Raw genomic sequence first — 115,343 nt, 5'->3', positions numbered from 1 at the left:
CAGTCTGCGACCCGGATGCTCAGGGTGTTAGCCATTCGGTTCCCCACCCCGGCACTCTGGTTCACCTGGATTACCCCCCGGCTGCCGGTGAAGGCCTGATCACTTGTCGTGACCTGGCGACTGCCGGGTGAGGTGCCAGTTGCTCCTGAGCTCGGTAACAACGCCACGTTCTGTTGGGAAAGGGCGCTATCGTCAATGCTTTGCGGGCCGGCACTGATGCTGACGCGCGTCACATTTGCCATCTGGTTGTTAGCCCCGGCCCCCTGGTTCACGCCCAGGATCCCGTTGCCGTTACTGAAAGAGGTGCCGCCAATGTTGGCGCTCGCGTTGATCGAGCGGTCGGCGGGGGTGTCGATTTTCTGTTTCACGCTGGTGGTCGCGTGGGATTCGGTGCCAATGGCGATCGCCTTGACGTTGGCCTGTTGCATTTGGTCGCCGGCGGCCTGGTTGACGTTGAAGTTGCCCCGGTACTGAACGCCGGAGTCTTGAATGTTCGCGTTGTTCACAGCACTGGGGTCGGCCATCACGCTGGAGCAGCCGAGCAGGGCGATAACGAGCAGGGAACGATTCATCTCATTGGCCTCCAGCCATGCGGGTCAACGGGGCAAGGCCGGTGCTCATGGCACGGTTGACGGTATTGGAGATCGAGCTGCCGGAACCGCCGCCATGCCCGGCACTCATGCCGGGCATCCCGTTGGGATTGGTCAGGGTGTTCATGCCAGGCAGATTCGAATTGGGGGTATTGATGTTGCCGCGGATCGACGATCCGCTGGCTACACTGGCAAATTCACCGTCGTTGAGTTCGGTGCTGGTCATCGCTTGACTGATTCGGGCCGACGGGTTGGCATTGACGGTGGTCGGGTAGGGATCTTTGCCGCCGCTGCGGCCGATCGGGACCGGCTGGACGTCACGGTTGAGCACGATCACGCCATTGCCGTCGGCCTGAACGTTGAAACTGAGAAAAGCGCTGGCGGCTGATCCGATCAGCAGAAGGCAGGTAAAGGCTTTTTTGATGTTCCCCACGGCGGCAATTCCTTCTTCAGTGGGCTGAGCCTGTTCAGCGTTGTGAAGGAGAGAGCGAAAGCTGTGCCGCTTTTTAGATGTCTTTTGATTTCAAAGGGTTGTGTGGATTGGACGCAGGGTTGATACACAATCTGTTTCATCGCTGAAACAAGTCACTGGGTTCGCAACCCCTTAAAGTCATTGCAATGCTCTGGAACAAGGGTTTGCGCGCAGGTGTTTCATCTGCGTAACAAGTCGCATGACAAAGTGATGAAGGGCGCTGAGACGGGCACTTTGCACCCGCAGGAGTGTTTCAGGAACGGACACTTTTGCCCCAAAACAGGGGGAAGGAACGGGGCATTCGCCCCGAAACCTGGGTCAGTCCGCGAGCAGTGAGCGCACCGCGTCGAAGGCTTGCTGCTGGCGTTCGGCCCAGTTGCCCTGAATGATCTGCAAAGGTTGATGATGGGTTTGCAGCCAGATCCGGGTGGCCTCATAGAACGCGAGCCGTTCATTCAAGTCGGGCTGGCAGCGCTGACCATCGTCCGTCCACTCGATCTGCTCGGGGGAGAGCAGCAAGTGCAGGTCGTAGTGACGCGCCAGCAACTCGGTTTGCAGCCAGGGCGGGCAGTCGCCGAACAGGGTCTGGCTCCACAGAATGTTGCTCAACAGATGCGTATCCAGAATCAGCAATCGCGGCTGCTGCGCCCGTGCCGCGTCTTCCCATTGCAACTGGCCGCGAGCAATTTCCGGGATGTCGGCGAGGCAGGTATCGCGAGGGTTCTGCTCGATGAACCAGCGCACAAATTCGTCCACGCGCAAACCGCCGAACTGCTGTTGAATGCCGGCCGCCAGCCAGCTCTTGCCCGTGGACTCGGGGCCGGTCAGGACAATCACTTTCATCGTTGCAACGCCGGATCGGCACGCCATTCGCGCCAGCCTTGCACCGCAATTACGGTGAACAGGGCATACAGCGCCGCCGTGAGGTACAGCCCTTTATAGAGAAACAGCGCGACGAAGATCACATCCAGCACGAACCACAAAGCCCAGCATTGCAGACGTTTGTGGGCCATCCAGAATTGCGCGACCAGGCTGAAACCGGTCAGGGCCGCGTCGAGCCACGGTTGTGCCGCGTCCGTCCAGTGAGCCATGGCCGCGCCCAGCAGCAGACTGCCCGCCGCGCCAATGGCCAGCCCTTGCGCAATCGAGCGGGTGTTGAGCCGGCTGACCTCGCGTCCGTCGTGCATCGTCCCGGCCCGCGTCCATTGCCACCAGCCATAGAGTTGCAGCCCGGCATACACCACCTGCAGCAGCATGTCCGAATACAGCTTTACCTCGAAGAATACCCAGGTGTAGAGCAACACCATGACCAGCCCGATCGGCCAGCACCACGGATTCTGTTTGACCGTGAGCCACACGGCGATTACACCGAGAGCGGCGGCAAACAGTTCGAGCCCGGACATGCAGGATCCTTGGGAGGAATAGAAGAGGGAGCGGATTGTACCGAAAAACAGGTGGGAAACGAGTTCCCACCTGAAAGGGCGTCAGACGCGAAACTGACGCAGTAAGCCGTTCAACTGTTCGCTGAGCTCGCCCAGGCGAACGCTCGCCACACTCGACTGCTCTGCCGCCAGCGCGGTGCCGTGGGACAGCCCCGCGGCCTGGGTGACGTTCTGATTGATGTCTTCGACCACATGCGCCTGCTGCAGCGTTGCGCTGGCAATCGAGGCGTTCAGGCCATTGAGGTTGCGCAGGGCCTGGCCGATGGCATTCAGGCTGGCACTGGCCAGGCCGGCCTGCTCGATGGTCAGTTGCGAAGCCTTGCTGCTGTCGCCGATCACCTTCACCGCGGCTTCGGAATGATTTTGCAGGCGTTCGATCATCGTCTGGATTTCCGCCGTGGACTTCTGCGTGCGTTGCGCCAGCAAACGCACTTCGTCAGCCACCACTGCAAATCCGCGACCCTGTTCGCCGGCGCGTGCTGCTTCAATCGCGGCGTTGAGAGCGAGCAGGTTGGTCTGCTCGGCAATCGAGCGGATCACCTCCAGCACGCTGCCAATCTGCGTGCTCTCGGTCGCCAGCGTGCGGATCACTTCGACGGCCTGATCGATGGTGCCGGACAGCTTGTCAATCTGCTGCAGGCTGCTGTCGATGTTGACCTGGCCTTGTTGGGCCTGGGCTTCTGCGTCACGCATTTCGCTGGCGGCGTGCTCGGCGTTCTTCGCCACGTCCTGCACACCGTAGGTCACTTCGTTGACGGCGGTGGCCACCAGCTCCATCTGCTGCGACTGCTGCTGGCTGCGTTGCCGGGCCTGTGCCGCATCGTTGCCCAGCTCACTGGACGATTGGCCCAATGCGCTGGCGGATACCTGCAAGTCACCGATCACCCGGCGCAGCTTGGCGGTGAAAGCATTGAAGTGATGGGCCAGTTGAGTGACCTCGTCCTGACCCTGGGTGTCGAGGCTGCGAGTCAGATCGCTTTCGCCGCTGGCAATGTTGGCCATGGCGTTCACGGTTTCCTGTAACGGACGAACGATGCTGCGGGCAATCAGGATCACCAGAAGTGCCATGATCGCCGCAATGACCAGACCGACAACCGACGCCTTGAGCACCTGGCCCTGGAACTCGGCCTGCACGTCGTCGACGTACACGCCCGAACCGATGACCCAGCCCCACGGCTCAAACAGTTTCACGTAAGAGGTTTTGGCCACCGGTTCACTGGCACCCGGCTTGGGCCAACGATAGTCGACCATGCCGGCGCCTTTGGCCTTGGCGATGGCGACCATTTCGTTGAACACCGCAAAACCGTCCGGGTCGCGGATCGCCGAGAGGTTCTGGCCTTCAAGCTTGGGATTGGTCGGGTGCATGACCATCACGGGCGTGAGGTCATTGATCCAGAAGTAATCGTTCTGGTCATAGCGCAGGCCGCGAATGGCAGTCAGCGCCTGTTTTTGCGCCACATCGCGCGTCAGGGTGCCTGCCGCTTCGAGGCCCTGGTAGTACGTCAGCAAACCGCTGGCGGTCTGCACCACATGTTGGGTTTTCTGGGCCTTGGCGTGATACAGGTCATCATGGATCTGCTTGAGCATCAAAACGCCCAACGTCAGCAGCATGACGACTGCCACGATCAAGATGAGCCACAAGCGTCGGCTGATCGACACACTGCGCAAGCTGTTCATAACGCTGTCACTCCGGATTCTTTTTCTTGTAATAAACCACCGCCAGCATCCAACCACGTTTCGGTGACCGGGCATACGCGACCCAAGTCGTATAACGCGGCAGCGCTATTACGGCTTGTCTGTTAGGATTTCGGCGCCGCGCGTAAAAACCTGAATCCAAATTGATTTTTCACGGAATTTTGACTGTTTCGTGTGGATCCTGTGCGTGCGGAATCGGTACAGCTTTGACCAGCTACGCTGAACGCAGTGAACGTAAAAAATACTATCGGGGCATGCCGCCTGGCATCGCTCTTTGGGGGATTGATGGATCTTTGGACGGCCTTGCAGGCATTGATACTTGGAGTTGTAGAGGGGCTGACGGAGTTTTTGCCCATATCCAGTACCGGACACCAGATCATTGTTGCCGACTTGCTCGATTTCGGAGGCGAGCGGGCCATGGCGTTCAACATCATCATCCAGCTCGGCGCGATTCTCGCGGTGGTCTGGGAATTCCGGCGCAAGATCCTCGACGTGGTCATCGGTTTGCCGACTCAGCCAAGTGCTCGGCGCTTCACCGCCAATCTGCTGATTGCCTTCCTGCCCGCCGTGGTGCTGGGCGTGATCTTCGCCGACCTGATTCACCATTACCTGTTCAACCCGATCACCGTGGCTGCCGCGCTGGTGGTGGGCGGGATCGTGATGTTGTGGGCCGAGCAGCGTCAGCATGAAGTGCACGCCGAAACGGTCGATGAGATTCGTTGGACGGATGCACTCAAGATTGGCTTCGCCCAGTGTCTGGCGATGATCCCCGGTACTTCGCGTTCCGGCTCGACCATCATCGGCGGCCTGTTGTTCGGCCTGTCGCGCAAGGCGGCCACCGAGTTCTCGTTCTTCCTGGCGATGCCGACCATGGTCGGTGCGGCGGTGTATTCGGGCTACAAGTACCGCGACCTGTTCGTACCGGCAGACTTCCCGGTGTTTGCCATCGGCTTCGTCACGGCGTTCATCTTCGCCATGATCGCGGTGCGCGGCCTGCTCAAGTTCATCGGCAGCCACAGTTACGCGGCCTTCGCCTGGTATCGGATCGCCTTCGGTCTGGTGATTCTGGCGACCTGGCAATTTGGATGGATCGACTGGTCGGCCGCCCAGCCATGAGTGATTCCCGCGCACGCCGCCCGGATCGCGGGTCTTCCGGTGGCAATATCCAGCATTTGAAACTGAAACTGTTGGTGCTGCTGATCGTCTGCGCGTTGCCGCTGTCCGGCTCGCTGTCGATGTGGCTGCGCGGGATTTCCCTGGTACCGCTGACCGCTTACGGACTGGTCAGCGTGCTGGCGTTTTTTCTGTACTGGGCGGACAAGCGCAAGGCCCGCGCCGACGCCTGGCGTACGCCGGAAAACATTCTCCATGCGGTGGAGCTGGCCGGCGGTTGGCCGGGTGCGCTGATCGCTCAACAGGTCTTGCGGCACAAGACGCGCAAGGTGTCGTTTCAGGTGCTGTTCTGGGTGATCGTGGCGTTGCATCAGGTGTTCTGGATCGATCAGTTGTTCCTGGGTTCGAACCTGCTGGCACTGTTTTAGAGCAACAGCCCGACCTGAGCGCGCTTCGGCAGCTTGCTCACCACCAGTTGATGGGAGCGCTGCAACAGCCCTCGCAGTTCCTCGGCGCCCAGCGGGTAGGGCGGGTGCATGATGATCCATTGCGCCCGGGCCAGATACGGCGCCGGATGAATCCCCGGCCGGTCGCAATGACCGAGAAACAGATCCTTGTCGACCTTGAATGCCAGCGAATCACCGCGCAGGCCCTGCAGGGCAAACATCTTGTTGCCGGCAATCGAAAACACCCGCACGCCACCCCATTTGTAGTCTTCCCGCGCGCCGGGCAAGGCCAGACAAAATTCTGCGACGTCCGTTTCGCTCATCTTTCCTTGTTTCATAACAGCCGTTCTCCACAGGCATTGAACGATTCGACCAGATGATCGATCCACGCGCGCACCGCCGGCATCACCCCGCGCCGATGCGGATACACCGCTTGCAGCCAGCCGCCGGGCAATGACCAGTCCGGCAGCAATTGCACCAGCGTGCCGTTATCCAGCTCCGCTTCGCAATACATCATCGGCAATAGAGTGAAACCCTGTCCGGCCAGCACGCACGCCTTGCGCACGATGAAATCGTCGATGCCCAGCCGGGCTTCCAGTGCCAGGTCGCAACTCTTGCCGTGCTGATCGAGCAGACGCACATGCACCATGCGATCCGCCTCCAGGGCGCCCAGCACCGGCAGGCTCTTCAGGTCCTGCGGATGATTGATTTCCACTCCCTGTATAAAGGAAGGGCTGGCCACCACCACCATTTGTGCCTGACGCAGTCGGCGGGTCACCAGCATCGGTTCTTCATCGCCGTGTTCGCGCACACGCAGGGCCACGTCAATGCCTTCGGTGATGAGGTCGACCCGGCGATTGAGCAGGGTCACTTCCAGTTGCACCTTGGGATATTTGCCAAGGAAATTGCTGATCACCACCGGCAGCATTTCATGGGCCAGCCCGGTCGGACTCGAAACCCGCAGGCGACCGCGAGGCTCGCTGGACATGCTGGCCACCGTTTCATCGGCCATTTCCGCTTCCAGCAGCATCGCCTGACAGTGACGCAGATATCGCTCGCCGACCGCCGTCAGCTTCAGTTGGCGAGTGGTGCGTTGCAGCAGACGCGCGCCGAGGCGCTCTTCCAGCTCGGCGATGCGCCGCGAGAGGCGTGACTTGGGGATGCCGAGCAAGCGGCCAGCGGCGGCGAATCCGCCGGCCTCCACCACTTTGGCGAAATAGTAGAGATCGTTGAGGTCTTGCATGGGGGAAATCCGACTGTTCTATCAGTGGGACAAACTATCGCATTGTTGCCGTCTAATCAGCTATTGGTTTCATCGGTAGGATTGCCACCATTCCGTCGCCACCGGCGATTCATTCCAGGAGATTCCACATGAAACTGCTGCACATCGATTCGAGCATTCTGGGCGACAACTCCGCTTCCCGTCAGCTGAGCAGCCAAGTGACTCACGCCTGGCAAGCCGCCGAGCCAAGCGCTGTCGTGACCTATCGCGACCTGGCCGCCGACGCTATCAGCCACTTCTCGTCGACCACCCTGGTTGCTGCCGGCACCACCGCTGAACTGCGCAACGCCGCACAACAGCACGAAGCCGAACTGAGCGCCACCACCCTGGCCGAGTTCATCGCCGCCGACGCCATCGTCGTGGCTGCACCGATGTACAACTTCACCGTGCCGACCCAACTCAAAGCCTGGATCGACCGCATCGCCGTTGCCGGCCAGACTTTCCGTTACACCGAAGCCGGCCCTGAAGGTCTGTGCGGCGGCAAGAAAGTGGTGATCGTGTCCACCGCTGGCGGTATCCACGCCGGTCAGGCTTCGGGCGTGGCGCACGAAGACTACCTGAAACTGGTGTTCGGCTTCCTCGGCATCACCGACATCGAAGTCGTGCGTGCCGAAGGCCTGGCCTACGGCGAAGAAGTGCGTAACAACGCGATGACTGCCGCTCAAGCGAAGATCAGCGAGCAACTGTTCGCCGCCGCGTAAGGCTTGCGTAAAGAACAGCTCCTGTTCAGGCAAACCCTCAAAAACTCTGTATTCTGGTTTCGCAAGGCCAGATACGGAGTTTTTTGTTTCTGACTGTTACATAATCTGGCCCGGGTTATGCAGTCCGATGATCAACGTCTGAGTGCAACGCCGCGCCGGATCACCGAACCTCGGAATCTCCGGCGTCGAACTCCACGGATCTTTCGATTGAGTAACAACAGGGTGGGGCATCCCATGATGCGTCTTTGTGCAGCGTTACTGATTTGCCTGCTCGGCAGCCTGAATTCAGTGCACGCTGCGCCCGGGCAGCACCCGCGCTGGAGCGTCGGGTATCACGAGATGACGTTCCTCGATCCGCTCGACCTGCAACCGATGCGCGCCATCGCGTTCTATCCCTCCAGCGACCGCGAACATCTGAGTCTGCTTGAAGGCTATTCGGTCGAGGCCGGCGAAGACACCAAAGTCGCCATCGGTCGTTTCCCGATGCTGATGTTGTCCCACGGCAACACCGGCACGCCGCTGGCGCTGCACGACCTGGCCACGTCACTGGCCCGCAAGGGTTTTGTGGTGGTGGCGGTGATTCACCCCGGCGACAACTCCAAGGATCACAGCCGCCTCGGCACACTCAGCAACCTTTACGGTCGGCCGATCCAGATTTCCGAAGCCATTACCGCCACGCTGGGCGACCGCATGCTCGCGCCGTATGTCAACGCCGAACAGGTTGGCGTGATCGGCTATTCGGCGGGCGGCGAAACGGCGTTGATTCTGTCCGGTGCACAGCCTGATCTGGATCGTCTGCGCCGTTACTGCCAGGAGCGCCCGGACGACCGCGACGCCTGCAACACTCAAGGTGAGTTGATTGTCGACCGCGATGATCTGCAACCGGTGGCCGATCCGCGCGTGCATGCATTGCTGCTGATGGCGCCGCTGAGTCTCAAGTTTGGTCGTCACACTCTGGCCGATGTGCATGTGCCGGTGCTGCTGTACAGCGGGGACGGCGACAAACTGGTGGCCTTCGACAAAAACGCCGCGGCCCTGGCGCGCAAGCTGCCGACTGCGCCGGATTTCAAACTGTTGGCCGGGGCGGGGCACTTCGTGTTCATGGCGCCGTGCACCGAAGAGCAGATCCTCGCCATGCCGGCGTTGTGCACCGATGCCGATGGTGTGGACCGCGAAGACATCCACCGCAACCTGATTTCCGAGGCCGGGCGGTTCTTCTCCCATGCCTTGGGCAGGCCGACCCGCGCGGGAATGCAGACGGCGGATCAGTGAGCGCTCACGCCATGGCCCGGCGCTTGAGCAGCAAGGTCAATCCCAGTCCGGTCACGGACAGCACGGCCGCACTGAAGAAAATCCACGAATAGCCCAGATTCAGCGCCACCGCGCCCATCAACGGCCCGGCAATCGCCAGCGCCAGATCGAAAAACACGGCATAAGCACTCAGCCCTGCGCCGCGACTGGAGTTGGGCACTTGCTTGATTGCTTCGACGCCCAGCGCCGGGTACACCAGCGACAGGCCGAAACCGGCCAGACCGGCACCGATCAAGGCATACGCAGTCGAAGGCGCCAGCCACAGCATGACCAGGCCGACGGTTTCGATGGTCATGCAGGCAATCGCCGAGGTGAATCCGCCGAAACGCCCGATGGCTGAAATGAACAGCAGGCGCGACAGAATGAAACACACACCGAACACAGTCAGGCAGTACGCCGCGCCGGTCCAGCCGCGATTGAGGTAATACAGAGTAATGAAGGTGGTCAGCGTGCCGTACCCGATCGACGCCAGGCTCAGACTGGCACCGAACGGCGCAATCCGCCCGAACACCGCCCAGAACGGCAGTCTTTCACCGCGCACCACCGGCACCGACGGCTTGTTGCGGATCAACAGCAAGGCGCCGGCCGCGAGCAATGACAAAGCGATGCCGAGGCTCTCGAAACCATAGTCGGCGACCATCACTACGCCCAGCGGCGCGCCGATGGCAATCGCACCGTAAGACGCGATGCCGTTCCACGAAATGGAGCGCGCGGTGTGTTCGGCACCGACCTGGCCCATGCACCAACTGATGGTGCCAACGCCGATCAGGCCCTGGGCGATCCCCAGCAGCAGACGACCGACGATCAGGATCGACAGGCTCAACAGCGGCAAGCTCTGCAACAGCGTCGAAACCAGCGTCAGCACACCGCTGAGCACAATCCCCGACAAGCCATACACAATCGCCCGCTTGGTGCCGACGGTGTCCGACATGCGCCCGGCCATCGGCCGGCTGAGCAGGGTGGCCAGGTATTGCGAACCGATTACCAGCCCCGCAATGACTGCACTGAAACCCAGTTGTTCGTGGACATAACCGGGCAGCACCGCAATCGGTAAACCGATGCAGAGGAAGGCGATAAAGGTATAGAAAACGATAGAGACGATCTGCAGGGTGATCGCCATGGAGCTTTGCGGAGGCTTTTGCTGCGCAGACATGAGGGCTCGTTCGCGGGCGGCGGTGGGAGAGTTGGCATCATGGCTTGGCGCTGAAATAAAAGAAAGCAGGCTAACGATCGTTTCCACGCACCACGCACTAACGTCCTCACGTTGATCGTTCCCACGCTCCGCGTGGGAATGCAGCCCGGGACGCTCCGCGTCCCTTCCAGAGCTGGAACGCGGAGCGTCCCTTGAGGCATTCCCACGCAGAGCATGGGAACGATCAGGAATGAGCAAAAAAAAGCCCTGTCACAAGGACAGGGCTTTCTGTTTACCGCTCGATTCGACTCAGAACACCACGCCTTGGCTGCGCAGGTAATCGTCGTAGGTGCCGCTGAAGTCGGTCACGCCGTTCGGGCTCAGCTCGATGATGCGCGTGGCCAGGGACGATACGAACTCACGGTCGTGGCTGACGAAGATCAGCGTGCCCGGGTAGTTTTCCAGCGCCAGGTTCAGCGCCTCGATCGATTCCATGTCCAGGTGGTTGGTCGGTTCGTCCATCACCAGAACGTTCGGCTTTTGCAGGATCAGCTTGCCGAACAGCATGCGACCTTGCTCACCACCGGAGATCACCTTCACCGACTTGAGGATCTCGTCGTTGGAGAACAGCATGCGGCCCAAGGTGCCACGGATCATTTGTTCGCCCTGAGTCCACTGACCCATCCAGTCGAACAGGCTCACATCGTCTTCGAAGTCGTGGGCGTGGTCCTGAGCGTAGTAACCCAGTTCCGCGCTTTCGGTCCACTTCACGGAACCAGTGTCCGGGGTCAGTTCGCCCATCAGGGTGCGCAGCAGGGTGGTCTTGCCAATGCCGTTCGGGCCGATGATCGCTACGCGCTCGCCGGCTTCAACGGTGAAGCTGAAGTTCTTGAACAGGGTCTTGCCGTCGAAGCCCTTGGACATCTGCTCGATGGTCACGGCCTGACGGTGCAGCTTTTTGGTCTGTTCGAAGCGGATGAACGGACTCACGCGGCTCGATGGCTTGACCTCGGCCAGCTGGATCTTGTCGATCTGCTTGGCACGGGAAGTGGCCTGTTTGGCTTTCGAGGCGTTGGCCGAGAAGCGGCTGACGAACGTTTGCAGTTCGGCGATCTGGGCTTTCTTCTTGGCGTTGTCCGACAGCAGTTGCTCGCGGGACTGGGTCGCCGCCGTCATGTACTCGTCGTAGTTGCCCGGGAACAGGCGCAGCTCGCCGTAGTCCAGGTCGGCCATGTGGGTGCAGACGCTGTTCAGGAAGTGACGGTCGTGGGAAATGATGATCATGGTGCTGTTACGCGCCGTCAAAATCGTTTCCAGCCAGCGGATGGTGTTGATGTCCAGGTGGTTGGTCGGTTCGTCGAGCAGCAGCACTTCCGGATCGGAGAACAGTGCCTGGGCCAACAGAACGCGGAGTTTCCAGCCTGGCGCCACTTCGGTCATCGGGCCGAAATGCTGTTCCAGCGGAATGCCCAGACCCAGCAGCAGTTCACCGGCACGGGATTCGGCGGTGTAGCCGTCCATCTCGGCGAACTCGGTTTCCAGCTCGGCCACGGCCATGCCGTCTTCTTCGCTCATTTCCGGCAGCGAGTAGATGCGGTCGCGCTCGGCCTTGACCTTCCACAGCTCTTCGTGACCCATGATCACGGTGTCGATCACAGTAAATTCTTCGTAGGCGAACTGATCCTGACGCAGCTTACCCAGGCGCACGTTCGGCTCGAGCATTACCTGGCCGGCAGACGGCTCAAGATCGCCACCGAGGATTTTCATGAAGGTCGACTTGCCGCAACCGTTGGCGCCGATCAGGCCATAACGGTTGCCGTTGTTGAATTTGACCGAAACGTTTTCAAACAGCGGCTTGGCGCCGAACTGCATGGTGATGTTAGCTGTAGAAATCAAAGGTTTTTCCTGCGAAGCATTCTGAAAAGCGAGGTGCGGCCGGAGCGCTTGGCCCGAGTCGAAGTGCGCTGAGGCGGGGCAATTCCCGTCATCAACCAAGGGGGCGCGTAAAGTTTGGCGGCGATTGTACTGGTCTGGCTCTTTAAACGATAGGGCAGTGACACCCGGAGTGCCGATTGGTGCAATCGCGGGACAGTTTTTCACAGATGAAGGTTCACTATTGGTTACAAACTGTGGCTAAAATGCCATCCATTCACCCGGCGCCCTTCCAGCGCGCGGGCTCAGGGATGTGCCACCGGGACGCTGTTTTGTATTCAGACACTGCGAAAGGCCTGTTGCCAACGCCTGAAAGGCGCGCAGTTTGTTCACTTCTGACGTGTGACGATTTCCGTGAAACTCATCATTGCCGCTGTATATGTCATTTCCATTGCATACGTTCACCTGCGGGGGCGCGTGCGCCACAAACTAGGTCGTCAACTGAGCGATCACTCTTCGTTCCTGGCACCGATCAACTGCTTCCTTTATCTGTTCTCGAAAAAGCCCAATACCCCGTATCTGGACCCGAAAGACTTCCCCGACCTGACTCCGTTGCAGACGCACTGGGAAGAGATCCGCGAGGAAGGCCGCAATCTGCTGCGTGCCGGCGAGATCAAGCGCTCGAACCAGTACGACGATGTTGGTTTCAACTCGTTCTTCAAGACCGGCTGGAAGCGTTTCTACCTGAAGTGGTACGGCGACAGCCACCCGTCGGCGCTGCAACTGTGCCCGCGCACCACTGAGCTGGTGCAGAGCATCGGCTCGATCAAGGCCGCGATGTTCGCCGAATTGCCGCCGGGCTCGAAACTGGTGCGTCACCGCGACCCGTACGCCGGTTCCTACCGTTATCACCTGGGGCTGGAAACGCCGAACGATGCCGGTTGCTACATCAACGTCGATGGCGAGAACTATCACTGGCGTGATGGCGAAGCGGTGATGTTCGACGAGACCTTCATTCATTACGCGGAAAACACCACTGACCAGAACCGCATCATCCTGTTCTGTGACGTTGAGCGTCCGATGAAGTACCGCTGGGCAGCGGCATTCAACGGCTGGTTCAGCCGCAACGTGATGTCGGCAGCCGGCGCACCGAACGATGCCGGTGACCGCACCGGTGGCATCAACCGCTTGTTTACCAAAATCTACAAGATTCGCCTGCGTGGCAAAGAGCTGAAAAAGCGCAATCGCAAGCTTTACTACATGGAAAAGTGGGCGATCTTCGGCGGTCTGCTGGCGATCTTCATTCTGATCTGACGAATCGGGCGACTGTTGAAAGACAGTCGCCCGATTTGATTTTCACGACGCTTTTTTGGTCTTCTTCGCCGTTGTTGACTTGCTGGCGGTCTTCTTCGCCGGTTTGGCCGGAGCCTTCCCGCCGAGACTGCGCTTGAGCAGTTCGGTCAGGTCGATAACATCGGCCGATTTGCGCTCTTCTTCGCCCTCAACGGTCTCAACGTCTTCGATCTTGCCCTCATGGGCCTTCTTGTCCACCAGCGCCATGATCTTGTTTTCGAACTCGTCCTTGTAGTCCTCGGGCGTCCACTCCGCGGTCATGTCTTCAACCAGCCGTTTGGCCATTTCCAGTTCGCCCTTCGCCAACTGCGGCTTGGTCACTTCACTGCCCAGCGCCAGTTCATCGAGGCTGCGTACTTCCTGCGGCCAGCGCAGCTTCACCAGCACCAGCGCCGACTCCAGCGGCATCAACGCCGCCAGATACTGGCGCGTGTGTAAAACCACGCGGGCGAGGGCGACCTTCCGGGTTTTGCTCAAGGTTTCACGCAGCAATGCGTAGACCTTGCCACCGCGTTTGTCGGGGGCCAGGTAATAGGGCGTGTCGATGTTCTGCAAAGGGATCTGTTCACTGTCGACGAAAGCGAAAATGTCGATGGTCTGGGTCGACACCGGGTGCGCCGAACGGATTTCTTCCTCGCTGAGCACCACATAGCGGCCTTTTTCGAATTGCACGCCTTTGACGATGTGCTCTTTGGTGACCTCCTTGCCGGTGACCTTGTTGACCCGCTTATAGCCGACCGGGTCCATGCTGCGGCTGTCGAGCCAGTCGAAGTCAACGCCGTGTGACGAGGTCGCCGAAACCAGAGCCACAGGGATATGCACCAGACCGAAACTGATTGCGCCTTTCCAGATTGCCCGAGCCATGGTGCTGTTCTCCAAGTGATGTTCGGGTGACCCGTGGCCCGGCGCAAAAGTTTCCGTTGTTTGCGGAGGCGGCGGTAAACGGCAGGTCAAGCCGTGTTACATCTTGTTTAGCGGTGACGGGTTAACAAATCCGAACCCACGGCGTAGCGTGGACTCGAAGGCTCTAAGCCACGTGCATCAAAACACGCACATCCAGAGAGGCCGCTCATGAACCGTTTCCTGCTAGGCATTGCGTTGCTGGCCCTCAGTGGCGGGCTGGTTCATGCCGAGGGCGCAACCACGTATTCATCGCTGTTGCTGGCACAAAGTCCGACCGGCAACAGCAACAACCCCTACAACAGCCCGATCCGCCGGGCGAATCCCAACAGCATGCAGGGCACCCAGCCCAGCGCTCCGCCGCTTCGCGGGCCGAACACGGTGCCAGTGCCCCGGCCACCGACCCTGGAAAACCGCGGTATCGGCAACGGTCAGCCGCCGCGCTCCGTTCCGAGCAAGCCCCCCACCTTCATTCCCAATCCTCCAGCCCGTGACAGCGGGAGCAACCGTTGAATGGCAGAGCCACTTCTGTCAGCCCTTCAAACGAACAAAAGGAATCGTGCATGTTGCGTAAAACCCTTCTGGCCGGTCTATGTGCCAGCGCACTGATCGCAGCCCCGGCGTTCGCCGCCGCCCCCAAAGAGCTGCAAAGCGAGCAGGGCACCCTTGAAGTCACGACGATTACCCAAGGGCTCGAGCATCCATGGGCCTTGGCTTTCCTGCCGGATCGTCAGGGCATGCTGGTGACCGAACGCCCCGGTAACCTGCGGGTGGTGGATGCCGGCGGCAAGCTGTCTGCGCCGATCACCGGTGTACCGGACGTCTGGGCCAAGGGGCAGGGCGGATTGCTCGATGTGGTGCTGTCACCGGATTTCAAACAGGATCGGCTCGTTTACCTGTCCTACGCCGAGGGCGGCGGTGCGGGTGACAAGGCCGGAACGGCGGTGGGGCGCGGGCGTCTTTCGGATGACCTGAAAAGCCTGAAGGACTTCAACGTGATCTTCCGCCAGGAGCCGAAGCTGTCGGTCGGCAACCACTTCGGCTCGCGGCTGGTGTTTGACCGGGACGGTTATCTGTTCATCACTCTGGGCGAAAACAACGACCGCCCGACCGCGCAGGATCTGGACAAGCTGCAAGGCAAAGTCGTGCGGATCTACCCCGACGGCAAAGTACCCGATGACAATCCCTTTGTCGGCCAGTCCGGCGTGCGCCCGGAGATCTGGTCCTACGGCCACCGCAATCCCCAGGGCGCCGCGCTCAACCCGTGGACCGGCACCGTTTGGGAAAACGAGCACGGTCCGCGCGGCGGCGATGAGGTGAACATCATCGAGCGCGGCAAGAACTACGGCTGGCCGCTGGCGACTCACGGCATCAACTACTCCATGCAACCGATTCCGGAAGCCAAGGGCAAGACCGCCGAAGGCACGGTAGGGCCGCACCATGTCTGGGAAAAGTCCCCGGGCGTTACCGGGATGGCGTTCTACGATGCCGATCGCTTCAAGCCGTGGCAGCACAACGTTTTCATCGGTGCGCTGGTGACGCAGGAACTGATCCGCCTGCAGTTCGACGGCGACAGGGTGGTGCATGAAGAGCGCTTGCTGGGCGAACTGAAACAGCGGATCCGTGATGTGCGCCAAGGGCCGGATGGTTACCTCTATGTGCTGACCGATGAGTCCGACGGATCGCTGTACAAAGTCGGACTCAAATGAATCCTTCATGCGGATGAGCGGGCATAGAGCACAACCGCCGCCCGCAATTTGCCACGCCCGAAGCGGCACATCTTCTCGAACTCCCCATGGCTGACCGGCACATGCTGGCAGTCCATGGGCTGACGGTGCTGGCTGTGATCGACATCCGGGTCGTGCAGGTAGACAAAGTCTTCATCGCAGTCGGTGACGATTACCCAGTGCGGCGACTTGGAACGAGTCAGGCGATAGCTGCTGATCAGCACCAGAGGCTGCCCACCGTCGGCCAGTAGCGCCGGCAGGTCCAGTGTTGCGCCAATGAGTTGAACGACATCGGAGTCGTTCAGCTGCGCCATGAACTCGTCGTGCACCAGGCGCATGACGTCTTTTTTATGCGCGTCCCGCACTCCGTCGAGAAACAGCGGCCCGGTCATGCTCAGTTGCAAACGCACTGTAAAACCCCGGCGCCAGGCCGCCAGTGCCAGGCCTTGCGGGCTGCAACCGCCGTGGCCGGCGGTCATGAACACCGTGGTTGCCTCGCGCCACAACTGCAATTCCTCGCGTCGCTCCAGCAAGCGATCGGCTTGCAACGCCCCCATGGCCATCAGCAGGCAGGCCGGGCCGCAGGTGAAATCGGTGGTTTGGCGGTAATAGGGGACCTTGATGTCGCGTGAATCGCGGTGCTGGAGAATGCGTTTCTCCAGCCGCAGCGCGTCGGCGTGATCCTCGTAGTAGTCATGGATCAGCGCGAAGCGCCGGTAGCCGTTGCGCTCATACAGGGCAATGGCGGCGGGATTGTCGGTGCGCACTTCCAGCCGCAGGTACGCGCAATCGTGCTCAAGCGCACAGGCCTCGATCCGTTGCAGCAGTTGTTTGCCCAGACCGCCGCCGCGCGCTTCGGGCGCAATCGCAATGGAATACAGCCGGGCCAGTGAAGTGCCGCGATGAAACAGCACCAGCGCATAACCGGCCAGTTGTCCCTCGCGTTCGGCCACCCACAATTGCCCGTGTGCCCGGGTGATCATCCATTGGAAACTGCGGCGCGTGAGCCGGTCTGTGGTGAAACAGTGCATCTCCAGCGTGAGCAATGCTGGCAAATCCTCAACGACTGCCAGGCGAAAAACAGCATTCATATGACCACCGTAAAAGTTGCGTAACGAAACGGGACTTTCGAAAAACTTCGTGCTTAATAGAAAAGGTCTTGTTCTCCAACGGATCAATTTCTATGTCAGCGGTACAGGGTCATTGGCGCGAAGTATCCATTCAAAGTTTGCCACCGGCAACTTATTTAAAACCGCAGATCAGAACTTCCAGCCAAGTGTTGATCATCGTCGAACGCAAGGAAGACTGGGCTTCGTATTTTCCCAGCGAGGACATCCTGACGGCCCAGGAATACCTCGAACAACCACCCGACAACGAGCAGGGAAAACGGGTGCAGGTGATCAATCTGTGCCGAAGTTACAAGTACCTGGGCCACGGCTACTACTGCTCGCTGCTGGCCGAGGCCCGGGGGCACAAGGTGATTCCTTCGGTGCGGACCATCAGCGAGCTGACCCGAAAATCTCTTTATGGTCTGGCCCTGGATGACCTGGATAAAACCCTGGAAAAAGCCCTCAGCCATCATCTCTATAGCGATACCGAAGGTTTTACCCTCACACTTTATTTCGGCAAAACGCATATCGAACCGTTGCAGGATCTCGCCCGGCAATTATTCGAAGTATTCCCGTGTCCGATTCTGTTAGTTGAATTTCGCCGAACTAACGGTTGGCACATCGAAGGTATAAAATCCGGTGCCTTGCATAAGTTGCGTGACGATCAGGAAGACCAGTTCGCCAATGCGCTGGACGGCTTCAGTCGCAAGATCTGGCGAGTTCCGCGTTCGCCGCAAGTGGCGCGTTATGACCTGGCGATCCTGCATGATCCGCAGGAGGCGTTACCGCCGTCCAACGCTCGGGCACTGGAAAACTTTGTGCGGGTCGGCAAGGGCATGGGCATCGATGTCGAACTGATCGAACGCAAGGACTACGCAAGGCTGGCCGAATACGACGGCTTGCTGATCCGCGAGACCACTAGCGTCGACAACCACACTTACCGCTTCGCCAAGAAGGCCGAAAGTGAGGGGCTGGTGGTGATGGATGATCCGACGTCGATCCTGCGCTGCACAAATAAGGTCTATCTCACGGATCTGCTCAACAGCCATCAACTGGGCATGCCGGCTACGGAAATCCTCTACAAGGAACGACCCGAAGATTTCGAGCGAGTCGGCGAGCGCCTCGGCTTTCCACTGGTATTGAAGATCCCGGATGGTTGCTTCTCCCGTGGCGTGATCAAGGTCGAGAGCCAGCAGGCCTTGCTGGACGCCACCGCCGAGCTGTTCGAACATTCGGTGTTGTTGCTGGCCCAGGAGTTTTTTTACACCGAGTACGACTGGCGCATCGGCGTGCTCAACCGCAAACCGATCTTTGCCTGCCAGTACTTCATGTCCAAGGGCCATTGGCAGATTTACAACCACAAGGCCAAGGGCCAGGACGTCAACGGCGAGTGCCGCACGTTGGCGATCCACGAAGCACCGCGCGCGGTGGTGGAACTGGCGGTGAAGACCGCCAACCTGATCGGCGACGGACTTTACGGCGTCGATTTGAAACAGGCGGGCGACAAGGTGGTGGTGATCGAGGTCAACGACAACCCGAACCTCGACGCCGGCATCGAAGACGCTTATTTGCAGGACGATCTGTATTCACTCGTGTTGGAAGAATTTGTGCGGCGCCTCGAACTCAAGCGCCGTGGCCAGGCCTGGTGACCGGCCGATGATCAACAGCTTTGCACTCAATCACGGCGCCTTGCAGCGGGTCGAGCGACTGGACGCCGAGGTGATGCTGTTCAGCGACCCGGACGCTGCCGAGCGCGATTTGCTCCACAGTCACTTCAAACTCGATGAACACGCGCTGGCCTCGGCGCTGGACCCGGACGAGGTGTCGCGGATTGAATTCCATCCCGATCATCTGTTCCTGATCTGGAAGCGCCCGGAGAACTATTCCGGCGGCGGCAGCCTGGCCTTCGAGGTGTCGTCGTGCGGATTGCTGTTTTCACCAGGTCAGTTGCTGTTGATCGCCACCGACGACACGCCGCTGCACGGTCTCGGCACGGGCCGACCACTCAATACGCCGCTGGATGTGTTGCTGGACCTGCTGTTCAACAACATCCATCACTACCTTGGGCACTTGAAGGTGATCAAACTGGTCGCCCGGGAGTTGCAGCAGAAATTCAACGCCTCGATGCAGAACCAGCATCTGGTGCAGATGTTCAACCTCAGCGAAAGCCTGATCTATTACATCAACGCCCTGCACAGCAATGGCGCGGTACTCACACGCCTGCGCAATCACGCGGAAAAACAGCATTTCGGCAGCGAAGCAATTGGCCTGATCGACGATCTGATCATCGAAAACAACCAGTGCTACAAGCAGGCGGAAATCTACTCGACGGTGTTCTCCGGGCTGATCGACGCTCGGGGCAACCTGATGAACAACAGCATGAACAACCTGCTGCGCAAACTCACGTTGATCAACGTGGTGTTCCTGCCGCTCAACCTGATTGCGAGCATTGGCGGCATGTCGGAATTCAGCATGATGACCGCCGGCACGCCATGGTGGGTGTCGTACCCGTTATTCCTGGCGGCGATGCTGTTGGGGGCGGGCGGGATGCTGTTCGGGCTCAGGCGGCTGGCGAAATGACCGGGGCCGGGCGTTTGCGATCCTGCAGGCCCCGAACAACCAGGTACAACAACGGCCCGACTGATACAAACACCGCCGTCAGCAACAGATACGGCACCACTGACCAGCCCGACTGCCCACGCTTGCGCGCGTCCTTGTACATCCAGACGCCGGCCAGTGTTGCCAGCAGATAGAGATCGATTACCACCTGCGCAGTGTCCGGCCGCGACATCAGGCTGATGCCGAAGTCGATCAGCGATTGCTCGGCTTGCAGCATCACGGAAACGGTGTAGCCGCTGAAGGCAATCAATGCAGTGAGGGGCAGGGCGATGGACATCATTAATCCTTCCTTGGTCAGATGAGTCGGAGTTTCCGGCAGAGCAGCTGTCAGCCGTTGGCAGTTGAAGCATTCAGGGCAGCAGTGGGCGCAGAAAACTGCGTTCGTAGCTGACGATGAACTTCTTTTCGACCAGATCGGCCACCAGTGCCGTGCTTTCCGGGTCGGTCAGTGCGATGTGGCGATAGCTTTCGTAATCCGCCAGCGACGGGAAACTGAACAGGCAATACGCGATATTGCTCGCGCCTTCCGAGGGCAGGAAGTAGCCGTGATGCGTTCCGCCCAGCCGTTCGACGATGCCGAGCCAAGTCTTGGCGTAGGCTTCGAATGCGTCCAGCTGGTAGGGGTCAATCACGTATCTGACGTGGCAGGTAATCAATGCCGCTGCTCCTTGGCGAGTTACTCGGGAATGGCGGTGCCGACTTTTTCCGAGGCCGACCAGATGCGATAACGCACTTCGACGTCCGACGGTGCGTAAACCACGATTGGCAGCTTGCTGTTGTAGCGCACGGTGAAGCCGTCACCGATGACCGGTACGAACGCACGCTTTTTCTGGGTGCCGGGTGGGCAGGCCATCAGGGTGCTCATCGGGCCGCTGACTTTTTCCAGGCGATAGAACGGATAGCCCCAGCCTTCGAGGTTTTTCTCTTCGAGGGTGCCGCCCAGGCGCTGGCGGTTGCAGTCGACTTCGAGGGTCTTGCCGGCGAGGATTTCGACTTTGAAGTTTTCTTCCTGGGCCTGTTGCGGCAGGTGGATGACTTGGCGCGTGAAGCCCGCTTCAGCCTTCGGATAAGGCGCGGTGTCTTCAAGCTTGGCGGCGTGGGTGAGGGTGGACAGGCTGGCGAGCATCAGGCCGGCGGTCGCGTAAACAGTGAAATTTCCCATTGAAGCCTCCTGGCGGGTGTACGTTGGTTGACGGGCATTCTCACTGTCACAGGGGATGAATGCAAACCGCCAGCCGCATGCAAATTGCAGTGCCTGCACGATCGGATCTTGCATTTTGCAACTGGCCAGTTGCCTGTCTTTTTGCCAAGTCATTGATTTGCAAGGAGGTGAATGCAACCTGATGAAAGGCACGTTTTATGCGTTGATTTGGTGCAGCGCACCGAGTTTGGGCGCCTACACTCCAATGGGCTTTCGCAGTACAGCCGCTTGTCACACCCAAGGATTCAGCGGGGATACACCCGTGGGAAACTGTGGCAACGGTCGACGTGAATACTTGATTGGCAGTCTCACAGTAAGGAGAGGTTTCGCCATGTTTCTGTCTGCCTTGGAACTCCGCAACATCATTGAAAGCAGCTTTCTACCGAAACGCTGTCAGTGCACGCTGTCCCCGGATCTGTCGATGACCGTCAAGGTGTATGGCGATCACAAGACCGATCAGGTTGAGCTGCTGGTGAGTGGCATTGATGCCAGTCATCTGAACAGCTGTCGCGAAATCAACGGCCTGATCGCCGGGTTGCGCTCGGATCTTGCGCAACAATCGGCAATCCATTCAGTGCCGCGATCCCGAGTCGTTTAACTGACTGTTTCACCCAGTTCGACCGTCACGCGCCGGGCCTGCAAGAAGCCAAGGCCCAGCGCGAACTCTACCAGCACCGCGAGCAGAATCCCGGGGCCGGCGTGGCCGTTGAGCCATTCAGCAAAACCCAGCACCGCCAGGCCAAAACAGCCGACGATAAAGCCGTTGCTCAGCGCATTACGCGCGATCGACACCGGGGCGTTGCGCACCAGATAAAACATCACCCCCAGCGCCGCAAACAGCACCGCCATGCGTCGTGCAACAAATCCTGCTGCCTCTGTGTACTCAATACTCCAGATCGCCAGCAACATCTGTGGCGCCAGCCCCCACGCCAAAGACAGCAGAAAACACAGGGAGAAAGTGAGGGTCGAGAGCGTGCGAAACGACAACTGCATGGCGAATCCTTGCGGCAGTGAGGAGGGCCCCGAGCATACCCTTCGAGACCCGTGTTCGCCTACCGCAAAGCCGCAAATCAGAGCTTTCTGTCAGTTTTGGAAGCTGCACGCGTCAGATAATTTCCGGTAACTGATTTGCTCGGGTTTGCCGGCGTTGTCGATGTACTTCATGTCGGCGGTGATGACCTTGCATTCCTGTGTCGGCGGCTCAGTCAGGGATACCACTTTGGCGACATGCAACGGCATGCCGTATTCATAGGGAACAGCCTTGGCGGTGTCATTGGCCTGGGCCAGCCCGGCAAACGCGGTGCAGGCGAGGGCAGTGGTGAGCAGGAACGGACGAATGTTCATGATGGACTCCGGTGCGACGGAAAATGAGTTCGGCATGTTGCAAGCCAAACCTGCCGCACTGGGCATCAGCCAGGGACTGAGGGCGTGCGGTTCAGTAGAGTTTTTGACCGCGGCGTTAAGCGATGGTTAACCGGGCTGAACGCCGGCTGTCCGGACGGGGATTGTTTCACGGGGGAGTCTCGGCGGATTCCTACAAGGGTGGATGCCTTGTCTGCTTTCGGGGGCTGGAGTGGGGCGGTTATGGTTTGGTGTCGCTGCAAAATCAGCGGCTTAGGTTTGGTCACCTAACGTAATCACCTGTGCATGTGTGCCATTATTCGCCCCGACGAACATTCGTGTCCGTGGAGTGCATTGCTGTGGCGGCTGTGTGCAGGGTCGCCTTCGGGCGAGCCGAGTCAGGTGGTTCTCGGTTGACCAAGCCTGTTCACAGTCCGCCTCCCCATCGTTTGGTCACGGTGCTGGCGGTTACTTTCAAGCTGCCTTGAGTAATTCCAATGCCAATCCTGAAACTAAGCTCCTCCCGCTATCTCCCGCTCAACAGCGGCGTCACCGACAGCGCACCGCTGGTCATCGACACCCAAGCCAACCCCCAAGACATCTTCGAAGCCGCCGTCCAGCGCGTACGCGCCGCCGCCGACCTGCTCGAAACCCTGCACTGCCTGTGCTTCAAACACGCCGATGTCCAGGACATTCCCCACATCACCCATGCGCTATACCTGCTGACGCAGGATGGCAGTGATTTGCTGCAAGTTGCGCAGCAGAAAATGTTGAGCTGGCAGGCTCCGGTTTGATGGTTTGAAAAGCGGCCTAGTATTCACGGGCAGAAGCATTATCTGCCCGTGATGCTGTTGGAGGCTTTCGATGAGCTAAAGGCGAGGCTCTTCATCCGGGACTGGATCATTTATGAAATCAAAGATATCCAAACTAGTCTGTCAGGGGGCAATTTGAGCCTAACCTTAGACTATCCTTACTTCGACTCTAAGCGCCTGACGATTGCGTCGATGGCTTACGCATCATTTGCTCCATGTAGTCTGGCGACATTCCTTTAGTCTTTTTCAAATCAGGAATATCGAACTCTCGAACCAGGAAATATTTTATTGTGCTCGGGGATTGCGTCATATTGTTTATCATGAATCTATCACTCAGATAGAGCTCCAGAAGATCTTCGATGTCGAAGCTGAGGCCCTTTGGTTGCGGGGCAAACCATTCATCCAATAATGCCTTTTCTGATTTCGAAGCAAGTCCGATGCGCAGACGTTTGGCTTCTCTATCAACTTCCTCAAGCCAACCAAGCTCAGCGCGAAGACTTTCTTTGCTCTCACGTGTCTGTTTTAGAGACGTATCACGCTTTTTGGCTTGAGCTTCGGTTTCGCTACCCATTCCCAACATGCGCTTGAAAGATCCATTTTCACCAAAAACCGGTCGCTCCAAACGCTCTTCTTCCTCGGAATAAGCACGGTGTTGCTCACTGTACAACTCCCACAGTCCGCGAAGTCTTTGAATATAAAGACGGCGATGGGCGAGAAAGGCATCGGCAGAAACTTTTTTATTGCCAGCCTTGGAAATGTATCGATTACTCGCCTCAATGGCGCTTGTGCCATTAATGTGGTCGTGTAACTCGAAGAAACTGGACACGTATCTATCTTTTTCCTGGAGCTTTGCCATCGAAGGGAAGGGAACTCCGGCACTGTAGGCTGCGCGGTACATATCGTGCAGAGCTGCCATGTGTAGTTCGCGACTGTGAGGGGTACTGTCTTTTTTTAGTCCTCCCCCTACATCAAAACTTGTTCCTGGAACCAAGCGCTCTTCCCAGCGCGGGGTGAGTGATCCAGTGCCAATCAGTCGAGCACGCCTGTTATCCCTGCATTCATGAGCAGCAACTAGATGAAGGGCTGATTTTACAGGGCCCGGCAGACACTCTCCGTCATCGACTTTATTGGAGATTGGCAGCAAAAAATCAAGAACGACAGATGCTTCCATGCTTCTATCGACCGCATCGAACAAACCCGCGAAGATAACTTCAAGTTTTGCGCCTTTGTAGGTAGTAGTACCAGGGTCGCACGCTTCGAATATCTTATGAGCAAAGGCTCGCGCCAGTGTTGCGCCATAATCGAATCCGAATATCGACACAGATATTTTCTTGATCGAAATCGGATTTGCCTTTTTCACATCTTCAACGAGTTTTTCGAATCGATTTGTTGCGGCTTCTAATCGAGTATCCACACCAGTTTTGAGTAAGCTAAAAACAACTTCGTCGTCACGGACCGGCGAGACACCTTCGACTGACGCTTTTGCTGCTGCTGTGGCAATCGTGGAAATAATATTCTTCGGTCTTATATTGTTCGTGAGGTTTTCCCACCAGTTTTTTCCCGTCAAAAGGTCCTTGCCAACATCGACAGCCGCTTCTGTAGCGTTATCCTTAGGCAGCTTTGAGACATCATCCTTGACTTTACTCACTGCGCCATTGAGGTCGGCGGAACTGGTAGTTGCGTTTGTTCCTAAAGTAGCGTCGAAAGATGTAGCGAGCCCGGATATGTAGAATTTATGATACTGGTTGGCTGGGTCGGAGGGCGCAGCCGTCTTTTCATGAGGATAGGCAAGAAAAAGCCGTCCAATATTCGTAACTCGGTCCTCTCTTAAGTCCTTCTCGAGATTTCGACTGACGCCGTCAAAAAAAAATCCTACGTGAAGAGTTGCTTCACAGGGCAATACCGAACTCTTCTTACCCACCGTGTCCGTGTTTGAACGCGCGCTGATAGCTTGTGCATCAGACAAGTTTTTTGGTGTGCTCATGGATGACTTCCTGGTCCGTCAGATGGAGGATTTGCTGAGTTTTCCGGAGCGTACCTCGTATCCAGGGTCGTGGCAGACCACAAAAGCTCAATCTTGTTTTCGGGGAGAAAATAGACGTGCAATGTATCGTCTCCGGCTTTACGTTTTGGCAGGGGCAACAGAGCCTCATGTCTCTCTATTTTCATGCCCTGGTCCTCCTGAGCTTTTGACATGCTCAGGATCCAAACTAATTTGGCATTTTCTCCGGATATGTCCCAGCAGCAGGTGACGCCTCCGTTTCCACCCCAGTTATCATTTACCCAGTAGCTACCGACAGGTCTGTCCATATAGTTATGAGACGTCAACGCCGCGCCGGGCATTCGGTTTTGGCTATAAATGAAAAATGCTAAAAAAGGGGCAGCAATAATAAGGATGCCGATAGCTAAGGCTCGGTTCTTCCATCTGCGTTGATTCAAATTATTCAGGCTTAACGACATTGAATATTTCCAGGGCTCTTTTTCACCAATCGGCTTTCTACGGAAAAATGTTGACTCATTCAGACAACTCCCTCATCACAACCCCAAGCGGCAACTTCTCCCCAACAGCCCGCTCTTTGGCTGTGTTCCACATCGGCCAATTCGCCGGAAACTCGGGATCCATCAATTGCAGGCTGGCAAACAGGCTGACGTCTTCCGGGTCCGACAAGCCTTCTGCGCGACCTGCGTCCAGCGCCTGCTTGACCTGGTTCAATCGGTCGCCATGGCAGCTACTGGTGAATACCTCTGGCGCGTCTTTTTCCAGTTCGGTGGTCAGGTTGTAGGGCAGGGGGTCGACCTCCATGTCCTTCCATAACCTGGCGTCGAGGAAAATCGGCTGGTACTTGCCCGGCTGTTCCAGGTTGAGCCCTTTGAAGCATTGCCACTCATCATCCGCCGTTGGCACCCACCACTCTTGCAACGGGCCGAAAAGCCAGGCATGCCAGGACAGATCGTCGCGGGCGTGGAGCATCGGCAGCACTTCAGGGGCGTAGCTGCGGATCATCAGGACTTCGCCGGCTTCGTTTTTTGCCAGCAAGGCGTCGCTCAGGTGCGCTGCGAGTTTGTCGCCGGGGCAGTCGGTGCGGATCCAGCTGGCCATGGCAGTGCAGCCGGTGAAGTATTCGTGGGCGAGAAAGGCCTCGAATTCCATGTCGCTGACGTCCACGAGCCATGGGCCGTAGTTGCGCAATTCGGCGAACTCCGGTTGAAGCATCAAGGGGCGGCGTGACGGATCGGATTTGAGGAATTGTTGTCGATCCGGCTCGGAGAGCAGGCCCGCTTCAACGATTGCGAATCGCGACTGTGCGTTTTTATGCGCCTCTGCCCAGGCTTTCGCTGCGTCGTCCTTCGTCATCAATTGGCTCCCGATTGCAGGGCCAGTTTTTCCCGCATGGCTTTCTTCAGGCACTCAACGCAGATGCCTTTCGGCGCCTTCAGCTTCGGCACTACGGCCAGCGATTCAGCCTCGATCTTTTGATTCAGCCGGGTTTGCATCAAGCGTCCGGCATTGTCGAGGGCTGCCAGGCCAGGAATGAAAGGCACGAGGATCTGAATACCGGAACCCACACCCGGCGCACCGCCAGTATTGGCCTTCACTTCCGCACCGCTGATGGTCACACCACCCGCATCAACCTTGACGAAACTGCCGCCAGCCTTGGCCGTCAGTTCCATACCACCCTCGATCACGACCTTGTCGCCGGCGTGGTAATGAATCTCCGTGCCCGCTTCAACGAACTGCGCGGTGCCGACCTTCACATGCTGGGTCACGCCCACGGTCAGGTGATCATTCGCCCGCATCTCACTGACACGATCCAGATGAGTGATGCGGTGCTCTTCAACCTTGAATTCACTTAAAACATTGGCTTCGACCGTGTCATGCCGTTCGTTGCCAACCCGAATCTTCTGGTCGTGCTCAATGTTCTCATCCCAGTCGCGCTGGGCATGGATGTAGATCTGTTCCGCGCCTTTTTTGTCTTCGATGCGGAATTCGTTGTAGCCCTTGCCACCCGGTGAGCTCAGGGTCTTGAAGGTGCTGCGGGTCTTGTTCGCCGGCAGGTCGTAGGGAACGACGTTTTCCTTGTGGTACAGGCAGCCGGTCACCAGTGGCTGGTCGGGGTCGCCTTCGAGGAAGGTCACCAGCACTTCCATGCCGATCCGTGGGATGGCGATGCCGCCGTAGGCAGCGCCGGCCCAGCCGCTGGCGACCCGCAGCCAGCAGGTGGTCTTGTCGTCGGCCTGACCTTCGCGGTCCCAGTGGAATTGCACTTTCACGCGGCCGTACTGGTCGCAGTGGATTTCTTCGCCGGCGGGGCCGGTGACAATGGCGGTCTGGCTGCCGAGGACTTTCGGTTTCGGGTGTTCGAGGGCAGGGCGGTAGTGGGCGTCCCACGGGGTGGCCACGAAGCTGTTGCGATAGCCCTGGTGGAAATCGCTCTTGTTGTCGGTGACGTCGCTGGTGACGTTTTCGCCCAGCACTTGCGGCTGCTTGCCTTCGTGGAATATTTCCAGCAGCAGCCACAAATCGTTCCACTCGGCGCGCGGGTGCTCGGCCAGGGTCAGGAAGTGGCCGGTGGTCAGGGTCGGCTCGTCACTTTTGCCTTCAGCCAGTTTGTAGTCACTGCGATGGCGTTCCAGGGCGCGGGTCGATAGGAACTTGCCGCGCTCACGCGTGGTGAAGCGGCCGGGGTAGTCGTAGTCCTCCAGGTCCGGGGCGAACGCGGACTTGACGGCACCTTCGGGCAGGATCTTCGGTTTTTCGAAATCGTAATCGCGGCGGCTGACGCGGCTGGTGCGGGTTTCCAGGCGCAGGTTGAAGCGCTTGATGACCGGTTTGTCGGCGGTCATGCCGGAGTCTTGCTGGTAGTTCACCGGTTTCAGTTTGCGGAACACGGTCTGGTCGTCGCCGAACACCAGTTTGTGGCCGCTGCTGCCGTGCTGGAAGTGGAAGTGAATGCCTTCCTCTTCGCACAGGCGCTGGATGAAATGCAGGTCGGATTCGTCGTACTGCACGCAGTAGTCGCGTTCCGGATACTCGGCACCGAGCTGGAAGCTGTAGGCGTCGGACAGGATCCCGCGATCTTCCAGCACCTGGGCAATGATCTTCGGCACCGTCATTTGCTGGAAGATCTGCTGGTCATGGTTGTGCCGCAGGTAGGCCAGTTGCGGCACCAGACTGATGCTGTAACGGGTCAGGGTCTTGCCGGAATCACCTTGCTCGATGCGGTACACCAGACCATGAATCTTGCCCTCGCCAGTGGCGCCGAAGGTCAGGCAGCCAGGCTTGTGCAGGAGTTCTTCGAGTTTGAGGTCGGGGCGGGCGCTGACCAGTTCGAGGTCGAAACGGAACGGTTCGTTGAGGGCTTCGCGACCGGTAAAGCTGAGGACTTGCAGGTCGGCGGAGGCGCCTTCGAGCGTGAGGGTAATGTGGGTAGCATTGGCGTCCAGCATGCCTTTATTTCCGTCCTTTGGATTAGCGTGGGCGGATGGTGCAGGATTAAACCGCCTCGTTCAAGGCGCAAATGCCGTAGAAGCACAGGCCTGAAGTCATAGGGAAAACCCTTAGGTCGGCTGTTTCGCCCCATGAAACAGGCACTTGCGCGCGAGAGATTGCGTGCAATCGTCAACCTCAGCGTCCAGGAACAGCCAGTCAGTTTCAGACTAAAGTCGCCTGTAGCACGTCAAAGCCATCTGCCATCATTGCTCTTCACCCCCGCGTGTTCACTGCCTCCCGGTTCTTTATCGACCCGGGACGGGAGCTATTTCTGGTTGTTTGCGCCTCTGCGCAATCGTTGCCCTGTTGGAGTTTTCAATGCGTCCCCCATTTCCCCTCATCACCCCGCGCCAGTCGCTTGGCTTCGGAGCCTTTGTGCTGTGCGCCGGTTTTACCGCGCAGGTCCAGGCCAGCGGTTTTTTCGAAGACACCACGGCGAAGATCGAATCGCGCACGGTGTACTTCAACCGTGATTTCCGTGATGGGCACACCTCCAATGATCAGGGCGCGTCCAAGCGCGAAGAGTCGGCGCAGGGCTTCATTCTCAATCTGCAATCGGGCTACACCGAAGGCACTGTCGGTTTCGGTATCGATGCGCTGGGCATGGCGGGCTTCCAGCTCGATTCCAGCCCTGATCGCAGCAACAGCGGCCTGCTGCCCTCCAGCGGCGACAACCCGCGCGGCTCGAAAGGCCAATACGCAAAAATGGGCCTGACCGCCAAGGTGAAAGTCTCGGACACCGTGCTGAAGTACGGCGCGCTGCTGCCGGATCTGCCGCTGCTCAAGTACAACGACGGTCGCCTGCTGCCGACCATGTTCAACGGGGCAATGCTGACCTCCAAGGAGGTGAAGGACCTGACCTTCATGGCCGCGCGTCTGGACAAATACACCGCGCGGGATTCGACCGATTCGCAAGACATCCGCGTGCACTGCAAGAACAAGCGCTATGCCTGCAACACCACCGCCGATCATTTCGACATGTACGGCTTCGACTACAAGATCAACGATCGCCTGACTGCGCAGTATCACTACGCCGAGCTGGAAGACATCTATCGCCAGCACTTTGTGGGTCTGCTGGCCAATCAGCCGCTGGGTGACGGCGTGCTGAAAGCCGATCTGCGTTTGCTGAAGAGCGCCGACAGCGGTGATGCCAAGGCCGGCTCCATCGACAACCGTGCCTTGAGCGCAATGCTGTCCTACGGCATCAGCGGCCACACCTTCAGCGCCGGCTGGCAGCGCATGAATGGCGATAACTCGATGCCATATCTGGATGGCAGCAACCCGTATCTGGTGAACTACGTGCAGGTCAACGACTTCGCCGCCGCGCAGGAACGTTCATGGCAGCTGCGTTATGACTATGACTTCAAGGCCATCGGCATCAATGGCCTGAGTTTCCTGACCCGTTACGTGAACGGCGATCACGTCAAGGTGCCGGGCAGCGATCAGGAAGGCAAAGAGTGGGAACGCGACAGCGAGTTGAAGTATGTGATTCAGACCGGGACGTTCAAGGATGTCAGCCTGCGTTTGCGCAATGCGACTTACCGTACCAACTACGAGAAGTTTGCCCGGGATGTGGATGAGACCCGGTTGATTGTGAGTTACAACTTTTCGGTGTTGTAACCCATAGGTCGGCGGTGTCTGAGCTGACGCCATCGCGAGCAAGCTCGCTCCCACAGGTTTCCCGGGTGCTCACTAAATTGTGGTCACTCTAAATCCCTGTGGGAGCGAGCTTGCTCGCGAATGCGGTTTCATGGCTACCGCTATAGCCAATGCCAGAACCGGCTCCAGAACCCGCGATTCAGATCATCCTTGCACGCCGCGTATTGCTGACCGTACATGTCCGAGCGGTTCTGCACCTTGCGCGCAGTCGGCATCAGCCACGCCTTGCTGGCATAGGTCTTCTGGCGAAAACCGCCCCAGCCTTCGTGGTAGTTGAGGTACTGGTTGTAGGCGTCGTACTTGTACACGCCGTTGATCGAGGTGGTCTTGTCCATGTACCAGCCGACGAAGTCGATGGCGTCGTCGAAGTCTTCGCGATCGGCGCCATATCGGCCGGTGCTTTTCTGGTAATCGGACCAGACCTCATCCTTGGCCTGCGCATAGCCAGAGGCCGTCGAAACCCGGCCCCACGGGATCACCCACAGCAGGTATTTGCGCGGCGTCTTGGCGTCGTAGCGGTAGCCGGACTCCTGATACATGATCGCGAACGGCACCTGGATCGGTACGCCCCAGCGCTTTTGCGTGACTTGCGCCGCGTCGTACCAATCACTCTTTTCGCGGAAAATCTCGCAGAGGTTTTCCGGCGAACGCGGTGGCGATGTTCCGCAACCGGTCAGCAGTGCCGCCAATACCAAAAGTCCAACCGTACGCCCCGAATTCAAAAGCCGTCATCCCGTCGTGCAAAAAAGGGCGCCAGTCTACGCGGTCAGCTCAACTGGTGGCGATAAGGCAAATCCGGACCCGTTTTACTGCATGTAAGGGCGGCGGCCTGTACGGCAAACCCGAGCATGCCGTCGATCTGTTCGCGGCTCAGGTGCTGAACGCCTTCCACCGAATCCAGCTCATGCTCGGTCAGCCAGGTGATCAACGCGGCCTGGAAGGTATCGCCGGCGCCGACGGTATCGGCGATCTTCACCGAGTTCGCCGGCACCGACCATGAGCCGTGAGCGCGGCTGAACACCGTCGCACCTTCACCGCCACGGGTCAGGAACACCACCTGACAACGATGCTGCAGCCAGCCTTCGATGACGCGCTGCGGGTCCTGCTCGGGGTACAGCAGGCTCAAGTCTTCGTCGCTGACTTTGATCAAGTCTGCCAACGGCACCAGCGTAGCGATTCGTTCGCGCCACAGGTCGATGTTCGGTTCCGGATTGAGGCGCACGTTCGGGTCAAGGCTGATCAGGCGCTTGCCGCTTTCACGCTGCACCAGCGCAAGCAAGGTATCGGCAATCGGTTGCACCACCAGCGAGAAGGAACCGAAGTGCAAACCGCGCACCTCAGGGCCCAGCGTTGGCAGGTGTGCCAGGCTCAACTGGCGATCGGCGCAGCCTTCGCCACGGAAGCTGTAATGCGGCGAGCCATTGGCGCCCACCGCGACCATCGCCAATGTGGTCGGCGCAGCGAAATCCACCAGATAGTCCGGACGTACGCCCTCATCCTGCAGCACCTGTTGCAAGCGCCGGCCGAGGTAGTCGGTGGACAACCCGCCGAACAGCGCCGAATCCACGCCCAGCCGGCGCAACCCCACCGCCACGTTGAACGGCGAGCCACCGGCAATCGCCTTGAAATTGACTTTTGAGGCCTGCCCGCCGGCATCGTCATCGCTGAAGAAATCGAACAGCGCTTCGCCACACACCAGGTACATAGTTGTTTGCTCTTTATAAGGTTGCGACATGCAGTCGATAGCGTTCATAGGCCTGCTGGAACGCCGCGACATTCGCGGCAACCGGCAGGGTTTCACTGTTCAGGTCGAGCTTCACGCAGCGCTGGCACAGGTCGGCCAGGGTGTCTTCGTGGCCGTTCGACCACGACTTGCACCACGCCGCCTGAATCGCCGCGCCCAGGGCAGCGGCTTCGCTCTGCTCGGTGCAGATCACCGGGGTGTTCATGATGTCGGCGACGATCTGGCGCCACACCGCACTTTTCGAGCCGCCGCCGATCAGGCAAATGCTGCGGCTTTGTAAACCATTCTGGCGCAACAGATCCAGTCCATAACGCAGGCCGAAGGTGGTGCCTTCGACCGCCGCGCGGCAAAGATTGGCTTGCGTCAGGTTATCGATCGTCAGCCCATGCAGACTGCCAGTGGCGTGGGGAAGGGGTGGCACGCGTTCGCCGTTGAGGAACGGCAACATGCTCACGCCGTCAGCGCCGATCGGGGCCTGGGCCACCAAAGCGTTGAAGGCATCGAGATCAAGGTTGAACAGTTCGCGGATCGCGCCGGTGGCGTTGGTCAGGTTCATGGTGCAGATCAGCGGCAGCCAGCCACCGCTGGAGGAGCAGAAGGTCGCGACCGACGCGTCCGGACTGACCTTTGGCGCTTCGGCGTAGGCGTACACCGTGCCGGAAGAACCGAGGCTCATGGTGATCGCCCCCGGCTGAATATTGCCGGTGCCGATGGCGCCCATCATGTTGTCGCCACCACCGCTGGACACCAATGCATCGGGGTTGATGCCCAACTGTTCGGCGATTGCGGGCAGGATCGTGCCGACTGCTTGATGGGCGTCGATCAGCTCGGGCAGCGCGGATTGCAGGCGACCGCTGGCATCGATGTCACGCAGCAGCTGCAAATCCCACTGGCGGGTGCGCACGTTGAAATAGCCGGTACCGGATGCGTCACCGTATTCGCTGCACGCACGGCCGGTGAGCCAGAAATTCAGGTAGTCGTGGGGCAACAGGATCCGAGCGATGCGTGAAAACACCTCTGGATGCTTTTCCTTGGTCCACAACAGTTTGGAGACGGTGTAGCCCGGCGCGATGACCACGCCGAGACGCTCCAGCGAGCCTTGTTCGCCACCCAGGTGAGTCAGCAGGCGATCGTTTTCAGGCGTGGTTTCGGTGTCGCACCAGAGCTTGGCCGGACGCAGGACCTGGCCTTGCTCGTCGAGCAGCACCAGGCCGTGTTGCTGACCGGAAACGCCGATGCCGAGGATCGACTGGCCGTCCACTTTCGCTGCCAGCAGGGCACGGCGAGTGGCGAGGGCGAAGGCCTCCAGCCATTGCGCGGTGTCTTGCTCGCGACGGCCGTTGGCGCCGCTGATCATCGTGTGGGCGGCGGCGCCTTGGCCGAGGACCTGACCGCTGACAGTGTCGAGGATGATGGCTTTAGTGCCTTGAGTGCCGCAGTCGATGCCGAGGAACAGTTGCTGTGTTGTCATGTGCGCTCCACACAGATCGAGGGACGCGGAGCGTCCCGGGCTGCATTCCCACGCAGAGTGTGGGAACGATCAGGTCAACAGGTGTTCGAGGGTGCGAGTCACGCCTTCTTCGCGCAAGCTGTTCAGGCACCATTCAAACGCCGCCACAAACTCCTTCGAGCGCGGTATCGCGGTACCGAAGATTTCTTCAACCCCTAACAACCGCTCAGTGATCAAAGCATCCTCCGCCACCAACCCCTGACAGAACGCCGCCCGAGGATCCGGAATCGAGTAAGTGTCGCCATTCTCGTCCACACCCTTCAAGTACAGCGCCCAGGCCGCCACCACCAACGCCGCTCGTTTGGTCTCCTGTCCGTCGGCAATCAACCGATTGATCGTTGGAATGGTGAACTTGGGAAACTTCGACGAACCATCCGAACAAACCCGCTCCAACTGATCGGCAATCGCCTGATTGTAGAACCGTGCCACCAGCGTGTTCTTGTAGTCGGTCAGGTCGATGCCCGGCACCGGCGCCAGTTGCGGGGTCACGTCCAGATCCATGTAGGCGCGCATATAACGCACGAACAGCGGGTCGTTCATGGTTTCGTGAACGAAGCGGTAACCCTTCAAAAAGCCCAGATAAGTCAGTGCAAGATGGCTGCCGTTGAGCAGTTTGATCTTCATTTCTTCGTAGGGCGAAACATCGTCGGTGAATTGCACGCCGACCTTTTCCCAGGCCGGGCGGCCGTTGACGAATTTGTCTTCCAGCACCCATTGCACGAAGGGTTCGCAGACCACCGGCCAGGCGTCGTCGACGGCGTGTTTGTCCGCCAGTTGCAGGCGATGCGCAGTGCTGGTCATGGGGGTGATGCGGTCGACCATCGCGTTGGGGAAGCTGACGTTGGCGTCGATCCAGTCACGCAGGTCCGGATCCAGCAGCGAGGTGAAGGCCAGCAGGGCCTTGCGGGTGACGGCGCCGTTGTGCGGCAGGTTATCGCAGGACATCACCGTGAACGCCGGAATGCCTGCCGCACGTCGCTTGGCCAGCGCGGCACAGAGGAAACCGAACACGGTTTTCGGCTGTTGCGGGTAAGTCAGGTCGTGCTGAATCTGCGGCAGGTGCGCCATGAACTCGCCGTTGCTGTCATCAATGCAGTAGCCGCCCTCGGTGATGGTCAGCGAGACGATACGGATCTGCGGGTCGGCGAGTTTTTCGATCAGCGCCTGAGCGCTGTCCTCGGCCAGCAGCATGTCGCGGATCGCACCGATGACGCGGACTTCGGTGTCGTCGCTGTCGCCGAGTTCGAACAGGGTGAACAGGTAATCCTGTTCCTTGAGGTCGTCGCGGGCGCGGCGGTCTTCGGCGCGCAGGCCGACGCCGCAAATGGCCCAGTCCAGCGCTTCGCCGGTGTTCATCAGCGCGTCGGTGTAATACGCCTGATGTGCGCGGTGGAAACCGCCGACGCCAATGTGGGCGATGCCCTGGCGGGTGTCGCTGAGGCTGTAGGCCGGCAGTTTTACTTCGGCGGCGAGGCGGTTGAGGTTTTGCTTGTTCAGTTTCATCGGGTCAGTCTCGAAATCAGGCAGCCGCGCGCAGCGGGCGGGTCAGCGCCACGCCGTCGGCATCGAACAGGTGGCAGTGGGCAGCGTCCAGGTGCAGGTTCAGTTGTTCGCCGTAACGGCTCGCCAGATCGCCGCGCACGCGCATGGTCAGGGCTTCGCCGGCGTTGGTCTTGACGTGGCAGAAGGTGTCGCTGCCCAGCCGTTCGCTGACGTCGGCAGTGACTTGCAGGGTGCAGTCGCCCGGTTGCGCCAGTTCCATATGTTCCGGGCGAATGCCCAGGGTCACGGCGCTGCCGACGCTCAGGTTCGACGCGTTGAATGGCAGGGTGATGCGAGTGCCGGCGTCCAGCGAAACTTCGCAGCTCGCGCCATCGATCCGCGCGATCTGGCCTTTGAGGAAGCCCATTTTCGGCGTGCCGAGGAAGCCGGCGACGAACAGATTGGCGGGGTTGTGATACAGCTCCAGCGGCGAACCGACCTGCTCGATCTTGCCGCCATTGAGCACCACCACCTTATCGGCCATGGTCATGGCCTCGACCTGATCGTGGGTCACGTAGATCATGGTCGCTTTCAGATCCTTGTGCAGGCGCAGCAGTTCAAGGCGCATTTGCACCCGCAGGGCGGCGTCGAGGTTGGACAGCGGTTCGTCGAACAGGAAGATTTTCGGGTTGCGCACGATCGCGCGACCGATGGCCACACGCTGACGCTGGCCGCCGGACAACTGTTTCGGCTTGCGTTCCAGCATCGGGCCCAGTTCGAGAATCCGCGCCGCTTCACCGACTTTCTTTTCGACCTCAGCCTTCGGCACACCGGCCAGATCGAGGGCAAACGACATGTTCTTTTTCACAGTCATGTGCGGATACAGCGCGTAGGTCTGGAACACCATCGCCAGGTCACGCTTGGCCGGGCTGACTTCGGTGATGTCGCGCCCATCCAGTTCGATGGTGCCGCCGCTGACTTCTTCAAGGCCGGCGATCAGTCTCAGCAGGGTGGATTTGCCGCAGCCCGACGGGCCGACGAACACCACGAATTCCTTGTCGTTCACCTCAAGGTCGATGCCCTTGATGATGGAGAAACCTTCGAAGCCTTTTTGCAGATTCTTGATTTTCAGGTTGGCCATGGTGGCGCTCCTCTTGCGAATTCTTATTTGACGGCGCCGAACGACAGGCCGCGCACCAGTTGTTTCTGGCTGATCCAGCCGAAGATCAGGATCGGCGCGCAGGCCAGGGTCGAGACGGCCGACAACTTGGCCCAGAACAATCCTTCAGGGCTTGAGTAGGAAGCGATCAGCGCGGTCAGCGGCGCGGCTTTGGACGAGGTCAGGTTCAGCGACCAGAACGCCTCGTTCCAGCACAGGATCAGCGACAGCAGCACGGTCGACGCGAGGCCGCCCTTGGCGATCGGCAACAGCACGCGGAGCATTTCCTGTGCGAGGGTGGCGCCGTCGAGGCGGGCGGCTTCGAGGATGTCTTTGGGAATGTCCTTGAAGTAGGTGTAAACCATCCAGACCACGATCGGCAGGTTGATCAGCGTGTAGATCACGATCAGCGCGATGCGCGTGTCGAGCAGGCCGAAACTCTTGGCCAGCAGGTAGATCGGCATCAGCACGCCCACCGGCGGCAGCATCTTGGTGGAGAGCATCCACAGCAGCGTGCCCTTGGTGCGCTGGGTTTCGTAGAACGCCATCGAGTACGCTGCCGGCACCGCGATCAGCAGGCAAAGAGCCGTGGCACTGAAGGAAATCACCACCGAGTTCCAGGCGAAGCTGAAGTAGTCGCTGCGCTCATTGATGTGCAGATAGTTCTCCAGCGTCGGCGTGAAGATGAACTGCGGCGGTGTGGCGAAGGCGTCGATTTCGGTCTTGAAACTGGTCAGCACCATCCAGAAGATCGGGAAGAAAATGATGATCGCGATGGCCCAGGCCAGCGTGCCGAGCAGCAGGCTTTGCAGCCGGCGGGATTGTTGAAGAGTCATGGCAGGCCTCAGGCTTTGTCAGTCAGGTTTTTGCCGATCATCCGCACCAGAATGATCGCGGCGATGTTGGCGATGACCACGGCGATCAGGCCGCCGGCCGAGGCCATGCCGACGTCGAACTGCACCAGCGCCTGGTTGTAGATCAGGTAGGCGAGGTTGGTCGACGCGTAACCGGGGCCGCCGTTGGTGGTGGTGAAGATTTCGGCGAACACCGACAGCAGGAAGATGGTTTCGATCATCACCACCACGGCAATCGGACGTGCCAGGTGCGGCAAAGTCAGGTGCCAGAAAATCGCGATCGGGCCGGCGCCGTCGAGGCGGGCGGCTTCTTTCTGTTCCTGGTCGAGGGACTGCATGGCGGTCATCAGGATCAGGATCGCGAAGGGCAGCCATTGCCACGAGACAATGATGATGATCGACAGCAGCGGGTAGTGGGCCAGCCAGTCCACCGGTTGCGCGCCGAACAGCTTCCAGATGTAGGCGAGGATCCCGGACACCGGATGGAAAATCAGGTTCTTCCAGATCAGCGCACCGACCGTGGGCATGATGAAGAACGGCGAAATCAGCATCACCCGCACGATGCCTCGACCGAAGAACTCACTGGCCTCCAGCAACGCACTGATCAACACGCCGAACACCACGCTGATCAGCAGCACGCTGCCTACCAGCAGCAGGGTGTTGGTGGCGCCGGGCATGAAGCCTGAGTCAGTCAGGAAGTAGGTGAAGTTTTCCAGCCCGACGAACTCGTTTACGCCGGGGTCGAGCAGGTTGTAGCGGATCATCGAAAAATAGACGGTCATGCCCAGCGGCACGATCATCCACAGCAGCAACAGGGCCACCGAAGGGCTGACCAGGAACCAGCCGGGATTGGCCACGCGGCTTTTGCGCCGGGGCTGCGACAGGTCGATGTGGGCTTTGGCAGTTGAAGTATTCATGGTGATCACAACCGAGTCATACAGACCTATGGAGATCCCCGGTGGGCGCGAGCTGGCTCGCGAAGGCGTCGTGTCAGACAACAAATGTTTCACTGAAACACCGCTTTCGCGAGCAAGCTCGCTCCCACAGGAGGCAGGAGCGAGCTTTACGGGTTACTTCGGATAACCCGCGCGCTTCATCTCGCGTTCGGTGGTTTGTTGCGCAGCGGTCAGCGCCTGGTCGACCGAGGTCTGGCCGATCAGCGCGGCCGAGAACAGCTTGCCAACCTGGGTGCCGATGCCCTGGAATTCAGGGATGGTCACCAGTTGAATGCCGATGTACGGCACGGGCTTGAGGGTCGGTTTGCTCGGATCAGCGGCTTTCAGCGATTCCAGCGTGACCTTGGCAAACGGTGCGGCGCTCATGTAGGCCTCGCTGTAGGTCGAGGCGCGAGTGCCCGGCGGTACGTTGGCAATGCCGTCGGTCTTGGCGACCAGTTCGCCGTACTCCCTGGAGGTAGCCCAGGCGCTGAATTCCTTGGCGGCGTCCTTGGCCTTGGAGCTGGTCGGAATCGCCAGCGCCCACGAGTACAGCCACGCCGAGCCTTTGTCGGTGACCTGATGCGGCGCGTAGGTGAAGCCGACGTGATCGGCGACCTTGCTCTGGGTCTTGTCGGTGACAAACGATCCGGCGACGCTGGCATCGACCCAGATCGCGCACTTGCCGCTGTTGAACAGGGCGAGGTTTTCGTTGAAACCGTTGCTGGAGGCGCCCGGCGGGCCGGACTTCTTCATGGTGTCGACGTAGAAGTTCAGCGCGTTCTTCCATTCCGGGCCGCTGAATTCCGGTTTCCACTGCTCATCGAACCAGCGCGCGCCGTAGGCGTTGGCCACGGTGGTGATCAGCGCCATGTTCTCGCCCCAGCCGGCCTTGCCGCGCAGGCAGATGCCGTATTGTTCCTTGTCCTTTTTGGTGAGTTTCTCGGCGAAGCCGGCGATCTGCTCCCAGGTCGGACGCTCCGGCATGGTCAGGCCGGCGTCCTTGAACAGGTCGGTGCGGTAATAGGTGATCGAGCTTTCGGCGTAGAACGGCAAGGCGTACAGCGAACCCTTGACCGACAGGCCTTCACGCACCGACGGAAACACGTCGTCGAGTGCGTAGCTGGCCGGCAGATCCTTCATCGGTTCCAGCCAGCCCTTGGCGCCCCAGAGTGCAGCTTCGTACATGCCGATGGTCAACACATCGAACTGACCGCCCTGGGTGGCAATGTCGGTGGTCAGGCGCTGGCGCAGGACGTTTTCTTCCAGCACCACCCAATTGAGCTTGATGTCCGGATGCTCGGTCTCGAAGGTTTTCGAGAGCTTTTGCATGCGGATCATGTCGCTGTTGTTGACGGTGGCGATGGTCAGGGTCTGGGCGCCAAGGCTGACGCTGCTGAGGGTCATGCAGGTGAGGGCCAGCAGAGCTTTTGCAGTGGGTTGCATCGTGCACTCCTTTTCTGCGCCCGGCGGGGGCAGAAGGACAGTTATTGTTTTTGTGTTCTTCCGGCAGGGGAAGAATGTGCACTGATTACAGCCTTCTAACGCAGGGCTGACAAATCATCCCTAGCACTTGAATCGATACTTTTTTGCACTCGGGATTGACGCGATAAACGCAGCGAAGGGCGTTTCAGAAGGGTGGCAGCCATGAATCCGTACAGGTTTTCCTGCGTCAGCCGTGGTTTTGCTCGGTCAGGCGCTGTACGACCAGCCGGCGATAATGCGAAGGCGTCATGCCTTTGAGCTGCTGAAAGCGCCGGTTGAAGTTGGAAATATTGTTGAAGCCCGATTCGAAACACACCTCGGTCACCGGTTTGTCGCCGTCCGCCAGCAGCTCGCAGGATTTACTGATGCGCAGGCGATTGACGAATTCGATGAAATTGCGCCCGGTCGCCTGCTTGAACACGCGACTGAAGTAGGTGGGTTTCATGCCCAGGTGCTCGGCAACTTCCTCCAGCGGCAGTTCACGGGCGTAGTGGGCGAAGATGTAGTCCACCGCGCGGTTGGTGCGGTCGATGTTGTGCTCGTCGGCCAGTTGCGGGGTAGTTGCGCCGGACAACAGCTGGTAGTCGTCGCAGGCCGCGAGCAACTCCATCAGGATGAAAAAGTGCCCGAGACGGGTAATGCCGTTTGAATCGGCGATGCGTTGCATCAGGATCATGGCCTGACGAATTGTCTGTGGTGAGCGGAATTCGATGCCGTACTGCGCACGTTCCAGCAACGGTGCCAGGGTCTTGAGTTCGGCGAACACATGATGGCCGCTCTCGAACAATTCATCGGTGAAGTTGACCAGCATGTCGCGCTTCTCGACCACTTCGTCTTCGGCCACCTGGCTGATCCAGTTGTGCGGCAGGTTTGGGCCGGTCAGGAACAGCGTCTGCGGGTAGAAGTTGCCGATGTAGTCGCCGATGAACACCTTGCCCGAACTGGCGACGATCAAATGCAACTCGTATTCCTTGTGGAAATGCCAGCGCACCAGCGGGCAAGGGAAGCCGTGCTGGCGGTAAATGATGGACAACCCGTTGTGGTCATCCATCAATTCATACGAGGGGTCGGTGACGCGGGCTGTTCGGGTCATGATCGGGCGCTTTTTTGTTATCGCCTGGCGATCATGCCTCTTTGTGCACGGGATGCGCCAGTTTCCAGTGCAGCTCAAAGCCCCCGTTGTCGGGCTTTCTTCAGGCTGGCGATCCGGCAGAACTCCACCAGGTCCGACTCTTCCATGAAGTCGACATTGATGATGTTGCACTTCAACGCCCAGTCGCTCTTATCCAGATCAAACCATTCGTTCAGCTTGTCATGGATATCGACGGGGCCGCCGAGGGCGGTGTAGCTGGTGGCGGATAAAGACCAGAGCCGCCAGCTACCAGGAGGGCTTTGCAAAACTCTGTCAATGAACTGCCTCAGTTCTTCAGGATTGGTAATGCCGCTACCGGACCATTGATGATTGACGACGTCATGAAATGCATTGTGTTCCAGCTGCCAATGAGACTTGGCCGCTGCAAACACGCGCTGTTGGGGGCTGATTCGCTTGAGTTCACGAAGACTCAGAGTTGCATTCTGGCGGGGAACAAGACGTTGCCCCAGAAATTGGATGATTATTTTATTGAAGTAGTCGTAATCAAAATCGGCGCCATCGAGGCTGTGAAAGTCCAGAATAATGAACTCATCCGGATTGTTCTCAAGAAACGCTTTGACATCCACTACCAGATTTTTCAGGGTTCGAGAATTCCGATATCCATTGTGGTGAGCGATGAACTTTTCCAGTTCTTTGGCCTTCGCGTCATAAGTCAGACGAATGTCGAGTACCCTGGAACCGTTATTCAGCTGGGCAAGAAAACTGTCATGCTGGCAGGCGAGCCAGTGGCGCGGAGGGCCGAAAACCGGATAGGAAGCTTTCCAGTCACTGCCGGCGTTATGGGTGCCCGGTAATGACAGTTCAAATATCGACAGTGAATCAATGGCGGGAGTCGATCCCATCCAGTTATGAGTACTCATGAATGCATCCTGCATGTATTGAAGTAGTGTGCTGCGTTGCGAGACAGTCAAGGCAGCATTTGCAGGGTCTTTATAATGTCTGGCTTTTTAGTTGACCATTTGGAGTTTGATTCAACGTGTTGGCGAATGTTTTTTTAGTTGTCCGGAGAATTATTTATTCTGGTTTTTGGCTTCAATCCACTGCGACATATATTGCGTGCTCTTGTGCGAATGGTGGCGCAACATGCTGCCCATAAAGTTTTGACGTCTTAGTTGAACAAGGTTCTTGCGACATTCCTGCAACCTTTCGATCAATGCCGGTCCATGTATCGCTTGCGGGTAAACGTCGTTGAGCAGTGCTTGCCCCTGAGACTGAGCGGCTTGCCAACGGACCTCGTCGCGATAGAGCTCAACGGCGGCATTGGCCAGATCCTGCGCCGTACGACAAATGGCACCCGGCCAGGGTTGGTCGGTGCGCATGCCTTCGGCGCCGATCGGCGTAGTGACGCTCGGCGTTCCGCAGAGCATGGCATCGATCAGTTTGCCTTTGATGCCGGCGCCGAAACGCAAGGGTGCCAGGCAGATGCGCGCTTCGGACATGACCTGCAACGCATCTTCCGCCCAGTTCATGATGTGAAAACCCTGCGCCGCGTTGTGCATAGCGGCTGCCTTGGGCGGCGTGTAGGCGCCGTAGATGTGTAATTGTGCTTTCGGGAGTTGCGCGCGGATCAGCGGCCAGATGGTTGATTTCATCCATAAAACCGCGTCCCAGTTCGGCGCGTGGCGGAAGTTGCCGATACTGAGGAAGTTCGCGCGCTCTTCAAATGCTTTTGCTGGAACGCGGGCCGGTTCGACCATCAACGGGCACCAGTGCAACAGCTCGGTCGGCAATTTGAACTGCTGCACCAGCAACTCGATTTCTACCGGCGAGATCATAAGGTTCAGATCACAGCGGTAGAGCGCGGCAATCTCGCGCTTGGCCAGATCGGTGTCAGCCATCAATTCGAACTCTTCGCGCAGCGCAGGTGCGAACAGTGCATGGAAGTCGTCAGCGTCATCGCTGCTCTTCAGCCGATCCTTCAAACGTTGATGACGAGCGTGCCGCAAACTCTGCAAGTCCGATGTTTCCAGTACGCGCAGAGCATTGGGGCAGTGTTTTTCCACGCGCCAGCCGAATTGTTCTTCGATCATGAACTGGTCGAACAGCACGATATCCGGCGCCAGCTCGCTGACGAAGACATCGAAGCTGCTGTTGTTCAATTCGATCGGAACAGTGCGAATGCCCAATTCGGCAAGATCGGCCGGATGTTCGCCAACGCCTGCGGGGCTGGCAAAAGTAATGTCCCAGCCCTGTTGCAGGAAGGTCTCGAGAATCTGCATCACATGCCCGCTCGCTGCGGAGGAACGGGGTTCCGGCCAGACGTAACCAATGACGAGGACTTTGGTTGCGGGCTGACTCATGAAAAGGTATTTCCTGAAGAACGAAAGAGAAGAAGAAAAAACGCGCGGATTAGAACATATCCTGAGGTTGAATCCGCGCTGCAAAGCCGTTTGTGTCAGTGTTGACCCAGAACGCTCTTCACCTTGTCGCGCAGTTGATCGATCGAAAACGGTTTGCCGATCACATGCATATCTGCCGGCACTTCAATGGTCTCGGCATAACCGCTGGCAAACAGAATCGGCAGTGAAGGGCGAATTGTGCGGGCTTCAGTGGCAAGCTGACGGCCATCCATGATCGGCAGACCGACGTCGGTCATCATCAGATCAATGTGCTGATTCACATCCTTGAGGATTTCCAGCGCCTGTTCGCTGCCATCGGCTTCCAGAACCTTGAACTCCAACTCCTCCAGTACATCGACGATCAGCATGCGCACGATGGCGTCGTCTTCTACTACAAGGATGGTGGACGTGGTGCTGGACATAATGGCGGCTCTCAAGAATGGGGGACGGGGCGCCGGTCGATCAAAAATGCCGGGCTCTTGCATGAGTAAGTGGCGCATAGCCACAAGTTCCCGGATGGATACAAAAAAGAATAGGCGCAAACGGGTGGGCAAGGATAACCGCTGGCCTGCTATTCGGCGCAGGCAAATGTAGGAAAACGATACTAAAACTGTGAGAAAAATGGATCCATGCCGCTGTTTTGGGGCAAACTCCCTGGTTTTCACCAGTTCGACAAGGCTGCCACATGTCCTCTCCGTCTTCGGTTGATGAGCAACGGTTTCGCAAACTTCTGAGCCGCAACGTCAGTTTGCCGTTGGGCGTCGGCTTCATCAGTGCCGTGTTCTTCGTTTCGCTGATCACTTATCTGTTGTCCGTGATTCAGTGGGTGGAGCACACCGACCGGGTGATCAATAACGCCAACGAAGCGGTGAAACTCACCGTGGACCTGGAAACCGGCATGCGCGGTTTTCTGCTCAGCGGCGACGAGCATTTCCTCGACCCGTACGAGACGGCCAAGCCGCGCATCGCCGTGGCGCTGAGCACCTTGCTTGAACTGACTGCCGACAATCCGGCGCAGACCGATCGCCTGCGTCGTCTTCAGGCGCTGCAAACCGAATGGGCGACGTATGCGCAGTCGATGATCGATCTGCAACGCGCGAGCGGTGACTACAAGGCAGCAGTCAAAGCGGGCAAGGGCAAGCGCCTGACCGACGAAATACGTAAACAGTTCGAAGACGTGATTGAAACCGAACAGCTTCTGCGTGCTTCACGCAACGAAGACGTGCGCCGCACCACGATCTGGAGCATCAGCCTCTACCTGCTGTTCGTGGCCGGCATCAGCGGCCTGCTGGCCTATGTAGGCCGGCGCGATCTGCTCAACCTGTCCCAAAGCTATGGCGCAACCCTGGCGGCGCAAGAGGCCAGCGCGCTTCGTCTGGAGCAGCAAGCCTGGCTGCGCAATGGCCAGACTCAGCTTGCAGAGCAGGTATTGGGGCAACTGACGCTCAATCTGCTGGGGCGCAACATTTTGCAATTCTGTGCCCAGTACCTTGGCAGCGCTGTCGCTGCTTTGTATGTGCGCGAAGAACATGGTGGCCTCAAACGCGTGGCGACCTACGGTTTCTCCCGCGAGCAGGAACAACAGGATCAATCGATCTACAGCGACGAAGGCCTTGTCGGTCAGGTTGCGCAGCAGGCCCGGCTGATTCGACTCGATTCGGTGCCGTCCGACTATTTCAAGGTCAGCTCCGGCCTGGGCGAAGGCCTGCCGCACAGCGTGCTGGTGGTGCCGACCAGCGATGACGAACGGGTCAACGGCGTGATCGAACTGGGTTTCCTGCGTCCGCTCACCGATCGTGATGTGGCGTTGCTGGAACTGATCGCCGGCAACATCGGCACCTCCATCGAAGCGGCGCGCTATCGCCAACGCTTGCAGGAAGTGCTCGCCGAAACCCAGCAACTCAACGAAGAGCTGCAGGTGCAACAGGAGGAGCTGAAGACCGCCAACGAAGAGCTGGAAGAACAGTCGCGGATTCTCAAGGAATCCCAGGCGCATCTGGAAACCCAGCAAATCGAACTGGAACAGACCAACGAGCAACTGGCCGAACAGGCCCAGACTCTGGCCGAGCAGCGCGATGCCATGGACCAGAAGAACACCGAGCTCAATCAGGCCCAGATCCAGCTCGAAGAACGCGCCGAAGAGTTGCAGCGTTCAAGCAAGTACAAGTCCGAATTCCTGGCCAACATGTCCCACGAACTGCGCACGCCGCTGAACAGCTCGCTGATCCTGGCCAAGCTGTTGGCGGAAAACCCGCAGGAAAACCTCAGTGCCGAGCAGGTCAAGTTTGCCGAGTCGATCTATTCCGCCGGCAACGATCTACTCAACCTGATCAACGACATTCTCGACATTTCCAAAGTGGAAGCCGGCAAACTCGAAGTGATGCCGGAAAACACCAGCGTCGCGCGTCTGGCCGACAGCCTGCGCAGCCTGTTCGAACCGCTGGCGGCGGAAAAGAAACTGACGTTCAACGTCGAATTGCAGCCTGATGCACCGATCACCCTGTTTACCGACCGTCAGCGTCTGGAACAGGTGATCAAGAACCTGCTGTCCAATGCGGTGAAATTCACCGAGCACGGGACTGTCAGCCTGACCATCGCCGGCCAGTCGGACGATCGCATTGCCTTCATTGTGCGCGATTCGGGAATCGGGATTGCGCAGGATCAACAGGAAAGTATTTTCGAAGCCTTCCGCCAGGCCGACGGCACCACCAACCGCAAATACGGCGGCACCGGGTTGGGTCTGTCGATTTCCCGGGATCTGGCAACGCTGTTGGGCGGTTCGATCAGCGTCAGCAGTGCGCCGGGGCAGGGCAGTGCTTTCACTCTGGTGTTGCCGCAGCAATACCGCGAGCCGGGTGACACGCCGATAACGCCGTTGACCTTCACCCCACCGGCCTCTACGCCGGTCATCGCGCCCGTGGCGTCCGTGGCGGCGGTTTCGCCTCTGGCGCCGGTCCACATCCCGCGCTTCGACGATGATCGCAACAAGGCGCCGTTCAATACTCGTTGCATCCTGGTGGTGGAAGACGAGCCGAATTTTGCGCACATCCTCTACGATCTGGCCCACGAACTGGGCTATCAGTGCCTGGTTGCCCACGGCGCCGACGAAGGTTACGACCTGGCGAAAGAGTTCGTGCCGGACGCGATCCTGCTGGACATGCGCCTGCCGGACCACTCGGGTCTGACCGTCCTGCAACGCCTGAAAGAACACGCCGAAACCCGGCACATTCCGGTGCATGTGATTTCCGTGGAAGACCGTGTCGAAGCAGCGATGCACATGGGCGCCATCGGTTATGCGGTCAAACCGACCACTCGCGAAGAACTCAAGGATGTGTTCGCCCGTCTGGAAGCCAAGCTGACCCAGAAGGTCAAACGCGTACTGCTGGTCGAGGACGACGATCTGCAACGGGAAAGCATCGCCCGACTGATCGGCGACGACGACATCGAGATCACCGCCGTCGGCCTGGCACAGGACGCGCTGGAGTTATTGCGCACGACGATATTCGATTGCATGGTCATCGACCTGAAGCTGCCGGACATGCTCGGCAACGAATTGCTCAAGCGAATGTCCACCGAGGACATCTGCTCGTTCCCGCCGGTCATCGTTTATACCGGACGCAACCTGACCCGCGACGAAGAGTCCGACCTGCGCAAGTATTCGCGCTCGATCATCATCAAGGGTGCGCGCTCGCCGGAGCGTTTGCTGGACGAGGTCACACTCTTTTTGCACAAAGTCGAATCGCAGTTGTCCCATGAACGGCAGAAGATGCTCAAGACCGCCCGCAGCCGCGACAAGGTCTTCGAAGGTCGGAAAGTGTTGCTGGTAGACGACGATGTGCGCAACATCTTCGCCCTGACCAGCGCGCTGGAAACCAAGGGTGCAGTCGTGGTCATCGGCCGTAACGGCCGTGAAGCGATTGAAAAACTGAATGAAGTCGAGGACATCGACCTGGTGCTGATGGACGTGATGATGCCGGAAATGGATGGGTTTGAAGCCACCATGGAAATCCGCAAGGATCCGCGCTGGCGCAAGCTGCCGATCATCGCGGTGACGGCAAAGGCCATGAAGGATGATCAGGAGCGTTGCCTGCAGGCGGGCGCCAATGATTACCTGGCCAAGCCCATCGACCTGGATCGCCTGTTCTCGCTGATTCGCGTGTGGTTACCGAAGATGGAACGCATTTAGTGGAACGTAGTCATCACGTTGAACGAAACAGTGAAATCGAACTGCGGCTGCTGATCGAGGCGATTTATCTCAAATACAGCTATGACTTTCGCGATTACTCTGGCGCTTCGATCAAGCGCCGGGTGCAACATGCGCTGAGCCAGTTCGAATGCGCGACCATCTCGGCCTTGCAGGAGAAAGTCCTGCACGACCCGACGGCGTTCATGCAGTTGCTGCAATTGCTGACAATCCCGGTCAGCGAGATGTTCCGCGATCCGTCGCACTTCCTGGCGATCCGTCAGGAAGTGGTGCCGCTGCTCAGGACCTATCCGTCGATCAAGATCTGGATCGCGGGGTGCAGCACCGGCGAGGAGGTCTACTCGATGGCGATCCTGCTGCGCGAAGAGGGCCTGCTTGATCGCACGATCATCTACGCCACCGACATCAACCCGCGCTCGCTGGAAAAGGCCAAGCAGGGGATCTTTTCGATGGAGAACGTGCGCGCCTACACCGCCAACTATCAGCAGGCCGGTGGCCAGCGCTCGTTCGCCGACTACTACACTGCTGCCTATGGCTACGCGATTTTCGACAAGAGCCTGTGCGAGAACGTGACCTTCGCCGATCACAGCCTGGCGACCGATAGCGTATTCTCCGAAACCCAATTAATTTCATGTCGTAACGTGTTGATTTATTTCAACAAAAAACTTCAGGATCGAGCGTTTGGGTTGTTTCACGAATCGTTGTGCCACCGCGGTTTTCTGGTGTTGGGCAGCAAGGAAACCCTGGATTTTTCCGGCTATTCCAACCAGTTCGAACCGCTGGTGAAACAAGAACGGATCTACCGAAAAACATGAACAGTGCAGCGGATTTGCCTCGGATCGAGGCGATTGTGATCGGAGCTTCTGCCGGTGGCGTCGAGGCGTTGCTGAACTTGCTCGGTTCATTAAAGGCCGGATTCGGGCTGCCGATCATCATCGTGTTGCATTTGCCTGAAGAGCGCCGCAGCCAGCTCGCCGATGTGTTCGCCCGACGGCTGGCGTTGCCGGTGGCAGAAGCCATCGACAAACAGGACATCACCCCCGGCACCGTGTATTTCGCGACGCCGGGCTATCACTTGTCGGTAGAGCAGGATTTCTCCCTGTCGCTGAGTCTTGAAGACCGTCTGCATCACTCGCGGCCTTCGATCGACTTCCTGTTCGAATCCGCCGCCGATGCCTACGGGCCGACGCTGGCTGCGGTGTTGCTGACGGGTGCCAACCACGATGGCGCGCGGGGCCTGGCGCAAGTCAAACGCCAGGGCGGGCTGACCATCGTGCAAGACCCGGACGAGGCGCAGGTCGCGACAATGCCACGCGCGGCGCTGAAGACACATCAACCGGATTACATTCTTCCCATCCACGGCATCGGCCGTCTGCTTGTCGAGCTGGAACGAATCGCATGCTGAGTAATATCCAGGCAAAACTGCTGATCGTCGACGATCTGCCCGAGAACCTGCTGGCCCTCGAAGCGCTGATCAAACGCGAAGACCGCACCGTCTATAAAGCGCTGTCGGCGGACGAAGCGCTGTCGCTGCTGCTGCAACACGAATTCGCCATGGCCATCCTCGACGTGCAGATGCCCGGCATGAACGGCTTCGAGCTGGCCGAACTGATGCGCGGCACCGAGAAAACCAAGAACATCCCGATCATCTTTGTCAGCGCCGCCGGCCGTGAACTCAATTATGCGTTCAAGGGCTATGAAAGCGGGGCGGTGGACTTTCTGCACAAGCCGCTGGATATCCATGCGGTGAAGAGCAAGGTCAACGTCTTCGTCGACCTGTACCGCCAGAGCAAGGCGATGAAGCAACAGGTCGAAGCGCTCGAGCAGAGCCGGCGTGAGCAGGAAGCGCTGTTGCAGCAACTGCAAAGCACTCAGGGCGAACTGGAGCAGGCGGTGCGCATGCGCGACGATTTCATGTCGATCGTCGCCCATGAAGTACGTACGCCGCTCAACGGCCTTATTCTCGAAACCCAACTGCGCAAGATGCACTTGGCCCGGGACAACGCCGCCGCGTTCACCCTCGACAAGATGCACGCCATGGTCGACCGCGACGAGCGCCAGATCAAAAGCCTGATCCGACTGATCGAAGACATGCTCGACGTTTCGCGGATCCGCACCGGCAAGTTGTCGATCCGACCGAGTCGCTTTGACCTCGTGCAGTTGGTGGGCACTCTGCTGGAGAATTTCGCCCAGCAGATCGAAGCCGCCGAGACTGAGGTCAGTTTCACCGCGACCGAACCGGTGGAAGGGCAGTGGGACGAATTCCGTATCGAGCAGGTGGTGTCGAACCTGCTGACCAATGCCTTGCGTTATGGCGGTAAAAGTCCGATCCAGGTTCGGGTTTATCGCGAAGACGATGAAGCCCGGATCGAAGTTCAGGATCAGGGCATCGGCATCAGCGAAGAAAATCAGAAGCGCATTTTTCAACAGTTTGAACGTGTCTCCGCCAAGACGGTGGTGGCCGGCCTCGGGCTGGGGTTGTTCATTTCCGAACAGATCGTCGCCGCCCATGGCGGCTCCATCGTCGTCGAAAGCAAGATCAACGAGGGCGCCCTGTTTCGCGTCTGTCTGCCGCTCCAGGAAAACGGCAAAACAAACGCAACCTCTGAGTGACCACACGGTCGTATCAGCAGCTATTGAACGAACAAAGGCTTCCCATGAGCGTAGATGCACAAGATGTAGTACTCGTCGTCGAGGACGAACCGGTGATCCTGATGGTCCTGACAGACTATCTGTCGAGCCAGGGCTATCGCGTATTGCAGGCCGAAAACGGCGAGCAGGCGTTCGAGATTCTGGCGAGCAAGCCGCATCTGGACATGTTGATTACTGATTTTCGCCTGCCTGGCGGGATCTCCGGCGTGCAGATCGCCGAGCCCGCCGTCAAATTGCGCCCTGATCTGAAGGTGATCTTCATCAGCGGCTATCCGCAGGAAATCCGCGAGACCGGCAGCCCGATTACCCGCCGGGCGCCGATCCTGGAAAAACCATTCGATCTGGATGTATTGCAGGAGAAGATTCAGGAACTGCTGGCCTGAGGCGTCAACCGCCTCAGCTCTTGATCATTTCCCGAACCTTTGCCGTCAGCAGATCGAAGGTGAACGGTTTGGTGATCATCTGCATGCCAGGATCGAGAAACCCGCCGCGCACAGCGGCGTGCTCGGCATAACCTGTGATGAACAGGACCTTCAGGTCTGGCCGGTATTGCCGGCCGATTTCCGCCAGTTGCCGACCGTTCATGCCCGGCAGGCCGACGTCGCTGATCAGCAGATCGATGCGCTGCTCCGAATCCAGAATCGGCACGGCACCGTCGGCATCGCTGGCCTCGACAAATCCATAACCCAGTTCACTCAATACTGCACTGACCAGCACGCGCACGGCCGGGTCGTCTTCGACGATCAATACGGTTTCGCCTTCCACGGCGTCGGGCGCCTGTTCCATATCCGTTGGTGCGTGAGGCAGTGATTCGCCCTGGAATCGCGGCAGGTAGAGTTTGACCGTGGTGCCTTCATCGATCTTGCTGTCGATCGACACATGACCACCGGACTGTTTGCTGAAACCGTAGATCATCGACAGACCCAAACCGGTGCCCTGGCCGATCGGCTTTGTGGTGAAGAACGGGTCGAACGCGCGATTGATGACACTTTCCGGCATGCCGCAGCCATTGTCTGTGACGCTCAATACAACGTAATCACCAGGCTCAAGATTGCTGTAGGCCGCGGTGTAGTCTGGATCCAGCACCTGATTACCCGTCTCGACCACCAGATTGCCTCCGTCGGGCATCGCGTCACGTGCGTTGATCACCAGGTTGAGCAGGGCGCTTTCCAGTTGATTGGGGTCGGCCTCGGCCAACCACAATTGTTGGTGCAGGCGCATGTCAAGGTGAATGCTTTCGTTGAGGCTGCGTTGCAGCAACTCACCCATCGATTGCACCAGATCGTTCATATGAACGGCTTTGGAATCCAGCGACTGGCGACGGGAGAACGCCAGCAAGCGGTGAGTCAGGCCAGCGGCGCGGTTGGCCGAGGTCACACCGAGGTCGATCAGGCTGTCAAGATCATCCAGGCGGCCACGGGCCAGCCGCCGGCGCAGCAATTCAAGACTGCCGATGATTCCGGTCAGCATGTTGTTGAAGTCGTGGGCGATACCGCCAGTGAGCTGGCCGACCGCTTCCATCTTCTGCGACTGGCGCAGGGCTTCCTCGTTGTGCCGCAGTTGCGCGGTGCGTTCCTCCACTTGTTGCTCAAGGGTTTCCAGCGTCGATTGCAGGCGACGTTCGCTATTGCTCAGATCGATCAGGCGGTCGCGGGCCTCGTACTGTCGTCGTCGTCCGCGCAGGGCGGTGGAGATCAGGCTGACCAGGGTGGCCGGATGGAAAGGGCGCTCAAGAAAAGTGACGTTGCCCAACAACTTGCTGAGCTGCGACGAAGGGCCTTGTTCGGATCCGCCGTGATGGGTGAGCAGGACGATTGGCAAATCAGACCACGCCGGTTGTTGTTCCAGATACGCCAGCAGGCACTCGAGTTCCGGACCATTAAGGGCCTCGGCAGCGATCAGCAGCAGACCGGCGCCGGGCTCGAGCTCGGTACAAAGAGTGGCCAGGTCGGGCGTGATCAGCCCACCGTATCCGGCCTCGTTGAGAATCATCAGCGCTACCTGGCTGTCGCGTCCCAGCGGCGCAAGGATCAGCGCCCGTTCCGATAGCGGTACGGTGACGGTCACAAGTTGTCATCCTTGAGCAGCGGGTTGCTTGCACCGAGATAGGTGGGCACGCCGCGCAATACACCCTGAAAGGCCTCCAAAGGCTCACCGATGGTCATGCCTTGAGTGGAAATGCGGTATTCGCGGATGGTCGATTCATGGCTGCCGGTGCGTTTCTTGATGATCGAGATGGCCCGACGGACCTTGCCCGCGGCTTCGAAGTAACGCAGCAGAATTACCGTGTCGGCCAGGTAAGTGATATCGACCGGAGCATGCATGTCGCCGACCAGTCCATGCTGGGCGACGGTCATGAACGTCGCGGCGCCCTTGCGGTTCAGGTACAGCAACAGTTCGTGCATGTGCAGTACCAGCGCGTTTTCTTCGGGCATCGCGGCCTGATAGCCGTTGATACTGTCGATCACCACGGTCTTGATGTCACCTTCATCGACACAGCGGCGTACGCGGTGGGAAAACTCGCCGGGGGACAGCTCGGCGGCGTCGACCTGTTCGATCAGCAGGTTGCCGGTGGCCTGCAGGGCCTTCAGGTCGATACCGATGTTTTTCATGCGCTCGAACAGCAGGCCCAATTCTTCGTCAAAAATGAACAGGGCAGCCTTTTCACCGCGCGCCACGGCAGCCGCCGCGAAAATCATGCTGATCAAGGATTTGCCTGTCCCTGCCGGGCCCAGAATCAGCGTGCTGGAGCCGGTCTCGATACCGCCGCCCAACAGAGCGTCCATTTCCCTGATGCCGCTGGACAGCTGCAGCCGCGGGTAGTCGCTGCGGTGCTCCGCCGCCACCAGACGCGGGAAAACGTGCACGCCATCGCCCGTGATGGTGAAGTCATGGAAGCCGCCACGGTATTTCTGGCCGCGATACTTGATCACCCGCACGCGACGGCGTTCGGCGCCGTAGTTGGGGGTCAGTTCTTCGAGGCGGATCACACCGTGAGCGACACTGTGAACGGTTTTGTCGAGGGATTCGGTGGTCAAGTCATCCAGCAGCAAAACCGTGGCGTCGTAGCGCACGAAGTAATGCTTGATCGCCAGGATCTGGCGGCGGTAGCGCAGGGAGCTTTGCGCCAGCAGGCGGATTTCCGAGAGGCTGTCGAGTACGACCCGGGTGGGCTTGAAGCGCTCGACCACTTCGAAAATCTGTTTGGTCGCTTCGCCCAGCTCAAGATCCGAGGAGTACAACAGGCTTTGCTGATGTTCGGCGTTGAGCAGGCTTTCCGGAGGCGTCAGCTCGAAAATCTCGATGTTTTCGTCCAGTTCCCAGCCGTGGGACGCCGCACCCTGGCGCAATTCGTGCTCGGTTTCGGACAGCGTGATGTACAGCGAACGTTCACCGGCACGGGCGCCGGCCAGCAGAAAATGCAACGCGACGGTAGTTTTACCGGTTCCAGGCTCGCCCTCCAGCAAGAAAACATGACTGCGAGACAAACCACTGGCCAGGATATCGTCGAGGCCCTCGATGCCGGTGGCGGCTTTGGCACTGATCAACGCGTTCGATGTAGACAAAAAATGCCCTCTCATGACTAGGAGAAACCAGGCAGCGGGCGCCGGACGCCGTTTGGCACTGCCTGATTTACATGACCTTATGCCGAGACGGCGGTTCCAAGTTTCTTGCAGGATGTGTCGAGAAGACCGCTAGAGTCCTTGCTGCAACGAAGGGTCGTCCGGGTTCATCTGCTCAAGCTGGGCCAGCAGAATCTGTACGTTCTGTAACTGGCCGCTCTCTTTCCAGTAACTGATCAGCAGCACCCGCGCCTTGCGATCAGCCGGGTGGCGCTGGACGATTTCCTGCAACTGCTTTTGCGCCGCTTCCAGTTCTTCGGCGCTGTGCAGGGTGGTGGCGAGGTCGTAGCGGTAGTCCTTGTTGTCAGGCTCCAGCTCCACGGCTTTGGACAGACCGAGCAGGGCGTACTCGCGCTGATCGTGGTGCAACAGCCAGAGTCCCAGCGCATGTTGCAGATAAGCCGAGTCGGGTTGGGCCTTCAATTGTCGAGCGAGCAATTGCCGCGCGGCGTCGCTCTGGCCCTGGCGGTCGAGCACTTCAATCTGCATCACCAGCGCCGGCAAGTTCCCGGGGTCCAGGCGCAAGGTCTGCTCCAACGCTTCCTGTGCCTGTTTCAGCTCGGCGTTGTGCAGATACAGGCGCGCCAGTTGCACGTAGTTGGCCGCGCTTTGCGGCTGGCTCTTGAGCGCCTGCTCCCACACGTCGATGCCTTGCTGGAGCGGGGCGAAATACAGGCCCAGTTGATCCGGAGACAAGCCGAGCAGGGCGTTGATCGCCGCGAAGCGGACAGTTTGGTCTTCATCCTCAAGCAACGGCCCCAGCAGAAGGCTGCGCTGTCCGCCCGGCACCAGACCGGTCACGCTTTTGATCGCTGCCAGCCGAACGTCCGGCGATGCGTTTTGCAGATCGGCATCCGCCAGCTTCAAGGCCTGCGGGCTCGGGTAATTGGGTAGTTCGGCATGCAGCCACACACGCCGCTTGACCGACAGATCCGGACGCCCCAGTTGCTGATACAAAACTCGCGCGGCACCCGGCTGCCCGGCACGAGCGGCAGCCAGCGCTTCGCTGTACCCATGCCTGATCGCTTCCGGCACCACGGGCGCGGTACTGCGCAATGACAGCCAGGCCACGATGAAGACCAGCACGAGGCCGAGGCTGACGAGCAAATAGCGGCGAGACTGAGGCATGCGGATTTCCGAAACTTTCGTTTTGTAGCGGAGGTCGCAAGCTTCTGTCAGCTCGCGCCGTGAGTCAAACTCTCTGCCGGATATGGCCTGCTACAGGCGTTGAATCGCCCTACAGCTTTTGTCGACCCTGTTAGTCGTCATGCCCTCCATGCAGTGTCTACGCTTGCAGAAGTTGTTTCGAAGAGGCTACCCATGCAATCCCTGCTTGTTTATTTCAAGGCGGTGATCCACCCCAGCCAGGCAGTGCTGCTGTTTGGTTTGCGCACCATTGCCGCCGGATTGCTGACCTTGTACCTGGCGTTCCTGTTCGATCTGGACCAGCCGAAATGGTCGATCATGGCCGTGGTGATCATCAGCCAGCCCCTGGCCGGGATGGCGCTGGCACGCAGCTTCGGACAAATCATCGGGACGACCCTCGGCGCGGCAGTGGCAGTGCTGCTGATGGCGATTTTTCCCCAGGCGCCGTTGCCGTTCATCACGACCCTGGCGCTGTGGCTGGCCCTGTGCACGGCCGGCGGCACGTTGTTGCGCTACACCAGCTCGCAGGCGTTCGTGCTCAGTGGGTATACCGCCGTGGTGGTGGCGCTGCTGGCGATTCCGGATCAGGACGGCACTTTCCTGCTGGCGGTGACCCGGGTTACCGAAACTTTGCTTGCGGTGGCGTGCGTGTGCGTGGTCAGCCTGCTGACGGCGCGGCCAGAGGCGGTATCACGCAACTATTTCGCGAAGGTCGATCAGGTGATCAGGTTGGTCGCCAGTCATTCGGCTGCCGTCCTTAGGACAGAAGAAAGCGAAGCGGACTTTCAGCGCCGGCAAATGCAGTTGATGGGGGAGATCAGTGCGCTTGAAGGGCTGCGCCGGCATTTGTACTTCGATGCCCCGCGCCTGCGCAGTGCCAACAATCTGGTGCTGTTGCTGGGCAATCAACTGATGTTGCTGACCTCGCGTCTGACCGCGTTGCGTCACCAGCGGGAATTGCTCACCGAACGCTGGGAGGGCGATCTGCCGCTGGACATCCAGCAATTGCGCGCCGAGGAACTGGCATTGCTTGATCAGCTCGCAGAACAAGGGCGCTCCTTGCCGGCCGAGGGTCGTCATCAGTTCGTCGCGCTGCAACAGCAATTCGAAGCGCTCGCCTACAAGGCCGAACAGCTGACGGAAGACATGAGTGCAACCCTGCGCTCGCTGGCCTGGGCATTGCGTTGGGAACAGGCGCGGCTGTTGCAGCAACTGGAGCAGATTCTCGAATTGAGCGATGCGATACAGGAAGGGCGGGAAGCCAGCTGCATGTTCCGTGGCCAATCCAATCCCTTGCATCTGGATTTCACGCTCGCGACGATGAACGCCATCCGCGCCTTCAGCGCACTGCTGGTGGCCGGGCTGATCTGGATCGAAACCGCCTGGGACGGCGCGCGGGGCGGGATGATCCTGGTGGGAATCCTGTGTTCGTTGATGGCGACGTTCCCGCGACCTCTGATCGCCGCGCAGAGCTACGCCCGAGGGCTGGGACTGGCACTGGTGGTGTCGGCGTTTTATCAGTTCATTCTGGTCCCGACGATCAGTGATTTTGAAATGTTGGCCTTGATGCTCGCGCCGTTGCTGTATGTGATCGCGGTCGGACTGTCCAGCCCGGCCACCGCCGGTATCGGCATGGGGCTGGGGCTGTCGAGTTTTTTGATGCTCGGTCCGCAGAACGTCGGTACCGGGCAGAACACCGCCATTCAATGGTTCGAATTTGCCGGGGCCTACGTCAGTGCGGCGATGTTGGCATTGATTGTCTATGCCTGGATTTTCCCGTTCCGTCCGGCCCTGCGGATCCGGCGCTTCTACAACGAGGCTAGGGAGCAGGTCTATGAACTGATCAAGAGTCCGGCCACCGACGAACAGCAATTCGCCTTCGAAAGCCGTATGGTCGATCGCCTGACTTCGATGCTGGGCGTGTTGCCGGCTGCCAATGATCGGGACATGCAGCGTCTGTATGAAATCAGTCTCGGCTGTGTGGCGCTGGGCGTGGCCATACACCAGCTCAGGCAACAGGCGCAAAACAACACATTGCTCACCGACGCTTTTGGTCGACAGCTGGCGACGGCATTGCGTCAGACCGGTCGTTTTGTCGCGGGCCGACCCGACGTGCCCCTGACGCCGTTGCTGACTACGCTGCATGCGCTTGGCGATGAGCTGGATGCCTTGCATGTCGCCACCCATGAACACTTGTGGTCGGTGTTTCGCATGCGTGTGGCCCTGTTGATCGTGGTGTCGTTTCTGGAGCGACACGGCGAGCATTTGCAGCCCCATCGTTCTGAAGGAGAGCCCGTCCTTGCCCATTGATTTCGAGATTGGCGGCGTTTACCTGCCTCCCATCGCCCAGGCCCTGTTGCTGGCCATACCGGTTTTTTTATTTCTCGACTGGGGTTTGCGCCGGCTCGGCGTCCTGCATTTTGTCTGGCACGAGGCGCTGTTCGAAGGCGCTCTGTATGCCTGTGTGTGCGCCACACTGATTCTGCTGATGGGAGCCTGAAACCTTGAAGACCTTGCTCACTCGATTGACGACATTGGCGGTGGTACTGCTGGCGATCGTGCTCGGCTGGTTTGCCTGGGAGCATTACACCCGGGCCCCGTGGACGCGGGATGCGCGGGTGAGGGCGGATGTGGTGACGCTATCGGCCGATGTTTCGGGCCGCATCGTCACGCTGGCGGTGCAGGACAACCAGCATGTCGACAAGGGGCAGTTGTTGCTGGAGATCGACCCGGCTCGCTACAGCCTCGCCGTCGAGCATGCGAAGCGCTCGGTGGAGGTTGCCAGGGCCACGCTCGGGCAGTCGCAAGCGGCCATTGTTGCCAGCGAAGCGTTGCTCAAACAGCGCCAGAGCGAAGAGCGCCGGCGACGTACGCTCAAGCAAGGGTTTGCGATTTCAGGGGAGGAGTGGGAGAAGTCGAGCACTGACGTAGCGGTGGCCCAAGCGGATCTGTTACGCAATCAGGCGAATCTCGGTCTGGCCGAAGCCAACGTGCAACTGGCGATTGCGGCATTGACCCAGGCTGAACTGGATTTGCAACGCACCCGTGTCGAAGCGCCGGTCAGCGGTTATGTCACCAACCTGCTGACCCGTCAGGGGGATTACGCGGTGGCCGGCGGCGCCTTGCTGGCGCTGGTGGACAGCGGCTCGTTTTATGTCAGCGGCTATTTCGAGGAAACCAAGCTGCCACGCATTGAGGAGGGCGACCGGGTGCGGATCGAATTGATGAGCGGGGAAAAATTCGGCGGCACCGTGCAAAGCATTGCCTTCGCCATTGCTGACCGGGAAAACGCGCCGGGCAGTCGATTGCTGGCCAACATCAACCCCAGCTACACCTGGGTGAAACTGGCGCAACGGGTGCCGGTGCGGATCGGCATCGATCCCGATTACGCAGGCAAGAACCGACTGAGAGCCGGCACCACCGCGACGGTCACCGTTCTGGAGAACACTGAAGGACAGGCGCAAAAAAGCCCCGCGACCGAATGATACGCGGGGCAAAAAATTGGTTGGTTGCGGCCAACCAAAGGAGCTCTTTAAAAAACGATTACTTGCTCGCGACCGTCTCTGGCTGCCAGCCGCCACCGAGGGCCTTGTAGATCGCAACGATGCCGCGATACAGGTCCACTTCGGCCTGGGCCTGGCTGTCTTCGGCATTCAGACGTTCACGCTGGGCGTCGAGCAATACCAGGAAATCGGTGGTGCCTTCGCGGTAGCGAATCTCGGCGAGGTCGGCAGCCTTGCGGCTCGATTCGCTCTGACGGATCAGCGAAATAAGACGTTGCTGACGTTTGCCGTAATCGCTGAAGGCGTTTTCCGACTCTTCCAGGGCCAGTAGCACTTGCTGCTCGTAGGTGGCCAGCGCGCCTTCGGCATCGGCATCGGCGCCGCGCAGGCGGGCCCGCACGCTGCCAAGGTCAAACGCCGCCCAGGTGATGCTCGGACCCAGTGCCCAGGCGTTGGCCGCCGAAGAACCGATCTGCGAACCACGCCCGGCTGTCCAGCCGAGGAAACCGCTGAGGCTGACCCGAGGGAACAGGTCGGCCTTGGCCACACCGATACGCGCAGTGGCCGAAGCCAGTTTGCGTTCGGCGCTGAGGATGTCCGGGCGACGTTGCAGCAGTTCGCCCGGATCACCGATCGGCAAGGCCTTGGCAATCGCCGGCAGGTCTTTCGGACTCAGGTCGACGGTCAGTTTGTCCGGACGCTCACCCAACAGGGTGGCGATGCGGTTTTTCTGCCGTACCTGTTCTGCCTGCAGTTGCGGCACGCTGGCCTCGACTGACGCCAGCCGTGCATCGGCCCGTTCCACATCGAGCTGATCGCCAACGCCGGCGTCACGCAGGCTGATGGTGATCTTGCGCGACTCCTGCTGGTTGTTCAGGTTGGCCAGGGCGATCTTTTCCCGCAGCTGGGCACCGCGCAGTTGACCATAAGCATCCACCAGTTCGGCAATCATGGTGACTTGCAGTTGGTACAGATCGGCTTCGGCCGCCTGCTGGTCGGCGTCGCTGGCCTCCAGATTGCGCTGGATGCGTCCGAACAGGTCCAGCTCCCAAGCCATGTCCAGCCCCAGATCATAGCGTTCGCTGTTGACCCGTTTGGTGGTCTGGCCCGGGATCTGACCTTTGGCCAGATCGCTGCTGGCGCGGCTGGTGATGGTCGGCATCGCATCGTTGCTGACGTCGTCGCGGATCGCCCGGGCAGCTTTCCAGCGGGCGAACGCCACGCGCAGTTCACGGTTGCCTTGCAGCGATTGAGTCACCAACTGGTTGAGGGTCGGATCGTCGAACTGCTGCCACCAGATGCCTTCGAATTTCGAACGGTCGAAGTTCTTCTGGCCGGCAGCGCCGTCGGTGGCGGACGTGATGTTCGCCGCCTCCGTCGTCGGGGTCTTGTAGTCAGGGCCGACGGCGCAGGCACTCAGGGCCAGCACCAGCAGGCTCGGCAGGAAGACTTTCAGACTCATTGGTGCGCCTCCAGTGGCTTTTGAAGATTTTGCGCCTTGGCCGCTTTGCGAGCTTCACTGCGCTCCACGAAGTTACGGATCAGCACATAGAACACAGGGGTCAGCAGCAGACCGAAGAAGGTCACACCCAGCATCCCGGAGAACACCGCCACACCCATGGCATGACGCATCTCGGCACCGGCACCGCTGGAGAACACCAGTGGCACCACACCCATGATGAACGCGAACGAGGTCATCAGGATTGGCCGCAGACGCAGACGGCAGGCTTCCAGTACAGCGGCCAGCGGATCAAGACCTTCCTGCTGTTTGTCCTTGGCGAACTCGACGATCAGAATCGCGTTCTTACAGGCCAGGCCCACCAGTACGATCAAACCGATCTGGGTGAAGATGTTGTTGTCGCCGCCAGAGATGATCACACCGGTGATGGCCGACAGCAGGGTCATCGGTACGATCAGGATCACCGCCAGTGGCAGGCTCCAGCTTTCGTATTGAGCCGCGAGCACCAGGAACGCCAGCAATACGCAGAGCGGGAACACGAACAGCGCGGTGTTGCCGGACAGAATCTGCTGGTAGGTCAGGTCGGTCCACTCGTAGGTCATGCCGTTCGGAAGTTCATCCTTGAGCAGTTTCTCGATGGCTTTTTCGGCCTGTCCGGAGCTGTAGCCCGGGGCTGCCGCACCATTGATTTCAGCGGTGATGAAGCCGTTGTAGTGCATCACGCGATCCGGGCCCGACGTGTCGCTGACCTTGATGAAGGTCGCCAGCGGGATCATTTCGCCTTTGTTGTTGCGTACTTTCAGCTGGCCGATCTGGTCAGATTCGAGGCGGAACTGCTGTTCAGCCTGAACGTTGACCTGATAGGTACGACCGAAGCGGTTGAAGTCGTTGGCATACAGCGAACCCAGGTAGATCTGCAGGGTGTCGAAGATGTCGCTGACGGCCACGCCATGGGTCTTGGCTTTTTCCCGGTCGATGGCGGCATCGACTTGCGGCACGTTCACGGTGTAGCTGGTGAACAGGTTGGCCAGTTCCGGAACGTTATGGCTCTTGGCAATAATGTTCATGGTCTCTTTGTACAGCTCTTCGTAGCCCAGGTTGCCCCGGTCTTCGATTTGCAGTCGGAAACCACCAATGGTGCCCAGACCTTGTACCGGCGGCGGTGGAAAAATCGCCATGTAGGCTTCCTGAATCCCGGCGTACTGGCCGTTCAAGGCACCGGCAATCGCACCGGCGGACATGCTCGGGTCTTTACGCTCTTCGAACGGTTTCAGGGTCACGAACACGATGCCGGCGTTCGGGCTGTTGGTGAAGCCGTTGATCGACAGGCCCGGGAACGCTACGGCGCTTTCCACGCCCGGCTGTTTCAATGCCAGGTCGGACATGCGCTTGATCACGTCTTCGGTACGATCCAGGCTTGCGGCGTCCGGAAGTTGCGCGAAGGCCACCAGATATTGCTTGTCCTGGCCAGGTACGAAACCGGTCGGTGTGCTGGAAAAACCGAAGAAGGTCAGCACCATCAGGCCTGCGTACAGGAAGAGGGCGATGCCGCTGCCACGGATGACCCGGCGCACGGTGCCGACGTAGCCATGACTGGCACGGTCGAAGAACCGGTTGAACGGACGGAACAGCCAGCCACCGAAGATCTTGTCCAGCACTCGCGAGAAACGGTCTTTCGGTGCGTCATGACTTTTCAGCAAAACAGCGGCCAGCGCTGGCGACAGGGTCAGCGAGTTGAAAGCCGAGATTACGGTCGAGATAGCAATGGTCAGTGCGAACTGCTTGTAGAACTGACCGGTGAGACCCGAGATGAATGCCGCCGGTACGAACACCGCACACAGCACCAGCGCCGTGGCAATGATCGGGCCCGTAACTTCACCCATGGCCTTTTTGGTCGCATCGAAGGGGTTGAGCCCCAGTTCAATGTTCCGCTCGACGTTCTCCACCACCACGATGGCGTCGTCCACCACGATACCGATCGCCAGTACCAGGCCGAACAGCGACAGGGCGTTGAGCGAGAAGCCGAACAGGTGCATCACCGCAAACGTACCGATCAACGATACCGGCACCGCCACCAACGGAATGATCGACGCGCGCCAGGTCTGCAGGAACAGGATCACCACCAGAACCACGAGAATCAGTGCTTCGAAGAGGGTGTGAACCACCGCCTCGATGGAGCCGCGCACGAAGATCGTCGGGTCATAGACGATGCTGTAGTCCATGCCTTGCGGGAAGCTTTTCTTCAGTTCTTCCATCTTGCCGCGAACTTCGTTCGAGATTTCGATGGCGTTGGAACCAGGACGCTGGAAGATCGGGATTGCCACGGCCGGCTGGTTGTTCAGCAACGAACGCAGGGCGTATTGACTGGAACCCAGCTCGACGCGGGCAATGTCCTTCAGACGAGTGATTTCACCGTTGTCGCCTGCGCGAATGATGATGTTCTCGAATTCTTCCTCGGAGACCAGACGGCCCTGAGTGTTGACCGACAGCTGGAAGCTCTGGGCATTCGGGGCAGGAGGCGCGCCCAGTTGACCAGCGGCCACCTGACGGTTCTGCTCACGAATCGCGGTCACCACATCAGTGGCGGTCAGATTGCGCGAAGCGGTCTTGTTCGGGTCCAGCCATACACGCAGCGAGTAGTCGCCCATACCGAACAGCTGCACGTCACCCACGCCACCGAGGCGAGCGAGCTCGTCCTTGATGTTGAGGATTGCGTAGTTGGACAGGTACAGCATGTCGTAGCGTTTGTCTGGCGAGGTCAAGTGCACAACCATGGTCAGGTCGGGCGAAGCCTTGTCGACGGTGATACCGATGCGCGTCACTTCTTCTGGAAGCTTCGGCTCGGTCCGGGTCACGCGGTTCTGAACTTGCACCTGTGCGTTGTCCAGGTCGGTGCCCAGAGCGAAGGTGATGGTCAGGGTGATCTTGCCGTCAGCGGTGGATTGCGAGGACATGTACAGCATGTTCTCGACGCCGGTGATGGCCTGCTCCAGCGGAGCCGCCACGGTTTCACCGATGACTTTCGGGTTGGCGCCCGGGAAGTTGGCACGCACGACCACGGTCGGTGGCACGACTTCCGGGTATTCACTGATCGGCAACTGGAACAGCGAAATCGCACCGGCGATCAGAATCAACAGCGACAGTACCGCTGCGAAGATCGGCCGTGAAATGAAGAATTGGGAAAAATTCATCGAAGTTGTCGTCCCTTAACCGCGTGGGGTCGCAGCAGCCAGTTTCACAACCGAACCCGGCGCGCCTTTGGCAGGTGCGACTTTAGGCAGGTTGCTGGCTTCCAGCGCTTGTCGTTGTTGAGCGAGAGCGGCAATGGTTTGCTCGCTGGCCATGGGAATCACTTCAGGCGAAACCGGGGAGCCCGGGCGAACCCGTTGCAGACCCTTGACGACGATCGTGTCGTCCTTGTTCAGGCCGCTGCGCACGATACGCAGGCCTTCGATCTTCGGACCGAGTTCGACGGCGCGGTAGGCAGTCTTGTTGTCGCCATCCATCACCAGCACGAACTTCTTGCCGAGGTCGGTACCGACCGCTTCGTCGTTGATCAGCATGGCGTTGTAGGTGCCGCTGCCGACCAGTTTCAAGCGTGCATACAGACCCGGGGTGTAGCTGCCGTCGCTGTTGTCGAACACCGCGCGACCACGGATGGTGCCGGTCTTCGGGTTGACCTGGTTATCGATAAAGTTCATCTGGCCCAGATGCGGGTTGCCGTCTTCATTGGACAGGCCCATGTACACCGGAGTGGTGGCGCCGCGCTGACCTTGACGGGCGAGTTGGGTGTATTTGAGGAACACACGCTCGTCGGCGTCGAAGTAGGCGTAGACCTTGTCGGTGGACACCACACTGGTCAGCGGAGTGGTGTCGGCGGTCACCAGGTTGCCGGCAGTGATCTCGGCACGGCTGACGCGACCGCTGATCGGGGCGGTGACGCGGGTGAAACTCAGGTTCAGTTTGGCCAGATCCAGCTGCGCTTGCAGGGCACCGACTGCAGCGCGTGCTTCTTGTGCAGCGCTGGTGCGCGAGTCGGCCAGTTCGGCGGAGATCGCGTTGCTGGCACGCAGTCGTTCGCCACGACCAGCTTCGTTTTCACTACGGGTGGCGTTGGCGCGGGCCTGGGCAACCAGCGCTTCGAGGCGGCGGACCTCGGCCTGGAACGGACGCGGGTCGATCTGGAACAGCAGGTCGCCTTTCTTGACCAGCGCACCTTCGGTAAAGGCGACTTCGTCGATCTGGCCGGAGACCCGCGGACGGATTTCAACGGTTTCCGGCGCTTCGAGGCGCCCGGTGAATTCGTCCCACTCGTTGACCGGTTGTTCCAGCACCTTGGCCACGCTGACTTTGGCAGCAGGCATGGTGGCGGCGGTTTCCGGTGTCTTGCCGCAGGCGCTCATCACCAGCACGGCCAACATAGCCAACGGAAAGCGCAAATGTTTGAGTGATTGTTCCATGGATGCATCCGCCAATGTATTGAAGATGGGCGGATGATGCTCGGCGGGTAGGAAGCAAACGAATCGAATGACACGAAGGTAACTATCATTCGGAATGATATAAGCCCGAGCGAAGCCCTCTAGCATGCACCTTTCGTTAGGTGGCTATCAATTTGGCTGATGACAATTCTGTGTTGCGCGATCTGCAACTGTCGCGATTGAACCTGCGCGGTGAGGATTACGCGACGATTAAATGTCCGGCAGAAGTGACCAGGCCCTGGCGCCCCTCACGCTCAACGCTCAGCCAGCGCTGATGTATGCGTACTGCGCAGATAGCGCGCGGGTGGGCTGCCCAAGGTTTTGCGAAACATGCTGATGAAGGAACTGACGGATTCGTAGCCCAACGCTTCAGCCGTCCTTTGTACGGATTTCCCCTCGGCCAGGCTTTGCAGCGCGACGATGATCTGCCATTGCTTGCGCCACTGGCCAAAAGTGAGCCCGGTTTCGGCTTTTATAAGTCGGGCCAGCGAGCGTTCGCTCATCGCCACCTGTTGTGCCCAATTGGCCATGGTGGCGCGGTGGGCGGGGTTCTGGGCCAAGGCCCGAGCGATCGTGCGTAGCGGTTTGGAGGCGGGCAGTGGCAGATAAAGCTGTTCGGTCGGCGCCTGTTCAAGCTCTTCCAGCAGCACACCGGCCAGCCGTGAGGTGCGCGACTCAGCAGGGTAATCCTGCGCCTGATCGCTCAGGTGCAGGATCAACTGCAGAATCAGCGGCGACAGCGCCAGGGTGCAGCAGTGATGAGGCATTGATGCGGCGCCGGGTTCGATGAACAGGAAACACACCTGACCATTGGCAGTAACGCGGTTGCTGTGCGCAATGCCACCGGGGATCCAGACGCCGAAACCTGACGGGACCATCCACACACCATCTTCTCCCGTACAGACAATGCCGCCGCGATACGCCACGACCAACTGGCCTTTGCGGTGCTTGTGTTCGGCGGACTCACTGTCGTTGCGCTGGGGTGCGAGCATCAACGCGACGGCAGGTTGCGCGAGGTTGTCGTATTCGAATTGATCGACTTGCAAGGGCTGAGCTTCGGCCATGGAGGGGCGCCGCTTGTCTGGATTTGATTATATTTTGGCAGTCTACTCAATATCGGCAAGCGTGGTGATTCCTTAGCATTTTCAACACGCCCGACACGGCCGGGCGAACGCTGAAAATCTGGATTCGGGTGCTTGTCATGCTTAATGAAGTCTCAATTGCCAACCTCTACTTTCCTCCTTTGTTCATATACCTCGGCACGACATTTCTGGCCTACAGAGTCATTGAACGTGTAACCCGTCATTGGCTGGACAGCGCGTGGCACCCCGCGCTCGCACGTTTCTTCGTCTCGCTCATCGTTCTCTCGGCGCTGGTCGTCCATTACTGAGCGAGGGTCACCATGTCTATCGTCAAAATTCTCAAACCTGCCGTTACTCTCGTACTGGGTTCATTAGCGCTGATGTTCTGCCTGCAACTCTGGCGCGCCTATGTACTGGCGCCCTGGACGCGGGACGGTCGCGTGAGTGCGCAGGTTGTGCGGATTGCACCGGAGGTGTCCGGGCAAATCAATCAATTGGCGGTCAGCGAAAACCAATGGGTGGCCAAGGGCGATTTGCTGTATCGCATCGATGCGCGCTCTTATCGACTGGCACTGCAGCAGCGCATGGCGGAGTTGACTGAATCACGCAGTGTGTTCGACCAGCGCAACGCTCAATTCAAGCGTCGTACACAACTGGCCGGAGCCATCGCCCGGGAAGAGGTCGACAACGCCGCGCGTGAACTGGCGGTGGCCCAATCGCGGCTGGACGCGGCACGCAGCCATCTTGCCCAGGCGCAACTCGACCTTGAGCGCACCACGATCCGTTCGCCGGTCGATGGCTACGTCACGCAACTGCGACTGCACCCAGGCGATTACGCAGATGCTGGGCATACCAACCTGTTTGTGGTCGACGGTTACAGTTTCTGGATCACCGGTTATTTCGAAGAGACCAAGTTACCGGGTGTGCGTATCGGCGCGCCGGTGTCAATCAAACTGATGGGTTTCGCGCCGTTGCTCCAAGGCCACGTCGCGAGTATGGGCAGGGGAATTGCGGACACCAATGAGGTGCGCAACGACAGCGGTTTGCCCGAGGTGAGCCCGACCTTCAGCTGGATTCGCCTGGCCCAGCGTGTGCCGGTGCGGATTGAGCTGGACAACGTACCGGAGGGCGTGGAGTTGGCAGCGGGCATGACCGCCAGCGTCGAAGTCACGCAGCCCGACGCGGTGCCGCGCTGGCGCCTCATCCATTGGTTGCAGGCATTCATGTGATGACCCGTCTGTTAATACGGCTGTTTGCGGCAATCCCTCGGCCCTGGACGCCTGGCACTTTCGCCTACGTATCGCGCAGTGTCCTGGCGGCAGGATTGGCGCTGTGGCTCGGCTTTCAGCTGCATCTGGACTCGCCGTTCTCGGGCGCCTCCACGGTGTTGTTGCTGGTGCAGCCGGTACAAGGCGCGGTTCGCGGCAAGGGTTTCTACCGGATGCTGGGGACTTTGGCAGGTTTGTTCGCAGCTTGCGTCCTGACCGGGCTGTTCGCCCAACAGATGTTGCTGTTCTTGCTCGGCATCGGCCTGTGGCTGGGCTTGTGTGTGGCGGCGATGACCGTGTTGCGTCATTACCAGGCCACCGCTGCCGTCGTGGCCGGATATACCGTCTGCCTCGCATTGGGTCCCGCCATCGTCGCGCCACAAAAGGCTTTTGAGCACATCGTGACCCGTGGTACAGCGGTGGCAATCGGCGTGCTTTGCCTGAGTCTGGTGGTCACGCTGTTCAGCTCGAGGACCATGGAGTACAAAATCAGACGCACGCTCGCCGAAGTATGTGCCCGCAGTGCCAGGCTGCTTGCGATGCACCTCTCGGGCGAACAGCGCGCCGAGCGGTTTACACAGGCTCATCAGCTCGCCATCGATATCGGCAAAGTGGACGATTTGTTGGGGCTGGGACGCGGTGAGTCAGCGCTGCTTCGCGCGCGGCAATCGGCGATTCAGGCAGGGCTGGCGCATTTACACGCCGTGGTGCTCGATATGCACTACGACCGTTGCGGCATGGAAACCGAGCCGCCGTTGCTCGCCCAAACAAGTGCGGCGCTGCTCGCGCTGAGTAACCGGATAAGCGACGACTATCACGCCTGTGCCCAGACCGTGAGGCAACTGCGTGTTCAGGTGGAGGCTTGCGCGGGGGCAACCCCCGGCGTACGACCATTTTGCGAACAATTGACCGACCTGAGCGAAGCCTTGCAGCACTTTTCCAGCCTCGATCACCCTCGCCGGCAACCGGTAAGGGTCGTGGGTTTCCACCGCAACTACGCCGATGCCGCACGCAACGGCTGCAGGGCACTGCTCGCCTTACTGGCCGCCGGCGCCATCTGGTATCTCAGCGGTTGGGGTCAGGGCCCCACGCTGCTGGCTGTCGTTGGGCCCTGCTGCACACTGCTGGCGACCGCTCCCGCGCCGGAACAAGGCATGGCCGGTTTTATCCGGGGTACATTTTATGCCGTGGTCGCCGCTGCGCTGTGCAAGTTTCTGCTGTTGCCGCAGATCAACAATTTCCCCCTGTTGCTGCTGATGCTGGCGGCATTCTGGTCGTTCGGGATTCATGCGACGAGTCAGCCTCGCCACGCGCTGCAAGGGGTTGCTTACCTGATCGGCTTCAACACCTTGGTGAGTACTGGCGGTACGGCGGTCTATGATTTCGCTGATTTTGCCAATCAGTCGCTCGCCTGGTTCGTGGCCATGGCCGTCTGCCTGTTGGCGTTCCAGATGATGCCGAGAGACAGAGCACGGGATGTTCAAGCACTGAAGCGCTCTATTCAAAGGGGCATCCGGTCACTGCTGCGTCGTGCAGACACTATCAATCACCCGCAATGGCAATCGAAACAGCAGCATCGAATCGTTACATTGAAGAATCTGCTTGGCACCGATATCAAGCTTGATGACCGAGCTGGATGGCTGTCGCTGCAATTGAGTAAGCAATTGAACCGAATTCAACAGTGCACGGACGAAATGGACCCTGATTCTGCCGTCGCCCAATGTGCGCGAGCCAGCATTCGGCGAATGGCTCGATGTTCGGGTGAGCCGGGGATCACTGCAGTACAGGCACGGCGCACAGCAAAAGCGATGAGCCGGCTCGGTGCGGAACATCTGGCGATTGTTTGCAAAGAGCTCGCCTGGCTGCTGGAGCAATACGCAATCATCGCGAGTCCCGTTACACGCAAGAAGCAACCAGCGAACCTTCGCTCTAACATGACTTGATATTCATACTTCGATGTTTGGCCAATCCCGGACCCTGTGTTTATGAGAGATCTGCCCCCGACCGCAACCTTGCGTGCTTTCGAAGTGTCTACCCGGCACCCGACTTTCACCGCCGCCGCGCAGGAATTGCATGTGACTCAAAGCGCGGTCAGCCATCAGCTCCGGCATTTGGAGGAACTTTGGGGCCTGCAGCTGTTTGAACGCGGCAAGTCGTTACGGCTTACGCCTGCGGGCGCTACCTTGGCGCCGATTGTACGCGAGTTCTTCATGAGCCTTGAGGCGACGCTGGCTGATTTGCGGGAGCAAAAGGGCAGGGTCCGGCTCAGCGTCAGCACAACCTATTCCTTCGCGCTGAAATGGCTGCTGCCACGCTTGCCGAACCTGGCCCGCCAGCACCCGGAACTGTTGGTGTCGCTGGACACCACGGACAAGGTCATCCATTTCGCCAGCAGCGAAGCCGATGTCGCGATTCGCTTGGGCAAGGGCAATTATCCTGGTCTGTATTCGCAGTTTTTGTTCGGCGAGCAGGTTTTCCCGGTGGCCAGTCCCGAACTGCTGCAACGCGTCGGAATGCCGGGCAGTCCTGCCGACTTGTTGCAGTTGCCGCTGCTGGCTCGTGACGGCGCTGAACTGGCGCCGAAGTGGGAAGTGTGGTTCCAGTCCGTCGGGCTGGCGTTTTCGCCACTGCGGGAAAGCGTCAGGTTTGGCGACACCAATATGACGGTGGAGGCGGCTTTGCTCGGCCAGGGTATTGCTCTGGTGCGCAGTGGGCATGTCGAGAACGAAATCGGCGATGGCCGTCTGGTGCGGCTGTTCGATGTGCCGTTTCAGTCGCCGCTCGCTTATTACTTCGTTTGTCCCAAGGGCGTTGAGACGCAGCCGCACATTGAGTGTTTTCGCGAATGGTTACTCGGTGAGGCGCTGAAAGTGCAGGGCGGGCAAGTTTCAAGACATGAATAATCACTCATGGTGCAATGAGGAGTCGTCTCTGTAATCCTGCCGTTCGGGCTGCCTAAAATGACCAATGCCTACTCATCTCGTCCTCCTTGTCCTGTTCGCCGCGCTGCTGCACGCCGGCTGGAATGTACTGTTGCGCGGCGGTGTCGATCGGCTCTGGTCGATGACGGTGATGTGCGTTGCAATTGCCACGGTTTGCGCAGTTGCCGCGATGTTCATGGCAGCGCCTGCACCTCAGAGCTGGGGATACGCGCTGCTGTCGGCCTTGCTGCATGTCGGCTACAACCTGTTTCTGGTGCGCAGTTACCGGGTCGGCGATCTGGGACAGATTTATCCGATTTCGCGCGGCTCATCACCTGCGTTGATTACGCTCGGCGCCGTGTTGTTTGCCGGCGAAACCATCACCCCCGGCCAGTTGCTCGGCATTGCGCTGGTGTCAGGCGGAATCATTTCGCTGGCCTTCCGGGGACGCAGCCTGTCGGTGCCAAGCCTGCCTTATGCACTGGGAACCGGTTGCTTTATCGCGGCTTATAGCGTGATCGACGGCATTGGCGCGCGGCTTTCCGGTGCGCCGCTTGCCTACACGGTGTGGATGAGTGCCTTGTGGGGCGTGCTGATGCCGGCGGTCTACATCGGTCTGCGCGATGCCCGCAGCCTGTTTTCGATCCGGCCCGGAATGTTCGCTGCGGCAATGGGAGGGCTGGTCTCTCTGCTTGCTTATGCAATCGTAATTTACGCGATGAACGAAGCCCCGCTGGGCGCGGTGTCAGCCTTGCGTGAAACCAGCGTGCTGTTCGCGGCGTTGCTTGGCTACCTGTTCCTCGGTGAAACACTTACCGTCCGCCGGATGCTGGCCTGTGTGGTGATCGCCAGCGGCGCGATCATCATCGGCTGACTCGGCTTCATCTGCCAAGGAGTAATTTCATGGTTAACGTCTCGCAGGCTCCGCTGATTCTGATCACAGGTGGCAGTCGGGGAGTGGGCGCCGCCACTGCCCGACTCGCCGCTGAACAAGGCTACGACGTCGCGATAAGTTACGTTGCCAATGACGCCGCCGCGCTGAAGGTTGTGGCAGATGTCGCAGCGATGGGACGCAAGGCGTTGGCGATGCGTGCCGACAGTGCCGACCCCGAGCAGGTCGCAGGGCTTTTCACAGCGATCGACCATACGTTCGGGCGCATCGATGTCCTGGTCAATAACGCTGGCGTGCTGGCGCAACAGTCACGCCTTGAGGACCTTGGCTTCGAGCGCATGCAGCACATCTTTGCGGTCAATGCTCTCGGGCCGATACTGTGCGCCCAGCAGGCTGTGAAACGCATGTCCCGGCGGCATGGCGGTGCGGGCGGCGTGGTGATCAATGTCTCGTCGGCTTCGGCGCGTTTGGGCAGTCCGAATGAATATGTCGACTACGCGGCCTCGAAAGGCGCGCTGGAAACATTCACCATCGGGTTCGCCAAAGAGGTGGCCCGCGAGGGTATTCGCGTCAACTGTATCCGCCCGGGTCACATCTATACCGACATGCACGCCAGTGGCGGCGAGCCGGGACGGGTTGATCGGGTCAAGGGCTCGATCCCGATGGGCCGGGGCGGCCAGCCGGAGGAAGTGGCGCGGGCCATTTTGTGGTTGGCCAGCGCGCAGGCCTCGTTTGTTACCGGTACATTCCTGGACGTAACGGGCGGTAAATGAGTCGGGCGGGCTGTAATAGCGAGGTGCACCTGAAGTGATCAGATGAACAAACGCCCGGCGAAACCTAGAGACTGTCAGGGTCGCCGAAAAACATCTGAATCCGCGACCGCAACCACCTTTCCCCCGGATCGTTATCCTGCGACCCACGCCACGCCATATGCAGTTCAAACGTGCGCGTCGGCAACGGCGGATCTTCCGCCCGCAGACCGCCAGCTGCTGTCAGTGCTTCCGCCGTGTAATCGGGAACGGTCGCTACGATGTCGGTGCCCGCCAGCAGCGTACCCAGTCCATTGAACTGCGGCACCGCCAGTACCACATGCCGTTTACGCTCGAGTTTTTCTAGCTCTTCATCGACGAAACCACTGAGGTCGCCGGCAAACGACACCAGCGCATGCGGACGGGCGCAGTAATCGTCCAGGCTCAGTGGTCCCGGCACAGTATCGGCGCGCAGTAGTTTGGGTGCGCTGCGGCGCAAGACCTTGCGTTTGGCGTTGGCCGGCAGGTCGGTGGTGTAGCTGACGCCGATGGAGATTTCACCGGAGGCAAGCAGGCCTGGCATCAGGATGTAGTTGACGCGGCGCACCACCAGCACGATGCCGGGCGCCTCGGCGCGCAGGCGCTTGAGCAGCATCGGCAGCAGCGCGAACTCGACGTCATCAGACAGGCCGATGCGAAATACAGAGGTGCTGGTGGCCGGGTCGAACTCTGCCGCTCGGCTGACTGCGGTTGAAATGGAGTCGAGGGCCGGAGAGAGCAGGGCGAAGATTTCCACCGCGCGGGCGGAAGGCTCCATGCTGCGTCCGGTGCGCACGAACAAAGGGTCGTCGAACAGGCCGCGCAGGCGAGAAAGTGCCGCGCTGATCGCCGGCTGGCCGAGAAACAGCTTTTCCGCCGCACGGGTCACGCTGCGCTCATGCATCAGCGTTTCGAACACGATCAACAGGTTGAGGTCGACACGACGCAGGTCATTACGATTCATCTGGAGTCCTGGCAGAGTCATCAAGCTTGACGAGAGCGACCATATGAGAACAATGGCCGGCATGAATCTTACGGGGAAAGGCTGGTAGTCTGCACCGGGTAATTCAGCTTTACTGAGAAGCCGGCAGCAGTTTTTTCATGGATTTTCTCAATGCTGACCATGCTGCGGAATCAATGACAGGCATGTCGACTATTAATAGCCACTGATAGTCTTGGCTGGAAAGCCCAGATAGAGTTCAGGGCATTAGAGGTTACTTTGACGAGGTTTGCGATGTCCCGCACGATCCGTTTTCACAAGTTTGGTCCAGCCGAGGTGCTCAAATGCGAAGAGCATGCGGCTGCTCAGCCAGGTCCTGGCGAAGTGCAGGTGCGTGTCGAGGCGATCGGCATCAGCTGGTATGACACGCTGTGGCGCCAGAATCTGGCGTCGTCCCAGGCGCGTCTGCCTTCGGGCCTCGGTCATGAAATGGCCGGCGTAGTCACAGCCATCGGCGATGGCGTCGAAGATCTGGCCGTGGGCGACAAGGTGGCCAGTTTCCCGGCCGAAAGCCCCAATGATTACCCGGTCTACGGCGAACTGATCGTTCTGCCGCGTACTGCGCTGACCCGTTATCCGGACGTGCTCAGCCCGATTGAGGCCAGCGTGCATTACACGCCGCTGTTGATCGCCTATTTCGGTTACGTTGATCTGGCACGGGTCAAACCCGGTCAGTTCGCCCTGGTGACCGACGCCAGCCACTGCGCCGGGCCGTCCTTCGTACAGTTGGGCAAGGCGCTGGGTGTTCGGGTCATTGCTGCCACCAAAACGGCGGAAGAGCGTGAGTACCTGCTGTCTCTCGGTGCCGAGAAAGTAATCGTCACCGAAGAAGAAGACCTGTTGATGCGAATCAACAAGATCACCGACAACCGTGGCGTCGACGTTGTGTTCGATGGTCTCGGCGGACCGCAGATGTCGCTGCTTGGCGATGTGCTGGCTCCCCGTGGCAGCCTGGTGCTTTACGGCCTGCAGGGCGGCAACCAGACGCCGTTCCCGGCCTGTGCCGCGTTTCAGAAGAACATTCAGTTCTTCGTGCATTGCATCGGCAACTTCACCGGCAAGCCGGAGCTCGGCATCATTCAGGACCATGTCGCCTTGCAGCGCGCCTTGCGTGATATCAACCAGCTCACTGCCGATCGTGTGCTGCTGCCGCTCAAGACTCGTGTGTTCCCGTTCAACGAGTTTGTCGAAGCACATCGCTACATGGACGAGTGCCCATGCCGCGAGCGGGTTGCCCTGCAAATCGAACCTGCCTGATCTTCCCTGTCAGAGTCCGTGGCCCCACGGACTCTTGTGCGTTTTATCCTTCAGACATCGAGAAAACCTGGGCCAGAAGCCTGGGGATGTTCAGCAACTGAACTGGTTTTTACTCTCGATCTGTATCTTCTAATTGCCCTCCAGACGCTGATAATTGAATGACTACTTTCATCTCAAGGAATGAGCTATGTCTGTGCATTCTGTTTGTGTCGTACAGCATCAATCGGCTGTTTATCATTGCGCCTCAAACTTCTGTTTAAAGTTTGTAGGGGTGCAATGTAATCCCTTCTTTTTTTCTTGTGCTAATTATGTGCAGGGAGTTGTAAGAAGTTTCCTAGGAAAACTTTATCCCGGAAGGCGCCCAGTAGTGGCGGGGCTTTCGGCGGTGTCGGCCGTGATTCCTAAATGTCGCTGGCTCAACTGTTTCAAATAACTACAAAAGCTTAAGTGTTAGCATTTCAGCGACTATTAATTAATGAAGAATGATTGTGCGTCCGCCATTCGTGGCCGTGCGATATAAAACCTTTGATACCGGGTGAAGTACTGATGAGCGCGATCCATGATCAGGCAATGAATTATGTCTACCAGCAAGTATTGCAGCGACTGCTGAGTTTCTTTTCCCGTGCCGAGCGCACGGCATTGCAGCTGTTGATCCAGCGCCTGGCAGTTGCTGCCGGGGGCATGGATCGCATCGGTGAATTCAAGATATTGGCCATCCAGTCCGGCACACGCGACTGCTGCTACAGCCTGGCCCTTTTGCGTGCAGCCCAGTTGAGCATCGCCGGGCGCGCGCCTGCCACGTTTCAGTTGCGTGTTGCCACCTTGCGTTGCAATGGCGTACCGGCTTCGGCATTGCACAACATGCACCGCAGCTTCAGTGCGCTGTTCCTGTATGACGATCCACGCGTAGAACTTTTGATGGTGGATCATCGCGAGATCCTGCCATTCAACCATCTGGCGCCTGTCTGCGACGAGGGGCGGGAAGCCGGCAGGCTCAACCTGCTGATGGTAGGACATCGCCGCGACCGGGATGAGCCGTTGACGCTTTGGGATGACCTGTACCTGACCACCGCCGAGTTCTACGGTCAGGTCGCCCGCTGGAGCAACGGTGTCGACGCCTTGATCAACAGCGACAACGCGCGTCGTCAAGAGCAGTTTCTCGATGGCCTCGACCGGGCCGTGCGCAAGGTCGGCATGGGCGGGTTGTCGCGCAAGGGCGGCGGGTTCGATGAACTGTTCAGTTTGCTCGACAGCCTCGGCAGCGATTGTTATCGCGAGCTCTATGCCCAGGAGGATCGGGTACTGTGGCGACCGCTCGGTGAGTTCGAAGCCTGCCGTCGTACCAGCTATATCGGCATCGACGACATGGTGGTCGGCAAAATGGAGGAACGCTGGCCCTTGCTCAGCGATTTCCTCGGCTTTCAGGCCGACGATCTGATGCTTGAGGCGCGAACCGGCGAGTGTGCCGATCCCCTGGTCGGCGCCTACCTGCAAGGTTTGCAGGCCAGTTACACCGAAGGACGCACCTACGGGGCCGGGGTCTCGGAGTATCAGCAACAATGTCTGGCAACGATGCGCCGCAGGAACACACCTGAGCAGGTTTGCGAACGCTTTAAATCGGCGTTCGGCAATCTGTCCGATCTCGCGGAGCACCAATCGCTGGCCGCGGCTTCCCTGCAAAAGAATTTCGGCCTCACTGAACAGCAACTGGTTTGCCTGCTGTTCGCACCTTTCATCAACGCTGGCGCCGGCCTCGAGCGATTCCTGCGCACCTGTCATCCGGGCATGCTGGTTGCCATGCCGGATCTGCACCGTGCCATGCAAGGCTTGCACGCTCCGGAGCAGGTCTTGCAATGGATGACCGATGTCAGCGGCCTGCCACTGCGACTGATCTGCCGGTTGTACGCAATGGAAGCGATCCAGATGGACGGACATGTTCCCAAAGCGCAGGAGTTACTCGAGCACGATGTCACTCTGGACGACCGTTCGGCGGAAGGTTGAGTGGGGTTTTGTTGTCCGGCCACGGGGACAAGTCTGCGGACGTACGCTCATGAGTGAGCCAAGAGAATCCGACTTTGCCTATCAGGCGGTCTATCGTTACCTGACACAGCTGATCAGCGAGCCGGGCAATCAGGAAGCCATTCGACTGCCGTCGCTACGGCAACTGGCGGAACGGCTGAATGTGTCGATTTCGACCATTCAATACGCCTACGCGTTGCTGGAAAAAGAAGGCCGGGTCTATTCCGTGGCCAAATCCGGATATTTCGCGCGGCCGACATCGACAGTCATGCCACCCGGGTGCGGCAGTGATTTGCTGGAAACGGTTTACGTGAATGCCAGACGCTTCGGCATGCAAGTATTGAGTGCCGATGAGCCCGCGTCGATCCAACCCCTGGATCGTCCCTTGCTGATGCTTGAACGCGAGTTGTTGCGCCAGTATCCCCGGCACTTGCAGACGCTGGCCCAGCCTTGCGGCGAACTGGAACTGCGCACGTTGCTGGCTGCCCGCTACACCACATCGGCCGCCCATTGCTGGCACGCCGAAGACGTCTACATCGGTGCCGATCTGCGAGGGGTGCTGGAAATCCTGATCGCCGCCCTTGAGCTGCGCCACGCAACCGTGGTGATCGAGTCGCCGTGTGACTGGATGATTCTGCGTCTGTTCCAGTCCGCCGAGGTTCGGGTGATCGAGCTGCCGCTACAGCCAGATGGCGCATTCGACCCGCAGAAACTGCAGAGGCTACTCGCAAACGAGCGGGTGCGACTGATCCTGCTGTCCTCCAGATTGAATATGCCCCATGGCAGCCGCATTCCTCTGTCCAGCCGTCAGGCGATTGCGCGGTTGCTTGTGAAGCATGGCACCTGGCTGCTGGAAAATGATTGTCACGGCGAGTTGCTGGACGACGCCGAAGAAACGCCGCTGCGCGAGCTGGTGGATCCCGACCGCCTGTTGGTGTTTTCCATGTTCGAAAACGTCATCGGGGTCGAAGCGCCCTATGGTTTTGTACTGGCGCGACAATGGCGTACGGACCTTCAGCGTCACTTCCTGCTGCGTTCGTTCCGCCTGTCACCGATCCGCCAGAAGGCCATCGCCCGACTCTACGCGAGTGGGCGAGTGGACCAGCATTTGCCGATGCTCAAGTGCTTGCTCAGAGAGCGTCGAACGCAATGGATCGATTTGATACGTGAACGTCTGGGCGACTTTCTGCAGGTTGTGGAACCCGCTGGCGGCGCAACGATCTGGCTGCGCTCTGCACGCCCGATCGCGATGGATGCAGTGTTTCATCGGTTACTCAAACAGCACGTGCTGATTGCACCGGGGGAGTTGTTCAGCCTACAGGGCCTGCACACGCAACACATGCGTTTGAGCGTGACAGGCAGCGCCGAGCACGAGTTGTTAAGACTTGTCGGACTGCTCGGGGATGCGTTGCGACTGGCTCCGCGGACAGATGCGCGTAAACACCCGGCCTGTGTGCAATAGACCCCATCGCGCTTCGGCCAAACTGCCAGTAAACTCCGGTGTAATTTCCTGAACCACTCTATTTCAGAGGTTTTGCATGACACTCAGTCCTTTTGCGGGCAAACCGGCACCGGCAGAACTGTTGGTCGACATCCCGCGACTGGTTACGGCGTATTACACCGGTCAACCCGACGCCTCGGTTTCCACCCAGCGCGTGGCGTTTGGCACCTCCGGGCACCGGGGTAGTTCCTTTGATTTGAGTTTCAACGAGTGGCACGTTTTGGCCATCAGCCAGGCGATCTGCCTGTATCGCGAAGCCCAGGGCATCACCGGGCCGCTGTTTGTCGGTATCGACACGCATGCGCTGTCGACTCCAGCCGGGGCCAGCGCGCTGGAAGTGCTGGCGGCCAATGGCGTGACCGTGATGATTGCCGAAGGTGATGAGTACACGCCGACCCCGGCAGTCTCCCACGCCATTCTTTGCTACAACCGTGGTCGCACCACCGGCCTGGCCGACGGTATCGTCATCACCCCGTCGCACAACCCGCCACAAAGTGGTGGCTACAAGTACAACCCAACCAACGGCGGCCCGGCCGACACCCACATCACCAAGTGGATCGAAGCCAAGGCCAACGAACTGCTGGCCAACAAACTGGCCGGCGTTAAACGCATCAGCTACGAGCAAGCGCTCAAGGCCCAAACCACCCATCGTCACGACTACGTCAACACCTACGTGGCCGACCTGATCAACGTCATCGATTTCGATGCCATTCGCGGTGCCAAGCTGCGCCTGGGCGTCGATCCTCTGGGCGGAGCTGGGGTGCGTTACTGGTCGGCGATTGCCGAGCACTATCGCCTGGACCTGGACGTGGTGAACAAGGAAGTCGATTCGACGTTCCGCTTCATGACCGTCGACTGGGACGGCCAGATCCGCATGGACCCATCGTCCAGCCATGCCATGCAAGGCCTGATCGGTCTGAAGGAGCGTTTTGACGTGGCCTTCGCCTGCGACCCGGATCACGACCGTCACGGCATCGTCACGCCATCCGGCGGTCTGCTGGCACCGAACAACTACCTGGCGGTGTCGATCGACTACCTGTTCCAGAACCGTCCGCAATGGCGCGCCGACGCAGCCGTGGGCAAAACCGTGGTCAGCAGCGGTCTGATCGATCGCGTGGCCAAGCGTCTGGGCCGTCGTCTGTACGAAGTGCCGGTAGGTTTCAAATGGTTCGCCGATGGCCTGTTCGACGGCTCGCTGGGTTTTGGCGGCGAAGAAAGCGCCGGCGCCTCGTTCCTGCGCAAGGATGGCGGTGTCTGGAGCACCGACAAGGACGGTCTGATTCCGGCCCTGTTGGCCGCTGAAATGACAGCCCGTACTGGGCGCGACCCAAGTCAGGCCTACCGTGCACTGACTGATGAACTGGGCGAACCGTTCTCGGTGCGTGTCGACGCCAAGGCCAATCCGGAACAGAAGGCGCTGCTGAGCAAGCTGTCGCCAGAGCAGGTCACCTCGACCGAACTGGCGGGCGAGAAGATCCAGAGCATTCTCAGCAAGGCTCCAGGCAACGATCAGGCCATTGGCGGCCTGAAAGTGATGACCGAAAACGGCTGGTTCGCTGCGCGTCCTTCGGGCACCGAAGACATCTACAAAATCTACGCCGAAAGTTTCATCGGCGACGCCCACCTCAAGCAACTGGTGGCTGAAGCGCAAACCCTGGTAGACGGTGCGATCAGCGCTAAGTAACGCCAGACAACGGAAAAGGGCGACCCTGAGGTCGCCCTTTTTTGTGCCCGCGATTCGCCGGTCAGACCAGGTCCACCAACACGATCTCGCTGTCTTCCAGCGCCGTGACGGTCAGCACCTGTTCATCAGCCACCGCCACACCGTCTCGAGCTTGTGCACGCAAGCCGTTGACTTCAATGACACCCGTCGCCGGAACCAGATACGCCCGACGTCCGGCATCGAGGCGGTATTCAGCCGTTTCTCCGGCCTTGACAGTGGCCGCCACCAAACGCGCGTCGGCGCGGATGCGCAGGCTTTGATCGTCACCGTCCTTGCCGCTGGCGAGGGTCACGAAACCTTCGCGATCGCCTTTCGGGAACGGTTTGGCGCCCCAGGACGGCGGTGCGCCCGTTTCAGTTGGCAGAATCCAGATCTGGAAGATCTTGGTGTCCGTGGCTTCCAGGTTGTATTCGCTGTGGGCGATCCCGGTGCCGGCGCTCATCACTTGTACGTCGCCAGCCTCGGTGCGGCCCTTGTTGCCCAGGTTGTCCTGATGGCTGATCGCACCTTCACGCACGTAGGTGATTATTTCCATGTCGCGGTGCGGGTGAGTCGGGAAGCCCGTGCCGGCGGCAATGATGTCGTCGTTCCACACGCGCAGGTTGCCCCAGTTCATGCGTTGCGGATCGTAGTACTCGGCGAACGAAAAATGGTGATGGGCATCCAACCAGCCGTGATGGGCGCCGCCCAGCGAGCTGAAAGGTCTGAGTTCAAGCATGATCGTCTCCTCAAAAGGTTCGTCATGGGGCGCGATGCCTGAGCCACGAAGCGAGACCGGTGATTGATGACAGGCATCATCTATCAGCCAAACATCGATAAAAAGCGTAAAAAGTGCGGCATTCCAATCGAATCGATAGATATTAATAAGGCTCGAAACCGTCTCATCCGACTTTCAATTCATCGCCTAAACCAATGACCTGTAAGCATTTCGCTAGAACAAAAAAGCAAATGCAGACACCATAGCTCCCAACAGCCTCACATCCGGAGTCCGTCAGCGTGGCGCAACACACCCCCGATCTTCCTCCCGAACTTCGTCCCCTGGCCGAGATGCCTTGGTTCAAGCGCCTGGCTGCGCGTTTCCTTGGGCACGGCCTGACGCAACTGCGCGCCCAGCACCGGGCTTCGTGGTTGCACGGCCAGGCCGACGGCTTTCGCAGCGGACATACTGCCGGCGTGGATTACGGGTACAAGGAAGGCAAGGCTGACGGGCTGGAAGAGGGCCGGCAGGTTTTGTTGATCCGCGACAGCCGCAACACCGAGCATCGCCCGCCGGGTATCGACAATCACCTGTTCGACGACTGGCGCCTGCCGCTCAGCGCAGAACTGAAAAAGCGCATGAAAGCCGACGTCGCGCGCCTGCTGCCAGCCCACGCCCAGCCAAGCGTTGCGCAATGGAAGATGATTTTCAGCGATACCCCGTCAACTTCGGTGATTGCCGGTGCTGGAGCCGGCAAGTCGACCACGCTGGTCCTGCGGATCCTGCTGCTGACCCATTACCTCGGCTTTGAGCTCGATTCAATGACCGTGGTGACTTTCACTCGCGAGTCGCGCAAGGACTTCATCAACAAGCTGATCGAACTGTTCGCGTTATGGGGCCGCTCACTCAGTCAAAAAGCTGCGAAAGACCTGGTGCGCACGTTTCACTCGCGAATCCTGCCGATGGTCCGCAGCCTGCCGGGATTCGAGCGCTTGCAGGCATTCGAAAACCTCAGCCACCGCGCGCAGCCGGGTGACGAAGACGTCGACAGCAATCCATTCGATCTGCGCATCAACGACGCGCAACGCCAGCAGCTGAACGCCTGCTACCACCGTCTCTACAACGAAGACCCGCGCTTCGCGCAATTGATCCAACCGTTGTCCCGCCACGCCTTGCAACTCAAGGAACTGGAGCGCGATCACCCGGACGTGCAGAAGCGCGTCGCTGTAACGGAACTCGCGGCCCGACGGGATGAAGAGTTGTGCGACATGATCGAGGACATGTGGCTTCGCGCCGGCGCCTGGCCGATCAAGGACATCGAGCCGAGCCGCCAGACATTCGAAATCAACGGCGCGTCGTTCCATTGCCACGGCTATATTCCGAGTCTGGATGCTTGGGTTGTACTGGGTTTCGATCCTCGGGAAAACCCGCAGGTCTGCCGTCCCAACGCCAAGCTGACGGTTCGTGCAGAGTGGGCAGTCAAGCGCACCCTGTTTCAAGCTTTCTGTCGCAAGCCATTGATTTGGCTGGATAGTTATGAATCCTCAAGGCGCTTGTTGGCCACGCTTGCAGGTGATGTCAGCGCCGGTCCGGGCTTCGACTACAAGGTCAAGGGTGAGCTGGCGTCCGCGCCGTTGCTCGACTGTTTTGTCGCCGCCGCAGGTTTCATCGAGAACCTGGGGCTCGACGTACCTGACGCCGTCGGCCGCATGAGTTTTGCCAAGGACGATCCGGACAGGTTTTTCTTCGAGGCCCTGAGTCTGTTCTGGCGCGCGCTGGAAGATCACCTTCTGGATCAGAAGCCGCCGATCATGACCTACAACCGGATGTTCGCGCTGTTCAGCGAGCACTCACCGGAAAACCTCAAACTGCTCAGCGATGAGCTGCTGCGCCCGATGTCGCACCTGATGATTGATGAGTTCCAGGACGTTTCGCCGCAGATCGTTTCGTGGATTCGTGCCAGCCTCTTGGAAATCCGCAGCCGCGGCCCGGCCATGCACGTCGGGCGAGGCGCGCAGCGATCGTCTCTGCTTTGCGTGGGCGACGACTGGCAATCGATCTACGGCTGGCGCGGCAGTTCGCCGAGTTACTTCATGGAGTTCAACAAGGAGTTCCCGTCGCCGAGCACGACCCGTGTAATGCTCAGCGACAACTATCGCAGTCATCAGCACATCATCGACGCGGCAGAACACATCGTTCGTGCCGCGCCCGCGATCCCGGGCAAGAAGGCAAAAGCCAGCGGCGAGGAGAGGCCGTTGCAGCCCGTCAACGTGCTGGAGCGCGACGATCAGGCACTCGGCCAGCGTCTGGCAGAACACTATCGAAACGGCGATTCAATCCTGATGCTCTATCGAAAAAGTAGCGATAAGTCATTGATAGAGCAGCATATTCAATCTGTAGTTAATGTGGATTCGAGCTTGCCTTACGAAGCGCGACGCCTGAAACAATTGACCTATCACAGCGCCAAAGGCCTGCAGGCCGACGCGGTCTTCCTGTTGGGTGATTGCCAGCACCTGACCAGTTCCCCCTACAAGAATCAGGTCTATCGCTTGGCCGGACTCGGCAAGGCTGGTGACAGCGAGCCGTACGACAGCGCGCAAAAAGACGAAATCCTGCGCCTGGCCTATGTCGGCATCACCCGCGCAGTCAGCCATTGCTACTGGTATGTCGAGCCTCAGGACAGTCAGGCGGTGAATATGCCTCGGGCTTCGGACCGGGTAACCAAGGGCAAACCGTTCTTCATCGATCATCGGCCAGAGAAGAAAACGGCCTGAATTTGGCGCCCATAAAAAAGCCCGCATAAGCGGGCTTTTTTATTTTAAATCAGCAAGTTATGCGTAACTCTTGAGAGACTCAGGAGGAATGAAAGCCTCCAGCTCATCCTCCACAGCTTCGATTATTCGCTCCACATCCGCCGCATTCATCACCGTGGCACAGGGAATGCCGGCGATCGCGATCAGGGTTTCGCCGCTGGCCCGATCGAACAGGCGGGCGACCAGGCTGCCGGGCGCATCCATGGTCGCCTCGAAACCCATTGGATGAAAATGCCAGCGCATCAGCTGGCACGCATTGGGGAACGTGACCTTGCTTGACCCTTTATTCATGTGTTGCCCGCCTTCTTCATCGAGCGCTTCCGTTTGCTCATGGTAGGTGGGAAGAGCCTTCATTGGCCCAACCGGTGATTGCCTTAAAAGTAGCATCTGAATGTGAATTTCCTGTGAGAATTTTCAGTTCATTTAGCGATTGCGCGGACTTTTTTGATGTAAGTCACGGTTCACTCCAATCGTCGCCAAAATGCCATCGCGGTCGGGTTATTGATGCAGCGCCAGAAGTTGGGCAAGCTCGGTTCTTTTTCCAAGAGTCCCTTATGCACGCCGATGATGACGGCCCGGAACAGACCCGGGCCACGGCCGAAACGGTCATGCGCTATCACCTGTGCTGGAAACACCGGGACCTGGATGGCGTGATGGCGCTGTACCACCCGGACATCCAGTACAACGATTTCTTCCAGAACCGCGTGCTTGGCCTCGACGAGTTGCGCGAGTACGTCCGGGTCAGCATGCCGCGTGAATCCGACGAAGCGCTGGAGCATTGCGACCGCATCCGCATCGACGGCAATACCGCGTTCATTCAATACGAAGTGACGTTGCGCGGCGGTAACGGGCTGGTGTCGTTTCGGTCCAGCGAAGCGATCACGGTCAAGGACGGGCAGATCTGGCGGGTCAACGAATATGCCTCGCTGGTGCGCGAACAGGCCGACAGCCCGGCGGCAAGCAGCCAGCGCCCGGCCGTGAGTCGCCTTGGTTTGTCGCCGCGCCAGTTGAGCTTCATGGCCGATGACTTGCAGCAGTATTTTCAAAGTCAGCAGCCTTATCTCGACCCCGAACTCGACCTGCAACGGGTGGCGAAGGAGTGCGGGTACAGCCGCAACCAGATTTCCTATTTGCTGAATCAGGTGCTGGGGCAAAGCTTCTACCGCTACGTCAATCAGGCGCGGCTGCAACATCTATTGCGGTCGCTGGACAACGCTGCTGCGCCGCTGCGCATCGACGAACTGGCCTTCGCCGCCGGTTTCAATTCGCTGTCGGCGTTCTATAGCTGCTTTCGCCAGCACACCGGCCAGTCGCCCAAGGCCTACGCGAAGCAAATTTCTTTGCGGACACGCGCGCAAGACAATTCCTGAGTTCTGCCTCTAGGATCGACGCCATCGAAACCTGGATTGGCGGAGTCTTGCATGCCGGCGTGGCGCACTATCAGTTTGTGGATGGACCAACTCGACGAGCCGCTGACCGCGCGTGCGTCGCTTGCGCAGGACCTGGACGTCGACGTGGCGATCATCGGCGCCGGTTACACCGGGTTGTGGACTGCGTACTACCTGAAACAACAGGCGCCGAGCCTGAACATCGCCATCATCGAGGCGCAAACCGCAGGCTTCGGTGCTTCCGGCCGCAATGGCGGCTGGTTGATGGGCAATCTGCTGGGGGAAGATCGCCTGCTGGCAGGGCTGTCGCCGCAACAACGCCGCGCTTCTTACGACTTGCTGCACGGCATTCCGGATGAGGTGGCGACTGTCCTCGAACGCGAAGGCATCGACTGCGATTACCGCAAAGGCGGGGTGCTGTACTGCGCCGCGCGCTATCCCGAGCAGGAAGTCAGTCTTCGCGATTACCTGAAAAAACTCCACGCCCAGGGACTGACCGACGACGATTACCGCTGGCTCAGCCCCGAACAGCTGGCGCAGCAGCTGCGCCTCGCCAAACCTTACGGCGGCATCTTCGCGCCACATGTGGCGACCATTCACCCGGCAAAACTGGTGCGGGGCCTGGCGCGAGCCGTCGAAAGCATGGGGGTGAAGATTTACGAAAACAGCCCGGTGACCCATTGGCAGGCCGGCAGCCTGCGCACCGACAAGGCCAGCGTGCGCAGCCGCTGGATTGTCCCGGCGATCGAAGGGTATTCGGTCACGCTGCCACCGCTGGGCCGTTATCAATTACCGGTACAGAGCCTGATCGTCGCCACCGAGCCGTTGTCCGCCGCGACCTGGGACGCGATCGGCCTCAGTCGGGGCCAGGCTTTCAGCGAGTTCAGCCGTCAGGTCACTTACGGCCAGCGCAGCGCTGATAACCGGCTGATCTTCGGCGCCCGTGGCGGCTATCAATTCGCCGGCAAGCTGCGCCACAACTTCGACCTGACCCGCGATGAAGTCGAGCTGCGCCGCTATCTGTTCGGCGAGCTGTTCCCTCAACTGAAAAACGTGCAGATCACCCACGCCTGGGGCGGCAATCTCGGCATGTCCCGGCATTTCAAACCGCACATGCTCTGTGATCGGGCCAACGGCATCGCGCTGTCTGGCGGCTATGGCGGGGAGGGTGTCGGCGCTTCCAACCTGGGCGGGCGGACGCTTGCGGATCTGATTCTCGAGCGCGACACCGAGCTGACACATCAACCGTGGGTGCTGCCCGACGGCGGGATCCACGCACTGCGAGCCTGGGAGCCGGAGCCGTGCCGCTGGCTCGGCTACAACGCGATCATCAAAAGCTTTGTCCACGAAGATCAGACCCTGGCCAACCCGGCGACCGCGCCCTGGCGGCGCAAGCTTGCCAGCCGCGTGGCCGGGTTCATGGAAGGTTTCATGCACTGAACGTTGTTTACTAAGAGACAGGTAACGCCATGAGCATCACCCAATTCAAGAACACCGCCACGTTGCAACTGGATGAGTCCAACCCGGTGGCCGTGCCGCTCGGCACGCCGGTGGCGATTGCCTCGACCACCAGCGTCGAGCGCGATGACGGCGTTGAAACCGGCGTCTGGGAATGCACGCCCGGTCGCTGGCGGCGGCAGATCACCGCTCAGGAGTTCTGCCATTTCATTTCCGGTCGCTGCACGTTCACCCCGGACGACGGCGGCGAAACCCTGCACATACAAGGTGGCGACGCGCTGATGTTGCCGGCCAATACGCTCGGGATCTGGGACATCGAGGAAACCGTACGCAAGACCTATGTCCTGATTTTCTGACGCTTTGATCCTTTTGATTGCCTGCCAACAACAATAGTCAACACAGGAATCGATCCATGATCCGAAAGACCCTCGCACTCGCACCCTTGATGCTCGCCGTCTCCCTCGCTCAGGCGGCGGATACGGTCAAGGTTTACAACTGGTCCGACTACATCGCGCCGGACACCGCCAAGAACTTCGAAAAGACCAGCGGCATTGGCGTTACCTATGACGTCTACGACAGCAACGAAACCCTTGATGGCAAGCTGATGACCGGCAAATCCGGTTACGACGTGGTGTTTCCGTCCAACCACTTCATGGCGCGGCAGATCGAGGGCGGGGCGCTGAAGAAGCTCGACAAGAGCCAGTTGCCGAACTGGAAGAACCTCAACCCGGTGTTGCTCAAGGCGTTGCAGACCAACGATCCGGGCAACGAACACGGCTTTCCGTACCTGTGGGGCAGCACCGGCATCGGCTACAACATCGCCAAGGTCAAGGCCGTGCTGGGTGATAACGCGCCAGTGGACTCCTGGGACTTGATCTTCAAACCCGAATACATGGAAAAGCTGCAGAAGTGTGGTGTCGCGATCCTCGACAACGGCCCGGAACTGCTGCCGGCAGCGCTCAACTACCTGGGTTTGCCGCATCACAGCAAGAACCCCGAGGACTACAAGAAAGCTGAAGCGCTGCTGATGAAAGTGCGGCCGTACGTCAGCTATTTCCATTCTTCGAAGTACACCAGCGACCTGGCCAATGGCGACATTTGCGTGGCCGTCGGTTTCTCCGGCGACATCCTGCAAGCGGAAAATCGTGCCAAAGAGGCGAAGAACGGCATCGAAATCGGCTACGAGATTCCCAAGGAAGGCGCCGCGATCTGGTTCGACATGGTCGCCATGCCCGCCGATGCGCCGGACGAGAAGGCCGGCTACGCGTTCATGAACTACCTGCTGCAGCCCGACGTGATGGCCGGCATCAGCAACTACGTGCATTACGCCAATGGCAACGAACAGGCTGACAGCCTGATCGATCCGGCGATCAAAAATGACACCAAGATTTATCCGAGCCCGGAAATGATGGGCAAACTGTTCGCACTGGAGGCGATGCCGCTGAACATCGACCGGATCCGCACGCGGGTGTGGAACAAGATTCGCACCGGCAGCTGAAGAAAACAGGCGAGGGCGGTACCGCCCTCGCCTGAATAGGTGGACAACTTGATATCAATACACTGGCGTTGCACTGATAAAGTGCAGCAAAGTGAGACGCTGCTAACAAAAAACAACTTACCGATATTTAATATTTAAATAATAAATCGTCAGACAATTAGGCAGGCTCACTGCACTTGCAAACTTCTTTCTGGCGCACGCGCTTTGTTTACGGGAGTTTCCCGGAACAGTTCAATTTGATCTCAAAAAAACGCTAGACGTTAGATTTCAAATTGTGTCAGGTTTCTTACGCCTTCATTGGGCGAGTGATAGGACAATCTCGCCAGAGGTTGTCGCTATCGGACAAAAACTGTTCCATTGCTATACAAGGAAGTGTGTTTATGTCGAAAGTAAAAGCTAACGCTATTGATACCGCCGAACAGGCTTTCCAGCTGGGCGCGGCGCCGCAACCTCTGGCAGCGACCAGCACGGCGTATAACCAGATCAATAGCTTCAGCCATCAGTACGATCGTGGCGGCAACCTCACGGTCAATGGCAAACCCTCCTTTTCCGTCGACCAGGCTGCAACCCAGTTGCTGCGCGACGGCGCTGCCTACCAGGACAAGGACGGCAGCGGCAAAATCGAACTCACCTACACGTTCCTGACTTCGGCATCGTCCAGCACGATGAACAAGCACGGGATCAGCGGGTTCAGTCAGTTCAGCGCTCAACAAAAAGCCCAGGCCGTGCTCGCCATGCAATCCTGGGCCGATGTGGCCAACGTGACCTTCACCGAGAAAGCCTCGGGCGGCGACGGCCACATGACCTTCGGTAACTACAGCAGCGGCCAGGATGGCGCTGCAGCGTTCGCTTATCTGCCAGGCACCGGCGCCGGTTACGACGGCACGTCGTGGTACCTGATCAACAGTGGCTATACGCAAAACAAAAACCCGGATCTGAACAACTACGGTCGTCAGACCCTGACTCACGAAATCGGCCATACCCTTGGCCTGGCGCACCCGGGCGACTACAACGCCGGCAACGGCAACCCGACCTACAACGACGCGACCTACGGCCAAGACACCCGCGGCTACAGCGTCATGAGTTACTGGAGCGAAAGCAATACCAGCCAGAACTTCAGCAAGGGCGGCGTGGAAGCCTATTCCTCCGGCCCGCTGATGGATGACATTGCCGCGATCCAGAAACTCTACGGCGCCAACATGACCACCCGTACCGGTGACACCACCTACGGCTTCAACTCCAACGCCGGTCGCGATTTCCTCAGCGCTTCGTCGTCGGCCGACAAGCTGGTGTTCTCGGTGTGGGATGCGGGCGGCAAGGACACCTTCGACTTCTCGGGTTTCACCCAGAACCAGAAGATCAACCTTAATGAAGCCTCGTTCTCCGACGTTGGCGGCCTGGTGGGCAACGTGTCCATCGCCAAAGGTGTCACCATCGAGAACGCGATCGGCGGCTCCGGCAACGATCTGCTGATCGGCAACAGTGTGGCCAACGAGCTAAAGGGCGGTGCCGGCAACGACATCCTCTACGGAGCCGGTGGTGCCGACAAGCTGTGGGGCGGCGCGGGTTCGGACACTTTTGTGTTCGCGGCCAGCTCTGACTCCAAGCCGGGTGCGATCGATCAGATCCTCGATTTCGTCAGCGGCCTGGACAAGATCGACCTGACCGGTATCACCAAAGGCGCCGGCCTGCACTTCGTCAGCGCCTTCACCGGTGCGGCGGGTGATGCAGTGCTGACGTCTTCGGGTGGCAACAGCCTGTTGTCGGTGGACTTCTCCGGTCACGGCGTAGCTGATTTCCAGGTCAGCACCGTTGGCCAGGCAGCCGCCAGCGACATCGTGGCGTAATGTGACAAGGGAAAGCGGCGCTTGATGCGCCGCTTTCTTCGCTTGCTTCGTCTCGCTGCGTGCGCAAGGCTACACGCCGGAGTGATATTTCCTATGATTCAAAACCTCTTTTCCCGCATGGCAGTCACCTGTTTCATGCCGATGCTGATGATGATTTCTGGAGAAACAACCATGGCAAGCAGCCTCAGACTCGAAGATCCATCGGTATTTGCCGGACACTGGCAAGCCACGCTGACCGCCGCCCATGACGCTCCAGAAGCGCAGGCGCTGCAAGACAAACCCTCCAATACCTGCGTAATCGACCTTGAGCCGAACCAGACGCTGGGCCATGGGGCTGATTGCCTGAGCGCATGGCTGCAAGAAAACGCCATCGGCTGGTTTCCCGATCCGGACGGTCTGTCCATCACCGGCAAGGAAGGCTCAAGAATCAAGTTCTTCGGCCGACAACATGACGGACTTTATTCCAGCACTTTGAAGTCGGGTCTGATCGTGACGCTCAAGCGTATCGAGCAATAACGCTGCCGTTAATGAACGAAGCGAATATAAAGAAGTGTCCGAAAGTTATAAGTATTCGAAAAGTTGTTGTGAAAGTGTAAGCGGATACTTGCAAGTCATCTCTCGCAGGTAAGCGATATAACAATTGAGCGCTCGCCATTATTGGGCGAGCTCAATCATTTCAGGAATGATCAATGAAGATGGCGAAGGCCCCAGCCACCGCTCCCTTATTCAAGGCATTGGGTGACTATAAAAGCATTCTGATCAGCGTCGGATGCTTTACCGCACTGATTAACGTGCTGATGCTGGTGCCCTCCATATATATGCTGCAGGTCTATGACCGGGTGTTGTCTTCGCAAAACGAGACCACCCTGGCGATGCTGTCGCTGATGGTCGTGGGTTTCTTTGCCTTCATCGGGCTGCTGGAAGTGGTGCGCAGCTTTATCGTGATCCGCATCGGCAGCCAGCTGGAGCGCCGTTTCAATCTACGGGTCTATCAGGCGGCGTTCGAGCGCAACCTGTTCAAGGGCGAGGGCAACGCCGGGCAGTCGCTGGGCGACCTGACCCACATTCGCCAATTCGTCACCGGGCCCGCGCTGTTCGCGTTCTTCGATGCGCCGTGGTTCCCGGTCTATCTGTTCGTGATTTACCTGTTCAACGTCTGGCTCGGCGTGCTGGCCACGGCGGGGGCGCTGCTGCTGATCGCGCTGGCGTGCCTGAACGAATACATGACCAAAAAGCCGCTGGGCGAAGCTGCCGGTTACTCGCAGAAATCCAGCCAGTTGGCCACCAGCCATCTGCACAACGCTGAAACCATTCAAGCCATGGGCATGCTCGGCGCCTTGCGCAAGCGTTGGTTCCAGGTGCATTCGCGCTTCCTTGGCCTGCAAAACCAGGCCAGCGACACTGGCGCAGTCATCAGCTCGTTGAGCAAGACCTTGCGTCTGTGCCTGCAATCGCTGGTGCTGGGCCTCGGCGCATTGCTGGTGATCAAGGGCGACATGACCGCCGGCATGATGATCGCCGGCTCCATCCTGATGGGCCGGGTACTGAGCCCGATCGACCAGTTGATCGCCGTATGGAAACAGTGGAGCGGGGCGAAGCTGGCTTACCGCCGCCTCGATGCGCTGCTGCAAGCCTTCCCGCCGAGCGATGACGCCATGGCGCTGCCGGCACCGAAAGGCCAGATCACCTTCGAACAAGTCAGCGCCGGTCCTCCGGGACAGCGTGCCGCGACCCTGCACATGGTCAATTTCAACCTGGCGGCCGGTGAAGTGCTGGGCGTGCTCGGTGCCTCCGGCTCAGGCAAATCGACCCTGGCACGGGTGCTGGTCGGCGTATGGCCGGCCCTCGGCGGCACAGTGCGCCTGGACGGCGCCGACATCCATCGCTGGAACCGCGATCAGCTCGGCCCATATATCGGCTATCTGCCGCAAGACATCGAATTGTTCAGCGGCAGCATCGCCGAGAACATCGCCCGCTTCAGTGAAGCTGATCCGCAAAAGGTCGTGGCGGCCGCGCAACAGGCCGGCGTACACGAACTGATCCTGCGCATGCCGCAAGGCTACGACACGCAACTGGGCGAGGACGGCAGCGGTTTGTCCGGCGGCCAGAAACAGCGCGTGGCACTGGCCCGTGCGCTATACGGCAACCCGAGCCTGGTGGTGCTGGACGAGCCGAACTCCAACCTCGACACCGTCGGCGAAGCCGCATTGTCCAGCGCGATCGTGCAACTCAAGGCCCAAGGCACCACCGTGGTGCTGGTGACTCACCGTTCTTCGGTACTGGCCCAGGCCGACAAGCTGTTGGTGCTCAACGACGGTCGCCTGCAAGCCTTCGGCCCGAGCCATGATGTGCTCAAGGCCCTGTCCGGCAACCCGCCCGGCAACTCGCCACAACAAAGCGAAAAACCTGCACAGGCACCGGCCGGGCTCAGCATGAGCCGACAGTATCAGCCGACGACAAGGAATTCGGGTGTATGAGCAGCGCGAACATGAACACGCAAAACGAAGCGACGATGGAGCACGCGTACATCACCGAGCGGCCGGAGCGCGATGCGAAGTTCTTCGCCCGCATGGGCTGGATTCTGGCACTGGTCGGCGCCGGCAGTTTCTTTACCTGGGCGGCGTTGGCGCCACTGGATCAAGGCATTCCGGTGCAAGGCACCGTGGTGGTGTCGGGCAAGCGCAAAGCAGTGCAGTCGATGAGCAGCGGCGTGGTCAGCCGGATTCTGGTACGCGAAGGCGAGATCGTGAAGCAGGGCCAGCCGCTGTTTCGCCTCGACCAGACCCAGGTCGCCGCCGACGTGCAGTCGTTGCAGGCGCAATACCGCATGGCCTGGGCCAGCCTGGCGCGCTGGCAGGCCGAGCGTGACAACCTCAAGCAAGTGACCTTTCCGGCAGAACTGAGCGACAACGCCGATCCGCGTCTGGCACTGGTGCTCGAAGGTCAACGGCAACTGTTCAGCAGCCGTCGCGAAGCGTTCGCCCGTGAGCAGGCCGCTCTACGCGCCAGCATTGAAGGCGCCACTGCACAACTGGCGGGCATGCGTCGCGCCCGTACTGATCTCAACGCCCAGGCCGACTCGCTGCAACAACAGTTGAGCAACCTGCAACCGCTGGCAGACAACGGCTACATCCCGCGTAACCGCTTGATGGAATACCAGCGCCAACTGTCGCAGGTGCAGCAGCAACTGGCCGAGAACACTGGCGAAAGTGGCCGGGTGGAGCAGGGCATCCTTGAATCGCGATTGAAACTGCAACAGCACGGCGAGGAATACCAGAAGGAAGTCCGCACCCAACTGGCCGACGCGCAACTGAAAAGCGTCACGCTGTCCGAGCAACTGACCTCCGCCGGTTTCGACCTGCAACACAGCGAAATCCTCGCCACCGCTGACGGCGTGGCGGTCAACCTCGGCGTGCACACCGAAGGCGCCGTGGTGCGTCAGGGCGAGACCCTGCTGGAAATCGTCCCGCAAGGGACGCGCCTGGAAGTCGAAGGGCACCTGCCGATCAACCTGATCGACAAGGTCGGCACCCACCTGCCGGTCGACATCCTGTTCACCGCGTTCAACCAGAGCAAGACGCCACGAGTGCCCGGCGAAGTCAGCCTGATTTCCGCCGACCAGATGGTCGACGAGAAAACCGGTGTGCCGTACTACGTGTTGCGCAGCAGCGTCAGCGATCAGGCCATGGAGAAACTCAACGGTCTGGTGATCAAACCCGGCATGCCGGCGGAAATGTTCGTGCGCACTGGCGAACGTTCACTCCTCAACTACCTGTTCAAGCCGCTGCTCGACCGCGCCGGTTCCGCGTTGACCGAAGAATAAGGATGTTCGGCTGTATGAATAAGCTTTCCATGCTGGCGGCAGCGTTCGCGCTGCTCGCGGGCAACAGCGCAGTGGCGGCCATGGGGCCGTTCGAAATCTACGAACAGGCGTTGCGCAATGACCCGGTGTTCCTCGGGGCGATCAAGGAACGCGACGCAGGCCTCGAAAACCGTGCCATCGGCCGCGCCGGCCTGTTGCCGAAACTGGGTTACAACTACAACAAGGGTCGCAACTCGTCCAAGGCCACGTCCCTCGACGAACGCGCGCGCAACCGCACCGATGACCGCAACTACAGCAGTTACGGCTCGAGCCTGACCCTGCAGCAGCCGTTGCTCGACTACGAAGCCTACGCGGCGTATCGCAAGGGCGTGGCCCAGTCGCTGTTTGCCGATGAGAACTTTCGCGGCAAGAGCCAGGAACTGCTGGTTCGCGTACTGGATAACTACACCAAGGCCTTGTTTGCCCAGGATCAGATCGACATCGCGCAGGCCAAGAAGAAGGCGTACGAGCAGCAGTTCCAGCAAAACGAGCACATGTTCAAGCAGGGCGAGGGCACCCGCACCGACATCCTCGAAGCCGAGTCGCGTTACGAACTGGCGACCGCCGAGGAAATCGAGGCGCGCAACGAGCAGGACGCCGCGTTGCGGGAACTGGGCGCACTCGTCGGGGTGCCGGCGGTGGACATCAGTGATCTGGCGCCGCTGGATCAGAACTTCCAGACCTTCGCCCTGATGCCGGCCAACTACGACACCTGGCACGAACTGGCGATCAGCAACAACCCGAACCTTGCGTCCCAGCGTCAGGCCGTGGAAGTGGCGCGTTACGAAGTCGAGCGCAATCGCGCCGGGCATCTGCCGAAAGTCAGTGCCTACGCCACGATGCGCCAGAACGAGTCGGAAAGCGGCAACACCTATAACCAGCGTTACGAAACCAACACCATCGGTTTCGAAGTCAGCGTGCCGTTGTATGCCGGCGGCGGGGTATCAGCCTCGACCCGTCAGGCCAGCCGCACCATGGAGCAGGCCGAGTACGAACTGGACGGCAAGACCCGCGAGACGCTGATCGAATTGCGCCGCCAGTTCAGTGCCTGCCTGTCCGGAGTCAGCAAATTGCGCGCCTATCAAAAGGCCCTGACCTCGGCCGAAGCGCTGGTGGTGTCGACCAGGCAAAGCATTCTCGGCGGCGAGCGGACCAACCTCGACGCGCTGAACGCCGAGCAACAACTGTTTACCACCCGCCGCGACCTGGCCCAGGCACGCTATGACTACCTCATGGCCTGGACCAAATTGCATTACTACGCGGGCACCTTGAGCGAACAGGATCTGGCGCGGGTGGATGAGGCCTTCGGACAGGGCCCACGAACACAATGACGCTGTAGCGTTTACGCAAAAGCTTCAACCCAAAACAACAAAAAGAGTGGTGAACATGGACGTACGCATCAAGCCGATTTCGGTCGGCACCCTGCTGCTTGTGATTTCTGCAAACCCGGCCCAGGCTCAATACCTCGACGCCGGCAAACCCGGCGATCCCGCCAGTTGGCGCAGCGCCGAATTTCTGCGTGACTGGGGCCTGGGCCGGATGCAGGCCGATCAGGCCTACGCCGTCGGCATTACCGGCAAGGGCGTGAAGATCAGCGCGCTGGACTCCGGTTTCGACGCCGCCCATCCCGAATTCGCCAGCGACCGTTATCACCCGGTGCTGGCCAGCGGCAGCTACCTCGACGGCTCGCTGTTCAACGTCAACGGCACCCTCAACCCGAACAACGACTCCCACGGCACCCACGTGGTCGGCACCATGGGCGCGTCCCGCGATGGCACCGGCATGCATGGCGTGGCGTACAACGCGCAAATCTACGTCGGCAACACCAACAAGAACGACAGTTTTCTGTTCGGCCCCAATCCTGATCCGCGCTACTTCAAAGCGGTGTACGACGCCCTGGCCGACGCCGGCGTGCGGGCGATCAACAACAGTTGGGGCAGCCAGCCGCCGGATGTCAGCTACCGAACCCTCGCGGACCTGCACGCCGCGTACGCCCAGCACTGGAACAAAGGCACCTGGCTCGATGCGGCGGCGGACGTTTCCCGTCGTGGCGTGATCAACGTGTTCAGCGCCGGCAACAGTGGCTATCCGAACGCCAGCGTCCGCTCGGCGCTGCCGTACTTTCAGCCGGATCTGGAAGGCCACTGGCTGGCAGTCTCGGGACTCGATCAAAGCAATCAGCAGAAGTACAACCAGTGCGGGATCGCCAAGTATTGGTGCATCACCACGCCGGGGGCGAAAATCGACAGCACCATTCCCGACGGCGGTTATGCGATCAAGTCCGGCACGTCGATGGCCGCGCCGCATGCCACCGGGGCGCTGGCGCTGGTGATGGAACGTTATCCGTACATGAATAATCAGCAGGCGCTCGAAGTGCTGCTGACTACCGCCACCCAACTCGACGGTTCGGTGACCGACGCGCCCACCGAGCGAGTCGGCTGGGGCGTGGCCAACCTGTACCGGGCGATGCGCGGGCCAGGGCAGTTGCTCGGGGCGTTCGACGCTAATCTGGCGGCCGGGCAGAGCGATGTCTGGAGCAACGACATCAGCGACAAAGCACTGATCCAGCGCCAGAGCGAAGACCTCGCCGAGCGCAGCGCCTGGCAGCAGACACTGCAAAGCAAAGGCTGGCAGAACGGCCTGCCGGCAGGCGCCACTCAGCAGGATCAGACCGATTACGCCGTGGGCATGGCCCGTGATGCAGCGGCTTCCACTCGGGTTTATCAAGGCAGTTTGATCAAGTCCGGCGACGGGCGACTGATTCTGACCGGTAACAACAGCTATCGCGGGCCGACCACGGTCAATGGCGGCCTGCTGACGGTGAACGGTTCGCTGACCTCGGCCGTGACCGTCAATGACGGCGGCGCCCTCGGTGGTTCCGGGCGAATCGGCGCGTTGACCGCCAACAGTGGCGGCCGCGTGGCGCCGGGCAATTCCATCGGCACGTTGAACGTGGCCGGTGACGTGAGCTTTGCGCCGGGTTCGACCTACGCCGTGGAGTTGTCTCCCACCGGCAGCGACCGCATCGTCGCCGGCGGCACCGCGTCCATCAACGGCGCCACCGTGAGCCTGTCGCTGGAAAACAGCCCGACCTTGCTCAGCACCACCGAGGCCAGAAGCCTGCTCGGCCAGCAGTACGACATTCTGCAAGCAGCCGGCGGCATTCAGGGTCGGTTCGGTGCGGTGCTGCCGGATTACCTGTTTATCGGTGGCCGCCTGGCCTACAGCGACAACGGTATTGGCTTGAATGTCGAGCGCAACGGGACATCCTTTGCCAGTGTCGGCCAGACCCCGAATCAGCGCGCCGTGGGCGCCGCCGTGGAAGGCATGGGAGCGGGCAATTCCGTGTACGAAAGCCTTCTTTTGTCGGCCACCGCCAGTGACGCCCAACAAGCCTTTCAACAGTTGAGCGGTGAAATCTACCCGGCCCTTGGCTCGGTGCTGATCAACGACAGTCGGCAACTGCGCGACGCCATCGGCGAACGCCTGCACGATGCCCAAGCCACGCAAAACAACGGCTGGATCAAGGCGTTGGGCGCGTGGGGCAGCACCGATTCGCGCCAGGACACCGCCAGTTACAGCACCTCCATTGGTGGCTTGCTGGCCGGTGTCGACGGCGCGCTGGACCAGCAAACCCGCATCGGTCTGGTCACCGGTTACAGCGACAGTTCGCTGAGCATGGGCTCGGGCACGCATTCCTCGGCCAAGGTCGACAGCTATCACCTCGGCGCCTACGCCGGACACGACATCGGTGCCTGGCGTCTGAGCACCGGCGCCGCTTACAGCTGGCATCGCGCCGATGTGAAACGTGATTTGCAGTACGGCGACTTCAGCGCCAGGCAGAAAGCCAAGGTCGATGCCGCCACTACTCAAGTGTTCGGCGAGGCAGCTTATCGGCTGAACCTGCAACCGCTGGCCCTGGAGCCGTTCGCCAACCTGGCCTACGTACACCTCGACACCGACGGCTTCACCGAGAAGGGCGACGCCGCCGCGCTGCACAGCGGCGACGATCAGCGCGACGCAGTGTTGAGCACCCTCGGCGTGCGGGCGATCAAGACTTTTGACCTGCCGTCTGCGCAGAAACTGGAAGTGAGCGGCCATCTGGGCTGGCAGCACAGCCTGACCGACATCGACTCCGAACAGCATCTGCGCTTCGCCAGCGGCAGTACGCCGTACACGGTCGAAAGCTCGTCACTGGTGCGCGACGCTGCACTGGTCGGCTTACAGACCAGCCTGGCGCTGACCCGCGACGTGCGGATCAACCTCGATTACACCGGACAACTGGCCAGCCGCGAGAAGCAGCACGGTGTGGGCCTGAGCCTGAACTGGCAGTTCTGACTCACCGAGAGATGATCGTTCCCACGCTCCCGCGTGGGAATGCAGACCGTGACGCTCCGCGTCACTGGACGCGGAGCGTCCCTAGAGGCATTCCCACGCAGAGCGTGGGAACGATCACGAGGCTGAATACACGGATTTTTGTGCAACATCACTAAGGAAGGTCGCTGGATGAAAAACAACAACACACCCGCGCAATCGGGTGGATGCTTTCGCCTGAAAACTCTCAATTTCGCTTTGCTCTGCGCGCTGGCCACCTGGGGCAGCGCACACGCCGCGCCCTACGTGGAAAGCGGTCGGGCAGGGGATCCGGGCAGTTGGCGCAGCGCCGAATTCCAGGCCGACTGGGGCCTGGACGCCATCGGTGCGGATTACGCCTACGCCGCCGGCTACACCGGCAAAGGCGTGAAACTGGGAATTTTCGACCAGCCGGTCTACGCCGTGCATCCGGAGTTTTCCGGTAGCAACAAGGTCGTCACCCTGGTCACCTCGGGGATCCGCGAATACACCGACCCGTACATCCCGGTCAAAGCCGGGGACGCGTTCCGCTATGACGGTTCGCCCTCGGTCGGTTCCGACGGCAAGCTCGGCGCCCACGGCACCCACGTCGGCGGTATTGCCGCCGGCAGCCGTGACGGCGGGCCGATGCATGGTGTGGCGTTCGGCGCGCAGATCATCAGCGCCGACAACGGCGACCCGGGCCCGGAAGACGGCATCGTGCTCGGCAATGACGGCGCGGTGTACAAGGCCGGCTGGGATGCGCTGATCGCCAGCGGCGCACGGATCATCAACAACAGCTGGGGCATCGGCATCACCGACCGCTTCGACCTCGGCGGCCGTGACCCGGCGTATCCGCATTTCACCGTCAACGACGCGCAAGTGCAGTTCAACGAAATCCGCACACTGCTGGGCACCAGACCCGGCGGCGCCTACGACGGCGCAATCGCTGCCGCACGCAGCGGAATCGTGACGATTTTCGCAGCGGGCAACGACTACAACCTGAACAACCCGGACGCCATTGCCGGCCTCGGTTATTTCGTGCCGGATATCGCGCCGAACTGGATCACCGTCGCCGCCCTGCAAAAGAACCCGGATCTGGCCAGTGCCAATCCGTACATCATGAGTACGTTCTCTTCGCGCTGCGGCTACACCGCGAGTTTCTGCGTCTCGGCACCGGGTACGAAAATCTTCAGCTCGATCATCGAAGGCACCAACGCCGACAACCTGACCACCGGCTACAAGAACTACAACGGCACCTCGATGGCCGCGCCGCACGTGGCCGGCTCCATCGCCGTGCTGATGGAGCGCTTCCCGTACATGTCCGGCGATCAGGTCGCCAGCGTATTGCGCACCACTGCGACCGACCTCGGCGCACCGGGCATCGATGCGTTGTACGGCTGGGGCATGATCAACCTGCGCAAGGGCATCGACGGCCCGGCGATGTTCGTCACCGAGCAGGACATTCCCGAAGAGTTCCGCATCCAGGGCGCTTACGGTTCCGGCCAGTTCGTGGCCGATCTGCCGGGCATCGGCGCGATCATCGATGCGGGCAAGCCCACCGAGCGCGTGTGCAACGACATCACCTGCGGGCTCGACACCTGGCGCAACGACATCTCCGGCCATGGCGGTCTGACCAAGCAAGGCATCGGCACTCTGGTGCTGACCGGCAACAACACCTACAGCGGCCCGACTCTGGTCAATCAGGGTCGACTGGCAATCAATGGCTCGCTGCAATCGGCGGTGACGGTCAATGACGGCGGTATTCTCGGCGGTAACGGCCGGATCGCCGCGCTGACCGCCAACCGCGGCGGCACCGTGGCGCCGGGCAATTCCATCGGCATCCTGAACGTGGCCGGTGATGTGACCTTCGCGCCGGGTTCGACCTATGCGGTGGAAGTGTCGCCGACCAGCAGCGACCGCATCGTCGCCGGCGGCAAAGCGGTGATCGAAGGCGCAACCGTGACCATGTCGCTGGAAAACAGCCCGACGCTGTTGACCACGGGCGAAGTGAAAAGCCTGCTTGGCACCCGATTCAACATCTTGCAGGCAGCGGGCGGGATTGAAGGGCAGTTCGGACAAGTGTTGCCCGACTACGCGTTCCTCGGCGGTACCCTGGCTTACTCGGCGAGCGGTGTGCAACTGGACGTCGGACGTAACGGCGCCTCGTTCGCCAGCGTTGGCCTGACCCCGAACCAGCGCGCGGTCGGTGCTGCCGCCGAGCGCCTCGGCGCCGGCAATGCGTTGTTCGAAACCCTGTTGCTGTTGCCGTCGGCGGCCGCTGCGCAGGATGCCTTCCAGCAACTGTCCGGCGAGATTCACCCGGCCATCGGCACGCTGCTGATCAACGACAGCCGCTACCTGCGCGATGCCGTGGGCGAACGTCTGCGTGAACGGGATGTGTTTGATGCCAATGCACCGACCGATGACCGCAGCAATGCCTGGGTCAAAGTGCTGGGTTCATGGGGCAAGAGCGATGGCGGATCGAAATACGCCGATTCCACCAGCTCCATCGGCGGCCTGCTGGCCGGCGTCGACGGCTTGATCGCTGAAGATACCCGTCTGGGTTTCGTTACCGGTTATAGCGACAGCTCGTTGAACATGGGCGAGGGTACGCATTCGTCCGCGTCGGTCGATAGCTATCACTTGGGTGCATACCTGGGACATCAGATCGATGCGCTGCGTCTGACCGCCGGTGCGGCCTACAGCTGGCATCGCATTGACGTCAAACGTGACCTGCAGTTCGGCGGCGTCAGCGGCAAACAGAAAACCAAGCGCGATGCGACCACCGCGCAAGTGTTCACCGAAGCGGCCTACGACCTGGGCCTGCAACCGATGAACCTGGAACCGTTCGCCAATCTGGCCTACGTGCACCTCAACAGCGACAGCTTCACCGAGAAGGGTGATGCCGCCGCACTGAAAGGCGGTGAAGACAACCGCGACGTGGTGTTGTCGACCCTCGGTGTGCGGGCCAAACGTACCTTTGCCCTGTCGGAGAAACACCAGCTGGAATTGGGCGCAAGCCTGGGCTGGCAGCACAACTTGAGCAGCGTGGACTCCGACAGTCACTTGGCTTTCGTCAATGGCAACAGTGCGTTCACCGTGCAAAGTGTGTCGATGGATCGGGATGCAGCGGTGGTCGGCGTGCGCGCCGGGCTGGCGCTCAATCGCGATGTCCGGGTCAACCTGGACTACAACGGGCTGATCGGCTCCAACGAAAAGGATCACGGTGTGGGCCTGACGCTGGACTGGCAGTTCTAGGGTGTAACGGCAGTTCTTCAGAGAACTGCCGTTTTTGAAAGGAAGAGAGAGCACAACATGGGACTGTTCGATTACAAAAATGCCGACGGCAAAGCGCTGTACAGCGATGCCATCGCCCTGACGCTGTATGCCTACACGCCGACCGGGCAGGCTTTGCCCGGCACCGGCTGGAAGCCGATCGGCGCCACGGCGCTGGGCTATCAGGGCAAGGTCGGGGCGCAGGGCACGTTCTTCGGCGAGAAGGACGGCTTCACCAGTGCCGAAGCCGAAGTGCTCGGCAAGTACGACGCCGCGGGCAAGCTGATCGGCATCGGCGTGGCCTTCCGGGGCACCGGCGGACTGGGTTACAGCGACACTTTTGGCGACATGAAAAACAATCTGCTGGCCGCCATCGGCCCGACGGATTACGCCACCCAGTACGCGAAAAACGCCTTCGACAACCTGCTGAAATCGGTGGCGGCTTTCGCCATCGCCCACGGCATCGCGGCCAGGGACGTGCTGATCAGCGGCCACAGCCTCGGCGGTCTAGGGGTCAACAGCGTGGCGGAGCTGAGCGCGAGCAACTGGGGCGGGTTCTTCAAGGATGCCAATTACATTTCGTTCGCCTCGCCGACCCAGAGCAGCACCGGCACCAACGTGCTGAACATCGGTTATGAGAATGATCCGGTGTTCCGCGTGCTCGACGGCACCACGTTCAGTACCGCGTCGATGGGCAAGCACGACAAGCCGCACGACTCGACCACCGACAACATCGTCAACTTCAACGACAACTACGCATCCACTGCGCAGAACCTGGTGCCGTTCAGCATCGCCAATCCGCTGAACTGGTCGGCCCACAGCTCGCTGGGGTATGCCGACGGCCTGAATCGGGTGATCGCGTCGAAGTTCTACGGCCTGACGCACAAAGACTCGACGATCATCGTCTCCAACCTTGAGGAAGCGTCGCGGGGCAAGACCTGGGTCGAGGATCTGGGCCGCAGCGGCGAGCCGCACACCGGCAGTACCTTCATCATCGGCACCGACAGCGGCGACTGGCTAAAGGGCGGGGCGGGCAACGACTTTCTGGAAGGCCTGGGTGGCGATGACCGTTTCCGTGACGATGGCGGTTTCAACATCCTTCTCGGTGGTCAGGGTCACAACACCTTCGAACTGCAAAAGCCGTTGCAGAACTTCAGCTTCGCCAACGACGGCGACGGCACGCTGTACGTGCGTGACGCCTACGGTGGCATCAGCATGACCCGCGACATCGGCGCGCTGGTGAGCAAGGAGTCGGGGTCGTGGTGGGGCAGCAAGGACATCACCTGGACCGTCACCGCCAAAGGCCTGGCCGACGGTGCCGAACTGACCCAGTACAACCACTCGCTCAGCGGCGGCGCGATGGGCGACACCCTCAAAGCCACCGCTGACGGCGACTGGCTGTTCGGCCTGGGCGGCAACGATCACCTGCAAAGCGACAAGGCCCACGTGACCTTCGTCGGCGGCGCCGGCAATGACGTGATGAGCGCGGTGGGTGGCAACAATACCTTCCTGTTCAGCGGCGCGTTTGGCTTCGACGCGATCAATGGCTACCAGGGCAGCGACAAACTGGTGTTCATGGGCGTCGAAGGCGCAGGGCAGGGCTACGACTACAAGCAACACGCGTCGCAGTCCGGAAGCGATACCGTGCTGAAGATTGGCGATTTTGCCGTGACGCTGGTCGGGGTCGGTGTGGCTAATCTGTCGGATTCGAGTTTCGTCTTCGCCTGACAAACCTTGTGGGAGCGAGATTGCTCGCGAAGAGGGCGTGTCAGTCACCCAACCGGTAACTGACAGACCGCTATCGCGAGCAAGCTCCCACATTGTCACTGTGTAGTAAATGCTCCGGGGCGCCTCGGGAGGGGCGTTCTGGTTGTGAGCTATCTCTGAACAATTCCAACAAAAAGAGAGGCAACAGCAATGGGTGTGTATGACTACAAGAATTTCGGTACGGCGGATTCCAAGGCGCTGTTCAGCGACGCCATGGCCATCACGCTGTATTCCTACCACAACCTCGATAACGGCTTTGCCGTCGGTTATCAGCACAACGGCTTCGGCCTCGGTTTGCCGGCCACGCTGGTCACCGCGCTGATCGGCGGTACGGATTCCCAGGGGGTGATCCCCGGCATTCCGTGGAACCCCGACTCGGAAAAAGCCGCGCTTGATGCGGTGAAAAAAGCCGGTTGGACCCCGATCACCGCCTCGCAACTGGGTTACGAGGGCAAGACCGATGCCCGCGGCACCTTCTTCGGCGAAAAGGCCGGCTACACCAGCGCCCAAGTGGAAATCCTCGGCAAATACGACGCTCAGGGCCATCTCACCGAGATCGGCATCGCCTTTCGCGGCACCAGCGGCCCGCGGGAAATCCTGATCGGTGACTCGATCGGTGACGTGATCAACGACTTGCTCGCCGCATTCGGGCCCAAGGATTACGCCAGAAACTACGTCGGCGAAGCCTTCGGCAACCTGATGAACGATGTGGTGGCGTTCGCCAAGGCCCACGGCCTGACCGGCAAGGACGTGCTGGTCAGCGGTCACAGCCTGGGCGGGCTGGCGGTCAACAGCATGGCGGATTTGAGCACCAGCAAATGGGGTGGGTTCTTCCAGGATTCCAACTACATCGCCTACGCCTCGCCGACACAGAGCAGCACCGACAAGGTGCTCAACGTCGGCTACGAAAACGACCCGGTGTTCCGCGCCCTCGACGGCTCGACCTTCACCGGTGCATCCCTCGGCGTGCACGACGCGCCCAAGGAGTCGGCGACCGATAACATCGTCAGCTTCAACGACCACTACGCCTCGGCGGCGTGGAACGTGCTGCCGTTCTCGATCATCAACATTCCGACCTGGATCTCGCACCTGCCGACCGCTTATGGGGATGGCATGAACCGGGTGATCGAGTCGAAGTTCTACGACCTGACCAGCAAGGACTCGACGATCATCGTTGCCAACCTGTCGGACCCGGCGCGGGCCAGCACTTGGGTACAGGACCTGAACCGCAACGCCGAAACCCACAAGGGCAGCACGTTCATCATCGGCAGCGACGGCAACGACCTGATCCAGGGCGGCAGCGGCAACGATTATCTGGAAGGCCGCGCCGGCAACGACACATTCCGCGATGGCGGGGGCTACAACATTCTGCTCGGCGGCTCGGGCAACAACACTCTGGAGTTGCAGAAGTCGGTCAATACCTACGACTTCGCCAACGATGGCGCCGGCAACCTGTACATCCGCGATGCCAACGGCGGCATCAGCATCACCCGCGATATCGGCAGCATCGTTACCAAGGAGCCGGGTTTTCTCTGGGGCCTGTTCAAGGATGACGTGACCCACAGCGTCACCGCGACCGGTTTGAAGGTCGGCAACAATGTCACTCAGTACGAGTCGAGCGTGAAAGGCACCGGCGGCGCCGACACCCTCAAGGCCGAGGCCAGCGGTGACTGGCTGTTCGGCCTTGACGGCAACGATCACTTGATTGGCGGAGCGGGCAACGACGTGTTCGTCGGCGGCGCCGGCAATGACCTGATGGAGTCGGGCGGCGGGGCGGATACCTTCCTGTTCAGCGGCGCGTTCGGTCAGGATCGCGTGTTGGGTTACACCGCCAATGACAAACTGGTGTTCCTCGGCGTGCAGGGGGTGCTGCCGGGCGACGACTTCCGCGCTCATGCCACGGCGGTGGGACAGGATACGGTGCTGAAATTCGGCGCTGATTCGGTGACGCTGGTCGGGGTTGCATTGAACAGCTTGAGTGCCGACGGGATTGTGATCGCCTGACGGCAAGCGTGGGGAGGGAGCAAGCTCTCTCCCCATCAAACCTTCCCATATCGAAAGTGACTCACCCGCCATTCCCTGACTCCAATCCCTGCACCAACAGGAAATGCGGCCTAAAGTCATGACGGCAACGTTCGTCATCCAAAGGCCGCCAACGAGTACAGGAGATTCACACGTGAAAGGTTTCAAGAGGTTTATCGGTATGACGGGACTGGCGCTGCTGTCGGCCAATGCCTGGGCCGATCTGCCTCACAGCTCGATTCTGAGCCGCTATGGCGTCACCACCGATCAACTGCCAAAACCGGCCGACAGTGACGACGTCAAACCCGTTGAAGAGAAAAGCCGCTTTTACATCCAGCCCGAACAACCGTTCGTGACGATTCGCATTGGCGAAGACCATGAACCGGAAATGACCGGTAACCTGAGCATCGACCGCATGGCGCAGCAGGAACGCCAACGTTGCCAGCGCTTGCAGGAAGAAATGGTCCGGCGCGGCGAGCGAGCGTTGAACTGCGATGGCTCCATCCCGGGCATGGCGTTACCCCGCTGACAAATGCAAAAAAGGCTGCGCTCCAACAGGAACGCAGCCTTTTTTTATGGGGTCGCGGTCAGTCTTCCTTGCGCACCGTGGCTACTTCGTCTGCACGTACACGCACCTTGGCGCCGGAAATATCCTTGAACTCATAGAAGCCATCCTCGGTTTTGGTGTCGGGCATGTCTTCGGTCAGGTATTGGGTGCCGTTCTGCAAGGTGACCACCGTCTGGGTAGAGCAGCCGGCCAGTGCCAACAGCGCCGCAACAGCCAACGGGATCCCGAGAGTCTTGATTTTCATAAGCAGCATTCCTGTTCATTTCGACCAATGTCGGCCTCTAACGCGGTTGGTGCCATTGCGCCCGGAAAAGTTCGATGGCCACCTGAAAAAAACCACACCGGAGGTGCCACTGATCTTTTTCCGTTTGCACCTGCGGGGGCAGGCTGGTATCTGTACGCATAACCAGTACTCGCTTGCCATGGCCCCGAATTCACCGTGACTGCCAATCCCCTCGACGACCCGTTCTATTACCTCAACAACTTCCGCCAGGTGCTTGATTGGCTTGAGCTTCGCTACGCCGACGTCATGAGCGAAGCGGAGCACGCCTTCATCCACGACTTCAAGGCACTGCCGCGCGGATCCCAGGGGTTGCTGGTGCGGATGGTCATGCGCAAGGGCGTGCATTTTCGCGCCGGCAAGCTGAATTATCCGGAAATAGGCGACATCGCCGAGGCGGCGCAACCGCTGCTGGAGCATGGCTGGCTCGATGAGCAGGCGCCGTTGGCGATGGCGGATCTGTTCGAGGTGTTGCTCAAGGCCGAGATCCTGCAAGCCTTCGGCCCGGCCATCGACCAGCCACGAGGCAAGAAAGTCGACTGGCTGCCGCTGCTGCACGAACAATTTCCCGAACCCCGCAGTTTCAGGCAGTGGTGCCCGACGCTGGCGGATCGGCTGTTCAGCCTGACGCTGATGCAGCTGTGCGACCGTTTTCGCCTGATGTTCTTCGGCAACCTGTATCAGGACTGGTCGGAGTTCGTGCTCGCCGACCTTGGCATCTTCACCTACGAAAAAGTCGAATTCAGCGCCGACTCCCGGGGCCTGCGTAGTCGTGCCGACGTCGATGCCTGTCTGTTTCTGCATGACTGCCAGTTGTATTTCGAGGCCGGCGAGCCGCTGGAGCCGATCGTCGAACAGGTCGCGGCGCTGCATTTCGACAACCCGTGGCTGCAACGCCGACGCGGCAAGCTGTTGTTCCAGATCGGCCAATACTGCGAGCGCATCGGCGAATTCGCCCTGGCCCTTAGGATCTATCGCGATTGCGCCTATCCCGGCGCCCGATTGCGGATGATCCGCGTGCTGGAGCGCAGCGCCGAATATGCGTTGGCGCTGGAACTGGCGGTGATTGCCGAGCAAGCGCCGGAAACCGCTACCGAACAGCAGGGCCTGCAACGGCTGTTGCCGCGCTTGCGGCGCAAGCTCGGCGGGCCACCGATCAAACGCACAGCGCCCGGTCTGGTGGAACGGCTGGATCTGCACCTGCCGCGTCTGGATCCGGCGTTGTCGGTGGAATATCACGTTCAGGCGCACCTGCACGAAGAAACGGGCCCGGTGCATTACGTGGAAAACAGCCTGATCAATTCATTGTTCGGCCTACTGTGCTGGCCGGCGATCTTCGCGCCATTGCCGGGCGCGTTCTTTCACCCGTTTCAGCGCGGGCCGGTGGATCTGCTCAACGAGGACTTCCAGCTGCGTCGTGCGCAGCTGTTTCAGGCCTGTCTGGCCGAACTCGACGATGGCCGCTATGCCGACACCATCCGCGCGCGGTTCGCCGCCAAATGGGGCGTGCAGTCGCCGTTCGTATTCTGGGGCGCGCTCAATGAAGAGCTGCTGGAGCAGGCGCTGGCCTGTCTGCCGGCCGAACACCTCAAGCACTGGTTCAGCCGTCTGCTGCTGGACATCAAGGCCAATCGCGCCGGCATGCCAGACCTGATCCAGTTCTGGCCGCAGCACAAGACCTACCGGATGATCGAAGTCAAAGGCCCGGGCGATCGCTTGCAGGACAACCAATTGCGCTGGCTGGAGTTCTGCCATACGCACCGGATGCCGGTCGCCGTGTGTTACGTGCAATGGGCGGAGCAGGGCGCTTGAGCTACAGCATCGCGGTGCGGGCGTTGTGCGAATTCACCGCCAAAACCGGTGACCTCGACTTGCGCTTCACCCCGTCACCGACCGCGCTGGAGGGGATTGCCGGGCATCGTACGGTGGCGTCCCGGCGCAACGACGCCTACCAGAGCGAAGTGGCGCTGGAGGGCGCATTCGGGCCATTGAAGGTCAAGGGCAGGGCGGACGGCTACGACCCGACGCAGAACTGCCTGGAAGAAGTCAAAACCTACCGCGGCGACTTGAGCAAACAACCGGCCAATCATCGTTCACTGCATTGGGCCCAGGCGAAAATCTATGGCTGGTTGATGTGCTGTCGATTGCAGCTTGAGCAGATCAATCTGGCGCTGGTGTATTTCGACATCGTCACGGAAAAGGAAACCTGTCTGGTCGAGGCGTTCAGCGCCGAAGCGCTGCGGCAGTTCTTCGAACGACAGTGCGGTTTGTTTCTGGCGTGGGCCGAACAGGAAATGGCCCACCGCGAAGCGCGCAACCATGCGGCGCAGCAGTTGGGTTTTCCCCATGCCGCCTTTCGCCCCGGCCAGCGTCACCTCGCCGAATCGGTGTTCAAGGCTGTCAGCACCGGCCGCTGTCTGATGGCTCAGGCGCCGACCGGGATCGGCAAGACACTCGGTACCCTGTTTCCGATGCTCAAGGCGTTGGCGCCGCGGCAACTGGACAAGGTTTACTTCCTCACCGCCAAGACACCCGGACGCAAACTGGCGCTGGATGCGGCGCAAGTGCTGTTCGATCACAGCGCAACCCTGCCCCTGCGGGTGCTGGAAATGGTCGCCCGGGACAAGGCCTGCGAACACCCGGACAAGGCTTGCCACGGCGAATCCTGCCCGTTGGCCCAGGGTTTTTACGACCGTTTGCCCGCTGCCCGCGAAGCCGCCAGCCAATTGCGCCTGCTGGATCAGGCTGCACTGCGGGACGTCGCCGCGCAGCACGCGGTGTGTCCTTACTACCTGAGCCAGGAAATGGCCCGCTGGGCCGACGTGGTGGTGGCCGACTACAACTACTACTTTGACTTCAGCGCGCTGCTGTTCGGCCTGGCCCAGTTCAATCAATGGAACGTCGCCGTGCTGGTGGACGAGTCGCACAACCTGGTCGAACGCGGTCGGCAGATGTACAGCGCCACTCTCGATCAGGCGACACTGGGCAGCGTGCGCAAAACCGCGCCCGAGGCCTTGAAGAAGTCGCTGCAGCGGGTCAACCGTGAATGGAACGCCCTGCACAACGACCAGTTGGCGCCGTATCAGGCCTACGACAAGGCGCCGGAAAAACTGCTGCAGGCGCTTTCTTCCTGCACGGCGAGCATCGGCGACTACCTCAACGATCACCCGCAAGGGCTCGACAGCGCGTTGCAGAACTTCTATTTCGAGATGCTGCAGTTCGGCCGGGTGGCAGAGCTGTTCGACGCGCATTACCTGTTCGACATCAGCAAACGCGACCTCGAGCGCAAGCGACCGTTATCGCAGCTGTGCCTGCGCAACGTGGTGCCGGCGGCGTTCATCGGCCCGCGCCTGAGTGCAGCGCGCAGCAGCGTGCTGTTTTCCGCAACCCTCAGCCCGCGCCACTATTACGCCGACTTGCTCGGCACGCCGGCCGACACGGTCTGGATCGATGTCGAGTCGCCGTTCAGCGCCGAACAATTGCAGGTGCAGATCGTCAGCCGGATTTCCACCCGTTTCACGCACCGTCAGGCATCGCTGGAGCCGATTGTCGAGCTGATCGCCCGCCAGTTCAGTGAGCGTCCGGGCAACTACCTGGCGTTCTTCAGCAGTTTCGATTACCTGCAACAGGTCGCGCAGTTGCTCGCCGAGCGGCACCCGCACATCACCCGCTGGCAGCAATCCCGGGGCATGACCGAAGGCGCGCGGCAGGACTTTCTCGACCAATTCACCGCCGACAGCCAGGGCGTCGGTTTTGCCGTGCTCGGCGGCGCGTTCGGTGAAGGCATCGATCTGCCCGGCGCACGGCTGATTGGCGCATTCATCGCCACCCTCGGGCTGGCCCAGCTCAATCCGGTCAATGAACAGATGAAGCGGCGCATGGCCGCGATCTTCGGTGCCGGTTACGACTACACCTACCTGTTCCCCGGCGTGCAGAAAGTGGTGCAGGCCGCCGGGCGGGTGATCCGTACCCAGCAGGATCGCGGCGTGGTGATGCTGATCGATGATCGCTTTGCCGAAAGTCGCATCCGCCAATTGCTGCCACGCTGGTGGCACCTCGATCTCGCAGAAGCACCTTTCCAATCCGCCGGTTTGCCGCATACTCCGGTGATTGAAAAACTGTTTTGAGCCAAGCCTGATGAGCGAGAACAAGAAGTCCGCTGCAATTGAAGACATGCGCTTTCGTTTGCTGATCGATGCGGTGGTCGATTATGCGATCTACATGATCGACCCCGATGGCATCATCACCAGCTGGAACTCCGGCGCCAAACGCTTCAAGGGATACGAAGAATCGGAAATCCTCGGCGAACACTTTTCCCGTTTCTACACCGATGAAGACCGCGCAAAAGGTTTGCCGCAGCGAGCGCTGGACACGGCGATCCGCGAAGGCCGGTTCGAGGGTGAGGGCTGGCGGGTCCGCAAGGACGGCACGCACTTCTGGTGCCACGTAGTGATCGATCCGATTTTCAGCCCGAGCGGGCAACTGCTCGGGTTTGCCAAGATCACCCGCGACCTGACCGACCGCAAGATGGCCGAAGAAACCCTCAAGCAGAGCGAACAACAGTTCCGCCTGTTGGTGCAGGGCGTCACCGACTATGCGATCTACATGCTCAGCCCCGAAGGCCGGGTGACCAACTGGAACCCCGGTGCCCAGCGAATCAAGGGATACAAGCCGGATGAAGTGATCGGCAAGCATTTCTCGATGTTCTACACCCCGCAAGACCGTGAGGCGGGTGAACCCCAGCGCGCCCTGGAAACCGCGGTAAGCGAAGGCCGTTTCGAGAACAGGAGCTGGCGCCTGCGCAAGGACGGCACGCGGTTTCTGGCGCATGTGGTGGTCGATGCGATTCGCGGCGACACCGGCACCTTGCTCGGCTTTGCCAAGATTACCCGCGACGTCACCGAAGCTACCGAAGCGCAGCAGGCCCTGGAGAAAACCCGTGAAGCGCTGTTCCAGGCGCAGAAAATGCAGGCCATCGGCCAACTCAGCGGCGGCATTGCCCATGACTTCAACAATTTGCTGACGGTGATTCTCGGCAACCTGGAAATCGTGCGCAAACGCCTGGGCGACGACCCTAAAGTCAGCCGTCTGCTGGAAAACGCCACGCAGGGCGCATTGCGCGGCGTTTCGCTGACCCAACGCATGCTGGCTTTCGCCCGGCGTCAGGAGCTCAAGACCGAACCGATCGAAATCCCGAAACTGGTGCAGGGCATCACCGGGCTGTTGCGCAGTTCGCTGGGGCCGGGGATCCGCATCGAAACGCAATTCCCCGATGATCTGCAAGCCGTGTTGGCTGACAGCAACCAGCTCGAACTGGCGGTGCTCAACCTGGCGACCAACGCCCGCGACGCCATGCCCGATGGCGGAAGCGTCATCATCCGTGCCGAGCCAGAAGTTGTGCTCGAACAAAACGACTCGACCATGACGGCCGGGCGTTACGTCTGCCTGAGGGTGATCGATACCGGTGAAGGCATGGACGCTGACACGCTGGCATCGGCGACCGATCCGTTTTTCACCACCAAAGGCCTGGGCAAAGGCACCGGGCTTGGGTTGTCGATGGTCCACGGCTTCATCGAACAACTGGGCGGGCGATTCATTCTGAAAAGTACCAAGGGGCAGGGTACGACCGCTGAGCTGTGGTTGCCGGTAGCCATCGACAGCGTCGCCGCCACACCGCATGGCCCGGTTTTGTCCACCGACACGGTGCCACGCCTCAGCGTGCTGGTAGTGGATGATGACAGTCTGGTGCTCACCAGCACCGTCCTGTTGCTGGAAGACCTTGGCCATCGGGTAATCGGCGCCACTTCCGGCGCCCAGGCGCTGGAACTGTTCGATCAGGGCCAGGTGATCGACCTGATGATCACCGACATGGCCATGCCACAGATGAGCGGCGCACAACTGGCTCACGCCGTGCGCATGCTCAAGCCGGATCTGCCGATCATCCTCGCCACCGGTTATGCCGAGCGCCTCGAAGGCTTTGCAGCCGGCTTGCCACGATTGTCGAAACCGTTCAATCAACTGAATCTGATGGAGATCATTGCCCGGTCGATGAAGTGAACCGGGGCAATCGAGCTGAACTTGTCCGGGACGTGGCGCCTCCAAACGCTTTGTCCTGGAGCGCTCTACCGTGCCACGCATATTGACCGAGCCGACCGCCGAAGAAACCCTGAACGAACATAACGCCAAAATGTTCGGCTCACCCAAGGAGCGGCTGGATTTCTACCGACGGGAAATCCAGTACGAAACCAGCATCCTGGCCAATCGAACCGACGCCTACCTGGCGGCGCAATCGTTTCTGGTGATTGCCTTCGCGTCCTGCATGGCCAACCTCAACCCCGAGTGGGGCAAGTTGTTCACGCTGGTGGTGCCACCGTTCCTGGCCTTGCTTGGCATGCTCAGTTCGCTCAATGCCTGGCCGGGGATTCGTGCCGCTTACGACATCATCGATCATTGGCATTTCAAACAGAGTGAATTGCTGCGCAGCGAACCCCTGATGGGGCTGGCTTATGACGAATCGCCTTTGTTCAGCGAGATGGAATCGAGCCACAAGGGCTATCGCAAGTCACTGCTGTTTTCCATTCGAACGCCGTGGATCTTTGCCACGTTCTGGATGTTGCTCGGCACGTATGCCATCTACATTCAGGTGACCAACCCGGGAAGCTGAAGCAGCACCGCGCTCAAGAGCGGTCTGTCGACTTGTCCGGCTGTTTACGCTGCTCGTAGCGGGCGAGGATCGGCTGGGTGCTGACGCCGTGCAGCAGAATGCTCAGCGCCACCACCGACAGGGTCAGGTCGGTACACAGCGTGCCCACGCTGTTATCCAGTCCATGGTTCAGCGCATAGAAAAGGTAGAACAGACTGCCGATGCCTCGAATGCCGAACCAGCCGATCAACAACCGTTGGCGCCCCGCGAGTAGCGATCCCCATGGCATCAACGCCACGCAAACGGGGCGAATCACACAAAACAGTACGCCGCCGACCAGCAACGCCCGCCAGTCCCAGTGACTGACCAGCACCACGCCCAGCAGGGTCACCAGAAACACTTCCATCGCCCGCTCGACCAGACCTCCGAAAGACAGCATGTCGCCCATCATGATGCCGGCGGCCACCTGGCTGTCTTCCAGTCGTTCGGTATCGCCATGGACCGCCTGCTGCGGTTCGACGTTCTGATGGCCGACCACCGGTTGCACCAGATGCTCGGCGGGTGGTTGGTGGGCACCGGTGAATTTGACTTCCTCCTGCCGCAACCCCAGGCCGGCGGCAAACACTGACAAAAAGCCGTAGCCACCAATGGATTCCGCCGCCACGTAGGCCAGTGCGATCAATGCCAGCGCCAGATAGTCGTTGGGGCTGAGGGTGCTGTCATCGTTGCGGATACGCAGTGACAAAGTCAGGCGGCCGATGCCACGGCCCATCCAGTAACCGCAAAGCAAGCCGGCGGGCACGGCCCAGAGCACGCTGCGTAGCACCCAGTCGGGCCACTCGGCGGCAAAACCTTCACCGTGCAGCAGCAACAGCCCGAGGATCACGAAAGGAAAGGCAATCCCGTCATTGAGCCCGGCCTCGCCGGACAGGCCGAACCGCACGCTGTCGACGTCCCGCGCATCGTTGACCTGTACCAGCGCAGCGAGTACCGGATCGGTCGGCGCCAGAATCGCCCCGATCAGCAACGAAGGGCCCCAATTCAGGTTCAGGCCGAAATGCAGCAGCAGGCAGACCCCAATGATCGTCAGCACCATCACCGGACCTGCCAGGCCAAATGCGATCCGCCAACGTTTGTCGCGCAGCGGCAATCGCAGTTTCAAACCGCAGACAAACAGAGAAAACAGCACCGCGACTTCGGTCAGGTGCTCCATCCACAAAGAGGCTTCGTCCAGCGGCAATTTCAGCAAATCAAGCCCGACCGGCCCGATGCCGACGCCCAACAGCAGGCATACCGCAGATGTCGTCACCGGCATCCATCGCAGATAGGAGGACGTCAGTGCAAGCATGAGCAGCACGGCGCCGAGCACCGCGACCCAAACGATGAAGCTCACGACGGGAGGCCCGCCGCGCCGATTCGATGTCGCCGCAACATGTCCGACCTAACCCGCGGTCGTGCGCAGGTATTGCGGCGTCAGCACGTTGAACCACAGCAGGATCATCGATACCAGCAACGTCACCAGCACCAGCAGCGCAACGCCCCAGACGCTCGCCGAATACAGCAAGCCCTGTTCCTTGCGCTCGTGCATGAAGGTCGGCAGGCCAACGAACAGCAGAAACGTCGAATAAATCGACGCCGCGCCCAGCACCAGTACCGCCAGCCAGCGGCTCGGGTACAGGCCGGCGATCCCTGCGAGGAAAAACGGGCTGACGGTATACGCCGCGAACCCTATGCACTGATTGAGCGTCGGCCGCGCATCGAAGGTGCGCGACATCCAGCGGATGAAACCGCCGATGATCGCCACACCGACGACGATAGTGAGGTAGAGCATGACACTCAGTTGCAGAGCACTGGCACTGCTGAGCCTGACGGTTTCACCCGCCGCCAGGCTCCAGCCGACATAAGTCGTGCCGATGAACAGGCACACCGCCGGAACAAGTGCCAGTAACAGCAGATGGGCGAGGTAATGACGCGGATGCGCTTCTTCTTCGCGGCGGATATCGGTCCAGGCGAAGTTCGGCTGGGTGAAGAGTTTGACGATAGGTGCGGACATGACGACCTCCTGATCTCTTGCAACCCGAACGGGCCATGAAGGTATGGAGAGGTCGCCTTGTCCAGCGGTTCACTTTTTTTCGGCGGTGTGATCAGAGCATGGGTTTGCCGCCGGTCACGCCATAGCGCTGACCGGTGATGTAGCTGGCTTCGTCCGACGCCAGCAGCACATAGATCGGCGCGACTTCCACTGGCTGGCCGGGCCGGCCGAGTGGTGTCTGCTCGCCGAAGTTCTGCACTTCTTCATCCGGCATGGTCGAGACGATCAGCGGCGTCCAGATCGGCCCCGGCGCGACGCAGTTCACGCGAATCTCCCTCGGCCCGAGTATCTGGGCCAGACCACCGGTGAAATTGGCGATGGCGCCTTTGGTGGTGGCGTAGGCGAGCAGGGTGGGTTTGGGCATGTCCGAGTTGACCGAACTGGTGTTGATGATCGAAGCGCCGGGGCCCATGTGTTTGATGGCGGCCTGGCACAGACGGAAAATCGCGGTGATGTTGACGTCGAAGGTCATCACCCATTCATCGTCGGGAATCTCCTCGAAGGTTTCATGAGTCATCTGGAAGGCTGCATTGTTGACCAGCACGTCGATGCGGCCGAAGCGCTCGACAGTTTGGTCCACCAACGCCTGGCACTGGGTCTTCTGGGCAATGTCGCCGGGCAGCAGCAGGCACTGGCGGCCAGCCTGTTCGACCCAGCGCGCGGTTTCCTTGGCATCTTCGTGTTCGTTGAGATAGGCGACCGCTACATCTGCACCTTCACGGGCGAAGGCGATAGCCACCGCCCGGCCGATGCCGCTGTCGGCGCCGGTAATCAGCGCAATCTTGCCGGCCAGCCGACCGGAGCCGGTGTAGCTTTGCTCGCCGCAATCGGGGTAGGGCTCCATCTTGCGCTGGGAGCCAGGAACCGGTTGTGCCTGTTTCGGGAATGGGGGTTTTGGATAGTGCGTCATCGTCAATCTCCGGGTCTCATGTCAGGTAGGCCGGTTGACCCGGCCTGTCTTGAGTGAGTTCGATCGGATTGACGCTTGGGTTTGTCCTGACGTGATTACCGGGACTTCAAGGCTCGCTCCATCCGCGAGATCCCTTCTTCCAGCATCGAACGCGGGCAGCCGAAGTTCAGGCGCACGAACTGTTGGCTGAGATCGCCAAAATCCAGGCCAGGGCTGAGGCCGACACGGGCGTGTTCCAGGAAGAATTTCTGTGGGTCGTCCAGATCCAGCGCCGAGCAGTCGAGCCACGACAGATAAGTGCCTTGTGGAACGTTGATCGTTACGCCGGGCAGACGGCTGCGAACCGCTTCTACCAGCCAGTCACGGTTGGCTTGCAAGTATTGCTTGAGTTCCTTCAGCCACGGACCGGCCTCGCTGTAGGCCACGCGGGTGGCTTCCATGCCCAACGGGTTGACGCTGTCGACCATGCCGCAACGGGCGTGGTTGACGCGTTCGCGCAGGGCGGCGTCCTGGATGATCATGAACGACGTCTTGAGACCGGCGATGTTGTAGGCCTTGCTCGCCGACATCAGGGTGATGGTGCGACGGGCGATCTCCGGGCTCAGGGAGGCGGTCGGGATGTGCACGCGGCCGTCGTAGCACAGCTCGGCGTGAATCTCGTCGGAGATGATCCAGGCGTCCTGCGCCATGCAGATGTCGGCCACCGCTTGCAGTTCTTCACGGCCGAAGACCTTGCCGATCGGGTTGTGCGGGTTGCTGAGCAGCAGGGCGCCGCCACCTTTCAGGGATTCACGCAAGGCATCCAGCGGCGTGGCGTAGGTGCCGTCGGCCAGAGCGTTGAATTCCAGTTCGACCTTGTTCAGGCCCCAATGGCCCGGCGCATGGCGCAGCGGCGGGTAGTTCGGGGTTTGCACCACGACGTTCTGCTGGGGCTGCACCAGCGCCTTGAGCGCCATGTTGAAACCCGATTCAACACCCGGCAGGAAGATCAGCTCCTGCGGTTTGACCCGCCAGGCGAACTTGTTCCAGAGGTCGGCAACGATGGCCTCGCGCAGGTTGTCCTGGGCCACGCTGTAACCCACCAACGGGTGCAGCAGGCGCTGTTGCAACGCCTCGATGACCACTGGCGGCGCAGCGAAATCCATGTCAGCGACCCACATCGGCAACACGTCGGCCGGATAGCGGCTCCACTTGGTGCTGCCGGTGTCGTGGCGGTCGAATACCTGATCAAAATCGAAAGTCATGCGTTGTCTCTGAAAGCGGAGATGGGTCGTGCCCGCCATGATAAGCCCATGCTCCTGAAGGAGCACACAAAACCTGTGGGAGATTCTATGGTTTAGGGGAAACCCTCAACTTGCTTTCGGCTGGTATTCGCTCTGCCCCTTTAGTAGTGCGAATACGACCCGAGCAAGTTTACGGGCCAGAATCACCAGTGCCTGAGT

Annotated in this window: 97 protein-coding genes and 1 pseudogene (1 of these 98 running past the window's edge); 50 read left to right on the top strand and 48 right to left on the bottom strand. The window is 59.8% G+C overall.

Annotated elements, in window-relative coordinates; genetic code table 11:
- The 5 genes from MKZ87_RS06370 to MKZ87_RS06350 form a co-directional block, all read right to left on the bottom strand.
- Nucleotides 1-572: the 5' portion of an adhesin gene (locus MKZ87_RS06370; RefSeq protein ID WP_085703049.1), read on the bottom strand. 1 nt of this gene lie to the left of the window's left edge; 572 of the gene's 573 nt are visible here — the first part of the coding sequence; it begins with the start codon at nucleotides 570-572; only part of the stop codon is in view: it crosses the left edge, with 2 bases visible at nucleotides 1-2.
- A gap of 1 nt (nucleotide 573) precedes the next feature.
- Nucleotides 574-1,023 (bottom strand): hypothetical protein, encoded by a 450-nt coding sequence (locus tag MKZ87_RS06365; protein ID WP_266200434.1) that lies wholly within the window; start codon nucleotides 1,021-1,023, stop codon nucleotides 574-576.
- Between the two features lie 357 nt (nucleotides 1,024-1,380).
- On the bottom strand, nucleotides 1,381-1,905 hold the full coding sequence (locus tag MKZ87_RS06360) for an AAA family ATPase (RefSeq protein ID WP_266200433.1): 525 nt from the start codon (nucleotides 1,903-1,905) through the stop codon (nucleotides 1,381-1,383).
- Complete coding sequence (gene pnuC, locus MKZ87_RS06355; RefSeq protein WP_266200432.1) at nucleotides 1,902-2,465, bottom strand: nicotinamide riboside transporter PnuC; 564 nt, start codon at nucleotides 2,463-2,465, stop codon at nucleotides 1,902-1,904. The genes MKZ87_RS06360 and pnuC overlap by 4 nt, the downstream gene beginning before the upstream one ends.
- Nucleotides 2,466-2,546: 81 nt before the next feature.
- Nucleotides 2,547-4,181 (bottom strand): methyl-accepting chemotaxis protein, encoded by a 1,635-nt coding sequence (locus MKZ87_RS06350; RefSeq protein ID WP_266200431.1) that lies wholly within the window; start codon nucleotides 4,179-4,181, stop codon nucleotides 2,547-2,549.
- Between the two features lie 303 nt (nucleotides 4,182-4,484).
- Between MKZ87_RS06350 and MKZ87_RS06345 the strand changes: the two genes are divergently transcribed.
- Together MKZ87_RS06345 and MKZ87_RS06340 are read left to right on the top strand one after the other, a co-directional pair.
- Entirely contained in the window at nucleotides 4,485-5,315 is an 831-nt protein-coding gene (locus tag MKZ87_RS06345) for an undecaprenyl-diphosphate phosphatase (protein WP_085703045.1), read from the top strand.
- The gene (locus MKZ87_RS06340; protein WP_266200430.1) at nucleotides 5,312-5,740 is read left to right on the top strand and encodes a DUF1294 domain-containing protein; all 429 of its coding nucleotides are present in this window, start codon (nucleotides 5,312-5,314) and stop codon (nucleotides 5,738-5,740) included. The genes MKZ87_RS06345 and MKZ87_RS06340 overlap by 4 nt, the downstream gene beginning before the upstream one ends.
- On the opposite strand, the gene MKZ87_RS06335 is transcribed toward MKZ87_RS06340, so the two are convergent.
- On the bottom strand, nucleotides 5,737-6,096 hold the full coding sequence (locus MKZ87_RS06335; protein WP_227235493.1) for an MmcQ/YjbR family DNA-binding protein: 360 nt from the start codon (nucleotides 6,094-6,096) through the stop codon (nucleotides 5,737-5,739). The genes MKZ87_RS06340 and MKZ87_RS06335 overlap by 4 nt on opposite strands.
- Complete coding sequence (locus tag MKZ87_RS06330) at nucleotides 6,093-7,001, bottom strand: LysR substrate-binding domain-containing protein (RefSeq protein ID WP_266200429.1); 909 nt, start codon at nucleotides 6,999-7,001, stop codon at nucleotides 6,093-6,095. Before MKZ87_RS06330 ends, MKZ87_RS06335 begins: the two co-directional genes overlap by 4 nt.
- A gap of 128 nt (nucleotides 7,002-7,129) precedes the next feature.
- Between MKZ87_RS06330 and MKZ87_RS06325 the strand changes: the two genes are divergently transcribed.
- Both MKZ87_RS06325 and MKZ87_RS06320 read left to right on the top strand, forming a co-directional pair.
- Entirely contained in the window at nucleotides 7,130-7,741 is a 612-nt protein-coding gene (locus MKZ87_RS06325; protein ID WP_085703041.1) for an FMN-dependent NADH-azoreductase, read from the top strand.
- Nucleotides 7,742-7,975: 234 nt separating this feature from the next.
- A complete protein-coding gene (locus MKZ87_RS06320) occupies nucleotides 7,976-9,013 on the top strand; it encodes an alpha/beta hydrolase family protein (RefSeq protein WP_085696333.1) in 1,038 nt (345 codons plus the stop codon).
- 4 nt (nucleotides 9,014-9,017) lie between these two features.
- On the opposite strand, the gene MKZ87_RS06315 is transcribed toward MKZ87_RS06320, so the two are convergent.
- Nucleotides 9,018-10,205: an MFS transporter gene (locus MKZ87_RS06315; RefSeq protein ID WP_085696332.1), complete on the bottom strand. Its 1,188-nt coding sequence runs from the start codon at nucleotides 10,203-10,205 to the stop codon at nucleotides 9,018-9,020.
- A gap of 288 nt (nucleotides 10,206-10,493) precedes the next feature.
- Complete coding sequence (locus MKZ87_RS06310; RefSeq protein ID WP_085696331.1) at nucleotides 10,494-12,080, bottom strand: ABC-F family ATPase; 1,587 nt, start codon at nucleotides 12,078-12,080, stop codon at nucleotides 10,494-10,496.
- Between the two features lie 390 nt (nucleotides 12,081-12,470).
- Between MKZ87_RS06310 and lpxO the strand changes: the two genes are divergently transcribed.
- Nucleotides 12,471-13,370 carry a lipid A hydroxylase LpxO gene (gene lpxO / locus MKZ87_RS06305; RefSeq protein ID WP_085696465.1) on the top strand — a complete coding sequence of 300 codons (900 nt, stop codon included), beginning with the start codon at nucleotides 12,471-12,473 and terminating at the stop codon, nucleotides 13,368-13,370.
- Nucleotides 13,371-13,412: 42 nt separating this feature from the next.
- On the opposite strand, the gene MKZ87_RS06300 is transcribed toward lpxO, so the two are convergent.
- On the bottom strand, nucleotides 13,413-14,273 hold the full coding sequence (locus MKZ87_RS06300; RefSeq protein ID WP_266200428.1) for a Ku protein: 861 nt from the start codon (nucleotides 14,271-14,273) through the stop codon (nucleotides 13,413-13,415).
- A 207-nt stretch (nucleotides 14,274-14,480) separates the two neighbouring features.
- Between MKZ87_RS06300 and MKZ87_RS06295 the strand changes: the two genes are divergently transcribed.
- Both MKZ87_RS06295 and MKZ87_RS06290 read left to right on the top strand, forming a co-directional pair.
- Nucleotides 14,481-14,822 carry a hypothetical protein gene (locus MKZ87_RS06295; RefSeq protein WP_085696258.1) on the top strand — a complete coding sequence of 114 codons (342 nt, stop codon included), beginning with the start codon at nucleotides 14,481-14,483 and terminating at the stop codon, nucleotides 14,820-14,822.
- A gap of 50 nt (nucleotides 14,823-14,872) precedes the next feature.
- Nucleotides 14,873-16,018: a PQQ-dependent sugar dehydrogenase gene (locus MKZ87_RS06290; RefSeq protein ID WP_266200427.1), complete on the top strand. Its 1,146-nt coding sequence runs from the start codon at nucleotides 14,873-14,875 to the stop codon at nucleotides 16,016-16,018.
- A gap of 5 nt (nucleotides 16,019-16,023) precedes the next feature.
- On the opposite strand, the gene MKZ87_RS06285 is transcribed toward MKZ87_RS06290, so the two are convergent.
- Complete coding sequence (locus tag MKZ87_RS06285) at nucleotides 16,024-17,127, bottom strand: GNAT family N-acetyltransferase/peptidase C39 family protein (protein ID WP_266200426.1); 1,104 nt, start codon at nucleotides 17,125-17,127, stop codon at nucleotides 16,024-16,026.
- Between the two features lie 92 nt (nucleotides 17,128-17,219).
- On the opposite strand from MKZ87_RS06285, the gene MKZ87_RS06280 reads away from it, so the two are divergent.
- Nucleotides 17,220-18,794 (top strand): RimK family protein, encoded by a 1,575-nt coding sequence (locus tag MKZ87_RS06280; RefSeq protein WP_085696255.1) that lies wholly within the window; start codon nucleotides 17,220-17,222, stop codon nucleotides 18,792-18,794.
- Between the two features lie 7 nt (nucleotides 18,795-18,801).
- Nucleotides 18,802-19,725: a magnesium transporter CorA family protein gene (locus MKZ87_RS06275; protein WP_085703037.1), complete on the top strand. Its 924-nt coding sequence runs from the start codon at nucleotides 18,802-18,804 to the stop codon at nucleotides 19,723-19,725.
- On the opposite strand, the gene MKZ87_RS06270 is transcribed toward MKZ87_RS06275, so the two are convergent.
- From MKZ87_RS06270 to eco, 3 genes are all read right to left on the bottom strand, one after another.
- Complete coding sequence (locus MKZ87_RS06270; protein WP_085703036.1) at nucleotides 19,706-20,044, bottom strand: DUF2834 domain-containing protein; 339 nt, start codon at nucleotides 20,042-20,044, stop codon at nucleotides 19,706-19,708. The two genes, MKZ87_RS06275 and MKZ87_RS06270, sit on opposite strands and share 20 nt — an antisense overlap.
- Nucleotides 20,045-20,114: 70 nt before the next feature.
- Complete coding sequence (locus MKZ87_RS06265) at nucleotides 20,115-20,420, bottom strand: NIPSNAP family protein (protein ID WP_085703035.1); 306 nt, start codon at nucleotides 20,418-20,420, stop codon at nucleotides 20,115-20,117.
- A gap of 20 nt (nucleotides 20,421-20,440) precedes the next feature.
- On the bottom strand, nucleotides 20,441-20,926 hold the full coding sequence (eco, locus tag MKZ87_RS06260; RefSeq protein WP_085703034.1) for a serine protease inhibitor ecotin: 486 nt from the start codon (nucleotides 20,924-20,926) through the stop codon (nucleotides 20,441-20,443).
- Nucleotides 20,927-21,296: 370 nt separating this feature from the next.
- Between eco and MKZ87_RS06255 the strand changes: the two genes are divergently transcribed.
- Complete coding sequence (locus tag MKZ87_RS06255; RefSeq protein WP_085696251.1) at nucleotides 21,297-21,563, top strand: DUF1652 domain-containing protein; 267 nt, start codon at nucleotides 21,297-21,299, stop codon at nucleotides 21,561-21,563.
- Here MKZ87_RS06255 and MKZ87_RS06250 read toward each other — a convergent pair.
- Both MKZ87_RS06250 and MKZ87_RS06245 read right to left on the bottom strand, forming a co-directional pair.
- On the bottom strand, nucleotides 21,560-21,958 hold the full coding sequence (locus MKZ87_RS06250) for a hypothetical protein (protein WP_085703033.1): 399 nt from the start codon (nucleotides 21,956-21,958) through the stop codon (nucleotides 21,560-21,562). The genes MKZ87_RS06255 and MKZ87_RS06250 overlap by 4 nt on opposite strands.
- A 90-nt stretch (nucleotides 21,959-22,048) precedes the next feature.
- Nucleotides 22,049-22,309, bottom strand: coding sequence for a DUF2790 domain-containing protein (locus MKZ87_RS06245; protein ID WP_085696249.1), 261 nt, complete (start codon nucleotides 22,307-22,309; stop codon nucleotides 22,049-22,051).
- Here MKZ87_RS06245 and MKZ87_RS06240 point away from each other — a divergent pair.
- Nucleotides 22,302-22,439: a hypothetical protein gene (locus MKZ87_RS06240; RefSeq protein WP_170929684.1), complete on the top strand. Its 138-nt coding sequence runs from the start codon at nucleotides 22,302-22,304 to the stop codon at nucleotides 22,437-22,439. The genes MKZ87_RS06245 and MKZ87_RS06240 overlap by 8 nt on opposite strands.
- A 364-nt stretch (nucleotides 22,440-22,803) precedes the next feature.
- The gene (locus MKZ87_RS06235; protein ID WP_085703032.1) at nucleotides 22,804-23,100 is read left to right on the top strand and encodes a hypothetical protein; all 297 of its coding nucleotides are present in this window, start codon (nucleotides 22,804-22,806) and stop codon (nucleotides 23,098-23,100) included.
- 187 nt (nucleotides 23,101-23,287) lie between these two features.
- Here the strand turns inward: MKZ87_RS06235 and MKZ87_RS06230 are convergent, their stop codons facing one another.
- From MKZ87_RS06230 to MKZ87_RS06215, 4 genes are read right to left on the bottom strand one after another with little or no spacing between them, the layout of a single operon-like run.
- Nucleotides 23,288-25,102, bottom strand: coding sequence for a DUF2235 domain-containing protein (locus MKZ87_RS06230; protein ID WP_085703031.1), 1,815 nt, complete (start codon nucleotides 25,100-25,102; stop codon nucleotides 23,288-23,290).
- The gene (locus MKZ87_RS06225; protein WP_085703030.1) at nucleotides 25,099-25,578 is read right to left on the bottom strand and encodes a DUF3304 domain-containing protein; all 480 of its coding nucleotides are present in this window, start codon (nucleotides 25,576-25,578) and stop codon (nucleotides 25,099-25,101) included. The genes MKZ87_RS06230 and MKZ87_RS06225 overlap by 4 nt, the downstream gene beginning before the upstream one ends.
- Nucleotides 25,579-25,633: 55 nt before the next feature.
- Entirely contained in the window at nucleotides 25,634-26,473 is an 840-nt protein-coding gene (locus MKZ87_RS06220; RefSeq protein ID WP_266200425.1) for a DUF4123 domain-containing protein, read from the bottom strand.
- Entirely contained in the window at nucleotides 26,473-28,566 is a 2,094-nt protein-coding gene (locus tag MKZ87_RS06215; protein ID WP_266200424.1) for a type VI secretion system tip protein VgrG, read from the bottom strand. Before MKZ87_RS06215 ends, MKZ87_RS06220 begins: the two co-directional genes overlap by 1 nt.
- 361 nt (nucleotides 28,567-28,927) lie before the next feature.
- On the opposite strand from MKZ87_RS06215, the gene MKZ87_RS06210 reads away from it, so the two are divergent.
- The gene (locus tag MKZ87_RS06210) at nucleotides 28,928-30,229 is read left to right on the top strand and encodes an OprD family porin (protein ID WP_085696243.1); all 1,302 of its coding nucleotides are present in this window, start codon (nucleotides 28,928-28,930) and stop codon (nucleotides 30,227-30,229) included.
- Between the two features lie 140 nt (nucleotides 30,230-30,369).
- On the opposite strand, the gene MKZ87_RS06205 is transcribed toward MKZ87_RS06210, so the two are convergent.
- From MKZ87_RS06205 to MKZ87_RS06150, 12 genes are all read right to left on the bottom strand, one after another.
- Complete coding sequence (locus MKZ87_RS06205) at nucleotides 30,370-30,990, bottom strand: hypothetical protein (protein ID WP_085696242.1); 621 nt, start codon at nucleotides 30,988-30,990, stop codon at nucleotides 30,370-30,372.
- Between the two features lie 44 nt (nucleotides 30,991-31,034).
- On the bottom strand, nucleotides 31,035-31,973 hold the full coding sequence (locus MKZ87_RS06200) for a carbohydrate kinase family protein (RefSeq protein WP_085703026.1): 939 nt from the start codon (nucleotides 31,971-31,973) through the stop codon (nucleotides 31,035-31,037).
- Nucleotides 31,974-31,986: 13 nt separating this feature from the next.
- Nucleotides 31,987-33,483 carry a xylulokinase gene (xylB, locus tag MKZ87_RS06195; RefSeq protein WP_085703025.1) on the bottom strand — a complete coding sequence of 499 codons (1,497 nt, stop codon included), beginning with the start codon at nucleotides 33,481-33,483 and terminating at the stop codon, nucleotides 31,987-31,989.
- 69 nt (nucleotides 33,484-33,552) lie between these two features.
- Nucleotides 33,553-35,025, bottom strand: a complete 1,473-nt coding sequence (locus tag MKZ87_RS06190) for a mannitol dehydrogenase family protein (RefSeq protein WP_266200423.1) — start codon at nucleotides 35,023-35,025, stop codon at nucleotides 33,553-33,555.
- Nucleotides 35,026-35,041: 16 nt separating this feature from the next.
- Nucleotides 35,042-36,145: an ABC transporter ATP-binding protein gene (locus MKZ87_RS06185; RefSeq protein WP_266200422.1), complete on the bottom strand. Its 1,104-nt coding sequence runs from the start codon at nucleotides 36,143-36,145 to the stop codon at nucleotides 35,042-35,044.
- Between the two features lie 23 nt (nucleotides 36,146-36,168).
- Complete coding sequence (locus tag MKZ87_RS06180; RefSeq protein WP_007957423.1) at nucleotides 36,169-36,999, bottom strand: carbohydrate ABC transporter permease; 831 nt, start codon at nucleotides 36,997-36,999, stop codon at nucleotides 36,169-36,171.
- 8 nt (nucleotides 37,000-37,007) lie between these two features.
- Nucleotides 37,008-37,934, bottom strand: a complete 927-nt coding sequence (locus tag MKZ87_RS06175) for a carbohydrate ABC transporter permease (RefSeq protein WP_085696464.1) — start codon at nucleotides 37,932-37,934, stop codon at nucleotides 37,008-37,010.
- Between the two features lie 153 nt (nucleotides 37,935-38,087).
- Nucleotides 38,088-39,398 carry an ABC transporter substrate-binding protein gene (locus MKZ87_RS06170; protein ID WP_085696236.1) on the bottom strand — a complete coding sequence of 437 codons (1,311 nt, stop codon included), beginning with the start codon at nucleotides 39,396-39,398 and terminating at the stop codon, nucleotides 38,088-38,090.
- A gap of 226 nt (nucleotides 39,399-39,624) precedes the next feature.
- The gene (locus MKZ87_RS06165; protein ID WP_085696235.1) at nucleotides 39,625-40,530 is read right to left on the bottom strand and encodes an AraC family transcriptional regulator; all 906 of its coding nucleotides are present in this window, start codon (nucleotides 40,528-40,530) and stop codon (nucleotides 39,625-39,627) included.
- A gap of 74 nt (nucleotides 40,531-40,604) precedes the next feature.
- Complete coding sequence (locus MKZ87_RS06160) at nucleotides 40,605-41,450, bottom strand: phospholipase (RefSeq protein WP_085703021.1); 846 nt, start codon at nucleotides 41,448-41,450, stop codon at nucleotides 40,605-40,607.
- Nucleotides 41,451-41,600: 150 nt separating this feature from the next.
- Nucleotides 41,601-42,890, bottom strand: a complete 1,290-nt coding sequence (locus MKZ87_RS06155; RefSeq protein WP_085703020.1) for a glycosyltransferase — start codon at nucleotides 42,888-42,890, stop codon at nucleotides 41,601-41,603.
- A 95-nt stretch (nucleotides 42,891-42,985) separates the two neighbouring features.
- A complete protein-coding gene (locus MKZ87_RS06150; RefSeq protein ID WP_085696232.1) occupies nucleotides 42,986-43,351 on the bottom strand; it encodes a response regulator in 366 nt (121 codons plus the stop codon).
- 263 nt (nucleotides 43,352-43,614) lie between these two features.
- Between MKZ87_RS06150 and MKZ87_RS06145 the strand changes: the two genes are divergently transcribed.
- The 5 genes from MKZ87_RS06145 to MKZ87_RS06125 are packed head-to-tail and all read left to right on the top strand — an operon-like array spanning nucleotide 43,615 to nucleotide 50,168.
- On the top strand, nucleotides 43,615-47,115 hold the full coding sequence (locus MKZ87_RS06145; RefSeq protein WP_085703019.1) for a response regulator: 3,501 nt from the start codon (nucleotides 43,615-43,617) through the stop codon (nucleotides 47,113-47,115).
- Nucleotides 47,115-47,948, top strand: coding sequence for a CheR family methyltransferase (locus MKZ87_RS06140; protein WP_085696230.1), 834 nt, complete (start codon nucleotides 47,115-47,117; stop codon nucleotides 47,946-47,948). The genes MKZ87_RS06145 and MKZ87_RS06140 overlap by 1 nt, the downstream gene beginning before the upstream one ends.
- Nucleotides 47,945-48,538 carry a chemotaxis protein CheB gene (locus MKZ87_RS06135; protein WP_266200421.1) on the top strand — a complete coding sequence of 198 codons (594 nt, stop codon included), beginning with the start codon at nucleotides 47,945-47,947 and terminating at the stop codon, nucleotides 48,536-48,538. The genes MKZ87_RS06140 and MKZ87_RS06135 overlap by 4 nt, the downstream gene beginning before the upstream one ends.
- On the top strand, nucleotides 48,532-49,746 hold the full coding sequence (locus tag MKZ87_RS06130; protein WP_085696228.1) for a hybrid sensor histidine kinase/response regulator: 1,215 nt from the start codon (nucleotides 48,532-48,534) through the stop codon (nucleotides 49,744-49,746). Before MKZ87_RS06135 ends, MKZ87_RS06130 begins: the two co-directional genes overlap by 7 nt.
- A gap of 44 nt (nucleotides 49,747-49,790) precedes the next feature.
- Nucleotides 49,791-50,168, top strand: coding sequence for a response regulator (locus tag MKZ87_RS06125; RefSeq protein WP_085683718.1), 378 nt, complete (start codon nucleotides 49,791-49,793; stop codon nucleotides 50,166-50,168).
- Between the two features lie 13 nt (nucleotides 50,169-50,181).
- On the opposite strand, the gene MKZ87_RS06120 is transcribed toward MKZ87_RS06125, so the two are convergent.
- The 3 genes from MKZ87_RS06120 to MKZ87_RS06110 form a co-directional block, all read right to left on the bottom strand.
- Entirely contained in the window at nucleotides 50,182-51,852 is a 1,671-nt protein-coding gene (locus MKZ87_RS06120) for an ATP-binding protein (RefSeq protein WP_266200420.1), read from the bottom strand.
- The gene (locus MKZ87_RS06115) at nucleotides 51,849-53,351 is read right to left on the bottom strand and encodes an ATPase domain-containing protein (RefSeq protein ID WP_266200419.1); all 1,503 of its coding nucleotides are present in this window, start codon (nucleotides 53,349-53,351) and stop codon (nucleotides 51,849-51,851) included. The genes MKZ87_RS06120 and MKZ87_RS06115 overlap by 4 nt, the downstream gene beginning before the upstream one ends.
- Nucleotides 53,352-53,480: 129 nt before the next feature.
- Complete coding sequence (locus MKZ87_RS06110; protein WP_085696225.1) at nucleotides 53,481-54,536, bottom strand: tetratricopeptide repeat protein; 1,056 nt, start codon at nucleotides 54,534-54,536, stop codon at nucleotides 53,481-53,483.
- Nucleotides 54,537-54,728: 192 nt separating this feature from the next.
- Here MKZ87_RS06110 and MKZ87_RS06105 point away from each other — a divergent pair, with 192 nt between their 5' ends.
- Genes MKZ87_RS06105 through MKZ87_RS06095 form a run of 3 tightly spaced genes read left to right on the top strand, consistent with a single transcriptional unit; the run spans nucleotide 54,729 to nucleotide 58,039 of the window.
- Nucleotides 54,729-56,864, top strand: coding sequence for an FUSC family protein (locus MKZ87_RS06105; RefSeq protein WP_266200418.1), 2,136 nt, complete (start codon nucleotides 54,729-54,731; stop codon nucleotides 56,862-56,864).
- On the top strand, nucleotides 56,854-57,054 hold the full coding sequence (locus MKZ87_RS06100) for a DUF1656 domain-containing protein (RefSeq protein ID WP_266200417.1): 201 nt from the start codon (nucleotides 56,854-56,856) through the stop codon (nucleotides 57,052-57,054). The genes MKZ87_RS06105 and MKZ87_RS06100 overlap by 11 nt, the downstream gene beginning before the upstream one ends.
- A gap of 4 nt (nucleotides 57,055-57,058) precedes the next feature.
- Nucleotides 57,059-58,039, top strand: a complete 981-nt coding sequence (locus MKZ87_RS06095; RefSeq protein ID WP_085696222.1) for an HlyD family secretion protein — start codon at nucleotides 57,059-57,061, stop codon at nucleotides 58,037-58,039.
- A gap of 58 nt (nucleotides 58,040-58,097) precedes the next feature.
- Here MKZ87_RS06095 and MKZ87_RS06090 read toward each other — a convergent pair whose 3' ends face one another.
- The 4 genes from MKZ87_RS06090 to MKZ87_RS06075 all read right to left on the bottom strand — a co-directional run bounded on the left by MKZ87_RS06090 (nucleotide 58,098) and on the right by MKZ87_RS06075 (nucleotide 65,058).
- Nucleotides 58,098-59,519: an efflux transporter outer membrane subunit gene (locus tag MKZ87_RS06090; protein ID WP_085703015.1), complete on the bottom strand. Its 1,422-nt coding sequence runs from the start codon at nucleotides 59,517-59,519 to the stop codon at nucleotides 58,098-58,100.
- Nucleotides 59,516-62,707 carry an efflux RND transporter permease subunit gene (locus MKZ87_RS06085; RefSeq protein ID WP_085696220.1) on the bottom strand — a complete coding sequence of 1,064 codons (3,192 nt, stop codon included), beginning with the start codon at nucleotides 62,705-62,707 and terminating at the stop codon, nucleotides 59,516-59,518. The genes MKZ87_RS06090 and MKZ87_RS06085 overlap by 4 nt, the downstream gene beginning before the upstream one ends.
- A 15-nt stretch (nucleotides 62,708-62,722) precedes the next feature.
- Entirely contained in the window at nucleotides 62,723-63,976 is a 1,254-nt protein-coding gene (mexE, locus tag MKZ87_RS06080; protein WP_085703014.1) for a multidrug efflux RND transporter periplasmic adaptor subunit MexE, read from the bottom strand.
- 272 nt (nucleotides 63,977-64,248) lie between these two features.
- Nucleotides 64,249-65,058, bottom strand: coding sequence for an AraC family transcriptional regulator (locus tag MKZ87_RS06075; protein ID WP_085703013.1), 810 nt, complete (start codon nucleotides 65,056-65,058; stop codon nucleotides 64,249-64,251).
- A 137-nt stretch (nucleotides 65,059-65,195) separates the two neighbouring features.
- Here MKZ87_RS06075 and MKZ87_RS06070 point away from each other — a divergent pair, with 137 nt between their 5' ends.
- From MKZ87_RS06070 to MKZ87_RS06045, 6 genes are all read left to right on the top strand, one after another.
- Nucleotides 65,196-65,384: a DUF1656 domain-containing protein gene (locus MKZ87_RS06070; protein WP_085703012.1), complete on the top strand. Its 189-nt coding sequence runs from the start codon at nucleotides 65,196-65,198 to the stop codon at nucleotides 65,382-65,384.
- Between the two features lie 12 nt (nucleotides 65,385-65,396).
- Nucleotides 65,397-66,305 carry an HlyD family secretion protein gene (locus tag MKZ87_RS06065; RefSeq protein WP_234205194.1) on the top strand — a complete coding sequence of 303 codons (909 nt, stop codon included), beginning with the start codon at nucleotides 65,397-65,399 and terminating at the stop codon, nucleotides 66,303-66,305.
- Complete coding sequence (locus MKZ87_RS06060; RefSeq protein WP_266200416.1) at nucleotides 66,305-68,287, top strand: FUSC family protein; 1,983 nt, start codon at nucleotides 66,305-66,307, stop codon at nucleotides 68,285-68,287. The genes MKZ87_RS06065 and MKZ87_RS06060 overlap by 1 nt, the downstream gene beginning before the upstream one ends.
- 42 nt (nucleotides 68,288-68,329) lie before the next feature.
- Complete coding sequence (gene gcvA, locus MKZ87_RS06055; RefSeq protein ID WP_085683706.1) at nucleotides 68,330-69,247, top strand: transcriptional regulator GcvA; 918 nt, start codon at nucleotides 68,330-68,332, stop codon at nucleotides 69,245-69,247.
- Nucleotides 69,248-69,311: 64 nt separating this feature from the next.
- A complete protein-coding gene (locus tag MKZ87_RS06050) occupies nucleotides 69,312-70,139 on the top strand; it encodes an EamA family transporter (protein ID WP_266200415.1) in 828 nt (275 codons plus the stop codon).
- 29 nt (nucleotides 70,140-70,168) lie between these two features.
- Nucleotides 70,169-70,930 (top strand): SDR family oxidoreductase, encoded by a 762-nt coding sequence (locus tag MKZ87_RS06045; protein WP_234205199.1) that lies wholly within the window; start codon nucleotides 70,169-70,171, stop codon nucleotides 70,928-70,930.
- 64 nt (nucleotides 70,931-70,994) lie between these two features.
- Here the strand turns inward: MKZ87_RS06045 and MKZ87_RS06040 are convergent, their stop codons facing one another.
- Nucleotides 70,995-71,909, bottom strand: coding sequence for a LysR family transcriptional regulator (locus MKZ87_RS06040; protein ID WP_074690647.1), 915 nt, complete (start codon nucleotides 71,907-71,909; stop codon nucleotides 70,995-70,997).
- Between the two features lie 270 nt (nucleotides 71,910-72,179).
- On the opposite strand from MKZ87_RS06040, the gene MKZ87_RS06035 reads away from it, so the two are divergent.
- The 4 genes from MKZ87_RS06035 (at nucleotide 72,180) to pgm (ending at nucleotide 78,406) form a co-directional block, all read left to right on the top strand.
- Nucleotides 72,180-73,202: a zinc-dependent alcohol dehydrogenase family protein gene (locus tag MKZ87_RS06035; RefSeq protein WP_011334080.1), complete on the top strand. Its 1,023-nt coding sequence runs from the start codon at nucleotides 72,180-72,182 to the stop codon at nucleotides 73,200-73,202.
- Between the two features lie 546 nt (nucleotides 73,203-73,748).
- The gene (locus MKZ87_RS06030; protein WP_266200414.1) at nucleotides 73,749-75,203 is read left to right on the top strand and encodes a hypothetical protein; all 1,455 of its coding nucleotides are present in this window, start codon (nucleotides 73,749-73,751) and stop codon (nucleotides 75,201-75,203) included.
- A 49-nt stretch (nucleotides 75,204-75,252) separates the two neighbouring features.
- The gene (locus MKZ87_RS06025) at nucleotides 75,253-76,683 is read left to right on the top strand and encodes a PLP-dependent aminotransferase family protein (RefSeq protein ID WP_085703007.1); all 1,431 of its coding nucleotides are present in this window, start codon (nucleotides 75,253-75,255) and stop codon (nucleotides 76,681-76,683) included.
- A gap of 76 nt (nucleotides 76,684-76,759) precedes the next feature.
- Entirely contained in the window at nucleotides 76,760-78,406 is a 1,647-nt protein-coding gene (gene pgm, locus MKZ87_RS06020) for a phosphoglucomutase (alpha-D-glucose-1,6-bisphosphate-dependent) (protein WP_227235511.1), read from the top strand.
- 61 nt (nucleotides 78,407-78,467) lie between these two features.
- On the opposite strand, the gene MKZ87_RS06015 is transcribed toward pgm, so the two are convergent.
- Nucleotides 78,468-79,163: a pirin family protein gene (locus MKZ87_RS06015; protein WP_266200413.1), complete on the bottom strand. Its 696-nt coding sequence runs from the start codon at nucleotides 79,161-79,163 to the stop codon at nucleotides 78,468-78,470.
- 278 nt (nucleotides 79,164-79,441) lie between these two features.
- On the opposite strand from MKZ87_RS06015, the gene MKZ87_RS06010 reads away from it, so the two are divergent.
- The gene (locus MKZ87_RS06010; RefSeq protein ID WP_266200412.1) at nucleotides 79,442-81,916 is read left to right on the top strand and encodes a UvrD-helicase domain-containing protein; all 2,475 of its coding nucleotides are present in this window, start codon (nucleotides 79,442-79,444) and stop codon (nucleotides 81,914-81,916) included.
- Between the two features lie 57 nt (nucleotides 81,917-81,973).
- On the opposite strand, the gene MKZ87_RS06005 is transcribed toward MKZ87_RS06010, so the two are convergent.
- Nucleotides 81,974-82,246 (bottom strand): DUF1652 domain-containing protein, encoded by a 273-nt coding sequence (locus MKZ87_RS06005; protein WP_011334086.1) that lies wholly within the window; start codon nucleotides 82,244-82,246, stop codon nucleotides 81,974-81,976.
- 263 nt (nucleotides 82,247-82,509) lie between these two features.
- Between MKZ87_RS06005 and MKZ87_RS06000 the strand changes: the two genes are divergently transcribed.
- From MKZ87_RS06000 to MKZ87_RS05935, 14 genes are all read left to right on the top strand, one after another.
- The gene (locus tag MKZ87_RS06000) at nucleotides 82,510-83,325 is read left to right on the top strand and encodes a nuclear transport factor 2 family protein (protein WP_266200411.1); all 816 of its coding nucleotides are present in this window, start codon (nucleotides 82,510-82,512) and stop codon (nucleotides 83,323-83,325) included.
- 51 nt (nucleotides 83,326-83,376) lie between these two features.
- Nucleotides 83,377-84,783, top strand: a complete 1,407-nt coding sequence (locus MKZ87_RS05995; protein ID WP_266200410.1) for an NAD(P)/FAD-dependent oxidoreductase — start codon at nucleotides 83,377-83,379, stop codon at nucleotides 84,781-84,783.
- A 29-nt stretch (nucleotides 84,784-84,812) separates the two neighbouring features.
- Nucleotides 84,813-85,157, top strand: a complete 345-nt coding sequence (locus tag MKZ87_RS05990) for a cupin domain-containing protein (protein WP_011334089.1) — start codon at nucleotides 84,813-84,815, stop codon at nucleotides 85,155-85,157.
- Nucleotides 85,158-85,213: 56 nt separating this feature from the next.
- Complete coding sequence (locus tag MKZ87_RS05985) at nucleotides 85,214-86,299, top strand: polyamine ABC transporter substrate-binding protein (RefSeq protein ID WP_085696206.1); 1,086 nt, start codon at nucleotides 85,214-85,216, stop codon at nucleotides 86,297-86,299.
- Nucleotides 86,300-86,679: 380 nt separating this feature from the next.
- A complete protein-coding gene (locus MKZ87_RS05980) occupies nucleotides 86,680-88,146 on the top strand; it encodes a serralysin family metalloprotease (protein WP_227235515.1) in 1,467 nt (488 codons plus the stop codon).
- A gap of 93 nt (nucleotides 88,147-88,239) precedes the next feature.
- Nucleotides 88,240-88,662 carry an AprI/Inh family metalloprotease inhibitor gene (locus tag MKZ87_RS05975; RefSeq protein WP_170929683.1) on the top strand — a complete coding sequence of 141 codons (423 nt, stop codon included), beginning with the start codon at nucleotides 88,240-88,242 and terminating at the stop codon, nucleotides 88,660-88,662.
- A gap of 173 nt (nucleotides 88,663-88,835) precedes the next feature.
- Nucleotides 88,836-90,623: a type I secretion system permease/ATPase gene (locus tag MKZ87_RS05970; RefSeq protein ID WP_266200409.1), complete on the top strand. Its 1,788-nt coding sequence runs from the start codon at nucleotides 88,836-88,838 to the stop codon at nucleotides 90,621-90,623.
- A complete protein-coding gene (locus MKZ87_RS05965; RefSeq protein WP_085703001.1) occupies nucleotides 90,620-91,969 on the top strand; it encodes an HlyD family type I secretion periplasmic adaptor subunit in 1,350 nt (449 codons plus the stop codon). The genes MKZ87_RS05970 and MKZ87_RS05965 overlap by 4 nt, the downstream gene beginning before the upstream one ends.
- 2 nt (nucleotides 91,970-91,971) lie before the next feature.
- Entirely contained in the window at nucleotides 91,972-93,339 is a 1,368-nt protein-coding gene (locus tag MKZ87_RS05960) for a TolC family outer membrane protein (RefSeq protein ID WP_085696202.1), read from the top strand.
- A 55-nt stretch (nucleotides 93,340-93,394) separates the two neighbouring features.
- Nucleotides 93,395-96,346, top strand: coding sequence for an autotransporter domain-containing protein (locus MKZ87_RS05955; protein WP_266200408.1), 2,952 nt, complete (start codon nucleotides 93,395-93,397; stop codon nucleotides 96,344-96,346).
- A 168-nt stretch (nucleotides 96,347-96,514) separates the two neighbouring features.
- On the top strand, nucleotides 96,515-99,601 hold the full coding sequence (locus MKZ87_RS05950; protein ID WP_085702999.1) for an autotransporter serine protease: 3,087 nt from the start codon (nucleotides 96,515-96,517) through the stop codon (nucleotides 99,599-99,601).
- 57 nt (nucleotides 99,602-99,658) lie between these two features.
- Nucleotides 99,659-101,347: a polyurethanase gene (locus tag MKZ87_RS05945; RefSeq protein WP_266200407.1), complete on the top strand. Its 1,689-nt coding sequence runs from the start codon at nucleotides 99,659-99,661 to the stop codon at nucleotides 101,345-101,347.
- 189 nt (nucleotides 101,348-101,536) lie between these two features.
- Nucleotides 101,537-103,390 carry a polyurethanase gene (locus MKZ87_RS05940; protein ID WP_266200406.1) on the top strand — a complete coding sequence of 618 codons (1,854 nt, stop codon included), beginning with the start codon at nucleotides 101,537-101,539 and terminating at the stop codon, nucleotides 103,388-103,390.
- Between the two features lie 172 nt (nucleotides 103,391-103,562).
- Nucleotides 103,563-103,937 (top strand): hypothetical protein, encoded by a 375-nt coding sequence (locus MKZ87_RS05935; protein ID WP_085702996.1) that lies wholly within the window; start codon nucleotides 103,563-103,565, stop codon nucleotides 103,935-103,937.
- A gap of 58 nt (nucleotides 103,938-103,995) precedes the next feature.
- Here the strand turns inward: MKZ87_RS05935 and MKZ87_RS05930 are convergent, their stop codons facing one another.
- Nucleotides 103,996-104,220, bottom strand: coding sequence for a YgdI/YgdR family lipoprotein (locus tag MKZ87_RS05930; RefSeq protein WP_085696196.1), 225 nt, complete (start codon nucleotides 104,218-104,220; stop codon nucleotides 103,996-103,998).
- A 195-nt stretch (nucleotides 104,221-104,415) separates the two neighbouring features.
- Between MKZ87_RS05930 and MKZ87_RS05925 the strand changes: the two genes are divergently transcribed.
- The 4 genes from MKZ87_RS05925 to MKZ87_RS05910 all read left to right on the top strand — a co-directional run bounded on the left by MKZ87_RS05925 (nucleotide 104,416) and on the right by MKZ87_RS05910 (nucleotide 110,920).
- Nucleotides 104,416-106,068 carry a VRR-NUC domain-containing protein gene (locus MKZ87_RS05925; RefSeq protein ID WP_234205216.1) on the top strand — a complete coding sequence of 551 codons (1,653 nt, stop codon included), beginning with the start codon at nucleotides 104,416-104,418 and terminating at the stop codon, nucleotides 106,066-106,068.
- Nucleotides 106,065-108,383: an ATP-dependent DNA helicase gene (locus MKZ87_RS05920; RefSeq protein WP_234205219.1), complete on the top strand. Its 2,319-nt coding sequence runs from the start codon at nucleotides 106,065-106,067 to the stop codon at nucleotides 108,381-108,383. The genes MKZ87_RS05925 and MKZ87_RS05920 overlap by 4 nt, the downstream gene beginning before the upstream one ends.
- 10 nt (nucleotides 108,384-108,393) lie before the next feature.
- A complete protein-coding gene (locus MKZ87_RS05915) occupies nucleotides 108,394-110,313 on the top strand; it encodes a hybrid sensor histidine kinase/response regulator (protein WP_085696193.1) in 1,920 nt (639 codons plus the stop codon).
- 70 nt (nucleotides 110,314-110,383) lie between these two features.
- Nucleotides 110,384-110,920 carry a hypothetical protein gene (locus tag MKZ87_RS05910; protein ID WP_085696192.1) on the top strand — a complete coding sequence of 179 codons (537 nt, stop codon included), beginning with the start codon at nucleotides 110,384-110,386 and terminating at the stop codon, nucleotides 110,918-110,920.
- Between the two features lie 13 nt (nucleotides 110,921-110,933).
- On the opposite strand, the gene MKZ87_RS05905 is transcribed toward MKZ87_RS05910, so the two are convergent.
- The 5 genes and pseudogenes from MKZ87_RS05905 to MKZ87_RS05885 all read right to left on the bottom strand — a co-directional run.
- Complete coding sequence (locus MKZ87_RS05905) at nucleotides 110,934-112,292, bottom strand: cation:proton antiporter (protein WP_234205224.1); 1,359 nt, start codon at nucleotides 112,290-112,292, stop codon at nucleotides 110,934-110,936.
- A 48-nt stretch (nucleotides 112,293-112,340) separates the two neighbouring features.
- The gene (locus MKZ87_RS05900) at nucleotides 112,341-112,952 is read right to left on the bottom strand and encodes a Yip1 family protein (RefSeq protein ID WP_085696190.1); all 612 of its coding nucleotides are present in this window, start codon (nucleotides 112,950-112,952) and stop codon (nucleotides 112,341-112,343) included.
- Between the two features lie 91 nt (nucleotides 112,953-113,043).
- On the bottom strand, nucleotides 113,044-113,901 hold the full coding sequence (locus MKZ87_RS05895) for a glucose 1-dehydrogenase (RefSeq protein ID WP_234205226.1): 858 nt from the start codon (nucleotides 113,899-113,901) through the stop codon (nucleotides 113,044-113,046).
- 95 nt (nucleotides 113,902-113,996) lie between these two features.
- A complete protein-coding gene (locus tag MKZ87_RS05890; protein ID WP_234205228.1) occupies nucleotides 113,997-115,145 on the bottom strand; it encodes a MalY/PatB family protein in 1,149 nt (382 codons plus the stop codon).
- Between the two features lie 105 nt (nucleotides 115,146-115,250).
- Nucleotides 115,251-115,343, bottom strand: a pseudogene (locus MKZ87_RS05885) (IS110 family transposase); the annotation flags it as partial.

The sequence above is a fragment of the Pseudomonas sp. MCal1 genome (genome assembly GCF_026341415.1).
In the GTDB taxonomy this organism is placed as follows: Bacteria; Pseudomonadota; Gammaproteobacteria; order Pseudomonadales; family Pseudomonadaceae; genus Aquipseudomonas.
The sequence above is the reverse complement of the archived record's forward strand: the minus strand, read 5'-3'. Positions and strand labels throughout refer to the sequence as shown.

Excerpts from the sequence above, each read along its gene's own strand:
- MKZ87_RS06360 (WP_266200433.1), bottom strand. The coding sequence starts at position 1,905 with ATGAAAGTGATTGTCCTGACCGGCCCCGAGTCCACGGGCAAGAGCTGG.
- pnuC (WP_266200432.1), bottom strand. The coding sequence starts at position 2,465 with ATGTCCGGGCTCGAACTGTTTGCCGCCGCTCTCGGTGTAATCGCCGTG.
- MKZ87_RS06350 (WP_266200431.1), bottom strand. The coding sequence starts at position 4,181 with ATGAACAGCTTGCGCAGTGTGTCGATCAGCCGACGCTTGTGGCTCATC.
- MKZ87_RS06345 (WP_085703045.1), top strand. The coding sequence starts at position 4,485 with ATGGATCTTTGGACGGCCTTGCAGGCATTGATACTTGGAGTTGTAGAG.
- MKZ87_RS06340 (WP_266200430.1), top strand. The coding sequence starts at position 5,312 with ATGAGTGATTCCCGCGCACGCCGCCCGGATCGCGGGTCTTCCGGTGGC.
- MKZ87_RS06335 (WP_227235493.1), bottom strand. The coding sequence starts at position 6,096 with ATGAAACAAGGAAAGATGAGCGAAACGGACGTCGCAGAATTTTGTCTG.
- MKZ87_RS06330 (WP_266200429.1), bottom strand. The coding sequence starts at position 7,001 with ATGCAAGACCTCAACGATCTCTACTATTTCGCCAAAGTGGTGGAGGCC.
- MKZ87_RS06325 (WP_085703041.1), top strand. The coding sequence starts at position 7,130 with ATGAAACTGCTGCACATCGATTCGAGCATTCTGGGCGACAACTCCGCT.
- MKZ87_RS06320 (WP_085696333.1), top strand. The coding sequence starts at position 7,976 with ATGATGCGTCTTTGTGCAGCGTTACTGATTTGCCTGCTCGGCAGCCTG.
- MKZ87_RS06315 (WP_085696332.1), bottom strand. The coding sequence starts at position 10,205 with ATGTCTGCGCAGCAAAAGCCTCCGCAAAGCTCCATGGCGATCACCCTG.
- MKZ87_RS06300 (WP_266200428.1), bottom strand. The coding sequence starts at position 14,273 with ATGGCTCGGGCAATCTGGAAAGGCGCAATCAGTTTCGGTCTGGTGCAT.
- MKZ87_RS06295 (WP_085696258.1), top strand. The coding sequence starts at position 14,481 with ATGAACCGTTTCCTGCTAGGCATTGCGTTGCTGGCCCTCAGTGGCGGG.
- MKZ87_RS06290 (WP_266200427.1), top strand. The coding sequence starts at position 14,873 with ATGTTGCGTAAAACCCTTCTGGCCGGTCTATGTGCCAGCGCACTGATC.
- MKZ87_RS06285 (WP_266200426.1), bottom strand. The coding sequence starts at position 17,127 with ATGAATGCTGTTTTTCGCCTGGCAGTCGTTGAGGATTTGCCAGCATTG.
- MKZ87_RS06280 (WP_085696255.1), top strand. The coding sequence starts at position 17,220 with ATGTCAGCGGTACAGGGTCATTGGCGCGAAGTATCCATTCAAAGTTTG.
- MKZ87_RS06275 (WP_085703037.1), top strand. The coding sequence starts at position 18,802 with ATGATCAACAGCTTTGCACTCAATCACGGCGCCTTGCAGCGGGTCGAG.
- MKZ87_RS06270 (WP_085703036.1), bottom strand. The coding sequence starts at position 20,044 with ATGATGTCCATCGCCCTGCCCCTCACTGCATTGATTGCCTTCAGCGGC.
- eco (WP_085703034.1), bottom strand. The coding sequence starts at position 20,926 with ATGGGAAATTTCACTGTTTACGCGACCGCCGGCCTGATGCTCGCCAGC.
- MKZ87_RS06255 (WP_085696251.1), top strand. The coding sequence starts at position 21,297 with ATGTTTCTGTCTGCCTTGGAACTCCGCAACATCATTGAAAGCAGCTTT.
- MKZ87_RS06250 (WP_085703033.1), bottom strand. The coding sequence starts at position 21,958 with ATGCAGTTGTCGTTTCGCACGCTCTCGACCCTCACTTTCTCCCTGTGT.
- MKZ87_RS06240 (WP_170929684.1), top strand. The coding sequence starts at position 22,302 with ATGTTCATGATGGACTCCGGTGCGACGGAAAATGAGTTCGGCATGTTG.
- MKZ87_RS06245 (WP_085696249.1), bottom strand. The coding sequence starts at position 22,309 with ATGAACATTCGTCCGTTCCTGCTCACCACTGCCCTCGCCTGCACCGCG.
- MKZ87_RS06235 (WP_085703032.1), top strand. The coding sequence starts at position 22,804 with ATGCCAATCCTGAAACTAAGCTCCTCCCGCTATCTCCCGCTCAACAGC.
- MKZ87_RS06230 (WP_085703031.1), bottom strand. The coding sequence starts at position 25,102 with ATGAGCACACCAAAAAACTTGTCTGATGCACAAGCTATCAGCGCGCGT.
- MKZ87_RS06225 (WP_085703030.1), bottom strand. The coding sequence starts at position 25,578 with ATGTCGTTAAGCCTGAATAATTTGAATCAACGCAGATGGAAGAACCGA.
- MKZ87_RS06220 (WP_266200425.1), bottom strand. The coding sequence starts at position 26,473 with ATGACGAAGGACGACGCAGCGAAAGCCTGGGCAGAGGCGCATAAAAAC.
- MKZ87_RS06215 (WP_266200424.1), bottom strand. The coding sequence starts at position 28,566 with ATGCTGGACGCCAATGCTACCCACATTACCCTCACGCTCGAAGGCGCC.
- MKZ87_RS06210 (WP_085696243.1), top strand. The coding sequence starts at position 28,928 with ATGCGTCCCCCATTTCCCCTCATCACCCCGCGCCAGTCGCTTGGCTTC.
- MKZ87_RS06200 (WP_085703026.1), bottom strand. The coding sequence starts at position 31,973 with ATGTACCTGGTGTGTGGCGAAGCGCTGTTCGATTTCTTCAGCGATGAC.
- xylB (WP_085703025.1), bottom strand. The coding sequence starts at position 33,483 with ATGACAACACAGCAACTGTTCCTCGGCATCGACTGCGGCACTCAAGGC.
- MKZ87_RS06190 (WP_266200423.1), bottom strand. The coding sequence starts at position 35,025 with ATGAAACTGAACAAGCAAAACCTCAACCGCCTCGCCGCCGAAGTAAAA.
- MKZ87_RS06185 (WP_266200422.1), bottom strand. The coding sequence starts at position 36,145 with ATGGCCAACCTGAAAATCAAGAATCTGCAAAAAGGCTTCGAAGGTTTC.
- MKZ87_RS06180 (WP_007957423.1), bottom strand. The coding sequence starts at position 36,999 with ATGACTCTTCAACAATCCCGCCGGCTGCAAAGCCTGCTGCTCGGCACG.
- MKZ87_RS06175 (WP_085696464.1), bottom strand. The coding sequence starts at position 37,934 with ATGAATACTTCAACTGCCAAAGCCCACATCGACCTGTCGCAGCCCCGG.
- MKZ87_RS06170 (WP_085696236.1), bottom strand. The coding sequence starts at position 39,398 with ATGCAACCCACTGCAAAAGCTCTGCTGGCCCTCACCTGCATGACCCTC.
- MKZ87_RS06165 (WP_085696235.1), bottom strand. The coding sequence starts at position 40,530 with ATGACCCGAACAGCCCGCGTCACCGACCCCTCGTATGAATTGATGGAT.
- MKZ87_RS06160 (WP_085703021.1), bottom strand. The coding sequence starts at position 41,450 with ATGAGTACTCATAACTGGATGGGATCGACTCCCGCCATTGATTCACTG.
- MKZ87_RS06155 (WP_085703020.1), bottom strand. The coding sequence starts at position 42,890 with ATGAGTCAGCCCGCAACCAAAGTCCTCGTCATTGGTTACGTCTGGCCG.
- MKZ87_RS06150 (WP_085696232.1), bottom strand. The coding sequence starts at position 43,351 with ATGTCCAGCACCACGTCCACCATCCTTGTAGTAGAAGACGACGCCATC.
- MKZ87_RS06145 (WP_085703019.1), top strand. The coding sequence starts at position 43,615 with ATGTCCTCTCCGTCTTCGGTTGATGAGCAACGGTTTCGCAAACTTCTG.
- MKZ87_RS06135 (WP_266200421.1), top strand. The coding sequence starts at position 47,945 with ATGAACAGTGCAGCGGATTTGCCTCGGATCGAGGCGATTGTGATCGGA.
- MKZ87_RS06130 (WP_085696228.1), top strand. The coding sequence starts at position 48,532 with ATGCTGAGTAATATCCAGGCAAAACTGCTGATCGTCGACGATCTGCCC.
- MKZ87_RS06125 (WP_085683718.1), top strand. The coding sequence starts at position 49,791 with ATGAGCGTAGATGCACAAGATGTAGTACTCGTCGTCGAGGACGAACCG.
- MKZ87_RS06110 (WP_085696225.1), bottom strand. The coding sequence starts at position 54,536 with ATGCCTCAGTCTCGCCGCTATTTGCTCGTCAGCCTCGGCCTCGTGCTG.
- MKZ87_RS06105 (WP_266200418.1), top strand. The coding sequence starts at position 54,729 with ATGCAATCCCTGCTTGTTTATTTCAAGGCGGTGATCCACCCCAGCCAG.
- MKZ87_RS06090 (WP_085703015.1), bottom strand. The coding sequence starts at position 59,519 with ATGAGTCTGAAAGTCTTCCTGCCGAGCCTGCTGGTGCTGGCCCTGAGT.
- MKZ87_RS06085 (WP_085696220.1), bottom strand. The coding sequence starts at position 62,707 with ATGAATTTTTCCCAATTCTTCATTTCACGGCCGATCTTCGCAGCGGTA.
- mexE (WP_085703014.1), bottom strand. The coding sequence starts at position 63,976 with ATGGAACAATCACTCAAACATTTGCGCTTTCCGTTGGCTATGTTGGCC.
- MKZ87_RS06075 (WP_085703013.1), bottom strand. The coding sequence starts at position 65,058 with ATGGCCGAAGCTCAGCCCTTGCAAGTCGATCAATTCGAATACGACAAC.
- MKZ87_RS06070 (WP_085703012.1), top strand. The coding sequence starts at position 65,196 with ATGCTTAATGAAGTCTCAATTGCCAACCTCTACTTTCCTCCTTTGTTC.
- MKZ87_RS06065 (WP_234205194.1), top strand. The coding sequence starts at position 65,397 with ATGTCTATCGTCAAAATTCTCAAACCTGCCGTTACTCTCGTACTGGGT.
- MKZ87_RS06060 (WP_266200416.1), top strand. The coding sequence starts at position 66,305 with ATGACCCGTCTGTTAATACGGCTGTTTGCGGCAATCCCTCGGCCCTGG.
- gcvA (WP_085683706.1), top strand. The coding sequence starts at position 68,330 with ATGAGAGATCTGCCCCCGACCGCAACCTTGCGTGCTTTCGAAGTGTCT.
- MKZ87_RS06050 (WP_266200415.1), top strand. The coding sequence starts at position 69,312 with ATGCCTACTCATCTCGTCCTCCTTGTCCTGTTCGCCGCGCTGCTGCAC.
- MKZ87_RS06045 (WP_234205199.1), top strand. The coding sequence starts at position 70,169 with ATGGTTAACGTCTCGCAGGCTCCGCTGATTCTGATCACAGGTGGCAGT.
- MKZ87_RS06040 (WP_074690647.1), bottom strand. The coding sequence starts at position 71,909 with ATGAATCGTAATGACCTGCGTCGTGTCGACCTCAACCTGTTGATCGTG.
- MKZ87_RS06035 (WP_011334080.1), top strand. The coding sequence starts at position 72,180 with ATGTCCCGCACGATCCGTTTTCACAAGTTTGGTCCAGCCGAGGTGCTC.
- MKZ87_RS06030 (WP_266200414.1), top strand. The coding sequence starts at position 73,749 with ATGAGCGCGATCCATGATCAGGCAATGAATTATGTCTACCAGCAAGTA.
- MKZ87_RS06025 (WP_085703007.1), top strand. The coding sequence starts at position 75,253 with ATGAGTGAGCCAAGAGAATCCGACTTTGCCTATCAGGCGGTCTATCGT.
- pgm (WP_227235511.1), top strand. The coding sequence starts at position 76,760 with ATGACACTCAGTCCTTTTGCGGGCAAACCGGCACCGGCAGAACTGTTG.
- MKZ87_RS06015 (WP_266200413.1), bottom strand. The coding sequence starts at position 79,163 with ATGCTTGAACTCAGACCTTTCAGCTCGCTGGGCGGCGCCCATCACGGC.
- MKZ87_RS06005 (WP_011334086.1), bottom strand. The coding sequence starts at position 82,246 with ATGAATAAAGGGTCAAGCAAGGTCACGTTCCCCAATGCGTGCCAGCTG.
- MKZ87_RS06000 (WP_266200411.1), top strand. The coding sequence starts at position 82,510 with ATGCACGCCGATGATGACGGCCCGGAACAGACCCGGGCCACGGCCGAA.
- MKZ87_RS05995 (WP_266200410.1), top strand. The coding sequence starts at position 83,377 with ATGCCGGCGTGGCGCACTATCAGTTTGTGGATGGACCAACTCGACGAG.
- MKZ87_RS05990 (WP_011334089.1), top strand. The coding sequence starts at position 84,813 with ATGAGCATCACCCAATTCAAGAACACCGCCACGTTGCAACTGGATGAG.
- MKZ87_RS05985 (WP_085696206.1), top strand. The coding sequence starts at position 85,214 with ATGATCCGAAAGACCCTCGCACTCGCACCCTTGATGCTCGCCGTCTCC.
- MKZ87_RS05980 (WP_227235515.1), top strand. The coding sequence starts at position 86,680 with ATGTCGAAAGTAAAAGCTAACGCTATTGATACCGCCGAACAGGCTTTC.
- MKZ87_RS05975 (WP_170929683.1), top strand. The coding sequence starts at position 88,240 with ATGATTCAAAACCTCTTTTCCCGCATGGCAGTCACCTGTTTCATGCCG.
- MKZ87_RS05970 (WP_266200409.1), top strand. The coding sequence starts at position 88,836 with ATGAAGATGGCGAAGGCCCCAGCCACCGCTCCCTTATTCAAGGCATTG.
- MKZ87_RS05965 (WP_085703001.1), top strand. The coding sequence starts at position 90,620 with ATGAGCAGCGCGAACATGAACACGCAAAACGAAGCGACGATGGAGCAC.
- MKZ87_RS05960 (WP_085696202.1), top strand. The coding sequence starts at position 91,972 with ATGTTCGGCTGTATGAATAAGCTTTCCATGCTGGCGGCAGCGTTCGCG.
- MKZ87_RS05955 (WP_266200408.1), top strand. The coding sequence starts at position 93,395 with ATGGACGTACGCATCAAGCCGATTTCGGTCGGCACCCTGCTGCTTGTG.
- MKZ87_RS05950 (WP_085702999.1), top strand. The coding sequence starts at position 96,515 with ATGAAAAACAACAACACACCCGCGCAATCGGGTGGATGCTTTCGCCTG.
- MKZ87_RS05945 (WP_266200407.1), top strand. The coding sequence starts at position 99,659 with ATGGGACTGTTCGATTACAAAAATGCCGACGGCAAAGCGCTGTACAGC.
- MKZ87_RS05940 (WP_266200406.1), top strand. The coding sequence starts at position 101,537 with ATGGGTGTGTATGACTACAAGAATTTCGGTACGGCGGATTCCAAGGCG.
- MKZ87_RS05930 (WP_085696196.1), bottom strand. The coding sequence starts at position 104,220 with ATGAAAATCAAGACTCTCGGGATCCCGTTGGCTGTTGCGGCGCTGTTG.
- MKZ87_RS05915 (WP_085696193.1), top strand. The coding sequence starts at position 108,394 with ATGAGCGAGAACAAGAAGTCCGCTGCAATTGAAGACATGCGCTTTCGT.
- MKZ87_RS05900 (WP_085696190.1), bottom strand. The coding sequence starts at position 112,952 with ATGTCCGCACCTATCGTCAAACTCTTCACCCAGCCGAACTTCGCCTGG.
- MKZ87_RS05895 (WP_234205226.1), bottom strand. The coding sequence starts at position 113,901 with ATGACGCACTATCCAAAACCCCCATTCCCGAAACAGGCACAACCGGTT.
- MKZ87_RS05890 (WP_234205228.1), bottom strand. The coding sequence starts at position 115,145 with ATGACTTTCGATTTTGATCAGGTATTCGACCGCCACGACACCGGCAGC.